The 115,343-nt window shown below is 51.5% G+C and carries 88 protein-coding genes, 6 tRNA genes and 1 riboswitch (2 of these 95 cut by a window edge); of the genes, 51 read left to right on the forward strand and 43 right to left on the reverse strand.

Features of this window, described 5'->3' with window-relative positions; all coding sequences use genetic code 11:
- A protein-coding gene (punR, locus tag VV869_RS07125; RefSeq protein ID WP_337734295.1) for a DNA-binding transcriptional activator PunR crosses the window boundary here: on the reverse strand, positions 1–498 show its 5' portion. It extends 405 nt beyond the left edge of the window; the window shows 498 of its 903 coding nt (coding positions 1–498); the start codon lies at positions 496–498; its stop codon lies off the left edge, out of view.
- Positions 499–601: 103 nt separating this feature from the next.
- Here punR and punC point away from each other — a divergent pair, with 103 nt between their 5' ends.
- From punC to tusE, 14 genes are all read left to right on the forward strand, one after another.
- The gene (gene punC / locus VV869_RS07130; RefSeq protein ID WP_337734296.1) at positions 602–1,825 is read left to right on the forward strand and encodes a purine nucleoside transporter PunC; all 1,224 of its coding nucleotides are present in this window, start codon (positions 602–604) and stop codon (positions 1,823–1,825) included.
- Between the two features lie 292 nt (positions 1,826–2,117).
- Positions 2,118–2,846 carry an arginine ABC transporter ATP-binding protein ArtP gene (gene artP / locus VV869_RS07135; protein ID WP_337734297.1) on the forward strand — a complete coding sequence of 243 codons (729 nt, stop codon included), beginning with the start codon at positions 2,118–2,120 and terminating at the stop codon, positions 2,844–2,846.
- An 80-nt stretch (positions 2,847–2,926) separates the two neighbouring features.
- Complete coding sequence (locus VV869_RS07140; RefSeq protein ID WP_337734298.1) at positions 2,927–3,658, forward strand: arginine ABC transporter substrate-binding protein; 732 nt, start codon at positions 2,927–2,929, stop codon at positions 3,656–3,658.
- A gap of 1 nt (position 3,659) precedes the next feature.
- Positions 3,660–4,349: an arginine ABC transporter permease ArtQ gene (artQ, locus tag VV869_RS07145; protein WP_337734299.1), complete on the forward strand. Its 690-nt coding sequence runs from the start codon at positions 3,660–3,662 to the stop codon at positions 4,347–4,349.
- Positions 4,346–5,020, forward strand: a complete 675-nt coding sequence (artM, locus tag VV869_RS07150; protein WP_337734300.1) for an arginine ABC transporter permease ArtM — start codon at positions 4,346–4,348, stop codon at positions 5,018–5,020. Before artQ ends, artM begins: the two co-directional genes overlap by 4 nt.
- Positions 5,021–5,178: 158 nt before the next feature.
- Positions 5,179–8,331: an EAL domain-containing protein gene (locus VV869_RS07155; RefSeq protein WP_337734301.1), complete on the forward strand. Its 3,153-nt coding sequence runs from the start codon at positions 5,179–5,181 to the stop codon at positions 8,329–8,331.
- A 113-nt stretch (positions 8,332–8,444) separates the two neighbouring features.
- A complete protein-coding gene (locus tag VV869_RS07160) occupies positions 8,445–8,786 on the forward strand; it encodes a hypothetical protein (protein WP_337734302.1) in 342 nt (113 codons plus the stop codon).
- A 739-nt stretch (positions 8,787–9,525) separates the two neighbouring features.
- Positions 9,526–10,749, forward strand: a complete 1,224-nt coding sequence (gene gltS, locus VV869_RS07165; protein WP_337734303.1) for a sodium/glutamate symporter — start codon at positions 9,526–9,528, stop codon at positions 10,747–10,749.
- 280 nt (positions 10,750–11,029) lie between these two features.
- Positions 11,030–11,266, forward strand: a complete 237-nt coding sequence (locus VV869_RS07170) for a YdcH family protein (protein ID WP_337734304.1) — start codon at positions 11,030–11,032, stop codon at positions 11,264–11,266.
- A 293-nt stretch (positions 11,267–11,559) separates the two neighbouring features.
- Positions 11,560–12,786, forward strand: coding sequence for an L-lactate MFS transporter (locus VV869_RS07175; protein ID WP_337734305.1), 1,227 nt, complete (start codon positions 11,560–11,562; stop codon positions 12,784–12,786).
- A 415-nt stretch (positions 12,787–13,201) separates the two neighbouring features.
- Positions 13,202–14,146, forward strand: a complete 945-nt coding sequence (locus VV869_RS07180; RefSeq protein WP_337734306.1) for an adhesion domain-containing protein — start codon at positions 13,202–13,204, stop codon at positions 14,144–14,146.
- 199 nt (positions 14,147–14,345) lie between these two features.
- Positions 14,346–15,557 (forward strand): transporter substrate-binding domain-containing protein, encoded by a 1,212-nt coding sequence (locus VV869_RS07185; RefSeq protein WP_337734307.1) that lies wholly within the window; start codon positions 14,346–14,348, stop codon positions 15,555–15,557.
- Positions 15,558–15,918: 361 nt separating this feature from the next.
- Positions 15,919–16,584, forward strand: coding sequence for a Bax inhibitor-1/YccA family protein (locus VV869_RS07190; RefSeq protein WP_337734308.1), 666 nt, complete (start codon positions 15,919–15,921; stop codon positions 16,582–16,584).
- A gap of 161 nt (positions 16,585–16,745) precedes the next feature.
- On the forward strand, positions 16,746–17,075 hold the full coding sequence (gene tusE / locus VV869_RS07195) for a sulfurtransferase TusE (RefSeq protein ID WP_337734309.1): 330 nt from the start codon (positions 16,746–16,748) through the stop codon (positions 17,073–17,075).
- 59 nt (positions 17,076–17,134) lie between these two features.
- On the opposite strand, the gene yccX is transcribed toward tusE, so the two are convergent.
- On the reverse strand, positions 17,135–17,407 hold the full coding sequence (gene yccX / locus VV869_RS07200) for an acylphosphatase (protein WP_337734310.1): 273 nt from the start codon (positions 17,405–17,407) through the stop codon (positions 17,135–17,137).
- 90 nt (positions 17,408–17,497) lie between these two features.
- Here yccX and VV869_RS07205 point away from each other — a divergent pair, with 90 nt between their 5' ends.
- Both VV869_RS07205 and VV869_RS07210 read left to right on the forward strand, forming a co-directional pair.
- Positions 17,498–18,898 (forward strand): methyl-accepting chemotaxis protein, encoded by a 1,401-nt coding sequence (locus VV869_RS07205; protein ID WP_337734311.1) that lies wholly within the window; start codon positions 17,498–17,500, stop codon positions 18,896–18,898.
- A 153-nt stretch (positions 18,899–19,051) separates the two neighbouring features.
- Positions 19,052–20,242, forward strand: a complete 1,191-nt coding sequence (locus VV869_RS07210; RefSeq protein WP_337734312.1) for a class I SAM-dependent methyltransferase — start codon at positions 19,052–19,054, stop codon at positions 20,240–20,242.
- Positions 20,243–20,359: 117 nt separating this feature from the next.
- On the opposite strand, the gene VV869_RS07215 is transcribed toward VV869_RS07210, so the two are convergent.
- Positions 20,360–21,121: a sulfite exporter TauE/SafE family protein gene (locus VV869_RS07215; protein WP_337734391.1), complete on the reverse strand. Its 762-nt coding sequence runs from the start codon at positions 21,119–21,121 to the stop codon at positions 20,360–20,362.
- 131 nt (positions 21,122–21,252) lie between these two features.
- Here VV869_RS07215 and VV869_RS07220 point away from each other — a divergent pair, with 131 nt between their 5' ends.
- The 3 genes from VV869_RS07220 to VV869_RS07230 all read left to right on the forward strand — a co-directional run bounded on the left by VV869_RS07220 (position 21,253) and on the right by VV869_RS07230 (position 26,475).
- Positions 21,253–21,900: a YccT family protein gene (locus VV869_RS07220; protein WP_337734313.1), complete on the forward strand. Its 648-nt coding sequence runs from the start codon at positions 21,253–21,255 to the stop codon at positions 21,898–21,900.
- A gap of 287 nt (positions 21,901–22,187) precedes the next feature.
- The gene (locus VV869_RS07225) at positions 22,188–25,313 is read left to right on the forward strand and encodes a chitinase C-terminal domain-containing protein (RefSeq protein WP_337734314.1); all 3,126 of its coding nucleotides are present in this window, start codon (positions 22,188–22,190) and stop codon (positions 25,311–25,313) included.
- Between the two features lie 514 nt (positions 25,314–25,827).
- A complete protein-coding gene (locus tag VV869_RS07230; RefSeq protein ID WP_337734315.1) occupies positions 25,828–26,475 on the forward strand; it encodes a murein L,D-transpeptidase catalytic domain family protein in 648 nt (215 codons plus the stop codon).
- A gap of 726 nt (positions 26,476–27,201) precedes the next feature.
- Here the strand turns inward: VV869_RS07230 and ald are convergent.
- The 9 genes from ald to VV869_RS07275 all read right to left on the reverse strand — a co-directional run bounded on the left by ald (position 27,202) and on the right by VV869_RS07275 (position 39,672).
- Positions 27,202–28,317, reverse strand: a complete 1,116-nt coding sequence (gene ald, locus VV869_RS07235) for an alanine dehydrogenase (protein WP_337734316.1) — start codon at positions 28,315–28,317, stop codon at positions 27,202–27,204.
- A 660-nt stretch (positions 28,318–28,977) separates the two neighbouring features.
- Complete coding sequence (locus tag VV869_RS07240; protein WP_337734318.1) at positions 28,978–29,244, reverse strand: hypothetical protein; 267 nt, start codon at positions 29,242–29,244, stop codon at positions 28,978–28,980.
- A 51-nt stretch (positions 29,245–29,295) separates the two neighbouring features.
- Entirely contained in the window at positions 29,296–32,220 is a 2,925-nt protein-coding gene (locus VV869_RS07245) for a sensor domain-containing protein (protein WP_337734319.1), read from the reverse strand.
- A gap of 268 nt (positions 32,221–32,488) precedes the next feature.
- Positions 32,489–33,721 (reverse strand): organoarsenical effux MFS transporter ArsJ, encoded by a 1,233-nt coding sequence (arsJ, locus tag VV869_RS07250; RefSeq protein WP_337734320.1) that lies wholly within the window; start codon positions 33,719–33,721, stop codon positions 32,489–32,491.
- A 126-nt stretch (positions 33,722–33,847) separates the two neighbouring features.
- Positions 33,848–34,849: an ArsJ-associated glyceraldehyde-3-phosphate dehydrogenase gene (locus VV869_RS07255; RefSeq protein WP_337734321.1), complete on the reverse strand. Its 1,002-nt coding sequence runs from the start codon at positions 34,847–34,849 to the stop codon at positions 33,848–33,850.
- Between the two features lie 356 nt (positions 34,850–35,205).
- The gene (locus tag VV869_RS07260; RefSeq protein WP_337734322.1) at positions 35,206–35,700 is read right to left on the reverse strand and encodes a cyclin-dependent kinase inhibitor 3 family protein; all 495 of its coding nucleotides are present in this window, start codon (positions 35,698–35,700) and stop codon (positions 35,206–35,208) included.
- Between the two features lie 46 nt (positions 35,701–35,746).
- Complete coding sequence (locus VV869_RS07265) at positions 35,747–36,526, reverse strand: metalloregulator ArsR/SmtB family transcription factor (RefSeq protein ID WP_337734323.1); 780 nt, start codon at positions 36,524–36,526, stop codon at positions 35,747–35,749.
- 179 nt (positions 36,527–36,705) lie between these two features.
- Positions 36,706–37,773 carry a PGAP1-like alpha/beta domain-containing protein gene (locus VV869_RS07270; protein WP_337734324.1) on the reverse strand — a complete coding sequence of 356 codons (1,068 nt, stop codon included), beginning with the start codon at positions 37,771–37,773 and terminating at the stop codon, positions 36,706–36,708.
- Positions 37,774–38,034: 261 nt separating this feature from the next.
- Positions 38,035–39,672: a GMC family oxidoreductase gene (locus tag VV869_RS07275; protein ID WP_337734325.1), complete on the reverse strand. Its 1,638-nt coding sequence runs from the start codon at positions 39,670–39,672 to the stop codon at positions 38,035–38,037.
- Between the two features lie 272 nt (positions 39,673–39,944).
- Here VV869_RS07275 and VV869_RS07280 point away from each other — a divergent pair, with 272 nt between their 5' ends.
- Positions 39,945–41,936: an SDR family oxidoreductase gene (locus tag VV869_RS07280; RefSeq protein ID WP_337734326.1), complete on the forward strand. Its 1,992-nt coding sequence runs from the start codon at positions 39,945–39,947 to the stop codon at positions 41,934–41,936.
- Positions 41,937–42,023: 87 nt separating this feature from the next.
- Complete coding sequence (locus VV869_RS07285) at positions 42,024–42,290, forward strand: acyl-CoA-binding protein (protein ID WP_337734327.1); 267 nt, start codon at positions 42,024–42,026, stop codon at positions 42,288–42,290.
- A gap of 226 nt (positions 42,291–42,516) precedes the next feature.
- Here the strand turns inward: VV869_RS07285 and VV869_RS07290 are convergent, their stop codons facing one another.
- Together VV869_RS07290 and VV869_RS07295 are read right to left on the reverse strand one after the other, a co-directional pair.
- Positions 42,517–44,193, reverse strand: a complete 1,677-nt coding sequence (locus VV869_RS07290; RefSeq protein WP_337734328.1) for a wax ester/triacylglycerol synthase family O-acyltransferase — start codon at positions 44,191–44,193, stop codon at positions 42,517–42,519.
- A gap of 88 nt (positions 44,194–44,281) precedes the next feature.
- The gene (locus tag VV869_RS07295) at positions 44,282–44,620 is read right to left on the reverse strand and encodes a phasin-related domain-containing protein (RefSeq protein ID WP_337734329.1); all 339 of its coding nucleotides are present in this window, start codon (positions 44,618–44,620) and stop codon (positions 44,282–44,284) included.
- Between the two features lie 429 nt (positions 44,621–45,049).
- Here VV869_RS07295 and VV869_RS07300 point away from each other — a divergent pair, with 429 nt between their 5' ends.
- The 5 genes from VV869_RS07300 (at position 45,050) to VV869_RS07320 (ending at position 50,503) form a co-directional block, all read left to right on the forward strand.
- Positions 45,050–47,293 carry an acetyl-CoA hydrolase/transferase C-terminal domain-containing protein gene (locus VV869_RS07300; protein ID WP_337734330.1) on the forward strand — a complete coding sequence of 748 codons (2,244 nt, stop codon included), beginning with the start codon at positions 45,050–45,052 and terminating at the stop codon, positions 47,291–47,293.
- Positions 47,294–47,333: 40 nt separating this feature from the next.
- Complete coding sequence (locus VV869_RS07305; protein WP_337734331.1) at positions 47,334–47,522, forward strand: hypothetical protein; 189 nt, start codon at positions 47,334–47,336, stop codon at positions 47,520–47,522.
- 298 nt (positions 47,523–47,820) lie between these two features.
- Complete coding sequence (locus tag VV869_RS07310) at positions 47,821–48,429, forward strand: LysE family translocator (RefSeq protein WP_337734332.1); 609 nt, start codon at positions 47,821–47,823, stop codon at positions 48,427–48,429.
- A 274-nt stretch (positions 48,430–48,703) separates the two neighbouring features.
- On the forward strand, positions 48,704–48,955 hold the full coding sequence (locus tag VV869_RS07315; protein WP_337734333.1) for a hypothetical protein: 252 nt from the start codon (positions 48,704–48,706) through the stop codon (positions 48,953–48,955).
- A gap of 666 nt (positions 48,956–49,621) precedes the next feature.
- Complete coding sequence (locus VV869_RS07320) at positions 49,622–50,503, forward strand: GGDEF domain-containing protein (protein WP_337734334.1); 882 nt, start codon at positions 49,622–49,624, stop codon at positions 50,501–50,503.
- A 7-nt stretch (positions 50,504–50,510) separates the two neighbouring features.
- Here the strand turns inward: VV869_RS07320 and VV869_RS07325 are convergent, their stop codons facing one another.
- Both VV869_RS07325 and VV869_RS07330 read right to left on the reverse strand, forming a co-directional pair.
- Positions 50,511–51,200 carry a response regulator gene (locus tag VV869_RS07325; protein WP_337734335.1) on the reverse strand — a complete coding sequence of 230 codons (690 nt, stop codon included), beginning with the start codon at positions 51,198–51,200 and terminating at the stop codon, positions 50,511–50,513.
- Complete coding sequence (locus tag VV869_RS07330; RefSeq protein ID WP_337734336.1) at positions 51,172–52,755, reverse strand: sensor histidine kinase; 1,584 nt, start codon at positions 52,753–52,755, stop codon at positions 51,172–51,174. The genes VV869_RS07325 and VV869_RS07330 overlap by 29 nt, the downstream gene beginning before the upstream one ends.
- 288 nt (positions 52,756–53,043) lie before the next feature.
- On the opposite strand from VV869_RS07330, the gene VV869_RS07335 reads away from it, so the two are divergent.
- Positions 53,044–54,456: an anion permease gene (locus VV869_RS07335; RefSeq protein WP_337734337.1), complete on the forward strand. Its 1,413-nt coding sequence runs from the start codon at positions 53,044–53,046 to the stop codon at positions 54,454–54,456.
- Between the two features lie 154 nt (positions 54,457–54,610).
- Here the strand turns inward: VV869_RS07335 and VV869_RS07340 are convergent, their stop codons facing one another.
- Entirely contained in the window at positions 54,611–55,264 is a 654-nt protein-coding gene (locus VV869_RS07340; protein WP_337734338.1) for a DsbA family protein, read from the reverse strand.
- Complete coding sequence (locus VV869_RS07345; protein WP_337734339.1) at positions 55,258–56,127, reverse strand: MBL fold metallo-hydrolase; 870 nt, start codon at positions 56,125–56,127, stop codon at positions 55,258–55,260. Before VV869_RS07345 ends, VV869_RS07340 begins: the two co-directional genes overlap by 7 nt.
- Positions 56,128–56,235: 108 nt before the next feature.
- Here VV869_RS07345 and VV869_RS07350 point away from each other — a divergent pair, with 108 nt between their 5' ends.
- Positions 56,236–57,123, forward strand: coding sequence for a LysR family transcriptional regulator (locus VV869_RS07350; protein WP_337734340.1), 888 nt, complete (start codon positions 56,236–56,238; stop codon positions 57,121–57,123).
- 88 nt (positions 57,124–57,211) lie between these two features.
- On the opposite strand, the gene VV869_RS07355 is transcribed toward VV869_RS07350, so the two are convergent.
- The 10 genes from VV869_RS07355 to VV869_RS07400 all read right to left on the reverse strand — a co-directional run bounded on the left by VV869_RS07355 (position 57,212) and on the right by VV869_RS07400 (position 63,840).
- Positions 57,212–57,517, reverse strand: a complete 306-nt coding sequence (locus tag VV869_RS07355; protein WP_337734341.1) for a hypothetical protein — start codon at positions 57,515–57,517, stop codon at positions 57,212–57,214.
- A gap of 528 nt (positions 57,518–58,045) precedes the next feature.
- Entirely contained in the window at positions 58,046–58,357 is a 312-nt protein-coding gene (locus VV869_RS07360; protein WP_337734342.1) for a hypothetical protein, read from the reverse strand.
- A gap of 297 nt (positions 58,358–58,654) precedes the next feature.
- On the reverse strand, positions 58,655–59,626 hold the full coding sequence (locus tag VV869_RS07365; protein ID WP_337734343.1) for a DUF2860 family protein: 972 nt from the start codon (positions 59,624–59,626) through the stop codon (positions 58,655–58,657).
- 339 nt (positions 59,627–59,965) lie between these two features.
- Positions 59,966–61,354 carry a glycoside hydrolase family 1 protein gene (locus VV869_RS07370; protein WP_337734344.1) on the reverse strand — a complete coding sequence of 463 codons (1,389 nt, stop codon included), beginning with the start codon at positions 61,352–61,354 and terminating at the stop codon, positions 59,966–59,968.
- Between the two features lie 297 nt (positions 61,355–61,651).
- Entirely contained in the window at positions 61,652–62,479 is an 828-nt protein-coding gene (locus VV869_RS07375) for an AraC family transcriptional regulator (RefSeq protein WP_337734345.1), read from the reverse strand.
- Positions 62,480–62,501: 22 nt separating this feature from the next.
- Positions 62,502–63,095 (reverse strand): LysE family translocator, encoded by a 594-nt coding sequence (locus tag VV869_RS07380; protein WP_337734392.1) that lies wholly within the window; start codon positions 63,093–63,095, stop codon positions 62,502–62,504.
- A 397-nt stretch (positions 63,096–63,492) separates the two neighbouring features.
- A tRNA-Gly gene (locus VV869_RS07385) sits at positions 63,493–63,568 on the reverse strand.
- Positions 63,569–63,588: 20 nt separating this feature from the next.
- Positions 63,589–63,662: transfer RNA gene (locus VV869_RS07390), tRNA-Cys, on the reverse strand.
- Between the two features lie 3 nt (positions 63,663–63,665).
- Positions 63,666–63,741, reverse strand: a tRNA-Gly gene (locus VV869_RS07395).
- 12 nt (positions 63,742–63,753) lie between these two features.
- Positions 63,754–63,840, reverse strand: a tRNA-Leu gene (locus VV869_RS07400).
- Positions 63,841–64,343: 503 nt separating this feature from the next.
- Here VV869_RS07400 and VV869_RS07405 point away from each other — a divergent pair.
- From VV869_RS07405 to VV869_RS07485, 17 genes are all read left to right on the forward strand, one after another.
- Positions 64,344–65,768, forward strand: coding sequence for a DEAD/DEAH box helicase (locus VV869_RS07405; protein ID WP_337734346.1), 1,425 nt, complete (start codon positions 64,344–64,346; stop codon positions 65,766–65,768).
- 325 nt (positions 65,769–66,093) lie between these two features.
- On the forward strand, positions 66,094–70,260 hold the full coding sequence (locus tag VV869_RS07410; RefSeq protein ID WP_337734347.1) for a TOMM system kinase/cyclase fusion protein: 4,167 nt from the start codon (positions 66,094–66,096) through the stop codon (positions 70,258–70,260).
- A 17-nt stretch (positions 70,261–70,277) separates the two neighbouring features.
- Positions 70,278–71,183, forward strand: coding sequence for a hypothetical protein (locus VV869_RS07415; protein WP_337734348.1), 906 nt, complete (start codon positions 70,278–70,280; stop codon positions 71,181–71,183).
- 55 nt (positions 71,184–71,238) lie between these two features.
- Positions 71,239–72,444, forward strand: coding sequence for a YcaO-like family protein (locus VV869_RS07420; protein WP_337734349.1), 1,206 nt, complete (start codon positions 71,239–71,241; stop codon positions 72,442–72,444).
- A complete protein-coding gene (locus VV869_RS07425) occupies positions 72,441–73,787 on the forward strand; it encodes a TfuA-like protein (protein WP_337734350.1) in 1,347 nt (448 codons plus the stop codon). The genes VV869_RS07420 and VV869_RS07425 overlap by 4 nt, the downstream gene beginning before the upstream one ends.
- Positions 73,780–74,124, forward strand: a complete 345-nt coding sequence (locus VV869_RS07430; RefSeq protein WP_337734351.1) for a hypothetical protein — start codon at positions 73,780–73,782, stop codon at positions 74,122–74,124. The genes VV869_RS07425 and VV869_RS07430 overlap by 8 nt, the downstream gene beginning before the upstream one ends.
- 86 nt (positions 74,125–74,210) lie before the next feature.
- Positions 74,211–75,197 carry an FHA domain-containing protein gene (locus VV869_RS07435; RefSeq protein WP_337734352.1) on the forward strand — a complete coding sequence of 329 codons (987 nt, stop codon included), beginning with the start codon at positions 74,211–74,213 and terminating at the stop codon, positions 75,195–75,197.
- 135 nt (positions 75,198–75,332) lie between these two features.
- Positions 75,333–76,073, forward strand: coding sequence for a lipoate--protein ligase family protein (locus VV869_RS07440; protein WP_337734353.1), 741 nt, complete (start codon positions 75,333–75,335; stop codon positions 76,071–76,073).
- Between the two features lie 247 nt (positions 76,074–76,320).
- Positions 76,321–77,052, forward strand: a complete 732-nt coding sequence (locus VV869_RS07445) for an AzlC family ABC transporter permease (protein ID WP_337734354.1) — start codon at positions 76,321–76,323, stop codon at positions 77,050–77,052.
- The gene (locus VV869_RS07450; RefSeq protein ID WP_261602452.1) at positions 77,049–77,357 is read left to right on the forward strand and encodes an AzlD family protein; all 309 of its coding nucleotides are present in this window, start codon (positions 77,049–77,051) and stop codon (positions 77,355–77,357) included. Before VV869_RS07445 ends, VV869_RS07450 begins: the two co-directional genes overlap by 4 nt.
- A 111-nt stretch (positions 77,358–77,468) precedes the next feature.
- A riboswitch (Lysine riboswitch) is annotated at positions 77,469–77,638 on the forward strand.
- A gap of 76 nt (positions 77,639–77,714) precedes the next feature.
- Positions 77,715–78,734: a 4-hydroxy-tetrahydrodipicolinate synthase gene (gene dapA, locus VV869_RS07455; protein ID WP_337734355.1), complete on the forward strand. Its 1,020-nt coding sequence runs from the start codon at positions 77,715–77,717 to the stop codon at positions 78,732–78,734.
- Between the two features lie 29 nt (positions 78,735–78,763).
- Positions 78,764–79,870: a succinylglutamate desuccinylase/aspartoacylase family protein gene (locus VV869_RS07460; protein ID WP_337734356.1), complete on the forward strand. Its 1,107-nt coding sequence runs from the start codon at positions 78,764–78,766 to the stop codon at positions 79,868–79,870.
- Positions 79,871–80,099: 229 nt separating this feature from the next.
- On the forward strand, positions 80,100–82,850 hold the full coding sequence (locus VV869_RS07465; protein ID WP_337734357.1) for a bifunctional diguanylate cyclase/phosphodiesterase: 2,751 nt from the start codon (positions 80,100–80,102) through the stop codon (positions 82,848–82,850).
- A gap of 412 nt (positions 82,851–83,262) precedes the next feature.
- Positions 83,263–85,641, forward strand: coding sequence for a cytochrome c peroxidase (locus tag VV869_RS07470; RefSeq protein ID WP_337734393.1), 2,379 nt, complete (start codon positions 83,263–83,265; stop codon positions 85,639–85,641).
- A gap of 479 nt (positions 85,642–86,120) precedes the next feature.
- Complete coding sequence (locus VV869_RS07475; protein ID WP_337734358.1) at positions 86,121–87,098, forward strand: LPP20 family lipoprotein; 978 nt, start codon at positions 86,121–86,123, stop codon at positions 87,096–87,098.
- Between the two features lie 35 nt (positions 87,099–87,133).
- Positions 87,134–88,186: a hypothetical protein gene (locus VV869_RS07480; RefSeq protein ID WP_337734359.1), complete on the forward strand. Its 1,053-nt coding sequence runs from the start codon at positions 87,134–87,136 to the stop codon at positions 88,184–88,186.
- The gene (locus tag VV869_RS07485) at positions 88,186–88,782 is read left to right on the forward strand and encodes a hypothetical protein (protein WP_337734360.1); all 597 of its coding nucleotides are present in this window, start codon (positions 88,186–88,188) and stop codon (positions 88,780–88,782) included. Before VV869_RS07480 ends, VV869_RS07485 begins: the two co-directional genes overlap by 1 nt.
- Positions 88,783–88,877: 95 nt before the next feature.
- On the opposite strand, the gene VV869_RS07490 is transcribed toward VV869_RS07485, so the two are convergent.
- Both VV869_RS07490 and VV869_RS07495 read right to left on the reverse strand, forming a co-directional pair.
- Positions 88,878–90,719 (reverse strand): ABC transporter ATP-binding protein, encoded by a 1,842-nt coding sequence (locus tag VV869_RS07490; RefSeq protein WP_337734361.1) that lies wholly within the window; start codon positions 90,717–90,719, stop codon positions 88,878–88,880.
- Positions 90,720–91,445: 726 nt separating this feature from the next.
- Complete coding sequence (locus VV869_RS07495; protein ID WP_337734362.1) at positions 91,446–93,464, reverse strand: TonB-dependent siderophore receptor; 2,019 nt, start codon at positions 93,462–93,464, stop codon at positions 91,446–91,448.
- A gap of 118 nt (positions 93,465–93,582) precedes the next feature.
- Between VV869_RS07495 and VV869_RS07500 the strand changes: the two genes are divergently transcribed.
- Entirely contained in the window at positions 93,583–94,554 is a 972-nt protein-coding gene (locus VV869_RS07500) for an AraC family transcriptional regulator (RefSeq protein ID WP_337734363.1), read from the forward strand.
- 189 nt (positions 94,555–94,743) lie between these two features.
- Here VV869_RS07500 and vctC read toward each other — a convergent pair whose 3' ends face one another.
- The 6 genes from vctC to VV869_RS07530 form a co-directional block, all read right to left on the reverse strand.
- Positions 94,744–95,499, reverse strand: a complete 756-nt coding sequence (gene vctC / locus VV869_RS07505; RefSeq protein WP_337734364.1) for an iron chelate ABC transporter ATP-binding protein VctC — start codon at positions 95,497–95,499, stop codon at positions 94,744–94,746.
- Positions 95,500–95,506: 7 nt separating this feature from the next.
- Positions 95,507–96,457: an iron chelate uptake ABC transporter family permease subunit gene (locus tag VV869_RS07510; RefSeq protein WP_337734365.1), complete on the reverse strand. Its 951-nt coding sequence runs from the start codon at positions 96,455–96,457 to the stop codon at positions 95,507–95,509.
- Complete coding sequence (gene vctD / locus VV869_RS07515) at positions 96,447–97,385, reverse strand: iron chelate uptake ABC transporter permease subunit VctD (RefSeq protein ID WP_261602438.1); 939 nt, start codon at positions 97,383–97,385, stop codon at positions 96,447–96,449. Before vctD ends, VV869_RS07510 begins: the two co-directional genes overlap by 11 nt.
- Positions 97,386–97,414: 29 nt before the next feature.
- A complete protein-coding gene (locus VV869_RS07520) occupies positions 97,415–98,323 on the reverse strand; it encodes a siderophore ABC transporter substrate-binding protein (RefSeq protein WP_337734366.1) in 909 nt (302 codons plus the stop codon).
- A 224-nt stretch (positions 98,324–98,547) separates the two neighbouring features.
- A complete protein-coding gene (locus VV869_RS07525) occupies positions 98,548–100,125 on the reverse strand; it encodes a peptide ABC transporter substrate-binding protein (RefSeq protein ID WP_337734394.1) in 1,578 nt (525 codons plus the stop codon).
- A 418-nt stretch (positions 100,126–100,543) separates the two neighbouring features.
- Positions 100,544–100,855: a hypothetical protein gene (locus VV869_RS07530; protein WP_337734367.1), complete on the reverse strand. Its 312-nt coding sequence runs from the start codon at positions 100,853–100,855 to the stop codon at positions 100,544–100,546.
- A 282-nt stretch (positions 100,856–101,137) separates the two neighbouring features.
- Here VV869_RS07530 and VV869_RS07535 point away from each other — a divergent pair, with 282 nt between their 5' ends.
- The 3 genes from VV869_RS07535 (at position 101,138) to VV869_RS07545 (ending at position 104,559) form a co-directional block, all read left to right on the forward strand.
- Positions 101,138–101,620, forward strand: coding sequence for a DUF3015 family protein (locus VV869_RS07535; protein ID WP_337734368.1), 483 nt, complete (start codon positions 101,138–101,140; stop codon positions 101,618–101,620).
- Positions 101,621–101,724: 104 nt separating this feature from the next.
- Positions 101,725–103,605: an Lnb N-terminal periplasmic domain-containing protein gene (locus VV869_RS07540; protein ID WP_337734369.1), complete on the forward strand. Its 1,881-nt coding sequence runs from the start codon at positions 101,725–101,727 to the stop codon at positions 103,603–103,605.
- Positions 103,606–103,656: 51 nt separating this feature from the next.
- The gene (locus VV869_RS07545) at positions 103,657–104,559 is read left to right on the forward strand and encodes an alpha/beta hydrolase (RefSeq protein ID WP_337734370.1); all 903 of its coding nucleotides are present in this window, start codon (positions 103,657–103,659) and stop codon (positions 104,557–104,559) included.
- Positions 104,560–104,583: 24 nt separating this feature from the next.
- On the opposite strand, the gene VV869_RS07550 is transcribed toward VV869_RS07545, so the two are convergent.
- A complete protein-coding gene (locus tag VV869_RS07550; RefSeq protein ID WP_337734371.1) occupies positions 104,584–105,606 on the reverse strand; it encodes a GGDEF domain-containing protein in 1,023 nt (340 codons plus the stop codon).
- Between the two features lie 96 nt (positions 105,607–105,702).
- Here VV869_RS07550 and VV869_RS07555 point away from each other — a divergent pair, with 96 nt between their 5' ends.
- On the forward strand, positions 105,703–106,761 hold the full coding sequence (locus tag VV869_RS07555) for a linear amide C-N hydrolase (protein WP_337734372.1): 1,059 nt from the start codon (positions 105,703–105,705) through the stop codon (positions 106,759–106,761).
- 271 nt (positions 106,762–107,032) lie between these two features.
- Here the strand turns inward: VV869_RS07555 and VV869_RS07560 are convergent.
- The 5 genes from VV869_RS07560 to VV869_RS07580 all read right to left on the reverse strand — a co-directional run bounded on the left by VV869_RS07560 (position 107,033) and on the right by VV869_RS07580 (position 112,946).
- Positions 107,033–107,108 (reverse strand) — tRNA-Gly (locus tag VV869_RS07560).
- 20 nt (positions 107,109–107,128) lie between these two features.
- Positions 107,129–107,202 (reverse strand) — tRNA-Cys (locus VV869_RS07565).
- A 262-nt stretch (positions 107,203–107,464) separates the two neighbouring features.
- The gene (gene nspC / locus VV869_RS07570; protein WP_337734373.1) at positions 107,465–108,598 is read right to left on the reverse strand and encodes a carboxynorspermidine decarboxylase; all 1,134 of its coding nucleotides are present in this window, start codon (positions 108,596–108,598) and stop codon (positions 107,465–107,467) included.
- 126 nt (positions 108,599–108,724) lie between these two features.
- A complete protein-coding gene (locus VV869_RS07575; protein WP_337734374.1) occupies positions 108,725–109,969 on the reverse strand; it encodes a carboxynorspermidine synthase in 1,245 nt (414 codons plus the stop codon).
- A gap of 88 nt (positions 109,970–110,057) precedes the next feature.
- Positions 110,058–112,946, reverse strand: coding sequence for a pyridoxal phosphate-dependent class III aminotransferase (locus VV869_RS07580; protein WP_337734375.1), 2,889 nt, complete (start codon positions 112,944–112,946; stop codon positions 110,058–110,060).
- A gap of 661 nt (positions 112,947–113,607) precedes the next feature.
- Between VV869_RS07580 and VV869_RS07585 the strand changes: the two genes are divergently transcribed.
- Positions 113,608–114,510, forward strand: coding sequence for a LysR family transcriptional regulator (locus VV869_RS07585; RefSeq protein WP_337734376.1), 903 nt, complete (start codon positions 113,608–113,610; stop codon positions 114,508–114,510).
- A gap of 54 nt (positions 114,511–114,564) precedes the next feature.
- Here the strand turns inward: VV869_RS07585 and VV869_RS07590 are convergent, their stop codons facing one another.
- Positions 114,565–115,343 carry the 3' end of an FAD-binding and (Fe-S)-binding domain-containing protein gene (locus tag VV869_RS07590; RefSeq protein ID WP_337734377.1) on the reverse strand. It continues 2,068 nt past the right edge of the window, so the window shows 779 of its 2,847 coding nt (coding positions 2,069–2,847); its start codon lies beyond the right edge, outside the window; the stop codon is at positions 114,565–114,567.

The following is a 115,343-nucleotide window of genomic DNA, read 5'->3' on the forward strand; positions in this document are numbered from 1 at the left end:
CAGCGTGCCCATATCCCGATAATCAAATGTCCCGCTCACCGGCACCGCAGCCGTCGCGCCAATGACCAGATCGGCCCGGCCATCTGCCAGGGCATCCCAGACCCCGTTGAACACTTCCATCGACAAATGCAGCTCGACATCCGGAAAATGCCGATAAAAGTCCCGGACCAGCGTATTCACCCGGCTTTCCCGCACCACAGTATCCAACGCCACGGATACATTTTGCGACCAGCCGTTGGCCACCCGCTGGGTTTGCAGCTTCACCTGCTCCATCTGCTTGATGAGCTGGCGGGCTTCTTCGACGAAATAATTTCCGGCCGGTGTCAACTGAACCTGACGATGGAGCCGGACGAACAACGCAACCGCCAGCCGCTCCTCAACGTGGCGGACGGTGTAGCTGATCGCACTGGGGACTTTGTGCAATTCTTCAGCCGCCGCGGAGAAACTTCCCCTGCGGGCAACCACATCAATGACTTGCAGTTCATTGTACGAAAACATATCACATCAAATTTTTTGAAAGCAGTGTTGAAATTTTACCGTTTCACACCACGGACAGCCAGACTTAAACTAGCGAAAAATTGAAATTGATAAAGCCACTTTTATGAACACCCAACCTTCAAAAATCACACTCCTCTGGTTTGCATTTCTCAGCATGCTGGGCTTTCTGGCCACAGATATGTATCTGCCGGCTTTTGCCACCATGCAAACTGAATTCAACACTTCTCAATCGCTGATCGGCTTGTCCCTCAGTATTTTCCTGCTGGGTATGGCGCTGGGCCAGCTGGTCTACGGCCCGCTGTCTGACCGAATTGGCCGGATTAAAGTCCTGATGGGCGGTATGGTCCTGTTCAGTCTGGCTTCACTGCTGTGTGCATTTGCACCCAATATTGAAGTCCTGTTAATAGCTCGTTTTGCGCAGGCCCTGGGCGCCTGTAGTGCCACAGTCATCTGGCAGGCAGTGGTTGTTGACCGCTATGAAGGCAAAGTCTCAGAGCGCGTCTTCGCGACCATTATGCCTTTGGTGGCCTTGTCTCCGGCCTTGGCACCATTAGCTGGTGCGATGCTGGAGGATCAGTTCGGCTGGCGCAGCATTTTCGTTGCCCTGGTTGCTTTTGGGGTCATTCTGGCCATGATGACGCTAAAAGAATCTGAAAGCGCCAAAATGGATAAAAAACAGGAGAAAGTCCTGACTCAGCTTCAGCGGGACTATCGCCAGATTCTAAGTTCAAAAAAGTTCGTCGGAAATATGCTCATCTTTGCGGCCTGTTCTGCAGCCTTCTTTGCCTACCTGACCGGGTCGCCATTCGTCATGTCTGCGATGGGCTACTCCGGTGCCGATATCGGCCTGAGCTACGCCCCGCAAACCGTGGCCTTCATTGTTGGCGGTTATGGCTGCCGGGCACTGCTCAATAAGTTTGACGGTCAGCGTGTCCTGCCATGGATCCTGAAACTGTTTGTTGGCAGTGTGACGGCGATGCTGCTGATTGCACTCAACACCGAGCCGACAACCATCTGGCCGATCCTGGGTCCATTCTGTCTGCTGGCTGTCGCCAACGGCGCAATTTACCCGATTGTGATCAACAAGGCGCTGGAAGATTTTAAAAACTGTAGTGCCACTGCTGCCGGTTTACTGAACTTCCTGCAAACGACCGTCTGTTTTGCGGCCAGTGGCCTGGTCTCGGCTTTCTCGGGCTATGGCCTGTACACGGTGACTATCGCCATGTTCGCGACGAGCTTCATCGCCTTAACCGGCTATGCGCTGGTTGTTCAATCGCGTCGCCAGGGGCTGCAATCCGCCGCCCTGGCAGAGCAAGCGAGCCGCTGATTCCGTCAAGAATCACATAACCCTTTCCGCATACAAGGCTGCCATCCGGCAGCCTTTCTTTTACACCGCAACCTGACTAAAATCTCATCCCGGAAATTCTCCTGCCGCTCACCTGGCCTAAAACTGTAACAATCCCACGCCTAAACCACTGGTTTAAATAGAGAATAAACCCGCAAGCAGTACATTTTACAAACAATAATGCAACGCATCGGATTATTTATACATTTTTCTTGCATAAGATACCGCTCTGGGTAATATAAACGCCAAGCGAAGTTTAATGCAGAAAGTCAGCATGGGTATTCAAGTCAGCAGTCTTAATAAATTCTACGGCCAAACGCAGGTCTTACATGACGTCAGCTTCACCTGCCAGCAAGGGGAAACTCTGGTTTTGCTCGGCCCCAGCGGTGCCGGAAAAAGCTCACTGCTACGCATTCTGAACCTGCTTGAAACAGCCGCCAGCGGCGAGTTGGAGATCGCCGGACAGCGGTTTGATTTCAAGGCACCGATTGCTGAAAAGAACGGCCTGGCCTTGAGACGTAAAGTCGGCATGGTGTTCCAGCAATATAATCTGTGGCCCCATCTGACCGTGCTGGAAAACCTGATCGAAGCCCCGGTGAAAGTCGCCGGCATGGCCAAAACGGTCGCTATAGAAGAGGCCAAAGCGATCTTGGCGACCTTGCAACTGGCTGATAAGGCTGATGCCTGGCCCCTGCATCTTTCCGGCGGACAGCAACAACGGGTCGCTATCGCCAGAGCTTTGATGATGAAACCGGAAGTGCTGTTATTCGACGAACCGACTGCGGCACTGGATCCGGAGATCACCAACCAGGTGGTCCGGATCATCAACGGACTCAGCGATACCGGGATCACCCAGGTGGTGGTCACCCACGAGGTCGATTTTGCCCGCAAGATTGCCAGCCATGTTCTGTATCTCGAACAAGGCCGTATTGTTGAACACGGGACCAAAGACGCCTTCGTCAACCCGACCACCGCAGCGTTTGCTGAATATTTAACCCATTAATTTATCAACAGTTTACCGTCGCTGCTGAACGCCAATTGGGCCCAGCAGTGCCGGGTCGTCAGTTACATGGAGTAATGCACATGAAAAAAATCCTACTTGCTTCCCTGATCGGTCTGGCTTCCGCTCACGCTGCCGCGCAAGAAGAAATCAAGTTTGCCATGGAGGCAACCTACGCCCCGTTTGAATATATTGATGAAAACAACCAAATTCAGGGGTTTGACGTCGATTTGGCCAATGCATTGTGTAAAGAGATCCAGGCCAAGTGTAGTTTCCACAACCAGCCTTTTGACAGCCTGATCCCGGCTCTGAAATTCCATCGCTACGACGCGGCAATTTCCGGAATCGATATTACTGAGCAACGTCTGCAACAAGTCAGCTTCACCGACGCTTACTATGAGAACGCCGCAGCGTTCGTTGCACTGAGCGGCCATGTTGCCAGTCAAGATGCACTGAAAGGTAAACGTGTCGGGGTTCAGAATGGTTCGACACACCAAAGCTATCTGAGCGAGCAAATGGCTGCTGTGACTGCCGTTCCGTATGCCAGCTATCAAGATGCCTTTATTGACATGAAAAACGGCCGGATTGATGCAATCTTCGGTGATACTGCCGTGGTTGCCGAGTGGTTCGATAAGAACGACAAACTGACCTATGTCGGCAATCCGGTCACCAACGCGCAGTATTTCGGCAATGGCTTTGGTATCGCGGTCAACAAAAAGAACCAAGCGCTGGTTGATCAGCTCAATACGGCCCTGAAAACCGTGAAAGCCAGTGGCGAATACCAAGTGATCTACGATAAATACTTCGGAAAGTAAGATGGTTGTGTCTGGTTATTTATCGACTCTGGCAGAAGCAGGCTGGCTGACATTGCAGCTGGCTTTTGCCAGCTTATTGCTGGGACTGGTGCTGGCCGTACTCTTTGCCGGGGGGGAAATGTCCCGCTCCCGCTGGGTAGCCTGGCCAACCACGGTGCTGGTCACGATTCTGCGCGGCCTGCCGGAGTTGTTGGTCGTGCTATTCATTTTCTTCGGCTCAACACAAATTCTGTTTCTGATCACCGGCGATTACATCGATATCAGTCCGTTCATTTCCGGTGTCGTTGCACTGTCGCTGATCTTCGCAGCGTATGCGGCGCAAACACTGCGCGGCGCTTTAAAAGCGGTGCCCAATGGCCAGCGGGAAGCCGCCAGCGCACTGGGACTGGGTAACGGACGCACCTTCGTGCGCATTATTCTGCCTCAGGCGGCTCGCCATGCACTGCCGGGGCTGACGAACCAATGGCTGGTGTTACTGAAAGATACCGCATTGGTGTCGCTCATCGGGGTCACCGACCTGCTGAAACAGGCGCAGTTGACTGCGGCGGCGACCCATGACAGTTTTACCTGGTATGCCAGTGCTGCCGCGATTTATCTGGTGATCACCCTGCTGACCCAGCGGGTCGTCAAACGCCTGGATAAACAATTCAGTGCACGTGGTCTGGGACAACCGCAAGGAGCCTCGCTATGAATCAACAGCATCTCTGGCAACTGGCCGAAGGTCTGTGGACCAGCCTGGAGCTGACCGCCGCGTCGCTGATCCTGGGTTGTCTGCTGGCACTGCTGATGACCGTGACGCTGATCCTCAAACTTCCGGTCCTTAACGCGATCAGCCGCGGCCTGATCACCCTGTTTACCGGCACCCCGCTGCTGGTCCAGATTTTCCTGATCTATTACGGTCCGGGTCAGTTTGAGTGGATCCGCAGCAGTGTGTTTTGGCATTGGCTCAGCCAGCCGTGGTTCTGCGCTATGTTGGCTTTATCGCTCAATACCGCGGCCTACAGCACGCAACTGTTTCATGGTGCCTTTAACGGGATTCCATCCGGACAATGGCAAGCTTGCCGGGCATTGGGCATGGATCGCCGGGCAACCCTCGGTGTACTGCTTCCCTATGCCATCCGCCGGGCCATTCCGGCATACTCCAACGAAGTGATCTTGGTGTTTAAAGGCACTTCCCTGGCCAGTACCATCACGATTATGGATATCATGGGATATGCCCAGCGGATCAATGCGCAAACCTACGATACGCTGGTCGTGTTCAGTGTTGCCGGCCTGTTTTACCTAACGATCAATGCCATCCTGACACTCATCTTTCGCCAAGTGGAACGGCAAGCGCTCGCCTTCGAACACAGTCGCACCTAAACCGCCAATTTCTCTCCGCTTTCATCAGCCAGTCCATCGCGACTGGCTTTTATCTTACTTATCAGGCATCAAAGAACGTAAAAATAAACACATATACATACTGTTTCAGTACTACAATATACCCAGCTGGATTGGAAGTTTGATGTCATGGATGGCCTATGAAACAAGCTATTTTACGATTTATCGTACTGCTCTTTCCGTTACTGACCCTCACGGTTCTTGTTGCCTGGTATGTCTACAACGAAGATATCCAACAACTGGAATCACGCATTCGCGAAAGTGAGCAAAACTTCCATCTGTCGACCGTGAAACTGACCGAGCTGCATTTTGCACCGGTGATTGATGACCTGCGGTATCTGACGGAAAAAGTAACGGAAGTCGCAACAGACGACCAGCTGTCTGCCGAGCAAGCACAAACGCTGTCAGATACCTTCATTCGCATGGCAAATACGCGTCCCTATTACGATCAAATCCGGTTGATCGATGAACGTGGCCTTGAACAGGTTCGCGTCGATATTACCGATGGTCTTCCCAGTTTGGCCGCAGCCGACGAGCTGCAAAACAAAGGGCAGCGCCCCTATGTCCAGGAATCACTGAGCGTACCGCCCGGTTCAGTCTATATCTCGCAGTTTGACCTCAATATAGAGCACGGGAAGATTGAAACGCCCATGATTCCGACCTTGCGTTTTATCAGTCATTTTAAACTGGGGAACAAAAGCTGGCTCGTTGTTCTCAATTATCTGGGTGATAACTATCTGAACCAGATCAGAAATCACCATAACTGGAATCATAATGAGAACTGGCTGATCAATAATCGCGGGGAATGGTTAATCGGACCCAACCAGGAAAGCAACTGGCAATTCATGTTCCCGGATGAAGAAAAAACGGCGCCGGAGTTCTCAGAGATTTACCCCGAACTCTGGCAGGCGATCACCAGCCATCCCAGTGGTCAACTCACCCAGGGAGATTATCTCTATACCTATACCCACAACTTCTCTGACCTGCGAACGACCAATTTATCATTTACAGGTCCGATTCACGGTGCCGATCTACCATGGACCATTATTTCCCGGGTAAACCTCACTGCTGCCACCCGGACACTGACCATGTCACGGGAAGGGATTGTAAAGCTATTGCTCTTTTCATTCCTGAGCATGTGCCTGCTCACCGGCAGTATTCTGCTGGCCAGGCACTATTACCGGATGTTGCGGGATGAGCAACAACTCAAGCAGGAGATCGAGGATACGGCCCTGAAATATAAGACGGTGCTCAGGAATGTGCCGGATGGGCTCGTCAGTGTCAGCCAAGATCTGATCATCAACTCAATTAACAAATCGGCCGGGGCCGTTTTGAACACTCAGCCCCACATGGCCGTAGGCAAACCCCTGCTTTCTCTGATCCACGGCCAGAAGAACCGCGACACTATCTCGCGACTTGTCGCTCTGGCCCATGAAAACCAAGCCAAGCCCTCACCAAAGCCAGTCAAAGCTCGGTTGAAATTCACCAACCTGAAAGATCGCCATATCGAATGTACCGCGACGGAAACCACTTACAGTACCAGCAGCGAGTTACTGCTCAATTTCCGGGATGTCACCTACTGGATCGACCGGGAAGAAAAGCTGAAAAGTATGTCGCGGGCACTTGAGCAGAGCAATGACTCCATTGTGATCACCAACCATCGCGGCATCATTGAATATGTGAACCGAACCTTCGAGAAATTCACCGGCATCAAATCCAAAGATATTCTCGGCTCTCAGTCGACCAGTTTACTTAAGCGGACGCTGGGAGAAGATGCAAACTTTCGCGAACTTCAGGCGCAACTGAAAGAAGGCCAGACCGTCCGCCGGGTGGTGACCCGTACTCAGGCTGACGACTCGGTCCTTTATGAGGAGAAAACCATCTCCCCCATCCGCAACAGTCGCGGGAAAATCAGCCACTATATCTCTACCGGCAAGGACATCACGGAGCGGGTACTGTTTGAAAGCAAGCTGCACAAACTGGCGCACTATGATCTGCTGACCGAACTGCCCAACCGAATGATGCTCCAGCAACTCTTGGAGCAAACCGTCCAGGACAGTCGGTCAACTGGCAGCAGATTTGCCCTGATGACTATCGATCTGGACCATTTCAAGCAAGTGAATGATTCTTTGGGTCATGACGTCGGTGATAAAGTCTTGCTCGCCGTTGCCCAGCGCATCCAACACACCCTGCGGGCCGGTGACATCCTGGCCCGCCTGGATGGGGATGAGTTTGCCATTGTCGTCAAGCACGGCGTCGAGCCCGACAATCTGGTCAATATGGCGAACCGCCTCATCCGGCGAATTAATGAGCCGCTCTGTATCGAGAGCAAAGAGCTGTTCATTTCAGCCAGCATGGGCGGTAGCCTGTTCCCGGATGACTGTGATGACGTCGACACCCTATTCAAGAATGCCGATATCGCCCTATATCGGGCCAAGGACGGCAGCAGAAACCAGTTCTGTTTTTTCACCCCGCAAATGGGGGCGGAAAGTATCAAACTGATGCAATTGGAGTCTGAACTGAGGAAAACGATCGGCACCGAACGATATGAACTGTACTACCAGCCCAAAGTGAACACGGCGACCCAACAAGTATGCGGTATCGAAGCTTTACTGCGCTGGAAAGATGCCGATGGCAACATCCAACCGCCTAACGAGATTATCCCCATTCTCGAACATTCCGGCATGATCATCGAGGTCGGCGAGCACCAAATTCTGGCCGCGTGCCGGCAATTAAAGGAATGGCAGCAAAATCATTACCCGTTAAATTTTGCCCTGAACATCTCCGCGCGTCAGTTGCTGAACTCCAACTTAGTCGAGACCGTGCGACAAGCCATTGAGGAGACCGGCTGCGATCCGCACCATCTGGAGCTGGAAATTACCGAAAGCGTGATTATGGCAGATGTCACCACGGCACTGGATAAGCTCCGGCAGTTGGAAACGTTAGGCGTGAAGATCGCGATTGATGACTTTGGCACCGGTTATTCTTCCCTGGCGTATCTAAGCCGCTTCCCGGTTCATATCCTGAAAGTCGATCGCGAATTTGTCAAAGACCTCCCCTGGAACAAAGATAACATCACAATCACCCGCTCCATTGTCGAGTTAGCGCATAACCTGGGCATGTCGGTGGTTGCAGAGGGGGTCGAGACCATGGCGCAAGCGCAGTTCCTGGCCAGCCTCGGCGTCGAAGAGTTCCAGGGCTTTCATTTTGGCCGCCCGGTGCCGGTAGCTGAGTTTGCTCGGCTGTATCTCCATGCACCGCACCCGCTTCACGGTACCGAAAAAGCGTTTTAGTCCAACGTCCGGGATTCAGGTGTAGACTAACACTGAAGCTAAGATGCGATGTTCAGCAGAGAAGGTTTGGGTATATAATCAAACCGCCCCAGTAATCAGGTGATGGTGACCCTATGAGCTTTAGCGATTATTTAGATGATTTTATCCGGCAACGGGACCAACAGACGCACAAAACAACGACAAAAACTCGTTTCGATCCCCGGCAACCGACCATCGCACCCACCAACCAAAGTGTTGCCCGAGAAGCCCTTGCCAAAGCGCAAGAGGACGCTGCAGAGCAAGCCGCGATTGAAACCAAAACGCCGCATCTTCGGATCAACGGCCGCTGCGTCACCGCTCAGGAAGCACAAGCGGCAGAGCAGCTAAAAGTTGAGGCCAAACCCGTGAACCCTGCCCGAGTGGATTACATTCAGCAACTGAGAAAATCGCTCAAACTGACAAAGCGCACCAGCTAAGGCTGTATTCCATCTGATTGACACGACCATTGTGCCTGCATTCCATGTCTTATCGGTCAGGATGCAGGCATCTGTATTTTCTGGGTCAATCAAAACACCACCCTGCATACATTCAACCCGTACAGGTTAAATTTTAACCGGAAATTTTTTCCTTCAGTAATAAAGAAATCGATAATCGACAAGCTTTACCCAAACCAAAACGAGCAAAAAAGGGGCAGGAGGAGTAAAACACAACCACACCAAGCTTGAGATTCAATTAAAATTTAAATTAAATTCGTCATTTTAAATCCTGTCCTCCCTGCAACCATCTTCAAGCTGAGTCGATTAATTCTGGTAATGAGAACAATAAAATTCATTCATCAATACAACATCTTCATTACACTACTCAGAGCTTAACCTCGGTTTTTCAGCAACAAAACCAGCGCTGAGCACCCATCAAGAGATCAAGTTAAGATATTGATTTTAAATATAAAAAAACAAAAAAATGTCAGATACGCCTTATTCGACGACAAATTGGCGATCATTGCACCACACATTCTAATAAACTTTCCCCCTTTGACTTCTGCGCACCAAAGCAACAAAACAAGCAATCACCATTAACACAAAAAGCCCAAAACACCACACTTTGTTAATAAATCAGAGTATTTGCCTACACCAGCTGTGAAATAAAAGCAATATAGGCAGAAGGGGCTTTAAGCAGTAAAATCAAACTCCAAAAGAAGTATGAAAAGATATAATCATGAACTCAAACATTCAGATCAACGAGCTGGAATCGATGCTCATCGCGATGATCGTGCTTTTTCTTGGTTACTTTATTAATAGCAAAATTAAGGTTCTAAGAAAGTATAATATTCCCGAACCGATTGTCGGCGGCCTCATTGTTGCTGCGATCATTGCATTGCTCCACCAGCAAGGTATCGATGTCACTTTCAAACTCACGTTAAAAGATACCTTGATGCAAATGTTCTTTGCGACCGTCGGGTTGGCAGCCAGCTTTAAACTGCTGGTCAAAGGCGGCTCGCGCGTTTTTCTATTCCTGGCCGTGGCGACACTGTATATCGTCATCCAAAATGCTGTTGGCGTCTCGCTCAGTAGCCTGCTGGGTCTTGACCCGCTGATTGGCCTGGTTGCCGGCTCTATCACACTGTCCGGCGGGCATGGCACCGGCGCGGCCTGGTCACAAACTTTCGCCAATGACTTCGGCCTCCAAACATTGGAGCTGTCGATGGCCGCGGCAACGTTTGGCCTGGTGATGGGCGGTATTATCGGCGGACCGGTCGCTCAGCGCCTGATCCATAAGTACCAGTTGAAATCCGAGTACGGCGAGAGTGATAACCATCATATTGAACACCCGGACCTGGTGACCTACAGCGACCATGAGGAAGATCGGATCACGGCTAAAAATACCGTGGAGATCCTGTTCATCCTGCTGATCTGTGTCGCCGGTGCTGCCCATGTGAAAATGGTGGTCGATAGTTTCGGGATCAGCTGGCTACGCATTCCGGACTTTGTCTATGCCCTGTTTATCGGGGTACTGGTTACCAACGTGTGTGAAACGACCCGTGTGTACAAAGTCAACAAAGAGACAGTGGACGCACTGGGTACTATCTCGTTGTCTCTGTTTTTGGCAATGGCGCTGATGAGTCTTCAACTGTGGGAATTGTTTGATCTGGCTTTGCCGATGCTAATCATTCTCTCGGTCCAAACCGTGGCCTTGGCAGTGTTTGCCTATTTTGTCACCTTCCGTCTCATGGGTAAAAACTACGATGCCGCCATTATCTCTGGAGGCCACTGCGGGTTTGGGATGGGGGCGACACCAACAGCGGTGATGAATATGGGCTCGCTGGTATCACGCAACGGTCCGTCGCCACAGGCGTTTATGGTTGTTCCGATTGTCGGTGCCTTCTTTATCGACATCGCGAACCTGGTCGTTCTGCAAACCTACATCAGCTTTATTCGCTAAGCTCGTTTGCTCCGCCCCTGCCAATAACAGGCCGTGTGACCTTGTCACACGGCCTTTTTTTTGATTCCGCCCGCTTCAACGACGAAATTTCGTTCTATCCTTAATACAAAACCACATCAAAAATTGACATAACGCAGCAACCAACTCGAATGATTATGCTCTAATCGGTTTCGGGTGCGCCATTTGATAATGACTCTAAGCTGCTGGTTTACAGTTTAGGGTGCCATAACAGCAACGAGAGAAAGCAGGGCTATATTGACCAACGTACGGAGTATTGAAGATGTTAGGTGAAAGTCACGCACTCAATATTGAGTTCCCAGAGCTGGAAAGCAAAATCAAACACCTCAAAATGGTTGACGAAAATTTTAAAGCACTCTCAGACAGATACCATCAACTGGACCATACCATACGAGGGCTGGAAGGTAACAATATTCCGACCGAAGACACTTACTTCACACAATTGAAACTGGAACGAGTACAACTTAAGGACAAGATCTACAGCATCCTGACCAACTGAACCGTTAACAGCATCATTATTCGGGCAGCAGCAAGCGCAGCCATTGAATCAGAACCGATCCAGTAATCACCGGATAAGCGTCGCCAATCCCGTCTCCCGGCCTGGCTGGTAAGGAGACGGGTCGCCCCTCTCCCCCACCACATTTGTAACAAAATATTTCAATCTGTTTTCTATTCAACAAATGTTGATAGAATCCGCGCTCCTTATCAGAAAATACAACTTTTGTTGATTATTTCTAAAATATTATGCCTTTGGCGCAGCACTAGGCTGCAACTGTCGTGGTGATAGAGAACATGAAAAAATTTGATAGAGCGATGCAGATCCTGCTTGCTGGTTTCTGCATTAACTTGTGTATGGGTATCTTGTATGCGTGGAGTGTCTTTAAGCAGGCGCTAGTCGTTGATCTGGGTTGGTCAAACGCAGATGCATCCATGCCTTACACCGTAGCTGTTATTGCTTTCGCCCTATCACTCCTGGTTGCCGGTGTACTGCAAGACCGTATGGGCCCACGCCGCATTCTGATCCTGGGTACCACTATGGTGGGGATCGGGATGATCATTTCCAGCTTTGCAACCTCGCCAATCCTACTGGTCCTGACTTTTGGTCTGCTGACCGGCTGTGGTATTGGTTTCGGTTATGCGTGTCTGGCACCTTCAGCAATGAAATGGTTCCACCCATCGAAAAAAGGTCTGGTCAACGGCCTGATCGCCGCTGGCTTCGGTCTGGCTGCCGTTTACCTGGCGCCGCTGACATCCTCGCTAATCACCAGTTTCGGCATTAACACCAGCTTCCTGATCCTGGGCGTTGCTGTGTTGCTGATCGCACTGCCGCTGGCTTGCACCATCACCAACCCACCCGCTGACTACCAGCCACAGGCGCCTGCCGGTACACAAAACAAAGCGGCTGCCAAACCGGTTGATATCAACTGGCGCAGTATGCTGAAAACACCACAGTTCTACTCACTGTGGCTGATGTTTGCCCTGGCTTCTTCTGCGGGCCTGATGGTGATTGGTAACATCACTTCCATCGCAGCCGCACAAGCCAACATTACCGAAGCTGCGTACCTGGTCGTGATCCTGTCGATCTTCAACGCCGGTGGCCGGGTCGCAGCAGGTATGCTGTCTGATAAAATCGGCGGCGTGAAAACCCTGATGCTGGCTTTCATCATGCAGGGGATCAACATGGCGATGTTTGCCAGCTTCCAGTCTGACTTCACGCTGATGATCGGTGCAGCGCTGGCAGGCGTCGGTTACGGCACGCTACTGGCGGTCTTCCCGTCCATTACTGCAGACTACTACGGCCTGAAAAACTACGGTGCAAACTACGGCGTTCTGTACACCGCTTGGGGCATCAGTGGCTTCATTGGCCCGGTGGTCGCTGCGGTTGCTGTAGACACAACAGGAACTTATGCCCTCGCCTACACCATCTGTGCGGTGATGATGGCTGTTGCAGTCGTGCTAACCTTCATCACGAAACCAGTCGATTCCAAAGCACTGGAGCAGAAGCTGGCAAACGCATAAACAAAAATAAGACCTCTAGTGAGTCAGTCTCCTGGTTAACAAAGCCCGACAACGTGTCGGGCTTTTTTATGGCTCGATTTTTCCAGTTTTATTCCGAGTCGTCATTTTATTGCTTCACTTATCAAATCAAAGATAAAGACGGTTTATGATTCTCCAGTGTCATCACAGCCGAGATTCATATCTAACCTTAACAATACGCCGCTGCTTCGCGTCCATGAAGCTCGATGGAGGCACCGGGCATTACTGGTCCACCCTCTCCAATCCTCTACACTAAAATGATCAGTTCAACATTCTACGGGGAAAAATTTCACGGTAAGCCCACGCTCTTGAGATTCTTTTATTTAATTTTTCATACAATTGTGAGATTTTTATGGTCATATTGGCTAGCGAATACCCCCATTGAGTTATCAGTCCCATGAACAAGCGACATCTGCGTATCTTCATTTGCTGGATCCTGTACGCGAGTCTCCCCTTCTCGCTTCCGGTTAATGCTGCATCAGATTCAGCGGCTAGCCGCTGCCAGGTCGAGAAAACGGAACAAGGGTGGCAATACCTGAATGCCAGTTGTGATATCGGGACCGGCTTGTGGGGGAAAACCGGTCAGCCAACCAACCATAGTTTCTGGCTGCAATGCCACTATGGGAAATCGCTCCCGAACCAGTCGATGACTACGGCTCTTCGGGATCTGTATCCGAACCACTTCTATTTGGTTCCCGAACGTGGAAATGTTCGCTGCTTAGTGGGTCCATTCCAAACCTGGCCGCAAGCCGTTGAAGCCAAAAAGAGCCTCGCGGCACGCAAACAAACCGAGACCTTTATCCGCCAAACCCGGGCACCGGTCACCCTGACAAACATCATGCCGCTTGCATCGTCGAATCAACCTATTACGCCATCACAACACTCGCAGGCGGCACCATCTACAAAATCAACAAAATCAACGACCGCAAACAAGGAAACCTTGATCGACAATCGCGTTGTCATGGATGCCGCAGTCTATGCATTCACCTTCGAGCGGCTCAACTACCACCAGCCGATGGATATCAGTTCGGAGCTGCAAATGCCACCGATGATGAACAAGGAAAATGGGCATTTCTGGTCGAAAGTAAACTACCAGACCGCAGAAAAATGGTGCCATCGATTCGGGCTGCGCCTGCCAACGGTGGAAGAACTGACAGCGCTTCACACATACGGCCAGCATCACCTGCTGCGCCTGCAATGGCCAATCCAGGCCAACTACTGGAGTAGCACCCTCAGCTTCTATTCCGGTGAGATCAAAACCCTCAACCTGCGCAGTGGCCGGGGCGATGAATACCGCCCGCTGGCATTACTTTACACCACCTGTGTCGGGGCCGCAGACTAGCATCTGCGGTCGCCTCCCTGTCCTTACCGCCTCCCCAGTGCATCAATCTTGAGCCAAGAATCAAATCGAGCACTAGAAGAATCACCATCTATTCCTATACTGAATATTGATACAAATAACATAGATTTATTGCATCCGTGTTTTTCGCAACCACGACCCCTTGTTGAACGCCCCTTATTTGGATCGACGGGATAAGACTATGAAGCAAATAATAAGGTATTCTCTGGCCATATCGACCCTCGCAATAACCCTCTCTGGCTGTGACAACAGCAATGCACAAGACAAAGAGCTGATCAAATCGCTGGAAGCGAAGATCCAAACGCTCGAGCAACAACTCGCAGATTCCGAATCCGCCCCGCCAGCCGCCTCCGGCACCGGCTCAGCCGATACCCAGGCACTGGAGCAGAAAATTGCCAGCTTAGAAAAACAGCTGGCCAGTGCATCCGGCGGCGGTAACGGCACTTCAACGCTCGAAAACGTGAAAAAACTGGGTTACATCAAGTGCGGGGTCAGTACCGGCTTGAAAGGTTTTTCCGCACCGAATGACAAGGGAGAATGGGAAGGGCTGGATGTCGAGTTCTGTCAGGCAGTCGCCGCAGCGGCCCTGGGCGACAAAACCAAAGTGAAATACATTCCGCTGACGACCACAGAACGCTTTTCCGCCCTGCAAAATGGCGAAGTCGACCTGCTGGTTCGCAACACAACCTGGACCTTACATCGTGACACCACCCTCGGCGTCACCTTTACCGGCATCAACTACTATGATGGTCAGGGCTTTATGGTCAACAAAAGCCTCGGGGTGACCAACGCCATGGAGTTAGACGGGAAATCAGTCTGTGTCCAGTCCGGTACAACCACCGAGCTGAATTTAGCCGACTACTTTAAGTTCCGTGAAATGAAATACACCCCGGTGGTGTTTGACACTGAGGAAGAGACCATCAACGGCTTCAAAACCGGCAAGTGCGACGTGATGACCACGGATCAATCAGCCCTGTATGCACACCGCCTCGGCATGGATGATCCGGACGCAGTGGTGGTTTTACCGGAGCTGATCTCTAAAGAACCACTCGGCCCGGCGGTCCGGCATGGCGATCAACAGTGGTTCGACATTGTGAAATGGACCCTGTTTACCATGCTGCATGCCGAGGATCTCGGGGTGTCCTCCATCAGTGTTGATGACATGAAAAACTCCAACGACCCGGATATTCGCCGCTTAATCGGCCTAGACGGCCCGAAAGGCAAAGGGCTGGGTCTGGCGGATGACTGGAGCTTCCAGATCATCAAACAAGTCGGGAACTACAGTGAGAGCTTTGAGCGCACCGTCGGCATGAGCTCCGAGCTAAAAGTTCGCCGCGGTTACAATGCCCTGTGGCGGGATGGCGGCATCCAGTACGCGCCGCCAATCCGTTAAGCCGGCACACCCGTTCAGCCAGCGAGCTGATATCCCCGCGCCGGGCGTTCCTATCGGACACCCGGCGCGACTGTCACACCATAACATCGACACTAAGCCCAATGATCCCGCCAGCCTGAATGCCTGCTCACTTGCCTGACGAGACAAATTTCTGACACGACTTCCCGGTGCCTGAAACATAAATTTACAACTTTGACAGCAAAGCTGATGAATTGTTAAGTATTATCGGAAGGAGCACTTTACCGGAGGCATTAGGTGGGTTGTCAGTGGTTCATCAGACTTTGCTGACTTGCATTTATAAGTGAATACCCCAATATATGTCTTAACAGCTAAACTATCACGAACCCTGAGGGGACTATTTATGAACGATCGTATTGTCAATCGTAGTGCAACATACGAAAGCGTACTGTCAACCAACAAAGTACTTCGTAACACTTATTTCCTGCTTTCACTGACGCTGGTCTGGTCTGCCGTGATTGCCGGCGCAGCCATGGCCATGAACCTGCCGCATCCGGGCCTGATCCTGACGCTGGTTGGCTTCTACGGTCTGATGTTCCTGACAGAGAAGAACCGTGACAGTAGTCTGGGCCTGGTGTTTACCTTCGCCCTGACTGGCTTTATGGGTTACACCCTAGGCCCGATCCTGAATATGTATATCGGTGCAGGCATGGGTCATGCCATCGTTCCGGCACTGGGCGGCACAGCCCTGACCTTCATGGCATGTTCTGCTTATGCCCTGACCACCAAGCGTGACCTGTCCTTCCTGGGCGGAATGTTGATGGCAGGCTTCGTTGCGATTCTGGTCGCGATGGTTGCCAATATCTTCCTGCAAATGCCAATGCTGTCGCTGGCGATTAGCGGTATGTTCGTGCTGTTCTCATCAGCTGCCATCCTGCTGACCACACAGAGCATTGTTCGTGGCGGTGAAACCAACTACATTTCTGCCACCGTGACGTTGTACGTCTCAATCTACAACCTGTTCCTGAGCCTGCTGCAAATCCTGGGCATCATGGGCAGCGATGACTAATCATCATCAAGACGGCCTCACGGCCCTCTCATCAAAGCGCCTCTAGGGGCGCTTTTTTATTGCCGCATCCCTCACCATCCACCGCGTCCCGCTCACACTTTTACTTGCAGCCAGCCCACTGAATCACTATGCTTGCCCCGTTCAACCGATCGAGGCTTATCATGCTTGAATTTGAAGGCAAACATATCGAAACCGATGCCCAGGGCTATCTGAAAAACGTGGACGACTGGTCTGAAGCCCTGGTTCCGTTGCTGGCCGATGAAGAAGGGATCACGCTGAGTGAAGCACACTGGGAAGTCGTGCATTTTGTGCGTGATTTTTATCTGGAGTTTAAAACCTCACCGGCGATCCGGATGTTGGTTAAAGCGATGGCGAAAAAGTACGGGGAAGAGAAAGGGAACTCCCGTTACCTGTATAAGCTGTTCCCGAAAGGGCCGGCGAAACAAGCCACCAAACTAGCCGGGCTCCCAAAACCGGTGAAATGTATCTAACCGGCAGCCCCTCACAGGTACGTGCCATCTCTGGCCCGGCGGCGATTGCTCCCGGGCCGTTACATAATTTCAAAGCCATCGACATGGCGCCAAGCCAATGCCTCGGTCTCCACCTTATCTACCCGGGAAGCTCTCGGACCTTGCTGCAACCATTGCACCAGCTGTTTGACCTGCGCTTCTTCACCGCAAGCCAGCACTTCGACACTGCCATCCGGCAGATTTTTCGCGTACCCGGCTAACCCAAACTTCAGCCCTTCGTGGGCCGTATGAAATCGAAACCCCACCCCTTGAACCATTCCTTTAATCATGACCTTTACACAAATTTGTGACATATATCACCTCAAGATTTCACAATAAAAACCGATAATACAGAGTAATTTATCAGTAAAGCCGCATCTCCGCGGATCTCACAGGATACCCTCATGAAAGAAGTTGCCTTTCGATGGATCGATAAGTATCTCATTCATATCACAATTCAGGAAAAGTTCTATTTACTCTTTATGTTGCCCCTCCTCGCAGTTTTGAGTATTAGTGCCATTTTAGTCGATGCGGCCGATGAGCAACGCCTTGAATTTACAACTCATCAACTGTCAGCCACAGCCAATCTGCTGGCTGAATACCAGGTTGCGCAAGCGGACGCGGCCCGAATGATTGCGCCGTCGGGTTTTCAGGTCGGTAGTGGCAAACTCTCCGCAACAGTCCCCGGTATGCGCTACAGCATCATGGCCGTGGAAAACAGTGGTGTGCTGGGCTTTCTGACTCCGGTGGAGATCAGTACTATCGGGGTGATCCTGTTGTTTGTCCTGGCGGCGGTGTACTACATCATGACCTTTATCGGCGGCGCGATGTTCACCACCCACAAAGCGCTCCAGGCGCTGGCGGACGGTGATTTAACCAACCGTTTGAACTTCTTCAAGGTCCGGGATGAGTTCAGTCTGCTCGCCATTACCATCGACAGCGTCAGTGAGCGTGAACAACAGCTGGTCAAGGCGACTCAGGAAGCCATTGCCCTGATGCAGCAAATCAGCAGTAGTTTGCGCCAGCGCAGCCACCAGAGTGAATCCCTCTCTTCCGAGCAACAACAGCACCTGGATTCCCTGGCCAGTGCAACTGAAGAAATGGCCACGTCCATTCGGGAAGTTGCCACCCATGCCCATGAAACATCGGAGCAGACACGCGAGGCCCAACAAGTGTCCGAGCAAGGACGAGCCCAGGTTGACCAAACCCGCACCGCCATCGCTGTACTGAGTGCGGAAATTGCCCAGGCCGCCGATGCCGTTGCAGCGCTGGATAGCAATGCCGCGAAAATCGATGACGTGGTTACCACGATTAACGGGATATCGGAGCAAACCAACCTGCTGGCGCTGAATGCCGCCATCGAGGCCGCCCGGGCTGGCGAGCAGGGCCGTGGTTTTGCAGTCGTTGCCGACGAAGTTCGCACCCTGGCCGGCCGGACGCAAAAAGCCACCGTTGAGATCCAGCAGATGATCGAGTCCCTGCAGCAAAACAGCCGACAGTTAATGCACGTGATGAAGAGTACGGTCGACAATGCCGGCAGCAGCGAACAATTGATGAACGGGGTGGATAGCGACATCACCCAGATCACCGAGCGCAATCAGCATATTTCTGATCGCAGCACGGAAATCGCAGCCGCGGCAGAGCAGCAAGGTGCCGTGGCAGACAACATTGCCAACAATGTTGAGCAGGTTCGCTCACAGTCGAATCAAATCTGCCTGGCTATCACCGAATCGGCCAATGACATTGAGCGCCTGAACCAGCAGGCCGAAGTTCTGGAATCTTTGATGAGCGGGCTCAAAGCCTAATCAGAATCGGCCTTCCGGCCTGAGCGGGCGTATCGGGGATACGCCCTGCTTTCTCTTCACTTCCCGACGGTTTCCGTCACCAGATAAATTTGCTTTTCCGCAGCCCTGACAACATAATACGCGACCATTCTGAATTCCATATTTGGGCATGTCATGACAGCTTCAATCTATCTGGTCAAAGGCCGGGAAAAATCACTGCGCCGCCGCCATCCTTGGGTTTTTTCTCGCGGTATTCAACGGGTCGAAGGTCAACCTTCGCTGGGTGAAACCGTTGAGATTTACGACCACAAAGGGGAATGGCTGGCACGGGGCGCCTACTCACCGCAATCTCAGATCCGAGTGCGGGTATGGACCTTTGAACGAGATGAATCCATTGACGTCGATTTCTTTGTCAACCGACTCAACGCAGCCCAGGGCCTGCGCGACATCCTGGCTGAGCGCGACGGCCTGACCGGTTATCGCCTGATTGCAGCCGAATCTGACGGTTTGCCGGGGATCACCATCGATCGCTACCAGAATTTCCTGGTCTGCCAGCTGCTCAGTGCCGGTGCCGAAGCGCAAAAAGACGCATTGGTTGAAGCGCTGAATCGCTGCTACCCCGAGTGTAGCGTGTACGAACGTTCAGACGTCTCGGTGCGGAAAAAAGAAGGCCTGAAGCAGCGCACCGGTGTCCTGTCCGGTGAAACACCGCCGAAATTCGTCACCATTGAAGAGAACGGCGTCAAAATCAACGTCGATATCGTCGGCGGCCATAAGACTGGCTTCTATCTCGACCAGCGTGACAGCCGCCAGGGCGCAGTGAAATATGTCAACGGCAAACGTGTCCTGAACTGTTTCTGCTACACCGGTGGCTTTGGCCTGTACGCCCTCAAAGGCGGTGCCAGCCAGGTGGTCAATGTTGATGTATCGCAGCCGGCGCTCGATACCGCACGACACAATGCCGAAATCAACGCACTGCCGTTTGAGAATGCCGAATTCCTCAATGCTGATGTGTTCAAGCTGCTGCGCGAATATCGCGACCGTGGGGAGCTGTTTGATGTGGTGATCATGGATCCGCCGAAATTTGCCGAATCCAAGTCACAGCTGACCGGCGCGTGTCGCGGCTACAAAGACATCAACATGCTGGCGATGCAAATCCTGAAGCCGGGCGGTACGCTGCTGACTTACTCATGCTCCGGATTGATGGACAACCAGCTGTTCCAGAAGATCATTGCCGATGCGGCACTGGATGCCCAGCGTGAAGTGCAGTTCATCGAACGATTCAGTCAGGCGGCGGATCACCCGCTTGATAGTGCGTATCCGGAAGGGTTTTACCTCAAAGGCTTCGCCTGCTACGTGAAATAATCGGGCATTATCCGGCCGGCACCTGTTCGGCCGGATAACCTGAACTTCCCCAGGCACCCGCAATCAATGCCTCGGACGCCAGCTTGATTCTGATGCACCGCCTTAGCGCAAGTCGCGTTAGTCCGTAAGCATTGCAGCAATACACCCGCACAGCGTCATCACAAACAAAAACCATTTCAGGGTTTCCGGTTTGGCCTTAATGGCCATTTTTACCGCCAGGTGCGCGCCAAACATGGTACCGAAAGCCAGAACGAGTCCCGGCCCCCACAGCACCAGATCTTCAACTATAAACAACACCAGCGCGACCAGAGTAAACACCACGGTACAAAACATTTTGAGTGCGTTGGCCCGCACCAAATCGTAGCGCAGCGTCCCGGCCAGTGCCGCCAGTAACACGAAGCCAACCCCGGCCTGAACAAAGCCGCCATAGAAGCCGGCCAGCCCAAGTCCGAGCCAGGCACTCGGTGTTTGCCGGACTTTCCGCGTCGGCGTACCGGGCTCTGGCGCAACAATCGAAGGACGCAGTAAAATAACCAGCGCCATCGTCAGCATGGTCCCCAGCAGCAGCGGTTTCACCCAGGCCGAAGGCGCGTAAGCTGCCCCAGCAGCGCCGAGCAAACCACCAATCACGGTCGGGATCAGGATCGGTACGGTGTCATCGGTCTCCAGTTTTCCGTGCTGACGAAAACCCGACACCGCAGTAATACCCTGGATCAGCACGCCCACCCGATTGGTGGCATTGGCCACTTCTGCCGGCATCCCCATCACCATCAGCGCCGGAAGCGTCAGGTTCGAGCCGCCTCCGGCCAACGTATTAATTATTCCGGCCAAAAAACCCGTGCCCAGCAACAGCAGCACCTGAAGCAGCGTCATATCCATATAAAGTGTACTCTCCATTTAACATCTTCATAGTTATACATTATTCTCTGTCGCACAGACCAGCCTATTCAGGTTATATTCAGCGCCTTAGCGCGACACTGCCGGAATATTAGAATTATCAAGGAACAGACATGAAACTTCATACAGCCCTACTTGCGCTTGCGGCCTGTGGCCTTAGCACTGCCGCCCTCGCGGAGGTTAAAGTCGAACTGCCTTACAGCAGCGAACTGGTATTGGTCAACGGCAAGAAAGCAACGGGCAATGAGACGCTCACTCTGCAAAACGGTGAACACCAGATTGCTTTCCGCTATCAGGATAACTACCGTGCAAACGGGGAATACAAGCTCTATAAATCCGAAGTCATCATCATCAAATTTTCCGGTCAGGATACGACCTACCAACTGGAATTGCCGAAGCTCCGGACTGCCCAGGAAGTTCGCCGCTTCGATAAGAGCCCAACCCTCAACCTCACCGATCCTCAGGCTCAGTCGGTTTCATTTGCCCAGGACAAGCTAATTAAGCACGGGATGCAATTTGGCCGCGATTACGAAAAAGAGATCCAGGCCTATAACCTGACCAATGCCCCGGCCGCTCTGGCATCACTGGCCGTCACACCAACGCCGCAACTGGTTGCGGCACCAACAACCGCGAGTGCGGCAACGCCTGCGAAGGGTCAGAATGTGGCAGAGAACATGCTGTTCTACTGGTACGAACAAGCCGATGCAGCCACCCGCGAGCGCTTCAGAGCCCAGATTAACCAACAAGCACCAGCTCAATAACGTCCGCTCGATCAGCAGCCTGCTCTTTCAGGTCAATTCCCGGAGCCGGCTGCTCTTTGTCTTGCAGATCAGACCTCTTTCTTTCCCTTAATTTGATTTCTTGGGCAAATTAAGCACAAAAACAGATTAAACAATCACCTGTTTTTGCGAGTCATCGTGTAAATCATCACAACAAGTCGCTTCAATTTTGGCAAGTTTCCTATAGTTCTTTCACGGCAAACATAAAGCAATAATATGCCGTAATTGATATTTTGACCAATAATAAACAATGACTTAAGGATGAAACAATGACTCACTCAAAACAGGGAGCTATCCTGAAGACCAGTTTCAGGCTCAGCGCCCTTGCCGTTTCGTGCCTGCTGGCCTTCAATGCCCAGGCAGCAATGGACTGTACATCGATCGAAGCGTGGAACAGCGGGGCGGCCTACTCCGGTGGGGCGCAGGTTCAGGAAGGAAATAAAGTTTACGAGGCCAAATGGTGGAACCAAGGCAGCAATCCGGCAACCCACTCAGGGCCGAGTCAGGAGTGGCGTTTCATTGATGACTGTGCACCGACCGGAAACGTTGCCCCGACGGTGTCACTGACCTCCCCTACCGGCGGCCCGCTCACCGCAGGCAATCAAGTCACGATTGCCGCCGATGCCAGTGACAGCGACGGGACTATTGCCAAGGTTGAGTTTTACCTCGGCCAAACCCTGCTCGCGACGGTCCAAAATGCACCCTACACCACCACTTGGACCGCAACCGCCGGCAGCCATACCATTACCGCCAAGGCGTTTGACAATCTCGGGGCGGTTTCTAAATCCACAGTGGCCGTGACCGTACAGCAGCCGGATACCGGTAATGCCGCCCCAACCGTGGATGTAGCACTATCCGTAGCAACGGTTGAAGTGGGTGCTGCCGTCACCCTGACGGCCCAGGCAGCCGACAGCGACGGCAGCGTCGATAAAGTCGATTTCTTTGTCGCCGGAAACCTGATCGGCACCGTGGCGTCCGCTCCATACACCCTGAGCTATACCGCCACGCAGCCGGGTGCCCTGGCCATTGTTGCCCGTGCGACCGATAACCTGGGTGCCACCACAGACTCTGCCGCAGTGCAACTCACCGTTACCGGCGCCGCCGCCAACAACTGCCGCCCTGACGGCCTCTACCAGACCGAAGGGGTGAATGTTCCATACTGTACGGTCTACGATGCCGAAGGCCGTGAACAGATGGGCGCAGATCACCCTCGCCGAGTCATTGGTTACTTCACCAGCTGGCGTGCGGGCAACGATCCGCAAACCTCCTATCTGGTCAACGACATCCCCTGGGAGCAGCTGACCCATATTAACTATGCTTTCGTCAGCATCGGCTCTGACGGCAAGGTCAATATCGGCAATGTCAACGATCCGACCAACCCGGCTGTCGGCCTGACATGGGATGGCGTTGAAATCGATACGGCCTTGGGCTTCAAAGGTCATTTCGGGGCACTTGCCACCGCCAAAGCCAAACACGGAGTCAAAACGCTGATCTCGATCGGGGGCTGGGCTGAAACCGGCGGCCACTTCGGTGCCGATGGCCAACGCGTCGCGGACGGCGGTTTCTACACCATGACCACGAACGCCGACGGCAGCATCAACCACGCCGGTATCGAGACCTTTGCCGATTCCGCCGTCGCCATGATGCGCCAATACAAATTTGACGGTCTGGATATCGACTATGAATATCCAACCAGCATGTCCGGTGCCGGGAATCCGGATGATGTTGCGTTCGCAGAGCCTCGCCGCCCGCACCTGATGAAATCCTATCATGAGCTCATGCGCGTGCTGCGCGAGAAGCTCGACCGCGCCAGTGCCGCCGACGGCACACACTACATGCTCACGATTGCCGCGCCGTCCTCCGGCTACCTGCTACGCGGTATGGAAACCATGGCGGTTACCCAGTATCTGGATTACGTCAACATCATGTCGTATGACCTCCATGGTGCCTGGAACGATCATGTCGGGCACAATGCTGCGCTGTACGATACCGGAAAAGATTCCGAATTGGCCATGTGGAACGTGTACAACACCGCCGCGTACGGCGGCATCGGTTACCTCAACACAGACTGGGCCTACCATTACTTCCGCGGCTCCATGCCGGCCGGCCGGATCAATATTGGCGTGCCTTATTACACCCGGGGTTGGCAAGGGGTCACCGGGGGTGAAAATGGTCTCTGGGGACGCGCGGCCCTACCGGATCAAACCCAGTGTGCGCCGGGTACCGGCGAAGGCGAGAAAAATAACTGCGGCCACGGTGCCATGGGACTGGATAACCTCTGGCATGACCAAAATGCTGCCGGTGATGAAATGGGGGCAGGCTCGAACCCTATGTGGCACGCCCTGAACCTGGCTCAGGGGGTTTACGGCTCTTACACTGCCGCGTACGGTCTGAACCCGAACACCGATCCGCTGGTCGGCACCTACACCCGTCACTATGACAGCGTCGCAGTCGCCCCTTGGCTGTGGAACGCGGAGAAGAAAGTCTTCCTGTCCACCGAAGATGAGCAGTCGATCAATGTCAAAGCTGACTATGTCATCGACAAAGGGATTGGTGGGATTATGTTCTGGGAGCTGGCCGGGGACTACAACTGCTATACCCTAGATGCCAACGGCAACCGAGGCGCGGTGGATTTGACCGAAAATGCTTGTAAGACCGGCAATGGTGAATACCACATGGGGAACACCATGACCCAAGCCATCTATAACAAGTTCAAGGCTGCGACGCCTTACGGTAATAGCGTTGCGACTGGTGCCATCCCGACCGAAGCACTGGATATCACCATTGCCATCAGCGGTTTCAAGGTTGGCGATCAGAACTACCCGATTAATCCGAAGATCACCTTTACCAACAATACCGGTCAAGCGCTGCCGGGCGGTACGGAATTCCAGTTTGATATTCCGGTTTCTGCCCCCGATAACGCCAAAGATCAGTCGGGTGGTGGTCTCAAGGTGATTGCCTCTGGCCATACCCGCGCGAACAACATTGGCGGGCTGGATGGCCCGATGCACCGGGTTGCCTTTACCTTACCAACCTGGAAGAGCCTGCCGGCCGGCGGAACCTACGAGCTGGATATGGTTTATTATCTGCCGATTTCCGGACCGGCAAACTACAGCGTCAATGTGAATGGTAAAAACTATGCATTCAAGTTCGAGCAACCGGACCTGCCGCTGGGTGATATCAGCACCGGTAACGGAGGTGGTACACCGGGCGAATGTGTTACCACAGGGATCAACACCTACCCGAACTGGCCGCAGACCGATTGGGCCGGAAACCCGAGCCATGCCAACCAAGGAGATAAGATCATCTATAACGGCGTGATCTACGAAGCCATTTGGTGGTCCAACTCAATTCCGGGCAGTGACAACACCTGGAAAGAAGTCTGTACCTTATAAAACCGTCACACGTCATCTACCAGCGCGGGGTCTATGCCCCGCGCTTTTATCCCCCCGCCAGTATCACCGAAACAGTAGCTCACAAAATAGTCAAAATTACATCACCCGAAGTCAAACAAAACATCAGCTTTTTGACGGTTTTATCACCAGGAAAAATGCGAGATTGCGCTCAAAAAATGCACAAACAGTTCGATGGCCAATAATTCATAATTAACAAATCCGTCATCGATATTTGCATCCTATAAACAAGTATTTATAAAAATATTATTAATGAGCATTTCATATTTCCAGCGCTTAGGATTCTTCTGGCACCGGGGCTGTCGATAATAAAATATTCATGTTCTAACCAAATGTAAATTGGCCATTTTCCAATTTCATTCCTCAAATTAACAGGACTTTTTTGCGCCCACCTTCCTCTTCGGGTACAACACGCCGGACTAAACTTGTACCAATTTTATGGTAAAGTCTCGCCATATTAACCATAAGTCGAACAATAGAGTGTTTAACAAGGACCATGAAAAAAGCGATTAACCTGTTCGTTCTGATTTTTTTATTTCTGCCGATCACAAGTTTTGCAAGTAAGACTCACGGCAATACATACAGCAATCAAAAAACGCCGGAATCGATCATCAACCATGTCTATCAGGAAGCGAAACTAAAAGGTGTGGTTGATTATCAAGTATTTAAAGAAGGGTATAACGCGTATTACCAGACGCCGGGCAGAAAAAAGCAAATTCTGACCATCATTGACTACAGTAAGCCATCCACAGAAAAACGCTTTTTCGTCATTGATCTCAATCGGAACAAGCTGATCTATCGCACTTATGTCTCCCATGGTGTGAACAGCGGCGGACGCAAAGCAACCCGCTTCTCTAATCGGGTCAATTCCCGGCAAACCTCGCTGGGTACCTTTCTGACCGACACAACCTACTACGGCGGCAACGGCTACTCCCTGAAACTAGACGGCATGACCCGCGGTATCAACGACAATGCCCGACGTCGTTACATTGTGATCCACGGCGCCAACTACGCCACAGAGTCTTTCGTCAAACGCCATGGCTATCTGGGACGGAGCTGGGGTTGCCCTGCACTACCGAGCGGATTATCGCGCCAGATTATTGATACCATTAAAGGCGGCAGTGTCATTTACGCACACGCCTGAGTCATCCGGTCATTCACATAATTGAATAAGACCAACAACGATTCATCTCACTCGCTTCACGGCAAAGGTATGACGCATATGTCATACCTTTTTTATTAATTTAATTCAGACTGACTTTCAATTGAGCCACTTATTTGGTGAATTCATTTCTAGGCAGTTATATCCAAAATAGCACTCACCCGAGTCATTCACTTTATTCCAATCATCATCCCGCTGACAGTAAATGTCATTAAGTCCATAAATGGTTTCGACCCACGAATGTCATTGAATAAGCAAAGATATTTCATGACCTGCACTTTTAGTCATCAACCGATGATAGTAATAATCCACGACTCCATGGCGGGCAGTCAACTTTCTGCATCACTGCAAGACATTCATTTTCATTATTCTCTGATGCAATGCCTTTATCTGCATATCTAACGAGCAGACATCTTTGGGTCAACAGTTATTTACCATTATCGATTTACTGCACGTTTCTTTTCCGTGCATTTCTTTGCCTTGAATCCCTTTACCTCGCAGTTCTTCAATTTAAATCGAGCCAAACATCTGTCTATGAAACCTTTGTCAGCCCGGATTTGCTCACCCCAACGACCATCACCACTCTTGTTTCTTAGAGTCTGAGCTCTGGGATCGAGCAAGGTTCGTAGGGAGCTCACGGCCAGATTTACAGTCAAAAAAAATCCCTGCGCGAAGGCAGGGATTTTCCGACACTAACCTAAATGGCAATTATGCCAGTGCTTCTTCAGCTGAAACGAATGGCAGGTTCAGTGCTTCTGCAACTTCGTCACAAGTGATTTGGCCACGGTAAACGTTCAGGCCGTTCATCAGGTGCTTGTCTTCTTGCAGTGCAGCTTTGTAACCTTTGTTTGCCAGCTTCAGGATGTATGGCAGCGTTACGTTGTTCAGCGCAAACGTTGAGGTACGGGCAACCGCGCCAGGCATGTTCGCAACACAGTAGTGAACAACATCGTCAACAATGTAAGTTGGGTCGCTGTGCGTGGTCGCATGAGAAGTTTCAACACAACCGCCCTGGTCGATTGCAACGTCAACAATGGCCGCGCCTGGTTTCATTTTCTTGACCATCTCAGCAGTCACCAGTTTCGGTGCAGAGGCACCAGGAACCAGAACACCACCAATGACCAAGTCAGCTTCCAGAACGTGTTTCTCAATCGCATCTTTCGTTGAGTAAACGCACTTCACTTTACCTTCGAACTGAGCGTCCAGCTTGCGCAGCGCATCAATGCTACGGTCCAGAACGACAACATCTGCACGCATACCAACGGCCATTTGTGCAGCGTTAGCACCAACGACACCACCACCGATAATAACAACTTTCGCAGGCTCAACACCTGGAACACCAGCAAGCAGCATGCCGCGACCGCCTTTGGATTTCTCCAGTGCAAAAGCACCAGCCTGGATAGACATACGGCCCGCGACTTCAGACATTGGCGCCAGCAGAGGCAGACGGCCGTTATCGTCAGTTACTGTTTCGTAAGCGATACAAACAGCTTTGCTGTTGACCAAGTCTTTAGTCTGCTCTGGGTCCGGGGCCAGGTGCAGGTAAGTAAACAGGATTTGACCTTCACGAAGCATCGCACGCTCAACAGCTTGCGGCTCCTTAACTTTGACAATCATTTCTGATTCGGCAAAAACCGCTTCTGCTGTTGGCAGAATTTGAGCACCGGCATCAATGTAGTCCTGATCGCTGAAGCCGATACCTGTACCCGCTTGTGTTTCAACATACACAGTATGTCCATGTGCCACAGCTTCGCTTACAGAAGCAGGAACCATACCTACACGGTATTCATGAACTTTAATCTCTTTAGGTACACCGATAATCATTATTATATCCTTGCTGACTCGTTTAAAAGTTATGTACACAATAATGAAAAAAGACCGGAATGTGTCACCGTTTTTTAACCTAGTTCCAACAAATCCATCTAGTATTTTCTTCTAAACTGGCACAATAAACTGTTTTTGACCTAGCTCACACAACAAAAATTGGATTTTCGAGCACAAATTAGACCACCTGACCATCATTTGTTGCTTATCTAGTGATAATCCCTGCCGTGAGCAGCATATATAGAAATAATCTCTATGGAGAAAGTGCCAAATACCGACTGCGAGGCCAAAAAAACACAATTCCAACAGGATAAAATACAGAATTTCTTACTTCTGCAGCATGATTTCAGGTTCAATGCGCGATATTGCTGCGAATCAGGGCTATTACATTTCATCACACAAAATCAACATTCCCATTCACCTTCGCCCAGCGAGCCAAACGCCGGTTCAATGTCACCCGTAAGTCACTTTTCCGGGGGAAATTGCGATTAAATACCGAACAGGCATCATCGTAACACGCGGTTACCGACGGGGATCTGATATCGGAATTAGTATTTAAGACACTGATTTTAAATAGGAACAAATAAAATAAACACCGTTTGAATGGCGAAATTCAGAGACAAAAAAAGCCGCTTTCGCGGCTTTTTGGGTTAAGGCATGTTAGTCCTCAAACTCCCAAGGCATATCCGGGAGGGCGTTAAGATTTTCAGAATAACGCTTGAGGTTAAAGCTACCGTCATTTTTGGCAACATCATACACTTCAACAGACAGGGCACATGCCATCATTTCAATGGCTTCTTCCCTCGGGGTGCCGGTCATCATCAAACGCATCAGCGTTTCTTTCACTTTGATCGGGTTCCCGTCGGCCAACTGGTTTTCGATCGTTTCAACCAGCATGTCACCGTTCATGATTTCATCATTTTGCATAATTTAACCTGCTCATCAGTTTCGCAGACGCAGTGTAACAAAATCTCGCCCTCATTGCTGTTGCAGCAATGTGAAGCAACGTTCAAACGGCACCGCCTGACTAAAATAGAATCCCTGAACATACTGGCAGCTCATGTCCTGCAATAACGCCAGTTGCTCTTGGGTTTCAACGCCTTCGGCCACCACCTGGATCCCGAGCTTTTTGCTGAGATCTATGATCAACGACACAAGAGTTTGGCTATCACTGCTTTGCTCGATGTCTTTGATAAACTCGCGGTCGATTTTGATGATATCCGGCCGGAGCTCAACCACCGCGCTAAGCGACGAGTACCCGGTACCGAAGTCATCCATCGCTACTTTGATATCCCGTTGCTTAAAATGGTTCAGCAGACACTGAATATCGCTGCTCTCTTTGGACGCGATCGATTCCGTGATTTCAATAATGATCGCGTTATCCGGCAGGCCATAGTGCTGGATCACCTCCCACACCTGCTCTTCTTCCGCGTTGTTGATAAACTCTTTCACCGAGCGATTGACCGAGAAGCTCACCGTGTCAAATCCGGCGTCGTGGAGCGTTTTCAAATCGCGACAAGCTTTATGCAGCACAAAAGAGCCCAGCTGTTTAATCAAGCCGTATTTTTCCGCCAGCGGGATAAACACCGCCGGGGAGACAAAGCCTTCCACACCATCAAACCAGCGCACCAGGGCTTCGAACTTCGAAATATTACCGCTCTGAGCATCCACAATCGGCTGATAATAGACCGTCAGAGCTTCATCAGCGATGGCATTTTTCAACCGATCCCGCAGCCGGAGTTTCTGCAAATACTCAGACTGAAGATCGCCGTCATACTCGCAAACACCGTTACGCCCCCGGCCTTTCATGTTATACATGGCATAGTCGGCATTCTTGAGCAACGCATGATGCGTCGTGCCGCTATCCGGGTAGGTCGACACCCCGATACTCACCGTGGTATTAATCGTGATGCCATCAATCAGCAGCGGCTTGGAAATTGTTGCAACTACCTCATGGGCGATGTCTTTTGCTTCGTTCGCCCCGCTGTCGGGCAGCAACACACAGAACTCATCGCCGCCATAGCGGCAAATGTTATCGTTCTCCGTAAACTGCTCCTTCAGCCGCTCGGCAATATGGGTCAGCACCCGGTCCCCGAAATCATGGCCGTACAGATCGTTAATCGACTTAAAGTCATCCATATCGATGAACAACAGGGAAAAGACCTGGCTTTTCTTGCTCACCGAATTAATTTTTTTCTCAACCCGGTGCACAAAGCTCCGGCGGTTGACTAACCCGGTGAGCGGATCGCAGTACGCGAAGAAGGTCAGCTGCTCTTCTGCTTTCTTCCAATGGCTAATGTCGCGGAACACGGCGACATAGTTAATGACTTCATCGTTGCTGTCCCGGATCACATTGATCGACATCTCTTCCGGATAGATCTCACCGTTCTTGCGTTTGTTCCAGACCTCGCCTTTCCAGTGCCCCATTGTCGTCAGGCTGTACCAGAGATCCTGATAGTATTCTTTCTCATGCAGGCCTGAGGAAAGCACACTCGGCGTCTGGCCCAGCAGCTCTTTTTCCCGGTAGCCCGTCGTTTGTTCGAACGCCCGGTTCACCGAGATAATCTTGTTATGGCGATCAGTGATCAGGATACATTCGGAGGTATTGTCAAACACCACCTGGGCGCGGTTCAACTGGCGACGCGCTTCAACGGTGTTGGTGATGTCGCGCTGAATCCCGGCAATGCGGGTCGGCTCACCTTTGTCATTTTTTGCAATGACACTTCCTTTGAGCTTCAGCCAGCGCTCGTTACCTTCGATCAGCTCCGGAAAGCGTTTCTCGCTGAGTCGAAACTCAAACTGGAACACGCTGGTAAAATTCTGCTGAATAAAGCGCTGGAAAAAACTCAGTCCTTCGGCGCGATCTTCCGGATGAATGCATTCAATCCACTCTGCAAAATCACTGCCGTCTTGCGGTTTGTCCCGGCCGAGAATATTCCAGAATTTCGGCGAGGTGAAAAACTCCTCGCTGATCAGATCATATTCCCAAATCCCCTCTTCAACCGAGTTAAAGGTGGTATTGAGTTTGTGTGATGTTTTGGTCAGCTTCGCCGAGATCTGGTACACATCAGTCACATCATGCACCGTCCCCCGCATCAGCAGCGGCTTGCCCTGTTTATCCCGGATCACATCTGCACGCTTGCGCAAATATTTGATCGAGCCATCGGCCAGTTGCGCCCGGTGGACCAGGTTATAACTGACTGAATCGGATTCAATCGAATCATGCAATGAACTCAGCACCCATTCCCGATCTTCGGGATGGATGAATTCTGAGAGCAAATCAATCGAAGGCGTAAGGCCGGTATCTTCAATCCCGTAGATCCGGTAGATTTCCCGGCTCCAGGAAATAGTGTCCGCGGTCAGATCCCAGAACCAACTACCGACCTTCGCCACCCGTTGGCCCTCTTCGAGCTCCCACAACAATTTTTCCTGTTTGGACAACAGCTGGGTGTATTTCAGTTCGACCCCGAGCAGGTAGCTCAAATCCTGGCACCACTGCTGTGCGGCCTCCGTGTGTTGGTACGGTCGATCAAACAGGCAGACAATGATGCCAACGGCCTCGTCGCTGTCGGTAAAGACGGGGATCCCGAGGTAACCCTCGACATTCATGCTCTGGAGCGCGATATCGTTCGGAAACAGCGCCTTGATATTCGCCGGATAGCTGCAAGCCTGACTGCCATGCTGGACCAGCTGACATGGTGTCCCTGTCAGTGGATAGGTAAACGGATCACTCAGCTCACCCTGGATCCGGTAGGACAAGGTGCTGGCATAGTGCCTTGTCTCATCAAAACAGCCAATAAAACAGTGCTTCGGTGATAAGAACTCATACAGCAGATGCGTGGCTTCATCAAACAGTTGATTCCCATGTAAGCGCTTGAGCGCATTTTCAATCGTGGTATTCATCACTCGCTTAGCAATAGTCAGACTTGGTCAGTAACCCGGTTATGTCCGCGGGTTATCAAAGGCAAAACGGAGTGAGACTCTACATGATGAAACTGGTTTATTAAAGTGAGCGTCTAATGGGAGGAAGATCAAAGTTTCAAAATATTGATATGTATCACTATATCCCGAAATTTTGCCATCTGTCTGTTACTACAAGGAGAATCATGCTTTTAGAGCATAGAATAACGACAGGAAAAGTGACAGCAGCCAATCTGGCTGCTGTCTGTGGTTAATTCGCCACTTGTGGTTTCGGGTGTGCCGGTAGCCAGAGGGAAATCACCGTGGTCACGGCAAGAAATGCAAATGAAACCCACAGGCATGTCGCCAATCCTGCCACCTGATACAGCCAACCGGAAAGGACGGTTCCGATCAGGCGACCCATCGCATTGGCCATGTAGTAGAAACCGACATCCAGAGATACGCCGTCATCTTTGGCATAGCTGACGATCAGGTAGGAATGCAGGGAAGAGTTGACGGCAAAGACGGCCCCGAACACCAGCAAGCCACCGACAATCGTCAGCCCCGGCTGCCAGCCTGACTGGACCCCAAAGGCAACGCCAGCCGTAATGAGCGCCAAAACTCCGGCCCAGCCCATTGCAGCTTTACCATCCGGCACCACGCCTTTGGTTTTCCCAGTAATACGCGGGGCGATGCCCTGAACAAAGCCGTATCCAATCACCCACAGGGCAAGAAAGCCGCCGACGGCACTATGCTCCCAGCCAAAAACCTGCCCAAGGTAAATCGGCAGCGCAACCACGAACCAAACATCCCGAGCGCCGAACAGAAACATCCGGGCGGCAGAAAGAATGTTGACGCTGCTGCTTTTCGAGAAGATATGACTGAACTTCACCTTCTGCTTGGCCTTGCCCATATCCTTGTCCAAAGCAAACAGACTCAGGCACAGCACGCCCAGCAGTACACCGGCCATCGCCAGCACTGCGCCTTTAAAGCCAATGGTGGTCAGCAGTAAACCACCGAGAAAAAAACCCGCGCCTTTGAGGGCATTTTTCGAGCCGGTCAGAATCGCGATCCATTGATACAAGGCACCCTGACGCTCGTCCGGCACCAGAGTTTTGATGGCACTCTTGGCGCTCATCTTATTTAGATCTTTGGCAATGCCCGATAATGCCTGTGCCAGCATCACCCAAGGCACGGTCAAATAGGTCGACGGCACGGCCAGCATCGCCAAGGCAAGCACCTGCATTCCGAGCCCGACATTCATGGTTCGGTTCAGACCCAGTTTGGCGCCCAGCCAGCCGCCAATCAAATTCGTGACGACACCGAAAAACTCATAAAACAAAAACAGCGATGCAATTTCCAGTGGTGTGTAGCCCAGCTGGTGAAAATGCAGCACCACCAGCATGCGCAGCGCCCCATCCGTGACCGTAAAATTCCAGTAATTAAAGGTCACCAACATATATTGGCGCACGTCTTTCGATAAGTTAGAAAAAGCAGCAAACATGCAGAATTCTCTTGTCAGTTGCGCAGCACTCGCACTGCGGCGGGAAAACAGGCCAACAGCACCGGGGTTTCCCGTGTCCTGTGGCCTGCTCAATACTGCCCTTACAGTGGTGTCGCTCAGGCCGGTTTACGCCAGGCCGACTTTACGGATCAGCTCGGACGTGCGGGTTGCATAACCCATCTCGTTATCGTACCAGGCGTACACTTTGACCATGCGGTCGTTCACCACCATAGTCGAGAGCGCATCAACGACCGTCGAGCGTTGATCGCCTTTGTAGTCAATGGAAACCAGCGGACGCGCTTCAAAACCCAGGATCCCCGACAATTCGCCTTCCGCGGCTTCTTTGAGCAGCGCATTGACTTCTTCGGCCGTGGTATCACGGCTAACATCGAAAATGATGTCGGTCAGGGATGCGTTCGCCAGCGGCACACGGACTGCGTGGCCGTTAATTTTGCCCTTCAGCTCCGGGAAGATTTCGACAATTGCCGTTGCCGAGCCGGTGGTGGTCGGGATCAGGCTCATGCCGCATGCACGGGCACGTCGCAGATCTTTATGCGGCGCATCCAGAATGGTTTGGGTATTGGTCAAATCGTGAATAGTGGTGAATGAGGATTGCTCAATCCCCAGTTTCTCGTGGATCACTTTCACCACCGGGGCAATACAGTTGGTGGTACAGGATGCCGCCGTCACAATGCGATGTTTTTCAGCATCAAACAGATGATCGTTCACACCCACCACAACGTTCAACACGCCTTCTTCCTTCACCGGCGCAGAGACGACGACACGTTTAACGCCTTGATCCAGATATTTTTGCAGCAGCTCAGTTTTACGGTGTACCCCGGTTGCTTCCAGCACCACGTCACACCCTGACCAGTCAACTGCATCAATATCGCGCTCCTGAGTACAGCGAATCCGATGCTCGCCAATTACAATGGCATTGTCTTCTGCGGTGACTCCGTGATGCCAGCGCCCCTGGACAGAATCAAACTCCAGTAGGTGCCCTAAAGTCTGTGCGTTCCCGGCCACATCGTTAATTTGTACAAATTCAATGTCCGCCCAGTCATAAGCTGCACGCAGCGCCAGACGGCCGATACGACCAAAACCATTGATACCTACTTTAATCGCCATGCTTCATTTCCTCTGTGCAAGCATATCTTTAAATATTTGATAAAACATATATATGGATTAGCGAATATTAGCCATGTCCCGGACGTCTGGCTAGCCCTTTCTTAAAAAATTCATCAAACCCTGTTCAGCCGATGTTTCACCAGCGGCCATCCATCCAAGTCAATCGCCGGAATCACACCGCTACAGTGTAGCGTGGCCGATTGACAACAAGATGATCCCCGGCAAGGCCAAGGACGAACAAACCACTTCCCGGCCACAAAAAAACCCCGTCGAAACGGGGTTTGCGTTGCCAACTTATCACGCTGTTTTAGTGGAGTTCTGGTTAAATGGGGCCTCAGGTTGCTCGAACTTCGGGTTTATTCAAACTGCCGGATATAGTCGAGGTGAGCCTGGCGAGTAAATGCCCCGGGGCGAAGCGCCTGAATTTGCGCGATCGCGGTATCCAGCGCCACGCCACGCGCCAGCATCAGCCGGGCCGCAATCAACCCGGTCCGACCGGAGCCACCCATACAATGGATCGCCAATGATTCGCCCTGATATAACATGGCCTGCGCTTCACGATTGGCTTGCGGCCAATTGGCATCAAATGCATCGCCCGGAGCGCAATCATCTTCAATCGGCAAATGGAACCATTTCAGCCCCAGCGACTCACACGCCTGAGCCAGCGCCGTCAGGCCATCATCGGCCAAATCACCGGGTTCAAGCGCGGTCAGCACCGCTGTGGCACCCGCATCTTTCAGTTGCTGCAAGGCCGCTTTCAACGGCGTTTCTTTCGTGCCGGGACAAGGCGTCAAAATTAATTGGCCACTCCCTGCCAGCGGGAGGGTCCAGTACGGGTGTACAGTCGACATGGTTTTTCCTGTAGACATTTGAAATGTAATAAATGAAAGCCGAACGCTAAGCATTCAGCGTCGAATCTTTATGGCTGTATCCTGGTTTTTTCCGATCGGCCAGCGCTGAGAGTTTCAGCTTTTCTGTATTGATCATACCCGGATTACCGTTTCTGACCGTGGCCAGTGTATGCCGGATCCAGGTCGGCAAATTCTCGGCCAACCGGTAGAAAATCCACAATCCTTCACGCTGATCCTGCAGAACGCCACCGTCACGAAGCAGTGCCAAATGCCGCGAGACCTTCGGCTGACTCACTTCCAGCACCTTGGTCAAGTCACTGACCGACAGGGCCTGTTCGTCTTCGATCAGCATCAGAATCCGTAGCCGGAGGGGATCACTCATAATTTTAAACAACTCAACCGGGCCAATCACATCCTGCTGCGCTTCCCCATTGAGCATCAGAAACAAGGCTAGCCGCGATCGCAATCCTTCCAGCGTTTCCCGGAACGGCGCCAGTCCTTCGAGCGGTTTCGGATCTTTAAAATCCCAATGAATCAACGCGTCAGAATCTGAAAACAGCGCGCATTCGTTACTGGCTCTGTCACACAAGGTGATGACCACATCAAAATGTTGATCCTGCAATGCCTGTGCAGACATGCTATGGAGATTCTCGGCATCGATCCCGGCCTCAGACAACACCTGATAAACCCGCGGATCCACCGTTTCCGGCTTCATGCCGGCACTCATGACCTGGTAGTGCTCACCCGCCATATGGCGCATCAGCGCTTCCGCCAGTTGAGAGCGGGCAGAGTTGCCGGTACAAAGAAACAAGATTTTCTTTTTCATGAAGGACTCAGTCGATAAACAGCTGAACCCAGTATATATGAGAGACTATATATAACAATAGCCATATATAGAGTTCACGGAACTGTCAACAAACTGAAAGTGAAGGTGCAGAGTCCGCGGCGGGGCAAAACCTTCTGCAAGTCCAGAAGGCATAAAACAGCGCGGATCCCAAATTGATATTAATCGGCGGTATTAAACAGAACCCACTGATGGACCTTATGGGCAACATGCGGGTGGGTGAGCAAATCGATATGATTGATCCCACCGACCACCCACTGATGGGGCTGCGGATAATTGAGTGCCGATTGTCCCTCACTGGCAGCGCCCAGGGCACTCGAAACCGGCACCAGGCCGTCCCCCAGGCGGAGATTTTTTTCATCATCCAGGTTTTGCCCCAAACATGAGGCAATGGCGTAGCAAGCAACGCCCTGCGGTAAGGCAGGACGTTCATGCTGCAACGCCAGTTCTGCCTGCGGTTGCCAGTCCGTGTGACGAATATATCCCTGACTTAAGTCTTTGGTGCCGCTACTGCGGATCTCCGACAACCGGGTCAGCATTTTAAGATAAGGGCTGTCGGCGATTCTGTCGTCGATCCAGCAGGCCAGCTTCGCCAAAGGCGCACCGTTGTGGGGAGAGCCGAGGGTAATAAAGGTATTGAGTACCGAGAGCCAGGACAGTTGATGTTGCTCGGCATAATAGCAGGCACTGCGGGTCACGAGTCCCCCCATACTATGGCCAATGATCACCAGCTCTTTCACCTGGCATGGCCAAGTCATCACCAGCGCGTCCAGCATCCGTGCGAAATTCTCCCCATTTTCCGAGATATGCAGACCCGTGTTGTAACGCAGATAAATCGGGGTATAGCCATATCGGCTGAGGCTTTCGCCGTGATCGTGCTCTTTGCGTTTCCACTGCACATCGTTCATGCACCATCCGTGGACACAGACGACAATGCGCTCAGAACAACGCGTCAGTTGTTGCTGCAGTTGCCCCGACTCCAGCACCAGGGTTTGATGCTGATCCCGCAGCAACATCGGCTGCAAGAAACGACTGTTGCGTTGTGCCAGATAATCGCCAATCGCCCCATTGAGCGTCGCGATCACCATCTCGCTCTGAACCGGCGGTAATCCGGATTCAATGAAGTCGCCGATTTTCTCTTTCGCCGCCAGCTTGTTTTCAGACATTTTGGACGAAAATTCATCCATCACCGCCTGAAACCTTTGACTCAGGTTATTCTTCGAAATCATACACCAACCTACTGCTGCCAACGTCGCTTCCTATCATTTATGAGCCAACATCAGAAATCAAGTCAATCTCGAACAGGATTCACACGAATATTAAAATTGAGAATCAATCAGCGGAATGACCATCCATTGAATTTAAATATAAATAATATACGAAGCGCGCTACTCTATTGTAAAAATAAAAATTAGAAAAATCACTCTAACTTTTATTTATTCATTAAAATCAGAATCAGGCCATCAAAATAGCCTGAAACTTTTTGACGATTAAATCATATCAACCGTCTCTAATTTATGATTAAAGGACTTTTTTAAATAAGATGCCAAAATCATATCCGAAGCTTTCTCCGCGATCATAATGGTGGGGGCATTGGTGTTGCCACCAATTAAAGTCGGCATAATCGAAGCATCGACCACCCGCAATCCGGATACCCCCCGAACTCTGAGTTCAGCATCAACCACTGCCATTGCATCTTGCCCCATTTTACAGGTCCCGACCGGGTGATAAATCGACTCGGCCTTGCGGCGGATAAAGGCTTCCAGTGCCTCATCCGTTTGTACTTCTGTCCCCGGAAAAACCTCCTGCCCGCGATAGCGGGCAAACGCCGGTTGCTTGAGGATGTCACGCGACAATTTCAGCGCTTTGATCATCACCGCCATATCCTCCGGGTCATCCAGATAATTGGCCCGAATAACCGGTGGTGTGGTCGGTTCGGCATTCCTGAGCGTTAACCGACCACGGCTTTTCGGCCTTAAATTGCACGCATGGAGTGAATAGCCGTGACGCACCGTCTGCCACAAATTCAGGCCGTGGTTGTCGAGAAAACATGGGGAAAAATGAAACTGGATATCCGGCACCGCAAGCTCAGGCGCGCTTTTGGCAAAGCCGCCGGCCTCCGCAATATTCGACGTGAAGTTTCCTTTTCGATACAGGAAGTAATCAAACACACCTTTCACGGAGCGCAGCAACGCGACCGGTGAAAACCCAATCGAGTAGAAGGTTCTCTCGCGCGTCACGGCCAGCACATCCAGGTGATCCTGCAGGTTTTCCCCAACACCGGGCAGATGGTGAACCAGCGCAATCCCATGCTGGCTGAGCTGATCCTCTGCCCCGACTCCGGACAACAGCAGCAGCTGCGGGCTATTGATGGCCCCACCGCTGAGCAGCACCTCGCCACGACAAGACACCGTGTGCAGCTGACCATGTCGGCGGTACTCCACACCCGTGGCCCGGGTGCCGTCGAACAACACCCGCGTGGTCAGCGCGTCCGTGATCACCGTGAGGTTGTCCCGCCCCTCTGCCGATCGCAGATAACCGGCAGCCGTGCTGCACCGCTCGCCATTCTTCTGGGTCACCTGGTAATAACCGACGCCCTCCTGTTCACTGCCGTTGAAGTCCTGCGCCCGCTTATGACCGGCTTGCATTGCTGCTTCAATAAAGGCGTCTGACAGCGGGTTATGGACCCGCAGATCCGACACATGGAGCGGCCCGCCGACACCATGATATGCATCTTCCCCGCGAAGCTGATGCTGGGATTTTTTAAAATAAGGCAACACATCCTGATAGCCCCAGCCCTCGTTCCCCAGCGCTGCCCACTGGTTGTAGTCGCAGGCATGACCGCGGATATAGCACATCGCATTGGATGCACTACTTCCTCCCAGTGTTCTGCCCCTGGGCCAAAACAGCCGACGGCCTCCCAAATGGGGTTCCGGCTCGGTGTAGTAGCGCCAGTTCATTTTTTTTGAATGCATCATGCCGATGATGCCGAGCGGCACCCGGATCATCAGGCTGGCATCCTTCGGTCCGGCTTCCAGCAGGCAAACTTTCACCGATGGATCGGCAGACAACCGGTTCGCTAATACACAGCCGGCCGACCCCGCACCAACAATAATAAAATCATACATAACATTCCCTCGGTTAAATGTGATGATTTGCCAGCCAGATGAATAATCCCAGTCATGGTTATTCTTTATTGATTCTCTAATAAATCATAGGCAACTTTTACTCACTTTGATTTGTTTTGATTATTCCCTTGCAATAAAAAGTTTCAGTAAAAATAAAAAGGTGATCTGTTTAATAGTTTTCGATTTTGGGTAAAGACAACACATCTGACCAGTGTAGATTTAATATTGTATAAAGGAATACTCATTTTTTTGCCTGCATTTAAGGAGATCTCATGGCATATTTTCTGACTGGAGGGACCGGTTTTTTAGGCCGTCACCTCATCTCTAAACTGGTTCAGCGTGAAGGCACCATTTTTGTCCTGTGCCGAAACGAACAGGCGCAGGATAAACTGGCCGAGCTGGCCACAGAACTACAGATTCAGGCCGACCGCGTGGTGCCAGTGATCGGCGACCTGACTCAACCCAGACTGGGGTTGTCTGAGTCAAGCATTGCCGATCTCCGCGGCAACATTCGTCACTTCTTCCACCTGGCGGCCATTTATGATCTCAAGGCCAGTGCCGAAATCCAGGAAGCGGTGAACGTGCAAGGGACGCAACATGCGCTGGATGCCGCAGAAGATCTCGATGCAGGCTGCTTCCATCACATCAGCTCAATTGCGGCTGCCGGGCTGTATCAGGGCCACTTCCGGGAAGATATGTTCGAAGAAGCGGAAAATCTGGATCATCCGTACTTCTCAACCAAGCATTTGTCAGAAAAAACCGTCCGCGAGCACTGCATGGTGCCTTACCGGATTTACCGGCCGGGGATGGTGATCGGTCACTCCAAAACCGGGGTTGCCGACCGCGTGGACGGCCCGTATTACCTGTTCAAAATGATCCAACGGATCCGCTCAGTGTTACCGGCCTGGGTACCGACCATCGGCCTGGAAGGCGGCAGCCTGAATATTGTGCCGGTCGATTTCGTCGTGAACGCCCTGGATCATATCGCCCACCAGCCGGATCTGGATGGCCGCTGCTTCCACCTGACCGATCCCAAGCCTTATCGCTCAGGCGAAGTGCTGAATATCTTTGCCGAAGCCGGTCATGCCCCGCGCATGGCCCTGCGCCTGGATGCCCGCCTGTTCGGCCTGATCCCGAACCAGGTCAAAGGGGCAATTCTGTCGTTGCCGACCATCCGGCAAATCACCGATGTGACGCTGAAAGATCTGGGGATCCCGGCTGAAGTTCTTAAATTCTTTACCTATCCAACCGAGTTCGACTGCCGGGAAACCCAAATGGCGCTGAAAGGCTCCGGGATCGAGTGCCCTCGCCTGCCGACTTATGCTCCGGCTATCTGGGACTACTGGGAACGCCATCTGGATCCGGCGATCTCCGGTGATCGCAGCCTGAGCGCGCGGGTCTCCGACAAGATCATCCTGATCACCGGCGCCAGCTCCGGGATCGGCCAGGCAACCGCGTTCAAACTGGCGGAAAACGGTGCCGAAATGATCCTGGTTGCCCGCGATGAAGAAAAACTGGCAGCGACCAAGCAGGCCGTTGAAGAGCGCGGCGGAATTGCACACACCTATACCTGTGATTTATCCATCATTGAACAGGTTGAGCAGCTCATTGAGCAGGTGCTGAGTGATCACGGTCGGGTCGATATTCTGATCAACAATGCCGGTCGTTCTATCCGCCGCTCCATTGCCAACTCAATTGACCGCTTCCACGACTTCGAGCGGACCATGCAGCTCAACTATTTTGGTTCACTGAAACTGACCCTAGGGCTGCTCCCGGCAATGGAAGCGCAGGGCGGCGGCCATGTCATCAATATCTCTTCGATTGGTGTGCTGACCAATGCGCCACGCTTCTCGGCTTATGTGGCCTCAAAAGCCGCGCTGGATGCATTCACCCGTTGTGCGGCTTCAGAGTATTCGGATCTCAACATCCATTTCACCACCATCAATATGCCGTTGGTGGCGACACCAATGATCGCCCCGACGAAGATCTACCAGTCCGTCCCCACCCTGACGCCGAATGAAGCCGCCGATATGCTGGCCACCGCCATCATTGACAAGCCGAAGCGAATTGCCACCAACCTGGGCATTTTCGGCGCGGTCGTACACGCCCTGTTCCCGAAACTGGCCGAAATCGTGATGAACAGCAGCTTCCGGATGTTCCCGGATTCCAAGGAAAGCGATCAGGGTAAAGAGCAAAAAACCGAGAAAGCCTCCTCAGCAGAGCTGATTGCTTTCTCTGCCCTGCTCAAGGGGATTCACTTGTAAGCCAAATACAGACAAGTGACATGTAATAAGGAACACACCGCATACACTGAAGTGGCTGAGCCACACTTTGAAAAGGAAAAAGGAATCATGGCAGATTTACAAGCAAATTTTGAACAAGCGCAACTGGATGTCAAAACACTCACCCAGCGTCCGTCGAATGATGAACTCCTGGCGCTGTACTCACTGTTCAAGCAAGCCACCGAAGGCGATGTGCACGGCAGTAAACCCGGCATGTTTGACTTCAAAGGCGCGGCGAAGTATGAAGCGTGGGAGCAACTGAAAGGCATGGACAGCGATACGGCGATGCAACAGTACGTGGATAAAGTGGCCGCCATGAAAGCTGCTTACGCATAAGCGTGAAGCCGAATCTGCTGTCAGGTACGCTCTCCTGACAGCTCAAGAAAGACCGCAATTGCGGTCTTTCTTTTATCTGCACATTGTGCTGATCGACGACAGACTTTTATGCATGAATATGGCTTATGCATGAATACCGTTAGAGAATGCCTTCAAACGGGCTGCACAAAAAAGCCACCCAGCTGATGCCCGGTGGCTTTTTCATGTCAGTCACACACCTCGCGGCTTAGTGCAATTTAGCAGACGGCTGTGATTTTTCCGTCGAGACAGATGCCTCTCCCGGCAAAGCATTTGAATCCTGCGCTTGTGCCTCATTCAGCTGCGTCGCCGCCAGCAGCGCGGTCAGTTTCGCCAGTTGCTGCTCCAGGGCTTCGACTTTTTTCTGTTTCTCCGCAAAAAGCTGCTCGAAATCTTCATCATCCGGAGACAGGGAGTTGCCGGCAGCCTCAACCGCAGTTTCGACCGCCAGGGTTTTATCCTGGCGATACTCCAGTTGCTCAGAGACGGCATGAGCAGCAGTTTGCATCACTTCTGCCTCGATATCCGCAAAAGCCTCCCCCATATACTCAGTGATCGCCTCAAACCCCGGCAGTGACTGACTGCAGGCCACCAGGGAGAAATAAATCATATCCGCGTTACTGAAGAAGGTGATATTGAGGGTCTGCCCCGGCATCAGCAGCGATACCGGATACTGCTCCCGTACCGTCGCCCCCATAAAGTACAGCTGCTCCTTAGCTCCCGGTACATTGGAAATCAGCAGGTTACTGGCCGGCGGTATGAAGTTATTAAGTCCGAACTTACCACTGAACAACGACACCCCGTTCACCAAAAGCGAGTAATTCACATAGGCATCGGGAGAAATGTTCAGCGCTTCCTGCTTCAGATCCAAGGTCGCATGCTGGATCGCTTCCAGGCGCTCAAGCGGGCTCAGGAAGGGTTTCCCCAACTCCACATGGCCGATGGACATCTTATTGCTCTTCCCTTCGGCCTCGTCCTTGCCCCTTAGGTTAATCGGCATCATGGCGACCAGCGGCTTACTCAGCGGGATCGCCCTATCCTGCAAATACCGGTTCAGCGCAATATCACTGACGGTAAATAAAATATCGTTCAGCGAAGCACCGGTAATATGGCTGATATGTTTGAGCTGACGCATTGATAAATGCCCCAGGCTCACCGCGCGACTTCGCTTCGGACTCAAGTTAAACGGTGTTTTCGGCGCCGTAAACGGCACTTTCAAATCACAGTCCGCCAGATTCACCGCTTTCAGCGCTAATTTGCTACCGAGCCGGAATATTGAAGGCAGCAACGACAACTGTTTGGTCGCGGTCATGGCGGTTTTCATCACCAAATCCGTCAGGTGGGTTTCCTGGCGGCGCTGCGCATCCGTTTTACGCAAATCATGTTGCCAGAACGGCTTGGTAAAAGACTGCTCCGGGTCCGGATGACAGCAAGACGTGAATATCCGACTGGCCCGCACCCCGTCGGCCATCGAGTGATGAATTTTCATCACCAGAGCAACCCGGTTATGTTCGAGGCCGCCAATCACCCACACTTCCCACATCGGGCGACTGCGATCCAGAACCTGGCTATGCAAACGGCCCACGACCTGCTGCAACTGCTGCTCATTGCCCGGAGACGGCAACATGGTGATCCGCAGATGATCGTCCAGATTCACCTGCGACAAGGCTTCCCAGGATGGTTTCCCAGTCAGCGACCACTTCAGACGCCAGTTAAACGGTGCGGCCGTTTCGGTCTGCGCCAGGAAATGTGAATACAGGTCCTGGGCAAAGGTTGTAGCCTGCTCCCGGGGGGGATCCAGGATCACCAACCCTGTGACATGCATCGGCGTTTTTGCCGTTTCAAATGCGATAAAACTGAAATCAAGAAGAGACAAACTTGGCATAGAGATTCCTTTTTCTAGCTTGTCCGGCAGCTAACCTGCCTCACACAAGGTTATCCGTCGGTATGCCGCCGGACCGACTGCTGCCTGCCTATTCTGCGGCTTGCTTCACCAGCTTATCGACGGCCAACTGCAACTGATCGATTTTGGCTTCGACCGATGACAAGCGGTTTCGATCCACTCCGCAGGTTTTGCGCAGGGCATCATTCAGCTGCGTTTCCGTCCGTGCCAGCATGGCTGCCTTGGTGTGTTTCACCCGCGACAGGGTTTCCGTTTCGACGTGCTGCCCCTGTTCAACCAAAGAAGTAAACCGTTTGGTCACCAGGTGCTGGGCCATTCCGACCTGTTCGATACCTTTACTGTATGCCCCGAGCCCCGCCCAGACAACCTGCTTCAGGGCGCTCTCTCCGGTTTCAGTCACAGTTTTCATATTTCCGATCATTTTTACTGGATTCATCATGGTCAAAATCCTGTTTGTTCATTATTAAAGTCCTACTGAGATCTCAGAGCCTAACAACTGAAATTAGATCATTCTTTCTAAATTCCGTCCTCAGCCTTCGTAATCGCCATCCAACCAACCACCGCGCCATGCCCCGCAAAACGATGGTTTGCCGACCGGTGTGCAGTACCATCTACCTGAACCCAGACTCAATGACTAACCGGTGTAACCCCGAGCTAACCAAGCCGCTCACAAGGCTGTGACTCAGTTCAACTTCTCGCCAAAAACTGACAAAAAAACGACCAAAAATGTGATGGAAAAACAAGTCTAGAGTGAACACTCTATTCCTGGCGCTAACAATGAAGCTGACGCACAAAAAATATGCTTCTTTCCAATAACAAATCGAACAAGGAATGCAAAATGTCAGTACTAGAATTTGTGGAGACCACCACACCGCCGCTAGCGACCATGACTGTGACCTGTGAAAAACCAGCTGCGCCCGCCTTTGCCGATGTTGAACAATTGGTTGATCGCATTCTGGAAACTGTCGGAAACCAAATCACTCTCGGCGTGCCGCTGGCGATTGGCAAACCCGTCGCGTTTGTCAACGCGCTCTATCAGCGGGCAAAAGCCGATCCACAAATCACCCTGCGGATCGAAACCGGAATTAGCCTGGAAAAACCTGTCGGAAAAAGCCCGCTGGAAAAGAAGTTCCTGGAGCCTTTCGTTGAACGTGAATTCGCCGGTGTCCCGGATCTGGACTACATCACGGATCTGCGCCGCAATCAGGTGCCGGCCAATATCACGATCAGTGAGTTTTTCTTTAAGGCCGGCAGCTTTCTCAACAGCCCGCAGCAACAGAACTACACCAGTACCAACTACACCCACGCTGTTCGGGATTTACTGGATAAAGGCGTAAATGTTGTCGCGCAGCTGGTTGCCAAACGGACGGTGAATGGCGTGACCACCTACAGTTTATGCAGTAATTCTGATCTGGCCCTCGACTTTGCGCCGTTAATGGAAGAGATGCGGGCAAACGGAACCCCGGTTGCCATGGTTGCGGAGGTCAATGCCAACATGCCGTTTATGCACAATCATGCCGAAGTGGCCGACAATGTATTTGACTGGGTGCTGGATCAAAACCTCAAACCCGGTCATCAGGACTATGCCCTGTTTGCCGCCCCCCATGCCAGCATCTCGCCGGAAGATCATTTGATTGGCTTTTACGCCAGTACTCTGGTCAAAGACGGGGGAACCCTGCAGGTCGGGATCGGTTCACTCAGCAGCGCGCTCATCTACAGCACCTTGCTGCGCCACCAGCAAAACGACGTCTATCATCAGGTGCTGAATGAACTGAACGTGGCCGAGAAATTTCCGGTCAGTCAGAAAATCGGAGACAGCGGATCCTTTAAGCAGGGGTTATACGGCTGTAGCGAGTTGATGGTGGATGGTTTCGTCCACTTATACAAAGCCGGGATCCTGAAACGGGAAGTCTTTGAAGACCTGACCCTCCAAACGCTGCTAAACCAGCATAAAATCACCCCGGATGTCTCGATCGCAACCGTGCTCGCCCTGCTGGAGCACGGGGCCATTGCCGCGCAGCTGACCCGGGAAGATGTCGCCTACCTGAAACGGATCGGGGTATTTCGCGGCAGCGTAAGGTACGAGCAAGGCCGGCTTTTCGTCGACCGTCAACAAGCTCCGGCTAACCTGAACCATGCCGATTCACTCGCCTGGATTGAACAGCACTGCCTGGGCCATACCTTGAGCGGCGGCGTGGTGATGCACGGCGCATTTTTTGTCGGACCGAAAGATTTCTACGACGCGCTGAACACCATGAGTGAGGCTGACCATCAGAAATTCTGTATGACCAGCGTCAACTACGTTAATGATCTCTACGATCATTTCCTCGGCAGCCAGCAACTCAAGCAAGCCCAGCGGCAGCACGCCCGGTTTATCAACTCCGCGATGATGGTCACCCTCAGCGGCGCGGCAGTCTCCGATGCGCTGGAAAACGGCCAGGTCGTCAGTGGCGTCGGCGGTCAATATAACTTTGTGGCACAGTCGCACCAACTGCACGATTCCCGCTCGATCATGAAGCTCAGAAGCTGCGCCGTACGCAACGGGGAACTCAAGTCCAATATTTTGTTTAACTATGGCCATACCACCATTCCGCGTCAGCTCAGGGACATCGTGATCACCGAATACGGGATTGCAGATCTGCGCAGTAAACCGGATCACGTGGTGTATACCGAATTAATCAAAATTGCCGACTCCCGCTTCCAGCCGCAGTTGCTGGCTCAGGCCAAAGCCGCAGGAAAAGTAGCCAAAGACTATACCTTACCACCAGCGTACTGCAACAATACCCCGGAGGCCATCCAACGCATCTACAAAAAATTCGCTCAACAACAAATTTTCTCGCCGTTCCCGTTTGGTTGCAGTTTTACGGCCGAAGAGCTCCAGTTGGGTAAGGCTTTGAAATCGCTCAAAGCCAAAACAGCCACACCCGGCGGCAAACTGAAATGCATCCTCAATGCGCTGACTGCCAACCCAGACGATGCCAGCCTGCGCCCATTACTGGCGCGCATGGATCTGCTTCAACCCGCAACATTTCGGGACAAGTTAACCCAGCGCTTGCTGGCGGCCGAGCTGAAGGGAAGGTAACCCCACCAAATCCAACACAATAGATAAAACGAGGTGAGCAATGTCGAAGAAAAATAATGTGATCGCGCTGTGCCCCTACGCTGCCATTTGGGGCTGCCCCAAATGTCCGGTGCGAAAAATCTGTCCGGGCAAAACCACCATCGGGGATCAACCCATCGCCTCACAGCAGGCTATGGCGACGGACCAGCAAGCGATAACGCCGGACCAAAGCAGGCAGGCCAAGAAATAGCCTGGTTCTGGCAGTCCCTCCCCCCACACACAGGAAAGAAAGCCCGTGGCTTTCTTTCCTGTCTTTCCCGGCACAACCAGTTATTCATCATTGCCGAATAGATAGTCACCCGGGAGCACCCGGATTTCAATTACAGAAACCCTGACGGCACATTGATGTGCATAAACTCAACACTTGCCTCATTTATGTGCTTGGAAACATTGGATTATATCTGGCACACCTTTCACCTCTCTGACTATTCTTTAATTAAGCGCCTGCTTACCTAACGCTCTGATCCACAGTATTTCAAGGAGAGCCTATGGAAGTTATGAAAGCATTTTTCTTCGGCCTGCTCTTATCCCTCTCGATTGGGCCCATCGCGATTCTGGTTTTAAACAACGGCATTCAGCATGGGTACACGGTGGCAGTCCGCAGTGCCATTGGCGCAGCACTGGCCGATTACTGCTATGCCCTGATTAGTTTTATGGCCGGTACCTGGATCATCACCACCTTCTCCGACTACCACTTCCAGATCATCCTGCTCTCTTCCTGGGTTCTGATTTTTGTCGGCTTTTATATGATGTACAGCGCCCTGCGCAATACCCGGCTGCTGGCGAATTTTCATCAACCCACCCGCAAACTGGGACTTCGGGCTGCTTTTTATCTCACCCTGGCCAACCCCATTGCGGTCATTGCCCTGTCTGCCTTTATCGGCCATGCCGAGATGGCGGTCAATCCGCTGTACGTCTTGCAACTGGCCGGCGCCATCTTTACCGGAAGCCTGGTGATTCAGTGTCTGCTGGCCATCTTCGGCTCAGCCTACCGCGAGCATTTCGATACCCTGACTTTTCCGTTTTATCTCCAGTTACTGGGCGGATTAATGATTTGTCTGTTTGGGGTGCACAGCTTTGTCGAATTGGCAAAATAAGTCCGGCGACTGAATGGTGTATGGTGAGCGCTTCCTTGCTGATAAACGCCGAAAAAATCAGCTGTCGGCTATTTTCTTTCTGCTGAACAGGCCTTTTCCGGCAATGCCGGTTCTCGTGCAAAACGGAGCTTGATATGATCCGGGCGATTTTGTTTCGGGCCAGGTTCAGGCTCATTAACGAATCTGTCTGGCAAGGAGTGCCGAGGAGAGTCATCTGCATACAGATGTAGAGACCCCTGTTCAGGACAGATGAAGAGAAAGGTATATATCCGCCATGGCATTCAGCACCATCGAGTTACTCGGCTACGCATCCTCCTTCATGGTTGCGATTTCCCTGATGATGAAAGATATCGTCTGGTTACGGGTTTTGAACCTGATCGGCTGTATTTTATTCACGACTTACGGATTTATGATCGATGCAATGCCCGTGGTCGTCACCAACAGCTTCATTGCCTGCGTCAATGTGTATTATCTGGCAAAAATGGCAAAAGTGCGCGCACGGGGCCAACGACTGACGACGAAGTAGCCGCTAATGCACTCACTCGTTTAACTCGCTTAAGCAGCGCCCCCGTCAAAGAGGGTCACTTGATAGAGCAGGGTTCCCGAGCAAACTGTACACCCCATAAATGCTGTACACCCAATAAATGCTGTACACCCAATAAAAAAATAGCCGCGCTGAATGCCCTCACAAAGAAGACCATTCAGCGCGGTTGTTATTGTTGAGCTTGCCGCACGAGCGTCCGCCGCCCCAGTCCTAAGTACGTTCCTGTGCTTTTTGCGCCCCTAGATCGCTTAGATGTTTGCGCCGGGTACGCTCCGAAATCTCTTTGACTCGTTGTTTGACACGTTTATTCGTATACATCAACCTTCCCCTCTCAAGCTTCTGGCCTGGTGCCGGTTTCATCCGACTTATGATGTTGATTCAAATCGTGATTGGATTGATCAATGGTTCATCAACACGAACACATTTTCTGAAAAAACATATCTTACGGCATTGAGCTTAACCTGCACTGTATTCATAGCATCATTGATGTATGAATAAACAGACATAAATGACAACATTGGCGAGCAATACATAGAGATCTCTTCAATAAAAACAATCATTCCCGGTGATTTTTGATCCTCCAAACATCCCTGTATGGTATATTTCGTGCGTTAAACAAACTCAGTGTTCAAAGGTACACCAAGACGTATGGCATTTGTGGCTCAAGTAAAAACTCAGTTAGCAATTCTGTTGAGTGCCATCAGTTTGTTTTGTTTTGCTTACACCTTTTATGCATCCAGACTTCCCGTCGATTATGCCAATGTTGTGATTGAAGGCGTGATGGCACTGAGTTGTCTGCTGCTGATGTTTGGAATTCATGGCGTCAAAGAAAACCGTCCAATCTACCGCTTGCTGCTGTTGTCTTCTTCACTCCTCTTTATTGGCCATTTCATTGACGTCGTCGACGAATTTATTCGCCACTCCCACATGCTCGATATTCTGGAAGATCTCTGTCAGTCCTTCGGTTTTTTGCTTTTACTGCTGACAAGCTCTCGCTGGGTGAAGTTTCACCGGCAGCAAAATCGAAAAATGAAATATCTGGCAGAAACGGACAGCCTGACCGGGCTGCTCAATCGCCGGGCGTTTACCCAAAACACACAAACGATACTGGACAATGCTGAAAGTCAAGACACGCCATTCAGCCTGATCCTGCTTGATATCGATCACTTCAAGCAAGTGAATGACAACTACGGGCACCTCACGGGCGATCATGTGTTGTACAGCGTTGGACAAACCATCCAGGCTACATTACGGCAAGAAGATCTGCTGGCCCGCTTCGGCGGCGAAGAATTCGTGATCTTGTTAAACAATACCACCCTGACGGATGCCAAACAGATCACAGAGCGCATTCGAAGTGCTATTGAAACCCTGCGAATCAACCACAAACACACGCAGTTGCAATGTACAGCCAGTTTCGGCGTTGCCTGCCTCCCTTCGAGCGAAGCAAGCATCACCTCACTGATCAAAGACGCCGACGAAGCGCTATATCAGGCCAAAGCTCTGGGTCGAAATCGCTGGTGTATTGCCTGAACAGGGTTTAGCCCAGCCCCGCCGGCCGCGGCAACATATAGGTTCGAATCGGACGCCCGACCTTACCGTGCTGCAAGCTGGCGACCAACTTTCCCTTGCGGGCACAGTAGTCCAGATAACGCCGGGCCGTCGTTTTACTCAGGCCGGTTTCCCGGGCCATACTTTCAGCGCTGTACTCACAGGTCAGATGCGTAAAGCATTGCAAAACCTGCTCCAGGGTATAGGAATCGATCCCCGCTCCCGCATCCGTTTGTTCCGGCACATGACCCTGACGGGCCAGCAGGGCGTCCAGTTCTGATTGTTGGATCCGACCTTGTCCCTGAAGCGACTGGTGATACGCCTGATAGCGGAGCAGGCTTTCCTTCAATCGCTGGTAATTGATCGGCTTGATCAAATAATCAAACACGCCGCAACCCAGCGCCGGGCGAACAATATCCATGGTATTGGCCGCGGTTAGGTAAATCACATCCGGCCGCAGGGCCTGCTGCGCCCACGCGGTCAGCAACGACAATCCATTCCCGTCCGGTAGAAAGTGATCCAGCAACACCAGCTGCGGCTTCAGGACCGCCGCCATCTGCCGGGCCTGCGCCAGATCACCGGCAATACTCACCGGGCGAAATCCTTTCAGTTGCTGCAAAAACTGACTATGGATTTCCGCAATGCCCGGCTCATCTTCCACAATCAACACATCTATCATGCTCTGTTCCTTCTTTGGGCACATACACACTGATACAGGTTTGCTCCTGCTCATTGTCCAACTCCAGATAACCACCGGCCTGGCGCACGTATCGGTCCACCAGATACAGGCCGATCCCATGCCCCGGCTCTGTCTTACTGCTGACGCCCCATTCGAAAATATCCGCTTTCAGCGCCGCCGGGATCCCACAGCCGTTGTCCGAAACCCGCAACTCAAATTCCGGCCCTTCATCACTGAAAAATACCTGAATGACCCCGTCACCGGGACGACAAGCATCAAAACTGTTGTCAATCAGGTTCCCGACAATGGCGCACAACTCTGCTTCATCCAGTCCCGCCGGAACCACCCGCAAGCTGCTGCCGGGCACCAGCTCCAGCCGAAGTTGTCGCTCCGCTGCCCGGTGATATTTGCCAATCAGCAATCCTGCCAATTGTTCAGCGCAGCAGGATTGTTTCACCAGATCGATCACCTGCTGATGACGCTCGGACTGCTGATTAATCAACTGTAACGCTTTATCGAGCGCACCCATCTGGATCAGGCCGCCCAGGGTCGACAGTTTATTGGCATATTCATGGCGCATGATCCGCAGGCTTTCGGTGTGCTGGCTGATCTGGCTCAGTTGTTGCGACAGCATACTGATCTCGTCGCGACGGCGAAAACTAATCACCACCCCGCCGTCCGGCAAATTCAAAGCCACCCGGCTGGCAATTACCGCCAGGTGATTCAAACTGGCCATGTCGTCCACCACATCGGCCGCCTTCGGATCACAAAACCCCTGGCTTTCAATCCAGGCATCCACCGGCTGCCCCTGCACCACTGCGGGATCCAGATCCAACCAGGTACAGGCCGTCTGGTTAATCGCACCGATGCGCCCGGTGCCGTCTACTGCAATCAGCCCCTCATGGGTCGAATGTAAAATCGCCTGATGTACTTCCAATAGCTGCAGCAGTTGCTGTGGCTCCCGGCCCAGCATTCCCCGCCGGATCCAGCGGGAGAAAATAAAGGCTGCTATAAACGCCAGAATGATGCTGCTCGCCGCCATCAGCGTAATTGGCATCAAATGAATGCGACGCCACTCGCCCAAGGTGTCAATGAGATAGCCGACTTTCACCATGCCGACGATGTCACCTTGATCGTCAATTAAAGGGGAAATGTATCGCAAGGAGCGCCCCAGCGAACCGGTCCCTTCTGATAGATAATGCCGCCCCTGCGTCAGGGCAGCCTCGATATCGCCGCCCATCACCGGCAAGCCGATCCGTTCAGGTTTCGGATGTGCCATCCGGCGACCCTGCCGATCGCTGACCACGATAAAGTCGGCATCGCTGACCTGATAGAGCTCATCTACCAGACGGCGGACTCCGGCGATATCTTGCTGGCGTACGCGCGCGATCAGTTGATCGAGTTCGGCGATCTGTCGCGACTGAACCCGGGCGCGCTCTGCGACTTCCTCACGAAGCAAACTCACCATCCGCGGCTCGACCACCAGCCACCATAAAATCCCCTGCACCGACAACAGCAGCAGCAAGAACAGCAATAACTTCTTGTTAAATGACATAGGCCTCTCCTGAGCGGCAAGGATACCGAAAAAGCCGTTATTCACCTAAAGCACGCCGTCAATTTCTCACGGCGATCACAGCGATGGCGTTTATGAATTTAATGGGGAATTTTATAGTGAAAATGGATTCAATTGACCTTATCTCACCCCGGCTTACATCCTGCTGTGAATGGGATTTGACTTTACCCAGCCCCGCCAATTACGTTCTTATTATCATGATTTAGAACAACTTTTTTATTGAGTTCTTACTTGAGTATGGCGTCAGATACTTTTGTAGAGGAGTTTTCTATGTCGTTCACAAACACACCGCATTTCCGGCTGTCCGGGTTGCTGTTATTCGGCGTCGCCCTGTGGTTGACGCCAGCTCCGGCGGGCCTGTCACCCGATGCGTGGCACATGATGGCCGTATTTATCACCACAGTACTGGGTCTGATCATTGCGCCCCTGCCCTTAGGGGCCATGGCCCTGATTGGCCTGACCGCTACGGCGCTGACCGGCCTGGTCCCAATCAAAACGGCCCTGACCGGTTTTGCCCACCCAACCATCTGGATGATTGCCGCCGCATTCTTTATCTCCCGTGGCTTTATCCAAACCGGGTTCGGCCGTCGTGTCGGCTATATGTTTATCAGTAAACTCGGGCATAACTCACTGGGACTAGCGTATGGCCTGGTGCTGACCGACCTGTTATTCGCCCCGGCAACCCCCAGTACCACCGCACGTTGTGGCGGGATCATTTCTCCGCTGTTTCGCTCGGTTGCAGCGGCTTATGACTCCGACCCGGCCAAAGGCACGGAAAACAAAATCGGCGCGTTCCTGGTCCAGTGTATTTTCCAGTGCAATGCCATCACCTGTGCAATGTTCCTCACTTCCATGGCCGGGAACCCGCTGGCCGCCAACTTCGCCGCCGAACAAGGGGTTCAGATCACCTGGGCCGGCTGGGCACTGGCGGCCATTGTCCCCGGGCTGGTCTGTCTGGGACTCATCCCCTTGCTGATGTATGTCATCTTCCCGCCGGAGCTCAAACGCACCCCTGAGATGCGCGCCCTGGCCAAAGAGAAACTCAAAGAAATGGGCGGCATGAGCCGGGATGAAAAAATCATCTGCACGACTTTCGTCGCCATGATCACCCTGTGGGTACTGGGTCCGACGCTGGGGATTCACGCTACCGTAACGGCCTTGTTGGGACTGGTCTTCCTGCTGATCACTCAGACCATCAAGTGGGATGCCGTCCTGTCTGAAAAAGAAGCCTGGCATACCATCGTCTGGTTTGCCGTGCTGGTGATGATGGCCGGTCAGCTCAATAAAATGGGATTCATTCAATGGTTCGGCGATATCGTCGGCCAATCCATGGACGGCTTCGGCTGGGTTACTACGCTGGGGATCCTACTGCTGGTGTACTTCTACAGCCATTATCTGATGGCCAGTGCCATGGCCCACATCAGTGCCATGTACTCCGCTTTCCTGGCGATCGCCATTGCAGCCGGAACTCCGCCGATGCTGGCTGCTATCGTTCTGGGAATGTTCAGTAATCTGTATATGTCGACCACCCACTATTCTTCCGGCCCAGCCCCGATTCTGTTCGGCGCCGGTTATATGTCTCTCAAGCAATGGTGGAAAATCGGCTTTATTTTTACCCTCGTGGTAATTCCGGTGTTCTTCATTATCGGCGGCGCTTGGTGGAAAACAATCGGTCTGTGGTAAACCGCCGCACACCATTACGCAACGCAACACAACGCGACCCATCCCCGCGCCCTCACCCCGACAGCTTGTCGGGGTGTTTTTATTCCGGTGCATCTTCCCCGTCAAAACATAAAGCATGGCCGGTATACACCGGCCATGCTTATCTGTTCAATCGCTAAATTTGAGCCGGGCTCGCGGACACGTCATTTGCGAGCACACCATCCCAGTAACTTTGCCACTGTTCCTCCCGCCGATAAAACGAGCTGGGTGCCACTTTTTGCCACCCTTGCGCTGTTTCAACCATTAACGTGGGATAGCCTGACACCTGGTGCTGCGTCATCAACTGGCGAGTCTGTGCGATAGTGTCATGCAATTGCGCTTCATTCGCTGCCATTGTTGCACGCCACGCGGATTCATCCAGACCGATTTTTTCGGCCAGTGCAGCCAGGGTATCGAGCTGATTCACCGCTAACCCGTGGCGATAATGCCCCTGCTGGATCGCACGCAGCATCTCCAGCGGATCACCCCCCACCGTATCAGCCGCCAGGATCGCCTGCGCGGTCAGATACGAGTCCATCACCACAGGGGCCGTGCTCTTAATGCGCGTCACATAATCGTCGCCAAACACGGCACCGGTCTCCCGGGCGATTTGTTGATCATGCTGCAATATGTGCTGACGGAACGACGGGTCAATGGCACGATTCGCCACCATGCCGCCGGGATGCAACACAAGCGACACCCCATTGCGCTGGTTTAAATGCTCAATCAGCGATGACGCCCCATAACACCAGCCGCACATCGGGTCGAAAAAATAATGAACCGTTACCATTTCATTTCTCCCATGTGCACCTTAGCGCCAATCTCCAGTGCCATCGGCAGTCCGGCCTGCGGATACTGCGTACTCATTGTCTTGATCAACACCCGGCTATCGCCGCTCTGTTGTTTCGCCGTATCGAAAGCCGCCAGGTAACCCAGCGAATAATCAATCGTTGCGCCATTGAGCTGAGTGCCGGCTTTCATGTGCCCGGGAACCACTGTCTCCGGTTTCAGCGCTTTCATCGTTTCGAGCTGCTGCGCCCAGGCCTGACGCGCCTGATCTTGCTGAGCATCAGCCATCCACAGATGCACATCACCGTACACAGCGACGTTACCCAGTAACGTTTTGGTGGATGGGATCCACAAGTACGGCCGATGAGCCATCAAGCCATCTGTGCCCCGGATCTCAATCACCTGATCATCAACCTTCAGGGTGTGGCCCTGAAATGCCGTCGGCAACACCGGCGCAACCGGCGCATTGGCGCCCATTTTCGGTCCCCAGAATGCCAGTTTACCCGCCATCTTCTCAGCAATTTTCTCGCGTACCGCCGGGGTGGTGATCACCTTCGCATCCGGAAACAGAGCGACCAGCACTTCAGCCCCAAAGTAGTAATCCGGATCCGCCTGGCTGATGAAAATCGTTTTCAATGTTTTGCCGGAATCGAGCACTTTGGCCGCAATCCTCAGGGCATCCGCTTTGGTAAATCCGGTATCGACTACCATTGCTTCCGTCTCTCCGTACACGACGCTGGCATTGACATGAAAGCTGCCCGGGCCGGCGTTGTATACGTCCAGTTGCAACGGTGCAGCCTGCGCAAATGTAGTAGCCGTACCGGCCAGCAGTAATGAAGCCGCAATCTTGGTTAGTGTTCGCATGGTTCTCTCCAAATCTCTCTGTCTAAGTTGGAGCCAAGATTAGCGTGTTGATTTGCTCAGATATATAACCAATAATGAGCAACATTGTTTCTTATATCGGTCAGATAAATGGATAAGCTTACTGCGACCAGAGTCTTCATTGATGTCGCACACTCCGGCAGTTTTACCGCGACGGCAGCAAGGCTGGAAATGTCCCGTTCAATGGTGACCCGCCATATCGAAGCGATGGAAAATTGGTTGCAGGCCCGGCTGTTACAGCGTACAACCCGCAAGGTCACACTCACCGATGCCGGTGTTCGCTGTCTGGCCCAAGCCCAAATGTGGGTCGAGATGGCCGAAGAGATGCAATTGCTGCATCAACCGGATGATCGGCTCAGGGGTAAATTACGGATCACCACCAGCATGTCCTTCGGCCATGCTCAATTGATGCCTGCGATTCACGAGTTCATGAGCCAACATACGGGGATTGAAATTGACGTTGATGTCGCCGACCGTGCCGTGAACCTGGTCGAGGAGCAGGTTGATCTCGCGATCCGGATTGCCGCGGATCCCGATCCCACCCTCATCGGCCGACCCATTGCGCAGTGCGCGTCGATCCTGGTAGCATCACCGGCCTATCTGCAACATCACGCCCCTATTCAGCACCCGGAAGATTTATCCCGTCACCAGTGTCTGGGATACAAGAATTTTGAGCGTCACGTCTGGCACCTGAGTCAGGCAGGACAACACATCTCCACCGATATTCACTGCCGCCTGACCGCCAATGAAGCCACCGTGCTATTGAGCGCAACCCTGAGCGGACACGGAATCGCCATGCAGCCGACCTATCTGGCCAATCCATATCTGCAAAGCGGGCAACTGGTTCAGGTGTTACCGGCGTGGCAACCGAAGATGATGAGCGTCTATGCCCTGTACCCATCCCGCAAACACCTTGCTCCGGGCGTCAGAGCCTTGATTGACCATTTGGTTGAATACTATAAGGCCAATCCCTGGTAGCGCAGGGAGGCCAAAATTTACAAATGAACGAAAATGATGAAGAGTTTGTAAGGAAGGCTGTTCGTTGCATATGGCAACCGATTATAGATCAGCACAGGTCACGCATGATTGTTTCATATTCCTCTTTCGCATCATCAATCAATCGATGAAGCTCCCGAGCATCATTGCGTGTGAGATCAATATGCCAGAGTTTATGAGTGGGGTGATCGTGCTCAATGCAGTCCACCCCGGTTGTTTTACCATGGGTTGAAAAGCACAAATCTTCAAAATCACCTTCCAACTTCTTATGTTCCTCCAATATTTCCACGGATAGTTCACCCGTTGGCTTAATAGCCAGATGTGCATGATTATGTAATTTACCCGCAAGGGTATAAGACCGATGTTTAGCGAACATTGATTCCTTCTCTACCTTGGTTAACAAACTCATTTTAAAGTATAGGCAGCTTGAGCTTGTCCTTCATGATGATTTGATGATATTACCGTTTGCAATACAGAATCTACGCTTATATAAAAATGGAATGAAGAATCGGGGTCCATTTTATAAATGATGTTCAGAGAGAAAAAACTGAATCTAAAGAATACATTAGTTGGGCTGGCTTTGTTTGAAGTCCGGAAGTTTCTTATTTATAAAACAAGATGAACCACAAAATAAAGATGATTCTCAGTTGTCCAAATGCAACCGGCAGTGCATTCACTCAGGGGAGGAAGAGTTACCAAACATGCACCTGACGCTCAATTCTATGCAAGAGAACCATGTTGCAGAAGTTTGCCATAGAGCGATGCGCCAGATTACAAAATACGGGAACATCGTTACATTGAGGATGCTGATGACGCGAGATAAAGCGAGTTAAATGAAAGCGCGCTCGGAAGAATAAACTGGCCTTTTCATCCATGAAAAGGCAAATATCGTCGATTGCTCAGATTAGTCCTTCTGAACACCATGGAAAGCAAAACGACTATATTCATTCCCTGATTCGGTGACTGCTGAATATTTTACAGAACGAGAGTGATTCAGCGAGAGCGGAATAAATACCCGGCCTGAATCATCGGTACGAAAACTATTCAACGCCTGAGGTTGATTCACTATAGAAACCACCGCATTAGCAGATGGCTGGCCGCCGTCGGTCACTGTAACCCAGGCACCATTTTGTGTATCAGTTACTTGGATATCAGCATAAGATAAAGCTGAAAAACCCATCATTAAAGAAGCGAGTGCAATGCTGACTTTTTTCATTTGAATATCTCCGTGTAGTTATCATTTCTGTCGTGGTTGTGAAACCAACTGCTATCAACCACGGGTTTATAGTTCAAATATCTTTACTTCTTGATACCTATCTTAATCCCAGAAAGGTAAACAGAAGTTGAACGAGGATTAATTAAACATTCTGAATATTCTTTGATGGGATAACTATAGTGAGCGTCCGGTTCAGATGATAGCGCAATGATTTGCGCGACTTGTTCTAAAAATTCGAACAGACAAATTCGGTCCGTCGATATCCTGCCCGAGCCGCGTCAATTTGTTCTCAGCCCTTTAAAACTGATACTGCAAGCCAAGCGTCGTCAGCACCTGTTCCCGATCGTAAAAGTCAATATTTGACTCCCGACGATCCCAGCCACCGCTGGCAAACAGCATGACATTCCGCCAGTTATACGGGGCAGCGTACACATAGCGCAGAGAGAATCCGGTACTGGTATCTTCCCTGACCTCGTTAAAAATCGGATGCGACGCATCGAAGTTGTGTGTGGAATAATCTCCCCCCAACACAAAAATGTGGCGGTTCACCTGGCGGCTCAGTTCCGCTTTGACCCCAACGCGCTCCCCGCGCATGGCCGCGCCGTCTGCATCATCGAGCAGATAGTGGATATCCCATTCCAGCCCCATCCCGGCAATCGGCGGGATTGACTGTCCGATAGCCGCATAATACAAATTCCCTTCCCGGGCCAGCAGGCTGGTATTCTCAATCGTTGTGGCCCCGCTTTGTTCGTCATCGACACGATGTTCCCCTGTCGCAAGTTCCAGCGCCAGGGACGAGCCGAGGATATTGTCATAATTGAAGACAACCCCCCGGACGGTTTGCTTGGTTTCCTGGCGCTCGATGTTCAGCGCAAACGGATCCTGCCAGGTGTCTTTCTCCAGCACCCCCGGAACAAAACCAATCGCAACACTGGAGCCATCGACCAGATAATGCCGATACCCGGCCTGCATGTAGAAATCACTCGCCATCCCGACCAGATCTGACTTGAAATACAGTTCGCTGTTGGTGCTGGGGATCCTGAAATTCAGATCCCACACCGGAAAAATCACGGTGGACTCTTCGGCTTGTCCCGGTGCGTTATAGTCCGTGATCACCGATTGCCCCTCGGTATTAAACGATGATTTCTCGCTGGCACCACCTGCGAGTAAATTCACTTCACCATACAGACCGAACTTTCCCTGCTGCATTGCCGCCGCAGGTGCAGCCAGTGCAGAGAAGATCAACATATATGCCACTTGCTTGTTCATGGGTATGTCTCCGTTTATCCAAGCTGGTTGATATCCATCTCAAAAACCAGACAACAACCAAGATTCAGGCCTTGTGATCGACCCCCATAAGCTACCGTATGGACAACCGGGTCAGCATGTGTAAAAAGTCATGAATTCAATGGCAGAGGAAGCCGGTCGGCGAAATCCAGGTGTCGAGAAGTATTCTTTGAGCAGGCGGAGACAACAAAGCGGCAGATGGCCTGAATCCCCAAGCCAGCTGCCGCAAATAGTTTGATTAAAACAAGTTACTTTATTGAAACAAGTGGTTTTCCTGAAACAGTATTTTTCTTAAAACAAACAGTCTTCTTGAAAAGAGCGTTAGTCTAACGACGCACCGTGAGTGCGAATCACATCCTGATACCAGTAAAAGCTTTTCTTCCGCTTACGGGTCAGAGTGCCCTCGCCGTGATCATCCCGATCCACATAGATGAAGCCGTAACGCTTGCTCATTTCCGCGGTCGAGTTGCTGACCAAATCAATTGGTCCCCAGCTGGTGTACCCCATGAGCTCAACCCCATCCAACACCGCCTCTCTTGCCTGTATCAAATGCGCCTTCAGGTAAGCAATACGATAGTCATCGATGATTTCGCCGGCAGCGTTGAGCTCATCTTTCGCGCCTAAACCATTTTCGACGATAAACAATGGCTTTTGGTAGCGATCATAGAGGAAGTTCAATATCACCCGCAGACCTTTGGGGTCGATTTGCCAGCCCCACTCACTTTTCTCCAGATAAGGGTTCGACACACTGGCGACGATATTGCCGACTTCTTTTTGTTTCGGATCCGCGCTGGCGCACGCACTGGCGTAATAGCTGAATGAAATAAAATCGACGCTCGCCGCCGCTAGGGTTTCCAAATCACCCGGTGCCATATCAATTCGGATCCCCTGATCGCGGAAATAACGCAGCATATAACCCGGATAGCGCCCACGCGCCTGTACATCACCAAAGAACAGCCACTGATTATTTTCATGCATGGCGGCGATCACATCATCCGGCTGACAGGTCAGCGGATAGGTCATGGCCCCGAGCAGCATGTTGCCGATTTTTCCGTCTGGAACAATCTCATGACACAGTTGAACCGCTTTGGCGCTGGCCACCAGCTGATAGTGGATTGCCTGATAAATAGCCTGCTCCGATGCGGACTCCGGCAAGCCTACTCCGGTAAACGGCGCATGTAGCGACATATTGATTTCATTGAAGGTCAGCCACAACTTGACCTTGTCGGCATAGCGGGTAAACACGGTTTTGGCATAACGCTCGAACAGCGCAATCACTTCACGGCTTTGCCAGCCACCGAATTTCTCGACCAGCCCGTAGGGCATTTCGTAGTGGGACAAAGTCACCATCGGCTGAATGTTGTACTTGGCCAGCTCATCGAAGATCCGATCGTAAAACGCTAACCCGGCCTCATTCGGCTCAGCTTCATCGCCTTGCGGGAAAATCCGGGTCCAGGCAATCGACAACCGAAAACAACTAAACCCCATTTCGGCCATCAGGGCAATATCCTCCGGGTAGCGATGATAAAAATCGATCGCCAGATCTTTAATGCCCGGCGTACGTTCTGCTTTTTCCTGATGTGGGTTTAAGATCCCGTGCGGCAGCAAGTCGGCCGTCGACAGCCCTTTGTGATCGGCGTCAAAAGCTCCCTCAACCTGATTTGCAGCAATCGCCCCACCCCACAAAAAGTGTTCCGGAAATGTTGTCATCGCTTTTACTCCGTCTGATTTGAACAAGTGACATATCGACCGGTTCACTCACAGACAACCACAGCCCGCGTTGTCCTATGATCTGCCAGGCAAGTCGCAGAAAACACCAAAATGGAACCGGTTACATTTTCAGAGATCATAAAATGAAACCGGTTATAAGAAAAGTTGCTTTGCTTTAAATGTGATCTCCGCCGGATCGTGATGATCCTTGGCTCAGGAGGAAGCCGACACACAAGCCTCAGGGTTGATCGTTTTACTGTGATGGGGACTGGGCAGCGTACCGCCAACAAGAAGGCGTTACCGCCCGATGAAATGTGATTGATAAAATTTAGGGGTCACAGCCAGCTTTCTTTTGAAATGGCGCTGGAAGTGCGCTTGATCGGCAAAGCCCAATTTCAGGGCAACCTCGGAAATATCTTGTCCGGATTTGAGCATCACTTTGGCACGTTTGATTTTTTCATCCATCAGATAAGCATGGGGCGGTAGCCCAAACTGGTGTTTAAACGCCCTTAATAGCTGATAGCGACTCATCTCTGCTTCTTCCGCGAGTGCTTCCAATGGGTGCGGGCTTTCCAGATCGTCGAACAATTTTTCGCGAATACGACTCAAGCCTGGCTGCGGCTGTGATTTAAGGCCAACAGTAGCCCCAACCGAGCGATGACCCAAACTCGCCGCAAGAAATTCGTAAAAACTGACCTCGGCCTCTAAAAGCCCCGCTTCCGTATGCAATGTATGAAACAGCGCAAGAAACTTCCGCCGGAGTTCAGCATTTCGTTCCAGATCGTGCGCAAAGGGCATGTAGTCATTCGCAGTGGTTTGCAGCACCTCCTGCTGCGCCGCCCCCATTTTCATCGTATCGACAAACAGCATCCGATAGGACCATGCTCCGGATTCAGGGTTACAAGCATGCACATCGGCCGGGTTGATGGTGACAAGGTCGCCCCGCTCAATTTGATGGATCCGTTGACGGTTACGGTAAAATGCTCGCCCCTGGTCAATGACGCCAAAAGAAAACTCATCGTGGGAATGCGCCTCGTAGCAAGCACGACTTTGGTCGGCGACTCTGAGTTCAATCCAGGGGATCAAGGTACTCTGTTTGAAACTGGCGCTGACATCCTTTTTCATGGTCAATCTCGGCTCCCAATCCTTATAACCAAATGATGATCACCGATGCTCCCAGCATCGCCGCCATCACCTGATTAAACTGACGCTGCCGGGTCGAATTTTCAAGGTATTTTGCCAACCCCCGCCCCAATATCGCCCACAGACCGATCCCCATCACACATACAATCAGGGAAATGCAGGTAAACACCATCAGTGATAGCCATTCATTGTCCTGCCCTGCGACGTACAGGCTGACACCGGACATGGCAACAATCCACGCTTTGGGATTCAGAAGTTGCGTAAGAGAGCCAATCCACCATCCCGAACGGGTCACCTGTGATGTCTGAACTGAAGCTACCGGCGCGGCATATATCTGATAAGCCATAGACAAGAGTAAGACACTACCACCGACTTTCATCGCTGTTGCAACCTCAGGTAGTTGACGAAGCAGCGTGTGCATCATACTTCCCGAGCAATACACGATCAGCGCATACGCCACAGATGCCCCCATCACATGGGCAGCCGCCGCTCGCTTTCCGTGATTCAACGCTGTACTGGTTGCCAGCATATTCACGGGCCCTGGTGTCACCGCACCGACAAACGCGAACGCCACCATGGCAAAAAAGATATTGTCCATCATCGAATCTCCTCTTGATACAGAGAAGGTAACCCAGGCGCGAGGTTCGTTATTGAACGATATTGCAGCATGGGTAGCGCATGGGATTGCTTAATGCCAGAAGGCCCTGAAGACGGGAGACAATTAGTAAAAAGGCTCCGGTATAACTACCGGGGCCTCTCTGAATCTGGAGCGACGCACGAGGTTCCCGATCTTCAAGGAACCAGACGTGACCTCAACCTTGATAAAGTTATGCTCTACATGCAAAAAGCCCCGGCATTGCTACCGGGGCCTTTCTGAATTTGGAGCGACACTCGAGGTTCCCGATCTTCAAGGAACCAGGCGCGACCTCAACCTTGGCAAGGTTGTGCTCTACATACAAAAAGCCCCGGCATTTCTACCGGGGCTTCTCTGAATTTGGAGCGACACACGAGGTTCGAACTCGTGACCTCAACCTTGGCAAGGTTGCGCTCTACCAACTGAGCTAGTGTCGCATAATATTCTCAAGAGAGAATGGAGGCGCGTCCCGGAGTCGAACCGAGGTCCACGGATTTGCAATCCGCTGCATAGCCACTCTGCCAACGCGCCAAATGGAGCGACATACGAGGTTCGAACTCGTGACCTCAACCTTGGGAAGGTCGCGCTCTACCAACTGAGCTAATGTCGCAATCTTACAAGATGGTGCCCCGGGCCGGACTTGAACCGGCACAACGCGAACGTCGAGGGATTTTAAATCCCTTGTGTCTACCAATTTCACCACCAGGGCAACGCAAATCTTTGCGATGGTAACACCACCTGTTCTAACGAGCTTTGCCGTGAGAACGAGATGTACTTTACTCGATTGAAAAAATCCGTCAATAAGAAATTTTATCTTTTTGATTCAGGTGGTTAAAAATTACGCCGAAGCGCACATCTGACAGACAATCCGGGCAAGGGTTGTACGCCGACCTGGCTTTGACGCTCTACCGAAGCAACCCAGAGCGCTTCACTCCGAACTTCGCGTCTGGCGTAAGTCACAATAGTACGCCCTACCCGTGCCCGTGTCTGTGTCGTGCTCTGGACCGAAGCATCCCACGATACATTGACGAGTTCCACACCAACACTTCGTGCTGTTCGACAATGAGTTAACAGCTTCCCGAACGATAAACATCGAATACAGGTTGCTGTCTGGCCGTAAAATCCTCAAAATACCGCACTTGCTCCGCGTTGGCTGAGAGCCTCTATCGGTCTGAGTCACTGCGTTATCTATACAAACTGAGAATCAAATTTATGGGTTTTACCTCTCTAGGCCTTTCCGCTCCAATCCTCAAAGCTATTCAGGACAAAGGATACGATATCCCGTCACCTATCCAGGCTCAGGCCATTCCAGCCGTGATCCAAGGCCAAGACGTCATGGCTGCGGCCCAGACGGGAACCGGTAAAACCGCGGCATTCACCCTGCCGATTCTAGAGCGTCTGGATAACGGACAACGGGTGAAGGGCAACCATATTCGCGCCCTGATCCTGACACCAACGCGCGAGCTGGCGGCCCAGATCCAGGAAAATATCGTCACTTACAGCCGCCATTTATCACTCAATTCTGCCGTTGTATTTGGTGGGGTGAAAGTCAACCCGCAAATGCTCCGGTTACGCAAGGGCGCTGATATTCTGGTCGCGACCCCAGGCCGTTTGATGGATCTGTACAGCCAAAAAGCAATCAAATTTGACCAATTGGAAGTGTTGGTTCTCGATGAAGCGGACCGGATGCTGGATATGGGCTTCATTCGCGATATTCGTAAAATCCTTGCCCTGTTGCCAGCCAAGCGCCAGAACCTGCTATTTTCAGCTACCTTCTCTGATGAAATTCGCGAGCTGGCTAAAGGCCTGGTAAACAACCCGATCGAGATTTCCGTTACCCCGGCAAACTCAACCGCCAAGACCGTCGAACAGTTCGTCTACCCGGCTGATGTGAAGAAAAAAGCTCCCATGCTGGCCAAATTGATCCAAGACGGCAACTGGCAGCAAACGCTGGTCTTCAGCCGCACCAAACACGGTGCGAACCGCTTGTCACACTTCCTGAATGAACAAGGGATCACATCGGCCCCGATTCACGGCAATAAGAGCCAGGGCGCTCGTACCCGTGCTCTGTCTGAATTCAAATCGGGTGACATTCGCGTATTGGTTGCCACCGATATTGCTGCGCGCGGGATCGATATTCCGCAACTGCCGCAAGTTGTGAACTTCGAATTACCAAACATCGCAGAAGATTATGTTCACCGCATTGGTCGTACCGGTCGTGCCGGTGAAGCAGGCCGGGCTATTTCCCTGGTGTGTGCTGCTGAAGCTGCGGATCTGTTTGGCATTGAGCGCTTAATTCAGAAGGTCTTGCCTCGCATGGAACTGGACGGTTATCAACCAACCAATGTCCTGCCGGAATCCAAGCTGGATACCCGTCCAATCAAACCGAAGAAACCTAAAAAGCCGAAGACGCCGAAAGCCGCAGCGGAACAATCGGCTCGGGCAGAAGAGAAAAGTAACGACGGCGCTACCCCGGCAAGCAAACGCCGCCCACGTCGCCACCAAGCAAATGGCAATACGGGTGGACAAAGCAATGCCACCGGCAATCCACGTGGTGCAGCCAATAAATCTACTGCAAAGCCGAACCAAAGACGCCGGCCGCGTCCAGCTGGCAAAGCAACCGCTAAAGCTGAGTAATCTCAGAATCATTCCATCCTGCCGCTATCTTTGAGATAGCGGCAACTCCTTTCTCCTTCAACTTCAGCGCCTATCCACTAAAAAATTTTGATGGTTTTCCTGTTTTCAGGAGATCCTTAATCAGAAGGCATCAATCCCCAATACTTCAACCAAAACTGAACACATCTGTACTACTTGAGGGGTATATTTACCACTAACCCCAGACTTTTCTATGTGATCCTCCTCCAAGTCGCAAAATTGACAAATGCGTCGAACTGCATATTTGTTTTGATTTATACTGGCATTTATCGAACACCTCGTATTAATAAAATAACCAATGAAACACATGGAAAAGGAATGCCATAGCCAGCTGATGATCACATCTCGCTTCAAATCTGCCGAATACGAGTTACTCGAGATAATTGGTGAAGGGGGATTTGGCCAAGTTTATAAAGCACTGCATCGCCGGACACAAAAGTTTGTTGCGATTAAGTTTTTGACGCTCCTTGAAACCGATAATCCTGATAAAAAACTGCGCCACATAGAACGCTTCCATCGGGAATGCGACCTGATTCGCCGTTTAAACCACCCGAATATCGTTTCACTTCTCGACAAAGGTCAGCAAGGCAGCGATATTCTTTACGCTGTTTATGAGTTTATCGACGGTCAGACATTAAAAGAGCACCTTCAAGCAAATGGACCATTCTCGCCTTCTGATGCTGCGGATGTGATGGCTTGTGTGTTAGATGCGCTGGCCCACGCTCATGAAAACGGGGTGATCCACAGAGATATAAAACCTGCGAATATTATGCTCTATAAAGTCGGGGCGAAGCATCATATCAAGGTGCTTGATTTTGGTATTGGCACATTAAAAAATGATGTGAGGCAATCAGATTATAAAACGCTTACCCTTACACAAGAAACTCTAGGGACGCCAACTTACAGTTCTCCTGAACAGTTACGAGGAGAGCCCGCTTTGCCCCAGACTGACATTTACGTTTGGGGATTAGTGTTCATCGAGTGTCTTACTGGCGTTCCGACCTTATCCGGAAACAGCATAGCAGCCGTGTTTCACCAGCAGTTGAGCGCCGCCAATATTCCTTTAGGCCCGCTAGCCAGCCACTATTCCGCACATTTATTCCGTCGTGTCCTGAATAAAAAACCAATGCAGAGGCCCGGTAATACGGTCGAGCTCTATCAGGAATTCAGAAAACTCAACTTTTCGGATCTGGTCGTTTCCAATCAACAAGCCTGTGCCAAGCCATCAAGCCCGGAATTTGAGAATCAAACACAAATCAATACGTGCTCCCCGGCCTATTCCAGAATTACGGAACGCAAACAAATTGCAGCGCTCAGTGTGATTCTATCAACTTACCGAGCCCAGCCACGTCATCACCACGTTCCCCCGGCCATCAGCCAGGATGTCATTGATATGATCCATGCTGATCAGCTCCATCAATGTATCGATATTGCAATCCGGTACGGTGCTTATCATGTCGGTACCTTGGGGGACACCCTACTGTTTTATTTTGGCTACCCCACGCTCAGTGATAGTGACAGTCGCTTGTGCGCTCGTGCAGCCCTAGATATTTCCAGTAATCTCAATGGAAAAAAAGGTCAGCTATTTCAGAACCATGGCCTGATCAGTGAGCTAAAAATCGGTATCGAAATCGGTATCATGCAGGGCTTTTCCGGGAACTCACCGGAAGGCAAAATCGCCAATGATGCATTACGCTTATCCAGGCTGGCTGAGCCAAATCAGATTCTTTGCTCAGAGCAAGTCAAAACGATCCTTGAAAATCACCTTATCTTTCGGCCTAGCAAATCCTCAGACCCGCTTCACGCCCTCGATACGCCTCAATACTTATTGCTCAGTGAGCGGGTGTCTGAAGCCTTTGGCTTTCTGCGGGGCACCTGGAAGCGTAGTACTTTCATCGGCCGCGAAGACATGTTCGAGGCACTACTCAACTTTACTCACGAAGCTGAGGGGACAGCATCTCACGATCAACAAGAACAGCGGAGACAGTTGCATTTATATGGAGAGGCAGGGATCGGGAAATCCAGGCTCGTATTTGAAGTTCAAGAACAGCTGTGGGCGACGCCACACTGGGTTGCTCAGTGCTTACCCGAATACAGGAACAATGCGCTATTCCCGCTCCTCAAACTGATTAAAGCCAGATATGAACTTGACAGCTTTAACACACCCGACACCACCGCCAAACTTGAACAGATCATCGCGAGGTGTAACCTGGATTCGGAGACGCAATCAAAAAGCCTTTGCGTACTAAGGGCTTGGTTGAATCTGGAGTCAACGGCGGATGAAGCCGCGGTTGAGCAGCAACAGCGTATTCTGGCAGCAATGTCACCCAAACAGCAAAAAGATTGCCTGTTTCAGATCCTTGCCCACCTCCTATGCCAGCTTCAATCTACAACAGCGTCTCCAGAGCATCCATCAAGCCAGCTTTTTATCTGTGAAGATCTGCATTGGTCGGATCCGACAACGCCAGAGTTTATCGAATACTTTGTCAATTCTGAGCCATTCCTTCATGGGAATCACATTTGGCTCAACACCTCGAGAAAACCACTACCAAGCCACTTAGAGCAAACTGGCTTTAAGCAAATTCAACTGGGCAAGCTCACAGAAACAAACTGCCGCCACATGATCGAGAGCCTGTTTGGCGATCAAACGGTGAGTGAAAGTGTGCAGCGTTTATTAATTGAACGATGTGATGGGATTCCTTTGTTTCTTGAGGAGCTGGTGAGCAATATTCAAAAACAAGAATTGGTTCGCAAGATCAACGGCAAGATCGAGTTCATCGGCCGAGATCCTGAAATCCGCATTCCGGTCACACTGAGAGAGTCGTTACAACAGCATCTCGATAGCCTGACCTTCGCGAAAGATACCGCCCAGCTAGCCGCTGCAATTGGACGGAAGTTTGACGATCATCTGTTATTTGCTGCATCTGAAAAAGATGAAACTCAAATTCTCGGGGATTTAGATGAATTACAAAAAGCAGGAATCATCTATGTGCAGCGCAGAGTCAACGGTAACCGGTATATTTTTAAACATGCGATGATCCGAGAAGCCGCTTATGAAAGCGCGGCCAATATCGCCGGGTTACATCAGCAGATTGCGCTCGCCCTGGAACAGGCTGCCTCAAACCGAGGTGAATGTGCACCCGAACTGTTGGCCCGGCACTGGATGAAAGCCAATCAACCTGAGCGAGCTATCCCCTACTACTTGCACGCCGGGCAACAATCCTCGAAAGCATTCATTATCGATGATGCAATTCATTATTACGAAACAGCCCTTCAGCTCACCAAGCAACATGACCAGTCGCCGCAGGTTGGTGAAATAATCAATGATACTACCATTTTAGAGCACAAGGTCTCGGCACACTTAGGGCTTGCTGACAATCTGGTTCGACGGGCGCAGCACGAGTTAGCCCGACAACACTATGATCTTGCACTATCTGAGCTTGCCGAAACGGATCAGACCCTAACGGCACAAATCCACCTCAAAAACGGTAAATCCTGGGAAACACACCACAATCACCATCGCGCCATGGCGGCATACGACAAAGCAGAGCAAGCACTTGCCCAACACCCGGCGCAAAACGAAACGTGGCAACAGACTCAGTTCGATGTACTCAGCGCGAAGTTGTATGTCTGTTACTGGCGCAATGACATCGATTTAATGGCAACGCTGCTTGACAAAATCGAGCCGATGCTCGAGCAAACAGGCGACGCTTACACCCAGGCTAAATTTTACGACAACGCGCTGCACTTGCGGTTCAGGCAAACACGCTTCAGCCTCAACCACACAGATGTGATGCTCGCCGAGAAAGCCTATCACGCATCAACACAGACAGATGATGCTGATTTACGAGCCTACTGCCTGTTTGTACTCGGCTTTACCCTCTACTTCAGCCAGAGTTACGACCAGGCTGGTCCAAGGCTGCAACAAGCCCTGAAACTGGCCAAACAACAGAGTGACAGAACGCTACAGGCACGATGCCTGACCTATCTGACCATCCTGCATCGTCAGCTCGGGGACATCGACAGCACGCTCAACTATTGTGAGCAGGCGATGACAAGTGCAAAACTGGCCGCAATGGACGACTATGTTGCGATCGCATATGCCAATAGAGCCTGGGTCGCCTATAAACAGTACAAATCACGCCGGGCATTCAAACTGGTCGCACTGAGCCATCGAACCTGGCAAGGCCTCGCAAGCCAGTTTCCTTTCCCGCTGCAATGGCTCGCGCTATTGGTTGAGCTTGATCTCCTCACCCAACACCACCAAGAGGCCATAGACGTTACCACCTGGCCACGCTTAATGGCTGTCGTTGAGTCACTCATTGATTCAACTCAGCAACGGTTACCAGAAACCATTACAACCCCCCTCAAGGAGGTAATTTCACTTCATAACCAACGTTCGGCAAACAAATCGCGCAGCCTGAAGCCACTGGCAAGCGCACTCTATCACAGCAAAAGGTTAGGTTATCTTTAACATATAAAGGAATAGTTATGTCATCTCAAACAAATACCTCTTACATCAAGAAAATGGATTCATACGTTGATGAAAATGGTCAACTAACACTTCGTTCGCAAGATATTTACGTGATACGTAAAGAAGGCACGCATGCTACGCTAATCGATTATGAAGATTATACTGGACCGAAAGCCGTTAAACTCGAGTGGTGTTATAGCGAAACCGATCATCACTTTTTCTTCCAAACCGCCAATGGTCTGCGTCCTGCGAACCTGACCAGCCCGGCGCTAACCAAAGTGATCCCGTGGAACCTCAGCACCGCCCGCTGCCCGGCCGGTATCGACAAAACAGATTTAAAACCCGGTTACCTGCTTGATTTAAGAGCGCTGCAAATGAGTCGGCTGAACGCACCAAGTCATACAGAAACGAAAATCGACATCATTCTTGATCAATCGATCGGAAAATTGGAACCTGATGATTTAACACCTCGCAAAGATGATCGGAATATACCGGTCACATCTTTAAAAGAGCTCAGTGAGGCCGTTGAAGACAATTTATATATCGTCTCTTATAAGAACCCTCTGCGCGTTAGAGATGACAATCTGTTCTACCCTTACCACATTCACTACCTGAGCAAGGAAGCCCTGGATCAACTGACACAGTATGATCTGGAGCGCGGACAGGATAGAGATCTGAACGAACTAAGACATACAATTGTTGAGTTAAAACTACACCTTCATGATGTAGAACCAGAGAAGCAAGCAGCGCACATCCAGAAGATCGTCGAAGAGAACGACACACTCACCTCCCAGTCACTGTCTCGCTACTACAAAAACGCCGGTGTCCAGATTGGCGCGTTAAATCCAAAAGATATCAACGTCGACACCCACTCGCTCGGCGCCGTTTGTATGGTGGCGAATTTACAGAGTTTTCTGAAATAATCACGATGCCCTTTGATTAGAGGACTCCTAAATTTCTGGACCAAAAGAGAACACTATGACGCAAAAAGGATACCAGCAGGGAACACACAGGCAATGTTCGCCTCAATCAACGCTTGACAGAATATCCCCCTGGCTCTTACAGATGGGGATCACCCGAGTTGCAAATGTGACCGGGTTAGATCGAATTGGCGTCCCTGTCGTTACCGTTTGTCGGCCGGATTCAAGCTCGGTTTCGGTCTCCCAGGGAAAAGGATTGGATCTCATATCAGCGAAGGTTTCCGGGGTTATGGAAGCGATTGAGACCTATCACGGTGAACATATTGAGCACCCTTTACGGCTTGCCAGTTATGCCGAGTTGTGTAAAAAGGAGCACGTCATCGACGTGCACCACCTGCCGAGGTTGTCTTTTAGCCAATTTAGTGACACCCGGAAATTGCTCTGGATTGAAGGGCATGACCTGATCCAAGGACACTCGCTCTTTGTGCCGTACGAAGTGGTCCATTGCAACTTCTCGCTCCCCTTACCGACGGGGAGCGGGTCATTTGTCATGAGTACCAATGGCTTGGCATCCGGCAATACCTACCACGAAGCTGTGGTACACGGGTTGTGCGAAGTTATTGAACGCGATGCTTTGGCCCTTTGGCAACTTGAACGGAACCAAGATAGTAATCATCAAATCAAACTCGACACCGTCAATGATCCCTCTTGTTTGAGTGTCATCGCCAAATTTCAACAGGCGCAGATGCAAGTCCAAGTCTGGGACATCACCTCGGACATCGACATCCCCAGTTTTCTCTGCAAAATCCGCCCAGCTCAGAATGCCAATGGTCCGGCCTATGCCGCCATCGGCTCCGGCACACACCCCTGCAAAAATATCGCATTGTTGCGAGCGCTGACCGAAGCAGCGCAAACCCGATTGACTCTGATCTCAGGTTCCCGGGACGACATTGATACCAATTCATACACACGACGTGCGAATCTTCAGGCATCTGTCCCGGACGACGGACAGAAAGACTTCGCGGACATCCAATCCTGGCACCACGGTAACTTTGAGCAGGACATTTCGCTGCTCCTGGACAAGTTGCAACAGGTCGGTGTCTCTCAGGTTGCCGTTATTAACCTAGAAAAAAATGAGTTTCAAATCCCTGTCGTCAGGGTACTCGTCCCACGCTTAGAAGGGATCCACGAAACCCCCGGCTACGTCATGGGTCAACGCGCACGTGCGAAACAGCAGGCGATTATTGATAAGGACAACGCATGAGCATCATTGTTTTTAGTGGCCCGAGTTTAGCTCAGAAAGATGCAGCGCCACTGCTGACTGCTTCGTACCGTCCGCCGGCAAAGCAGGGGGACGTTTATCTGGCGACCCTCGACAACCCTAAAATGATCGTCATTATTGACGGTTATTTTGAAAGCGTTCCTGCTGTCTGGCACAAGGAAATTCTGTATGCCATGTCAAAAGGCATCCATGTTTTTGGTTGCAGCAGTATGGGCGCCCTTCGGGCAGCTGAGCTTGAGCATTTTGGCATGGAAGGCTATGGCGAGGTCTTCGAAAGTTTTGCCTCCGGCGATTTCGAGGATGACGACGAAGTCGCACTGGTCCATGCGCCTGCCGAGGCTGGCTATATCGCCGCATCCATCCCGATGGTCAACATCCGAGCGACCCTTGATACGGCAGTGGACAAACAGATTATCGCTCCCCAACAAGCAAAACTGCTAACCCAAGCGCTAAAGGATGTCTGGTATCCGGAAAGAAACTATTCGTGTCTGTTGTCCATGGCGAAGGAAATACTCAGCCATCATCAATGGTGTGAACTAGAGCACCATATTGAAACAAACGCCGTCGATCTCAAAAGGCTGGACGCCATCAGCCTACTCAAAACATTACAAGCCATCGATATCGAGCAACTTCCGGCCAAACAGGTAAACTACAGTTTCACTCCGACCGATGCCTGGGAGCGTTTAGTCGCCGATGTCACTCATACGAAAACATCGAATAGCCAAATCTGCGAGCTTCAGGCTCTTTGGCGAGAAACGAAACTGGATGGCACTTTTTTTCAACGTCGACAACAAGCCATTTGCCGAAAATCCGCGCTGCGCGAAGCCCAAAAATACGCACCTGATTTAAATAAAGAAATCATTCAACGCGTCCTACTTGAGCTCGCGTATCAACGCTCGGCATGTGCCGGACCTGAAATTGATTTCGACAAGCTCGGCCAGTGGCTCACCACTGAACACATCAACATGGATGAGTTCCATGCGTTAGTTCAGCGTCAGGGATTGATTGCCTGGCTCCACAGTATCGATGAACGTATCGACAGCGAACTCCTGGATATCCTGAAGCTCGACCAGAGCTTTGCAGCATACCAGGCCCGAATTAACAGCAAAAAGACGATGACCACAGCAAGCTTGTCTGAACTTGGGATCAACGAGGAAGAACTATGGCAATGGTTTTTTTCCGTTCGCCTCCGGCAAGAAAAACCAAAGCACGTTGAAGACTACTGGAAAATTTGCGGGTTTGATTCTCTGGAAGAAATGCGAACCGCAGTGCTCAAAGATTATCAATACCATTATTGTCAACAGGAGAAAGCAAAAGATGAATAAGGAACACCCGATTGACCTGGTTGTATCCCTGTCAATCAACACAAAAGATGAGACACGCTATAAAGCATTGGCACAGGAAGTCTTCCCGTCAATTATGACAAAAACGGGGTGGCAACTGACAACACTCTGGCCGGTAGAGCCTTCTGAGACCGAAACCATTGCTTTTCAGAACCTATGGCAAACTGATGCCCTGAGCAAAGACCAGGCAGAAACAGCATTGACCCAGGCTATCAGTGACCTTTGTCAGCAGACTGCAGGATTTGCGGAAAATCTGGAGCAGATTGATCTGACTATCGTTGAGGAAGAGCTTCAGTATGTGCAGCGGTATCACTACTGAAGCTGTCAAATTACAGTACGGGACAGCGCCTGCCTGCTGGCAGGCGACTCCATTGTCTCTAGGCGTCCACAGTTAAAGGAAATCCCATGGCATACTTATCAACCCCAAACACACACTACCGTATTTTTCTCAAAGCCTTCCACAAGTTTGGCCGTTTATCGACGGCGGTTGATACGGTGCTAAACGGTCCGGAGATATCCAGGCTTCATGCCTTGATTGAGTGGGATGGCCACACTTGGTTCTTGCGGGACTTGAGCAAAAACGGGGTATGGGTGAACGGACAACCGATTACCCCAAATAAGTTACATCCGTTAAGTAAGGGGGATCACATCAGCTTTTCTCACCAACACAATACGACATTTATTGCCGAAAATATTGATCCGCCGAGAGATTTGCTCATTCCCTTTATCAAAGAAGATGCGCGGTCAGTCGATGATGTCGAGCCGATCTTATTGGAGAATTACCACTTTCTACCCTCTGAAGAGTCCCCGGAAACCATCGTTTTCTACGACACGGCAGAGCGAAGCTGGATGTGTGAAACCTTAAATGATAGTAATCCTTTTAAACTCTCTGATGGCGAACTATTAGAATTTTCGCATCGTCAGTGGCAACTACTTAAAGGGGCAGCAAACGAAGAACAAGAAACCATTGCCATTACAGATAATCCCCACAATGAGCTTTGTTATATTTTCAACATCAGCCCAGATGAAGAACTGACTGAACTGACGGTGTCGAATCGTAACCGCTCCTTCAATTGTGAAGCAAGAAGCCACCATTACCTAACCGCCCTGCTGGCCCGCTATAAAGGAGAGGATCTAAAAAACAAAGTCCCGGAATCCCAACAAGGATGGCGCTCGGTGGAACAACTCACGAAAGACATTGGCCTCTCCGAGACACACGTAAATATCCAGATCCACCGGGCAAGAAAGCAATTATCCGATCTCTTGCAATCTGAAGGCATGGCCCCCCCCTTGCTGATTGAGCGAAAGCGGGGCCGAGTCCGATTAGCCGTCAAAGACTACCAAGTGATTAAAGGGAACAACCTTGAAGTTGATTCCCGACAACTGATGTAAGGGCTTGTTTTCTCAATATATACAACAATGGGAGCCAACAAGAAGGCTCCTAATCTCAATAGATGAACTTCGTGGGTCAGTAGATACCGACTTATGCAACTATGAATACACCACCAAATAGCATAGATAGGGCTTATGACATCCAAAAACAAACTCATTCGCTACCTCAGCATTGACGCTGAAGATCTGTTCAACAAAGAGGCAGTATTGCTGCGGCAGGTGCAGACGAATGAACTCTCCCAGGTGCTCCTGTTATGGCAGGCAAAACGACCGACCCTGGTGCTGCCGGCGGGGAAAAAGTGGCCGGTGACGCCCCAACTCACCAGCGCATTAAACCAGGCTGGCTGGCAATTGATTTCACGAAAAACCGGCGGGGCACCGGTCCCCCAGCTGCCCGGCGTCATCAATCTCTCCCACATTTATCACTGGCCAGAAAACCAGCCATACGATATTAAAACAGCCTATCTCAACTTGTGTCAGGTCCTGAGTCACTTCTTTGCAGCGCTGGGCGTCAGGGTGGATGTGCATGCCACGCCCGGCTCGTATTGCGACGGGGATTACAATCTCAATATCGACGGTAAAAAGGTGGTGGGGACCGCGCAGCGCGTATTGCTGAAAAAAGGGGGCGGTCAGGTTGTCCTTTCTCAAGCCTGTATTTTGCTTGAGGGCGATATGGATGAAATCATCAAGCCGGTGCAACTGTGCAATCAGATTTGTAACCACGACGCACAAATCCTGGCGAGCGTACATACCCCGCTGTTTGAGCACCTGCAATCCCCACCTACCGTGGACGCGCTGTTCCAACAGTTAACCAGCGCCTTTTTACAATCCCCTTCCCTGTCCCAACCCGGATCGCGTCCTGAAAAACTGGCCTAATCACTTTCTGTCCGGCTATCCTCATCGCCGGGCAGAGATATCCCCGAGCAAATGTTATGAATATGTTGAATATCCATGTCAGGCATGGCACTCTTCCCGGTACAGCCTAATTGTATAATAAATCAATCATGGCGCTACGCATGAGCCTCATGACCGAGGCAAGCGGCGACGCTCTGCCAGCCCGAACGATTGTTGTATCCCCTTGGATTGACATCGACTCAAATCACTTCACGTTGAAAAGATAATCATGCAAACCGACACACAACAGGATTTAATCCCGGAGACTCGCCTCCACGAGTTCACCTACACAGATGTCTGGAACGGCTTCACGCAATTGGTCCCCCTCTCCTTTTTCGTCATCGTTTTCGGGATCGCGTTCGGGGTGGCTTCGGCGCAAACCGGGCTGGACAACGTTTCAACCATGCTGATGAGTGCCCTGGTATTCGCCGGCGCATCTCAGTTCGCAACGTTGGATTTATGGGGAGCCGACGTGCCCATCATTCCGGTGATGGTCACCGTCTTTGCCATTAATGCACGGCATCTGTTAATGGGGGCAACGCTCTACCCGTGGTTGCGTGAGTTGCCTCCAGCGAAACGCTACGGGGTGATGCTGCTGGCATCGGATGCGAACTGGGCCATGTCGATGCAGGCTTTCAGCCGCAAAGAGCCCGGTCTGGGCCTGCTGATCGGCGGCGGGCTTGCACTGTGGTCATTCTGGATTATCGGCACCTGGCTTGGCCTGTATTTCGGCAATGCCATTTCTGATCCGGTCAGCCTCGGGCTGGATATGGTGATGGGCTGTTTTTTGCTGTCCATGATTGGCGTGGGCCCGAAGAACCTGCGCGTGTTTGCTATTTGGGCCGCCGCTGCCGGGTCATCTCTCTTGGCCTATTGGTATTTACCTGAGAACAGCCATGTCGTTGTCGGTGCGATTGCCGGTGGAACGCTGGGCGCATTTTGGACGGAGAAAAAGTCATGAGCATTGAAACCAGCTTTAGCGGTACCTTATTGATTATCCTGATCATGGCACTGGTGACCCTCGCCACACGCTGGGGCGGGGTGTTTATCATGTCGTTCATTCCGATTGGCTACCGGGTACAGCAGTTTATTACCGCGATGTCCGGCTCGGTGCTGGTTGCCTTATTGGCGCCTTTGGCGGTCGAGGGCGATCTGGGCGCCCGTTTGGCGCTACTCTCAACCGCCGTCGTGATGTTTATCTGGCAGAAACCCCTCCCGGCGATCACCGCAGGGATCATCGCCGCGGCACTCACCCGACAATTTTAGGACTTTGACGGCGAAGCGTGAAATAAAATGAGCTAAAGCCGCATAAAAAATCACGACGGAGATTGACATCCCGTCACCATTGATGATTGAATCAAATCATTCCCTCTCAAAGGGATCAGAAGAGGCGCGTTAACCAGGTAGTCTGTCGGAGGTATCCAAATACCGCTGAACACAGATCAGGGGGCTTAACGCCGAGGTAAGTTTGTATTTGGAAGCAGGCTTATCGGTCACTGGGGCTGAATCCCCAGGGCTGTCACCGCTGGTGGAGAGCTTCTGGTGTTTGTGCTTTTTTGCCCTCAAGAATGGCTCACAGCCATCGGCTTTCTTCGCAATGCCAAGCTCTCTAAACGGATAACAATGACATTCGGATTAGAGATGCCAATTCACAATTCATGCCCTACAACAGAAATTCTGGTATCGCCGCAAGCCACGTCACTCAACCAGACAACGCTATGGACGGCTTTGATCACCCCTTTTCGCGACGATGAGTCGATTGACTTTGAGACACTGACCCAACTAGCCACCGAACAAGACGCCGCCGGTAACGGGATCCTGCTGCTTGGCAGTACCGGGGAAGCACTGGCGATGACACCGACCGAGCAGCAAGCGGTGGTTCGTCATATATGTGCGCTAGAGCTGTCCGTGCCGCTGATGGTCGGCGTCGGCGGCTTCCAGCTTCAGCAGCAACTGCAATGGCTGACCTTCTTAGCCGATTATCCAATTGATGCCCTGCTGCTCCCGGTCCCTTTGTATGCAAAGCCCGGTGCAGCCAGCCAGCAAAAGTGGTTCGAAACCCTGCTGGATGCCAGCCGCTGGCCTTGCATGATTTATAATGTGCCCTCACGGACCGGCGCCGCTCTGGATGCGCAAACTCTGGGCGCAATTTCCGCCCATCCGAATGCCTGGGCGGTCAAAGAAGCCAGTGGCAGCGTGGAGGTGTTCACCCGTTATACGCAAGCCGCCCCGACGCTGCAGTTTTTCTGTGGTGACGATGCGCTGTTTGTTGACTTTGCCGCTGCCGGGGCCTGTGGCCTGGTGTCTGTAGCCGGGAATGCCTGGCCGGAAGCAACCGCCCTGTACGTTCACCAAACCCTGAGCCAGACGGCACCCAGCGTTCAACAAGTACCAAGCTTTCAGCAGGAGCCAAGTTTTAAACAGGAACCAAGCTTTAAACAACTGTGGCAAAGCGCGGGCAACAGCCTGTTTTGCGCAGCGAACCCAATTGCGGTCAAAGCCCTGATGCAGCACCAGGGGCGTCTGCGCCACGCCGGGCTGCGTCCGCCGCTATACATGGACGAATTACCGGATCTGACGCCGGTTCTCAATGCCAATCACGAAATCAATCAGTGGATGCACAGCTGCCAGGCTCAATCATAATGACGGCTGCGCCCGATAACGAGTTCCTTATGATCACAACCACAACTGTTAAAGTCGGTGAGCAACCCACCGGTAATCCGATGGAAGTCCCGGTTATTCATATTCAGGGCCAGGGAAATGGTCCGCGTGTCTACATCCAGGCCAATATCCATGGTGCGGAAGTACAGGGCAATGCGGTCATTTACCAATTGCTGAATCTGTTTCGCCAACATCCCCCGCTCGGGGATGTGGTGATGGTGCCGCAGGCGAACCCGCTCGGCATCAATCAAAAAAGCGGGGAGTTTACACTGGGTCGTTTCGATCCCGTAACCGGTGTGAACTGGAACCGCCAATATCATTTTGGCAGCAGTGTGCTGGAACCTTTTTCCCAAGCCTACCTGAACGCGGAAGAAAGCGAGATCCGGGATGCCTTTCGGGCCCAATTAGTCCAGCAGCTTGAGACAAAACTGGCTTCCCCCTGGGGGCTGACGTGTGGACAACACCTGGCGCTCAACCTGCAAAAAATGGCCGTTGAAGCCGATATTGTGCTGGATTTACATACCGGGCCAATTTCTGCGCGTCACCTGTATGTGCCCGAATATGCCAGAGCGCGCGCTCGCCATTTCCATATTCCGCTCAATATTCTGATCCCGAGCGATTTCAGCGGTGCCATGGACGAAGCCAGCTTCAGCCCATGGTGGCAATTAAGCCAGCACTTTTCCCGGTTAGGACGTGAATTACCGGTAATGGTCGATGCCTTTACCATGGAGCTCGGCTCACAAGAGCGACTGGATGTAGCGGACGCCCGCAAAGATGCCGAAGGCATTTGCAACTATCTGCAACATCAGGGGGTATGGGCCGATCATCCGGTACAACCAACGCCTGCAACGATGCATGCCTGTTACCTTAAGGACTATAAAGCAATCTTCAGCCCTGCCGGCGGTCAGGTTGAATACCAGGCCAGGCTCAATCATCCGCTTCCTGCCGGTGAACCACTGGCAACCCTGTGGCATTTCAACGCATTGGCCAGTGAATCCAATCATAGTCGGGTCATTACCCTACCCTGCGACTGTATTCCTGTACTGCATTTTGCCTCCGCAAGTGTCCAGCAAGGGACTGAGCTCTACAAAGTACTGACCAACACCTTCCCCCTATAGCTGGCCTATCTGGACACATGCTCATCCTGGGTCAACTCAAACCTGCGGGAGTCATGTCCCGCAGTGCCCAGCCCAGCCTGCGTTCATCTCCCCACCACCAACGCATCCCAAAATGGAATCATTACTGCTCACTAATTCACCAGTCACACCGTAACTTGGATGAACTTCACTTCTTTATTCTGAAAAACAGCTACACTGTCGCCGGTTCGCTCACAATTCTCAAAACACTATGTCGGCAAAGCAATTTCACACTCTTTCATTACGTAAAAAGACCGCGCTCCTGTTTGGCTTCGGGCTCCTCGGTATTATTGCAGGCTGCCTGTTCGTCACCCGCGCATTTTTTCTGTATAGCCTTGATGAACTTGAAAACCAGGGAATTGCAAAAGACAGCCACCAGGCAAGTGCGATCATTGACCAAATGATCGAGACCCAAACCCAGCACGCTTATGACTGGGCCTATTGGGATGAAACCTATCTGTTATTTATCGATGGCCATATCGATAGCTACTGGCGGCGGAACATGCGAGCCGACACGCTGGACATGTTGGGCCTGGATTTAATGACATTTATCACCCGGCAGGGAGAGATCCTCGGCTCTGAATCACGCCAACAGCCTCAACAGCAAGAAACAATCAGCCAGAAGATCCTCGCCAGCCCTTGCATCCAGGATCACCTGCTGAAGATGCGCAACACGCCAGATGCCCAGCGAACCAGCCAGACAGGATTAATCCGCATCGGCCAACAAATTTGGGTCATTTCACTAACCCCCGTCCGCAACAGTGAAGCAACCTCAGAGATGTCAGGCTGGCTGCTATGGGGACAACACCTGTCCCGGCGTTTTCCGAATGACTATCGGGCCATTCTGTCTGCCGACAATCATATCCAGCCGGAAGCAGAGGCATATCTTGCTTCTATGCCGGAAGGGATCTTGATCAAGAAAGATTCCGACTTTATTACGCAATACAAGCTATTGCATGATATTGACGGTTTCCCGGTCGCAACCCTGATCACCAAAAAGGCGAGACAGTTTTATCAACAGGGCAATACCCTGTTTTACTACCTTGCCCTTGCAATATTATGCGCGGCCAGCTTGGTCGCGCTGGTGACCTATTACCTGTTTCGCAACAACATTGCAGCACGATTTACCGATTTCGAACAAAACATTGAGACCCTGTTCTCAGAGTGGCAACTCGAAAAAGACAGCGTACGAAAAAAAGATGAATTTGAACGGATCACAGCCCTCGTGCGTGAAGCGGCGCGCTCTTCATCTCTGGCCCAGGATCAACTCCAGGATGCCATGCAAAAGTTCGAGGCCCTTTACCAGAATTCATCATTGGGCATGATGCTCGTGGTCGACGGTCAAATCCAGGATGTAAACTCAGCCACCTTATCCATGCTGGCCTATTGCAAGGAGCAACTTGCCGGGCAAGCCTTTGAAACCATTTGGGATAATCAGCACAGTACACTCAAGCTGGAAACCATCTGCCACCAATTACACCAGGAACAGCAACAATTTGAAGCAGTTCTGCTGACCGGTGACGGCAGACACGTGCCTTGCGGCATTGAAGGACGCCTGATTAAACAGCAAGGCCGAAGTGCACTGATGCTTTCCATCACGGATATGCGCACCCAAAAGGAACAAGCGAAACTGATTGAAGATTTGGCGGGTAAAGATGCCCAATCCGGCCTGCTGAACCGCCCGACGGTGATGCGGTTGATCGAAGAAAAATCCGCTGCGGCGCCGCAGCAGTTTGCGATCCTGTATTTCAGCATCGAGCGACTTAAACAGGTCGCATCGGTATATGGCTACCCAGCTTTCGATGCCGCTATTCAATATCTTGCCGCGCTATTTACCGAACAGTTTCAAAATGCTGCGATTGGCCGGCTGAGCGAATCGGAGTTTGTTATTCTCCTGGAAACAACCACGGATCTGAACAAAAAGCTGAAGAAAGCCAACCGATTGATCGATCAACTCAGAAGCCCGGTCGAAACAGACGGCTATCAGTTGCATCTATCGCTCAAAGCAGCATTTATTGAACCAAAGCTGACCCATTACTCGCTTGAGCACCTATTACAAGCGGCCTATTACGCGACGCATGCCTCTTCACAACAGAGTAACCATCATCTCAGCACGATTGATGAATACGCTGCCGAGCAGGCACGCATTGCACTCATTATCAGCCGCGACCTGAATACCGCCATCCGGCAGAAAGAGATTCAACCACACTATCAACCGATTGTTGCGGCACAATCCGGCGAGATTATTGGTTTTGAAGCACTCGCCCGCTGGAATCACCCAAACCTTGGTCCGGTTTCTCCGGCCGTGTTCATTCCACTGGCGGAAAAACACAAGTTAATTATTGAGCTGGGCGAACTGATCCTGGAGCAAGCTTGCCAGTTCTGTCATGAGCTCACTCAGCAGGCAGGCGCTCAGGGACAAAAACCACTCAGCATGCACGTGAATCTAGCCGCGCCGCATTTCTACCATGCCGAGCTTACGACCAAACTGAGAACCCTGATCGCTCAGTATGAACTCAGCGATCACCAGTTGGTGATTGAGTTAACGGAAAGCATGTTGATTGATGCGGAAGCTGAAATGACCGAACGGATGCAATCGATCAAAGCGCTGGGGGTTCAGCTCGCTCTGGATGACTTCGGCACCGGCTATTCGTCGTTTACGACCTTGTGCAACTACCCGCTTGATATTGTGAAGCTGGATCGTTCATACATCAACCAGCTCACGCACAACGACAAAGCGAGTACCCTGATCCGCAATATCGCCCGGATGGCCAATGAACTCGGATTGACAACCGTAGCAGAAGGCGTTGAAACCAAAGCACAACTTGACCAACTGAACACATGGCAGATTAACGAAATCCAGGGCTTCTATTTCTATCGCCCCATGCCGAAGACGGAAATCGTCCGCCTGCTTCAGCTTAACGCTGATGCAGTACTGCCGGCATCGGAGCCGACGCCCTAGGGCCATTATGTATGACATAGAGCCATCACGTTTAATATAGGGTTCTCACGCCAGACATAGCGTCACCACGTGTAGCAAGGAGCTATCACGTGTAACAAAGGGATATCACGTGTAATAAAGAGCTATCACGCTCACCTGACTAACCACGCATGGCGTAACGCTATCGGCATACGCCATGTCCTTTGCAACTGGAACCCTCGTCTAGCCATAGCCACGGGTTTACCAGCCTGGCATATTCGGTATGCCGCATAGTGCGCATAGACAAATCCAATTCCCCGCAGACCGTCAATCCCCAGACACGACCTTAACTTTCCAACTCAAGAGCTCAATATGCCTGTTGTAAATATTGTGCCATCACATTATATTACCCGACCGAATTGATACTGATAACAACAATTATTCCTATTTGCATATGAATATAGTCAGCAATAGTTACTTCACGCGTCGCGCCATCTCTACTGCCGTGCTCATCGGCACCTTATCCCTCTTAGGAGGCTGCCAGCATGAGAATACATCCACGCCGCAACCCCAGGCGGAGGTTCAAATCACCCCACCCGAGCTTCCCTCAGTCACGGATCGTACATTCACCTTTACCGCCCGCGTTGATCATAACGAAGCCGCCGGCAGCACATTTACCCTTCGGCAGCCCAACAGCGATCTGACCATCACGGGGACAGTCGATAACGACCGCATGATTCAGGTGAGCATTCCGGTGGGCACGACACTCGCAGCACCATTGCAAGTCAGCGTCGCACTCAATTTGGATACGTTTAAGTATCTGAGTCAAAATGTTGAAACACTGGCAAAAGTTGCCGCAATGAAAGCTGCGTCTCAACAGGCTTCAGGGTCGGCAACGGCGGAAATAAATGCCGCTGCAATCGCCGAGATCTCACTCCAGACAACGGCAACATTTGCCCTCGCCGATCGTGATTTTAATGGCATGCTTTCTGACGATGAAATCGAGCACCATCACATCGCCAACACCGAGGGCGAACATCAGGAGCGAATGCGGGACTTAATGGTTGCAGCGGAAGTGGCACGTCAGTCGCCAGCAAAACTCTACTATGAAACCACCTATGCGCTGATGGTTGACTTCCTCAAAGATGAAGCCGCAAAACGCGCTTTCTTTGCGACCAACGCCAGCCTGGTTCAGGCAGCCAAAGCTTCGCTGTTCAACCAAACCACACCGCTGAATGAAGAAGCGGAAGATTTTTTGCGTCTGGATCAAACCGGTTGGCCGCTTCAAGATCAATCACTCACCTATCAGGAAGCGCCCTGGGCTTGCGTGGACGACATCCGCAAAGTCTCTATCCGAAATTACGGCACCCGACTGTGGCAGACACCTGACAACCAGGCAACCGGGCAAGAGACGCTGACCGACCTGATTTTGGCGGCGAATCACGATAAAACATGTAACACAGCAACGTGGCGTCTACCTACCGTCACCGAGCTTTCCGGCTTGTTTGATCAAGGTGAGCTGAACTTCCCGAACACTTTCCCCGCACTGGCGCAAACCACACAATATTGGGCAACCGATGGCGCCGACACGCTGGTTCTGGTGAGTTTCACAAACGGAAATGCCGTGGTAACTCATCCCGCAGGCGATGCCAGCGCTCAGGCATTGCTTCACAGCTTTGTCCCTTACGATGTCTGGTTCAATATTGCCCCGGTCGACACACAGGTCGATCTGGCAGCACTCCGAGCAGCCTATTCACAAGACGCCTCCCAATGGCCGTCGCCAAACATCAGTGAGGGCGTGGCTTGGCAAGAACTCGGCTTGCGCCCGGCTGTCCCGTTTCCGGCCGATAACCCTTATTCAGAAGCCAAAGTAAGGTTAGGTAAAGCACTCTTTTTCGATACCCGGCTTTCAAAGGACAACACAGTCTCCTGTGCCAGCTGTCATGATCCGGCCAAAGGCTGGGCCGACGGACTGGACAAAGCAGTAGGGATCAACGGCCAAATCGGCACACGAAATACGCCTACGATCCTAAATACAGCCTACTATGACACCCTGTTCCTCGACGGGCGTTCAGCCTCTTTGGAAGAGCAATCACTCCACCCGATTGCGAATCCAATCGAAATGGGCTTACCGCATGACGAACTCTTGCTCAAGCTGGATCAGATCGCTGAATACCCGGCCCAGTTCGAGACCGCTTTCGGCGACGAGACCATTACGTTGGAGCGGATCGCCAAAGCGATCGCGACATTCGAGCGCACAATCATCAGTAAAGAAAGTGACTTTGATCGGTTCCTCAAAGGGGATCAAGACGCGCTCTCCGACCAGCAATTGCACGGGCTACATCTATACCGCACCAAAGCCCGTTGCATGAACTGTCACAGCGGCCCGATGATGACCAATCAGCAGTTCGAAAATATTGGTCTGGCTTATTACGGCCGAAGTCTGGAAGATCGCGGGCGATACAATGTTACCTACCAACCTGAAGATATGGGCAAATTCCGGGTTCAGATGTTGCGAGATATCAAAGCCACCGATCCGACAACGCACTTAGGTTTATTCAAGCTAGCCAACATCAATGCTTCCAACGGCAGAGTGACAGGCCTGCTGGCCATGTACAACAACGGGATGACTCGAAACCGAAGCGGCAACTTCCCGCAGTATGCAGCCAAGTATGACAAGAACTTCCCGGTGGTTTCCCCGCTGATTGAACGATTGGCGATGACAAATGAAGAGCTTCAGGCTCTCAATGCCTTCATGTCGGCAATCTCGAGCGAGATTCGAACCGATAGTGCAACACCAGAAGAAATGGGGATCCAGTCTGGGAGTCACTAATCTGCTGTCATTCCCGTTGTTGGCCAGGTGAATTATTCACCTGGTCAACTACTTCACCCCACCCTCCCCATCTTCCTGAAGTGCCTACGCCTCACTATCGGTTTGGCTGACACCGCCAATATGTTCAACCTCACCAGGCAACATCGCCTGAGCCCCAAAAACAAATCATCAGTATTGAACATGCTGCCATCCGAGCGATTGCACCTCAGGGAACTCTCCCACTTGCGCTACTTCCCACTCAACCTTGCCCGACAAGTCACCAATATGGCATTTTTTTGCAACTCGCTATGACGTTACAGCATAAAAATCAATACATAGGCATTAAATTCAATAAACAATCATTTGCATATATTCCCTATTTGCAAAAAAATAATCAGAACGATGCTCCGTGATGCTTATTCAGTGAACGGACCACATGATGAGCAAGACCTCCACTTATTTTGTAACGAATGTCACACCATGTGGCTGTCGAGGTGAAAATGATAAAGAAACTAAAATATCTGCTCTGCCTGCTTCCTTTGATCCTGCTGCTTTATGGCTGCCAGTCCTCAAAGCCACCAAGCTGGGCCAGTCAACCCAGGCAAGAAGATAATGGCCATCTCTATGGTGTCGGCTATGGGATAAACCAAAAAGTCGCGCAAAAACAAGCGATCAGCCATTTAAGCTCACAACTCTGGACCCAAGTTGAGTCTACCAGCCAGTTTCGAAATATATCTAATGAAATCAATGGTACCCATCATTCGCAGTCCTTAAGTGATACAGCCATTTTCACCAAAACCGCAAATCTGACCTTTAACGGCGTTCAATTGACCCAAAGTGCCATGGTTAATGATGTTTATTACGTCGAGGCGTCCATTGCCAAAGCACAGCTAATCACGGAACTCAAACAAGAACTGGATACACTTTATGATGACATCCAAACGTCCATAGTCAGCCTTTCCCATACCGACCCCTTACTCTGGTGGTTAAACAACGCCGATACTTCAGCCTACAAACATGAGATTCTGGTAAAGGTTTCAGTTCTCAGTGCATTAACGCAAGGAACACCTGAGCAAAAATATATCCGTGCCTATCGAGAACTTGATGAGCTGGTTGCGAAAACCAAAAGCAGTATCAACATTCAGGTAGCCACAACGAGTCATGAGCCCTGGCTGAAGCAATTCATCACCGCCTATTTGGCGCAGGCCGGACTAAAAAATACGGACAAGGCAACCAAAGCCAGCCATACCGTTGAAGTCGACACGAACTGGCGGAATAAAAAACTCTCATCGAATTATATTTCAACCGTTCTGGTCCAACTCAAACTTAAAAATAAAAACAACCATACGCTCAAGAGTAATGAAATTATTGCATCAGCCAATTCTATGTCGGGTTACGATCTGTCAAAAGAAGGGGCTGCACGCCATTTTTCAGAACAATTAAAAACACAAGGTTTGTGGCCGTCTATTGGCCTTTAATCGTTATTTAAACTCATATATGACAAGGAAATAGCATGCGTAAAACAGTCATTTATTCAGCAATAATGATGGCAACACTTTCAGGATGTCAGCTGACTTCGGTCGCTGAAGTTTGCCCGGCTTCGACTCGTGTGGATCTGGCACAAGCGGAAGTGCCTGCAGTCGGTTCCGCTAATGCAAAAGTGCTGGTCATTCCTGCCAATATCGAATTTGACGATCACGCCAAAGCGCGTATCCAAAAAGCCATTACCTCTTCCATTGAAGATCAAATCGACGAAGCTGGTCGACAGATTGTCGATCGAAAAACGGCGCTGAAACTTAAAGACGAAATCATCTTGGCAGAACAAAGCGGCCGGTATAACACCAAAGGGATTCCTGTGGCTGACTACGCAGTAATCACCGATATCAATTATGCCAATTTCAGTAAACACTTTAGTGAAGCCAGTACGACTATCGATCTTGACGGAAACCTTAAATATGTCCCACCGGCATGCCGCTTTGAAGCTGAAGTAAAAGCGAACACACGAATTGTTACTCTGCCGGACATGAAAACCGTTGAAAATATCCAATTTGTCGGCAGTGAATATCAAAGCACTGAAACGCGTAACTCCAGCTGTCCATTCAGCAAAGAGCAATATCAAGGGTTAGTGACAGAAGCCGCGAAAAATGCCATCTTGAGAAATGACAAATTGAAGAACATTCTGGCGCCTTCTGGCTCTGTTGTCGAAATGCGCCAGTGCGAGGTGGGCACAATGGTCAAAGTCGATATGGGAAGTGACAACGGGGTCACACCAGATTGGGAAATGAAATTTGTCACACGTGAAAAAGTCGCCAAAGTAGACGGTGATGGCTTTGAGATTGAGACACACGGATATGGTGAGGGCACCGTTGTCAATAATGCCGAGCATGGTATTAAGCCTAATTATTCCTGGGTTGTTATTGATGAAGAAATGGCTCCGAAAGTTCGACGTGGCGATACCGTCAAAGCCTCGTTTGAAAATCTGTGTAATAACTCAATCTTTGGCTCTGTTGGCATTCTGTCAAAAATGTGTCATCAGACTAATGAAACACTTAATGGGGGAATTTAATGCGTCTATTACCACTTATAGCAGCTCTGGCTTTATTTGGGTGTAACAGCACCCAAACCGTTCAGGACGTCAAAAGTCAGATCAACTGTACTTATCCGGATGCCCCACAACATGAAGCGCCAGGATGGGTTTGTGATGTGATGCCAGAGGACCTGGAAATTGGAGCGGTTGGGTTTGCGAAAAACAGCAAGGCCGGATTATCTATCATGCGTGATATTGCCATGAACGATGCAAAATCCCGCTTGGCACAGCAGTTTGAATCCAACGTGAATACTTTATTCAAACAGGCATCCAGTGCTGCAATTACCAGTACGGATGAAAAAATTGTTGAAAATGTCAATGAGTACTTTGAGTCAGTCACGAAAAACGTCACGTCTCAAACATTGACCAATGCCCGTGTCCTTGCGTCTCAACGCAGTCCTGCCGGTGGCCTGTATACCTTAGTCGGTATGGATAAAGCCACCTATGATCAGAACCTGCAGCAGATCGTGAATCATGCCAAAGGGAAAGATCCGGTCTTGTGGAAGAAATTCAACTCTGAAAAAGCCGAGCAAGCGCTGGACAGCGTGCTCGATTCTTTAGGCTCTCAGCTGTAAACCCAGCAGGAAAAACGAAGGCTGCACCAGTTGCAGCCTTTTTCTCATTCTGGCATTGCGCTAACTAGCTTTGTCGCAAATTAGCTTTGTCGCGATTAAGCCTGCGCCAGACTTTCGCCGATAAAACCGCCGGTTTGATGTGCCCACAGCTGGGCATAAATGCCGTTTTGCTTCAGCAGCTCCTGATGCGAACCCTCTTCAACAATCTTCCCTTGATCCAGTACGACCAGGCGATCCATCTGGGCAATGGTTGACAGTCGGTGCGCAATGGCAATCACGGTTTTCCCTTCCATCAACTGATACAGGCTTTCCTGAATTGCGGATTCTACTTCGGAGTCCAGCGCCGAGGTCGCCTCGTCCATCACCAGGATCGGTGCATCTTTGAGCAACACCCGGGCAATAGCAATCCGCTGACGCTGACCGCCGGAGAGTTTCACCCCGCGCTCCCCGACCAGGGCGTCATAACCCGTGTTGCCGTGCGGATCCGACAAATGCTCAATAAACTCATGGGCATGGGCCTGACGCGTCGCCTGCATCAGTTCTTCTTCTGTTGCATCCGGACGGCCGTAGAGAATATTCTCACGAATCGAGCGATGCAGCAGCGACGTATCCTGGGTGACCATCCCGATCTTACTGCGCAGCGAATCCTGATCCACCAGCGAAATATTCTGGCCGTCGATTTTGATTTCCCCGGCTTCCACATCATGGAAGCGCAGCAGCAGGTTCACCAGGGTCGATTTACCGGCACCGGAGCGGCCCACCAGACCGACTTTTTCCCCCGGCTTGATCGACAGGTTCAGCTTTTCAATCACCCCTTCTTTTTCACCATAGTGGAAGCTGACCTGATCAAAATCGATGCTGCCCTGCGCCACGCTCAGTTGCGGCGCATTCGGCACATCCTGGATCGACACCGGCTTCGACAGCGTCTTCATGCCATCAATCACGGTGCCAATATTCTCAAACAACGCCCCGATCTCCCACATGATCCACTTCGACATTCCCTGAATTCGCAGCGCAATACTGATCGCCACCGCAATCACGCCGACGGTGACGGCAGCATTCATCCACAAGCCAATCGACAACGCAGCCACGGTGAACAGCAACAGGTAGTTGATGGCATCAACACTTAGCACAAAACAAGTCGCCAGACGCATCTGGTTATACACGGTGTTGAGAAACCCCTGCATCCCCTTCTCGGCATACTCGGTTTCCCGGTTGGTATGAGAGAAAAGCTTCACGGTCGCGATATTGGTGTAGCTGTCAACAATCCGCCCCGTCATCATCGAGCGGGCATCCGCCTGCTCCGTCGCGACTTTCTTCATCCGTGGCACAAAGTAGCACTGAATCGCGATGTAGCATGCCAGCCAGGCCAGGATCGGCAACATCAGGTAGAAATCCGAGTTCCCCATCATAATGATCATGGCTGTAAAATAGACACTGATATAAACCAGAACATCAACCAGCTTCATCACGGTTTCACGCACCGCCAACGAAGTTTGCATAACTTTAGTCGCAATACGACCGGCAAAGTCATCCTGATAGAAGGACACGCTCTGGCGCAGCAAATACCGGTGAGCCAGCCAGCGAATCGACATCGGGTAGTTCCCCAACAAAGACTGGTGCATGATCATTGAGTGCAGGAAAGCCAGCGCCGGGATCACCACAATCACCAATCCTCCCATCAGCAGCAGGGTATTGCCTTCTTCCGCCCACAAGGTGTCGGGCGTGTGGTTTGCCAGCATATCGACCAGTTGTCCCATGAAGCCCAGTAAAATCACTTCGACGATTGCCACCAACGCACTCAGCACAGACATCGCCACTAAAGGCAATTCAAATCCGCGGGTATAGAACCGGCAAAACGCAAATAAATTTCCCGGCGGCTGTTCGGGTTCCTGAGATGGAAAAGCCGCCGTTAAATTTTCAAAAAACTTAAACATATATTCATGAACCTATGTTTGGGCAGTACAGCGTGTGACGCTGGACAGAGAGACAGTCGACATACTTTAGCTTGATGCCCATTGATAACAAAGTATTGGTTTTGTAGGGGCAATAGCATATCCGAAAGCAAAATTCTGCCTGAGTGATATCAGCCTCATCTCCATTTCAGCAGCCTATTTTGCGAAACATGTCACCTCAACACGCACCGTATTGCCCATGATATTAACTTATGCAGCGCACCTGAATGCAAACCGTTTATGTTACTCAAAAATGTCGACGCGACATCACGGGTGATCATTAGCATAACGATGCTCTATTTTGGTTAGAAGTGTACAAACGGATGTTGCGACACGCACTGCCCTGCGACACTGACTGATCAGCACGATTTATCAAACCTGCTGTTCCAGTTTACTACCGCTCTCATTCACATTGCTTGCACTCCCGATTGTAGCAACCGAGGCGTCTGGCGAATCAACGTCCCATGAACCCATTCTCGTCATTACTTCCACTCTAAAAGTCGAGACACCCAAGAGCGTTTTTGTCGGCGATCGTATCTTAGCCTCGGGCTGTTGGAGCGCTTTTTCTATCGGCAATGTTGAACGAGTCCCAGCATATCCTCAACCATCACGCCCTCGCCTTGTCACGGCACCGCCAGGTGAATACAAAAAATCGACCCACCAGTGGGGGGTCGATTATCGGTGTCTTTCGGTTGTCCTTTGGCAGGCTTAGAACTGGTAAGCGGCCGACAGCTTGAAGTTACGACCTGGCTCGTAGTCGTTTAAGTTAATGGTGCCGCGTGCTACACCCGAGCGAGACGCATGTGAGGTATAGGTTTCATCAAACAGGTTGTCGATCCCGAAGGTCACGCTTAGCCCTTCAACCTTGGAAGGTACCCACTGCGCATAGATGTTATGAACATCGTAACCTTCTTTCTCCGGCTGATCGGCCAGGACGTTGTCTTCATCTAGAACCACAATCGAGGTCAGGCCGAAGATGGTTTCCAGGGATTCAGACTGGTAATCCAGCGTCAGGGCAATGCTGTCACCCACATCCATGCTGCGACCATTTTCATGCAGAACCGGCTTACCTGTGTCTTTGTATTCAGTATCCGACTTGGCATAAGACAACTTACTGTTGAACATCCCCAGCCCATAGCTGGCGCTGGCTTCAAAACCGGTAATTTCTACATCGCCGGCATTGGAAACTAAGTATGTTTTCGATGCTTTTTGATAACTGGTCATGATGTAGTCGTCAATGCCGGTTTTAAATACCGTGACATTAGCGCCAACACGATGCTCTCCAATGTTCTTACCGTAGCGCACACCACCTTGGGTGTTCAGGCCCGTTTCCGCTTTGATATCGTCAGCCAGGAAGGTCACATCCTGATACTTCACGTAAGTTTCAAACAGTTCAGGACCTTTAAATAGGGAGCGCGCGTTGGCAAACACCGTCCAGTATCGCGTCACATTCCACTCGGTGCCCAATGCCCAGGTCACTTCATCGAAATTATCCGTGCCCGTGACGGCTTCACGCTTGTAATCGTCATAACGCAGACCGGCAGTCACAGAAAAATCATCGGTGAAGAAGATCTGATTTTCAGCAAACACCGCCGCACTTTTCGCTGTTTCATCCATGAACTTGGCACCACCATAGGTGCTTTCGCTGTCTTTGTTCATGTAGTCCAGACCATAAGTCAGCTGATTTGCCAGGGACAACAATTCCAGCTGGGACTGGAACTTCGCGTTCACACCCGTGTTGGTATTTTCCGCGCTGCTCTCAGACAAACGATCGCCCGGCCAACGCACACCATAAGTTTTCAACACGGCTTCATTTCGGTTGATTTCTGTTTTGCTGGTATACAGCGCCACTTTCCCCACGTGCTGACCGGCGTCCAGCGCATAGCTCAGCGTGATGGTGTCACGATCATAGTCGGTCGGTATCACTGCTTTCTTAGAAAGCTCGCCATTGGCACTGCCGCCCATATCCGGACGCGGGCTGTAATCTCCGCCATCACGATACAGGTCGTAGGCCAGTTCAAACCGGTGGTTCTCAGTCGGCTCAACACCGACCTTACCCAGGATATTGTAAGTATTACCTTTGGCACCAATGGTTTTGTGGCCTTCCCCATCTTTGAAGTTATCGCGGGTGATATAGTGGCCATACACCATTGCATCAACGGTATCCGTCAGCTGGCCGTATACTGTCAAAGAACCCTGCTGGCTGTCATTCGACTGGTAACCACCAAACACACGGGCACCGAATTGTTCGTTGTAGCCCAGCAGATCTTTGGCATCTTTGGTTTCAAAGTACACCGCACCGCCCAGACCATTTTGAGTGACCGAGTTGTTGCCCACCTGGATGTCGGCAGATTTCAGAATGTCCGGGTTCAGGGTCAGGTTCCCGATGTGGTGGAACATATTAGCGTGCTGAGACGCGCCATCGAGACGGATATCCAGATCGGTTTCACCCAGACCACGAATCGTAATTCGCTGGTTCACGGAATGCGTCCCACCCACGTCTACCCCTGGAATGTCGCGCAACAAATCAGACATATGGTCTGCTTGTTTGAGCGACATATCCTGCGAATATAGCGACTCCGAGTTACTGGAAACTTTCGTTCCCCAAACAACCATTTCATCAAAGTATGACTGTTTTTCTTCGGCATAAGCGCCGGAAGAGAGCGCCATACCGATAGCAAGACAAAGTAACGAGGGTTTAGCAGACGTATGTTTTACCCATTCCATGAAAAAAATTCCCGAACACAAATAATAATAATTCGCAGTTATGATAAGATTGATTCTCATTAACGAAAAGCTTAATAACTTATGTGAAACTGCACAGTGGTTATGAGGAATGGTCAAAATGATACTTTCACAGAAAGAAAACAGAAAAATAAAGAAAGTTGCGCTAACGAAGAAAATCGAGTGTCACGATAAAGAACTGATTCTGACGCAAGAACGCACCCGGCAAACCCCGCTCGCGGAAGGGGACTTCATTGCATATTGCTTTGATGACAACATCAAGGTGCATGGCGGGACCAGTTTAGAGCTGGCGGACTCGAATATGATGTCTGCGATTCCCTCATCCGTTATCGTCACCCTGCTGCTCAAAGGACACTTAAAGTTCAGCTATGACGATCTGGAATTTCACTTAAACACAAAATCCGAACCCTGTGCGGTGATTGTGAATTTAGCCAAACCGGCCAACTTTCGACGGGAGTTCAGAGCCGGTAACCAAGTCAGCAAACTCAATATCATCATGCACCCATCGTGGATTGCCCAGCGCGCCGGCCTTGACTGTCCCGTGCAGCAATTTACCCGCTACCATAAGGCTCATCAACCTATCGCGCTGGATCAGGAGATGCTGGAACTGGCGCAGGCGCTGATGGCCTTATCACATCCACAAACATTTCAGGAAAAAATGCAGTTTGAAATATTAACCCACACGTTAGCGGCTCGTGTCCTGAATCAACTGACTCATGATTCATTTAAAATGGAAGCCGATACCCTCTGTTCGCACTATTCTCAAGTCGCGCATATTGTTAATTATATCGAGAAACACCTGGATCAGGATTTGTCGCTGGAGCGCCTGGCCGCTCAGTTTTCAATGAGTGTCTCGAACCTGCAGCGGCGCTTTAAACAAAACCTCAACCTGACCGTCAGCGGTTATATCCGGATCCGCCGGTTGGAAATTGCCAAACTGCAATTAGAGCGCGGGCAAATTACCATCACCGAGGCCGCTTATGAAGCGGGATATCAACATCCGGCCAATTTCACCAATGCGTTCAAACGTACTTTTGGCGTGCCGCCGCAGCAAATTTACGCCACCAAGTGATCCGGATTTCATTACAAATTATTCGCCATCAGTGGAGCCGACGAAATCGTCAGATGCAGCGTTCCCCCTCTTGCCCATCACTTTGCGCTCTTGCTGCACCATCCGCGCCGCCATCATACATACAGCCATGAAAAAGCCGCCTTCAGACGAAGGCGGCTTGGTTATTGACTGAATATCGTCTCAAATGACTTAGTGGTACGTACACATGCGCTTGCCGTCCACTTCGACAATATTAAAAGGGGTTTCGTATATCTCACTCAGCACCGACGCCTGAATCACGTCATTGACGGTGCCGCTGGCCACCACTTCACCACGTTTCAGCGCGATAATGATATCGGAATAGCAAGCGGCAAAATTGATATCGTGGATCACCACCACCACCGCCTTATTCATGTCACGGGCCAGGCGCTGGATATTCTTCATAATCTGAAGCGAGTGTTTAATGTCGAGATTATTCAGCGGCTCATCCAGGAACACATAGTCTGTGTCCTGGGCAATCACCATCGCAATAAATGCCAGCTGACGCTGCCCCCCACTCAACTCATCGAGGTATTTATGCTGAATTGCAGTCAAGCCGAGGTATTCAATCGCATTATTGATTTCCTCCTGATCCTGCGTATTCAGCTTCCCTTGCGAGTAAGGGAACCGGCCGAAAGCGACCATTTCCCGGACGGTAAACCGCATGGTGATATTGTTGGCCTGGCGCAGCACGGCCAGCTTCTTCGCCAGCTGCTTGGTATCCCACTCTGCCAGATCTTTGCAGTCAATCACCACGCTCCCGCTGTCTTTCGGCAACAGGCGACTCGCCATCGACAACAAGGTACTTTTCCCGGCGCCATTGGGGCCGATAATGGCGGTGACTTTCCCTTTTTCGAACTGGGCACTCGCCTGACTCACCACTTTACTGTGGCCGAAGGTTTTCGTTAATTTGTCTACGATAATCATCACGGACCTACACAATCTTGTTTCTGAACAACATCGACAGGAAGTAAGCCCCACCAATGAAATTGATCACCACACTTAACGTGGTTTCGAACTGGAAGATGTTTTCGATCACCCACTGACCCGAGAGCAACGCGCACACTGCTAGCAACGAGCAGCCAATCATCAGCACTCGGTGATGATAAGTCCCGAACGCTTCCCGGGCCAGGTTGGTCACCAGAAGGCCGAAGAACATGATCGGGCCAACCAGTGCCGTCGAGACCGCAATCAGAAATGCCGACAACATCAGCACCTGCATGGTGGTTCGCCGAACATCCACGCCCAGGCTGATGGCGTTATCATGATCCAGCCAGAAAACATCCAGCACCCGGTTCATCCGGAACAGAGCCACACTGGCGGCCACCAGCAACGGCAAGCACAGATACACCAGCTCAACTTTCACATTACTGAAGCTGGCAAACAGATTGGCCTGAACCGTCGAAAACTCGTTCGGATCCATCAACATGGTGAAAAACGACGAGACATTGATAAACAGCTGGCCGAGGATCAGTCCCAACAACAAGAGGGTGAATAAATTCCGGCCCTGCTTGGCAAAGTAAAAGCCAAACAACAGCAGCGAAAACAGCACCATCACCCCGGCAGAGAGCGAGAAGTTCAGATAAGCATTGAGGCTGTAAGCGCTGAAACTCCCGAACAGCGTCACCACGCTGACCTGCGTCAGGACATACAGCGAATCAAAACCCATGATGCTGGGGGTCAGAATCCGGTTATGGGTGATGGTCTGGAACACCAAGGATGATTGCGCAATCGCCACCCCCGCTAGAACCATCGCTAACACCTTCGGCACCCGGCGGGACAGGAAATACGCATAGTTATCCGCATTGAGCCCGACACCGATAAATAAGGCAGCAAACACCAGTGAAGTGATGCCCAAAATCCAGAGCTTACGACTATCCGACACGTTTTTGCCCTCCCAGAATCAGGAAAATAAACACGCCGCCGCCCAAAATGCTGATCACCATTGAAATCGGCACTTCGTACGGGAAGATGATCAAGCGGCCGATCAGGTCACATCCAAGTACCAACAAGGCGCCACATACCGCCGTCAACGGAATATTCTTGCGCAAATTATCGCCAAAGAAATGACTGACCAGGTTCGGTACAATCAGCCCCAAAAACGGGAGCTGGCCGACAATCATCACCACGCTGGCTGCAAGCACCGAGACCAGCAGCACGCCAATCGTGACCACTTGCTGATAATTCAGCCCCAGGTTCACCGCAAAGTCTTTGCCGAGCCCGACGGCGGAAATACGCGTCGCATAAAGATAACTGAAAATCGCAATTGGGACGGCTATATAGAGCAGCTCAAAATCCCCTTGCAGGATATTGGCAAAATTGGCCACCGTCCAACCGGACAAGTTCTGCACCGCATCGTATTTATAGGCAATAAACGTTGCGGCAGAGTCGACGACATTGCCGAAAATAATGCCGATCAATGGGATGAAAATGGCGTTTTTGAACTGGATCCGTTGAATGAACTGCACAAATACCAGTGTACCTGCCATCGCAACCCCGAAGATCAGCCACAGGTTGTGGCCGTGTCCGAACAGGACCAGGCTCAGCACATATCCCAGCATGGCACACTCGATGGTGCCGGACGTGGAAGGTGCAGCAAACCGGTTCTGGCTGATTTGCTGCATAATGAGTCCCGCGATGCTTAAACCAGCGCCGGCCAGCAAAATTGCCAGCAGCCGTGGCAGTCGGCTCGTTAAAAGCAAATGCAGCGAACTCTCATCCCCAGCCATCACCTGGCTGAACGACAGTTCGCTGACACCAACAAATAACGAGGCCAGACTTAAACCCGCGAGAACAAGCAATAACTTTTTCAAAGCTAACCTCAGCTTGTCGGGCGGTTCAATCAGAGACCGATGGACTGTTTCACATCACTGATCATCTGCTCGGTCGCAGTCACGCCCGAAATCGACACATACCAGGCGTTCAGATCCAGGAAGGTCATCTTGTTGTTCTGGTAAGCTTGGGTCGCTTTGATCAGATCATTTTCAAAATCCTGACGCGTTGTGCTCTCGCCTTTATTCACCAGCTTGTCGCGGTCAATAATCAACAGGGTCTGCGGATTGGCTTTACGAATGTACTCGTATGAAATCAAGTCGCCATGATTACTGGTTTTGACACTTTTCGCCGCTTCTTTAAACCCGAAGTCTTTATAAATGGCAGAGAAGCGCGATTCGGCACCGAAAGTGGTAATGTTGCCGCCTGAACTCATCACGGTCAGCGCATTCACTTCATGTTTCTGGTTGTAGTCACGAACGGCCTTGAACTCAGCGTCCAGTGCATCAATCTTCTGCTCAACCTTGGCTTCAATAGCAAACACTTTACCCAGGTTCCGCCACTGCTGTTTCGTGCTTTCCCAGTAGCCTTTATCGCTCTCGGCGGCAAACACAATCGTCGGCGCAATCTTGGACAGTTCGTCATAACTGGTCGATGCACGCGCGCCGGCAATAATCAAATCCGGCTTTTGCATATAGATGGTTTCAAAATCCGGCTCGAACAGACTGCCCGCAGCAGCGTATTTTGCATCTTTATACTTGTGCAGGTATTCAGGAAGCTGCGCTACCTTATTCACCGCCACAGGTTCAATACCAAATTTGTCCACAGCATCCAAGGCGCCCATGCCAAGGACAACGACACGTTTTGGCGTCTCTTTAATGACGGTTTCCCCCATCCGATGTTCAATCGTGACCGGAGCGGCTAATGCGGGTAGTGAGGTACAAAGACCGAGTAATACTGATACTGCAATTTTGTTCATAAGAATTAAAAACCTTAATGAAATCCATTATCATAAACGTTTGCAATATACTCGCAGTTGGCACCGTATTCAACCTATTGGACATCCATCCCATAGAAATCAAACTGACCATCACAATAACCGAACAGTCAGGTTGAATAATCAACAATCCGCGATCAAAAAAAGGGGCTGATAGCCCCTTTCATCGCAGGTTGAACCTCCCCGTAATATCCATGAAATGAATATTATTGGGCGATAAAATACATATCTTTGGCGTAAATGTTGCCTTTCGGGTTATTTTCCGGGAAGCCCTGCAAAGAGTCGCGCACCAGACGCGTATGGTTATAGTGATAGAGCGGGATCACCGGTGAGTTCTCCAGGAGGATCTGCTCAGCTTGATTGAACAATGCATAGCGCTGGGCCTTTTCAGGTGTGTTCGCGGCCTGATTGAGCAAACGGTCAAAGGTGTCATTGCAAAATCCGCTTTCGTTGCCGACATGTCCACAAGTGAAGCTTTCCAGCACTGAGGACGGCTCTGCAAAGTCGCCAAATGCATACGAGCGGGCCACGGTAAAATCCCCGGTCGATTTGGCCGCCAGATAGGCATTCCATTCCATGTTTTCCAACTCGACTTTTACCCCCAGCTGTTTCCACATCGAGGCAATCGCCAGGGCGATTTTCTTATGGTTCTCACTGGTGTTGTAGGTCAGCTTCACCGTCAACGGTTTCGCTTGGCTATATCCAGCCTTGCTTAACAGCTCGCGTGCCTGTGCGAGCTTCTCCTGTCGGGATTGCACCGCAAACGCTGGTACCGGTGCCTGATAGCCCGGAATAATGTCCGGCACGACAGAATAGGCCGGTGGCTCGCCCTGGCCGGTCACTTTCTCCACCAGCAACTGCCGGTCAATCACCAAATTCAGCGCCCGGCGTACATCCGGATTATCAAACGGCGCCACCCGGGTATTAAAGGCATAGACGTAAGATCCCAACAGCCGCAACGCTTTAATCTGTTCAGGATTGGTTTGTTTGAGCTTCTGGTAGTATTCCAGCTGGACCCGGTTGGTCATATCAATTTCGCCAGCCCGGTAACGGGTCAGTTCAGCGTTTTGTGAAGAGAGTGCGAGATAGGTGACGCCATCGATCACAGTTTTCTCGTTGTCCCGATAGTAGGGATTTCGCACCACCTCAACTTTTTCGTTCGGCACCCACTGTTTCAGCACATAAGCACCATTGGAAACGAAGTGCTTCGCACGGGTCCAGGCGTCCCCGTATTGCTCCACCACCGCACGGGGAACCGGGAAGAAAGTTTTGATGCTCATCAAGCTGATGAAATACGGCGTCGGCTGCGCCAGGGTAATGACTAACGTACCGTCATCCGGCGCCTGAACCCCGAGCGTCGAGGCGGGTTTCTCCCCGGCAATAATGGCCTCGGCGTTCAGCACATTGGCGGTCTGAAAATAAAAGCTGGTGGTATTGCCGGTACTCGGATCCACCGCCCGTCGCCAGGCATACACAAAGTCGTGTGCAGTCAACGGCGAACCATCAGACCACTGTAACTGATCACGCAATTTGAACGTGATGGTTTGGCCGTCTTTTGAAATCGTCCAGGATGCCGCCTGCCCCGGGATGGTTTCTCCTTGCAGGTTTTCAATCACCAGCCCTTCGAACAGATCATTGACGATCACATCGCCCGGACTACCCGAGCCTACCAGGCCCGGATCAAGGGTATTCGGCTCTGCGCCGTTTGCTCGCACCAAATATTGCTCTTTCGCCAGGGCCACCCCGCTCGGTACTTCAGCCGCCAAGGCTGACCACGTCGGCATCCCCAAAACAGCACTGACCAAGGTTGATAACAGAATCTTTTTCAAGATAAATTCCTTCTTTTATTTCATAAGCTTATAGTCAAACGATGCAAGCAATCATCGCGGCACCGATAAGACCCGAAGCGCAACCTGAATTCAACATCCATATCAGACTAAGTTATTCCATATTCCTCTAATAAACGCCAACCCGGACTTCACAAAAAACAACGGGCGGTCAATTGCGTCGCGAAACTTTGTGTCGCATCGAGAGCTTTGGGAACATCAGGAATTGAGTGAATGGCGAAAGCACAGACAGGGGAAAATCAATAAAAGAGGGAGAAAACTGAGGAGTTAAAGAAATTCATGAGCCCTAATGGGCCCATGAAACAAGCGTGTCTGCAGAAGCGCGACTTCTCAACAGAACAAGCGCCTTATCACATCAACGCTTCTTGTCTGAGTGGAACGCAAATTTGCTATATACATTCCCTTCCTGGGTCACAGCCCGGTATTTTACAGATCGGGAGTTCGTCACTGAGATCGGTAAAAAGACCCGGCCGTTTTCGTCCGTTTGATATTTCTGACGCACCTGCGGCAAATTAACAACGGACACCGTCGCGTTCGCTGCCGGTGCACCTTGATGGGTCACCGTCACCCAGGCACCGTTTTCCCTGTCAGAAATCTTAATATCGGCAAAAGCTGAAGTCGACATGGCGACTGCCGCGGCTGCCAGTACAAGTTGCGCTTTTTTCATAGTTCTTCTCCGTCATCTGTACATCGCTGCCCGAAAACAGCATGCCCATCACACAATGAGGAACAGTGGGCTCCTTGTAATCATAGTCTCCCTGCGAAGAAAGTTGCTGCATATTCAGTCAACCTCATGAGAATCCCGGGTGGAACCCACTTCAGACTATAAGTAAAAAATGACTTCTTCCGTATTGAATCAAATAGCGAGATTGACTACTATCTTGCCTCTTATGATACGCGTCACCTAATAAGGGACATGTATATGAATAGGGACAAATAAGGAACAATAATGAAAAAACTAATCACCGCGGTGGCTATCGCTTCTGCAGTTCTCGCTGCACCAATGTCAATGGCTGATGGAAAAGCATCATCAGGTCTGAACCCTTGGACTGACTGTGGTATCGGTGCCATGATTTTTGAAGATATCGCTCCAGCAGCGGCAATATCGAATGTTATTTGGGATCTGGGTACAACTGCTGTGACCTCTGCAGGTCTGTCTGTAAACACTTGTGCCGGAGCCAATGTGAAGACAGCGATGTTCATCCAGCAAAGCTACAACAACATCATTGAAGAAACAGCGATTGGTAACGGTGAACACATCACAGCCATGCTTGATCTGCTGGAAGTCACTCCAGCCGCTCGCGCTGACGTGATCGCGGCAGTCCGTGCTGACATGGCGGGTATCGTTAGCCAGCCAAACTACGCGAATGCGACCACCGCTGAAAAAGCTGAGCTTTACTACAACGCGCTGATTGCAAACACTGCAGCCTAATCTCTCGCGATGTATTGAAAAGGCGGCCTGGGGCTGCCTTTTTTCTTTCAGCTTCGGTTTTTCTTTCTGCCTCGGTAGCCACCCTCTTGCGTAGTTCTTCATCCATGTACAAACACTCCTTGCTCCCGGCACTGCTTTGCATCAGCCCTGCAATCGCCCAGACGGCACAAGCCGCAGCCCTCGATGAACCCTGGCTTGCCGCACAGCAGCAACAGTTAGCCCAACACCCGACTTGGCTCAAGCTGGGCCACTATGAAAAAAGCACTTTTTCAAGCGTGCTTGCCAGTGAGGTGACATCAGAGCATTTTTTTCTGGCACCTACGGGAAAAACATCCCCGGCAGATGAACTGAGCGCAACCATCGCCGCCATGCTGCACAAAGAGACCCAGCCGAATGTATCTGCCCAATGCCGCTTTCCTGCCAGAAAACACTGGCTGTCGCAAATGTTACCGGGGTTCGCACAAGCCCTGCCGACCGTTGCGTGTCCGGAGTATGCAGCGCATGCCGCTGAGCACAGGGCGAACTCGCTCAGCCTGCTGTTTGCATCCGGCTACTTGGGCAACCCGGCTTCAATGTACGGCCACCTGCTGGTGAAACTCAATAATGATGACAAAACGCAACTCCTTGAAAACACCCTGAACTACGGGGCCATGGTGCCACCAGAGGACAATAAACTCAAATACATCACCTGGGGTATTTTTGGCGGATACCAGGCACAGTATTCATCCGAACCATTTCATCGCCACAGCCAGATTTATAACGAAAATGAACTGCGTGATCTTTGGGAATATCAGTTGGATCTGACCCAGGAGGAAGTCGACTTTATCCTGGCCCATCATTGGGAAATCCATGATAAAACTTTTACCTATTATTTCTTCAAACAAAACTGTGCCTACCATATCGCCAAACTCCTAGAGCTGGCGGTTGACGGTTCGTTGTTAAATACCCGAAAGCCCTGGGTCATGCCCTCCGATGTCGTCGCTGGTGTCGCCGGGGTGAACCGGGATCAGACGCTGGCCAAGGCAATCCGGAAGCATCAGTCACGACAGGAAGCGTTTTATCAAAAATTTCATCGGTTAAACCATCGAGAACAGGCTGTCGCAGAAGCCCTGGCGCAAGATATTGAAGCGCTGAATCAGTCTGCTTTTCACAATCAGAGTACACTGAGCCAGCAGCGGATTATTGAAACACTGTTTGATTACTACAGTTTTCTGGAAGTCTCTTTAGATGGGCTTGACCCCGAACAACACGACGCCAAACGGAAACTGCTCGCCAAGCGGTTTACCCTCCCGGCAACGCCCGTTGACTGGAAAGCACCGGCGGGCACACCGCCGCATGAAGCGCAGTTTCCTTCATTCATTCAACTGGCGCCAACCTACAACTCCCGCTTGGGCGAAGGGGTCGAATTACGGTACCGGGCCAATTATTATGACTTGCTGGCCCTTGATGCCGGACGTCTGCCCTTCTCTGAACTTTCGATGTTTGATCTCTCGTTGCTGTACCGAGACGATCAATGGCGCCTCAAGCACTGGGACTTGTTCCGGATCCAGAACCTGAACGTATCCAGCACCGGACTTCCCCATGACGGTGGCAACAGCTGGACTCTGCGTGTCGGGGTGGCCAATGTTGACTTCGCATGCGACGACTGCCTGGTGGCCGGGATCTCCGGTTCCTTGGGAAAAAGCTACCGCCTGAATCAGGAGAGTGCAATTTACGGCATGCTTGATGGCAAACTGCAGGCTCCTGATCGGGAACGTGGCCACGTTAAAGCCGGTGTCTCCGCAGGATTAATTTCCCGGGTGACCCCGTATTGGCGGACATCCCTGGCTGTCGGCTATCACTACTATCTGGATAATACCGCACAACACGGGCACAGCTTGGCCTGGGAACAGCGCTTCGGGCAGGCGAAAGACTGGGATATCCGGACTCAAGTCAGCTACGACGGAGCAACAGAAACCAGTGTGTCTTATCGATATTACTGGTAAGCCTGGTCGTGAACACTACACTAAGGACACGTGGAAAAGGGGGAGATACCGTTGCGTAAGTTCTGGATCATCATCATCTGTACTTGGCTCACCACCAGCCTGACCGGTTGCGAAAGTCTGTTTTTCTGGCCAACAAAGAAAATGGCACCAACACCTGAGATGTTTGATTTTACCAAACGGGATCGGTTCTTTCGTACCGAGGACGGCACAATCATCCATGGTTGGCAAATTCAAGCCAAAGGCCCCGAGAAAGGCACCATCTTTTTTCTGCACGGTAACGCGCAAAACCTGAGTTTTCACGCCGCAAATGTTTATTGGCTGGCCGAACAAGGCTGGGAAGTGATACTAATCGACTACCGTGGCTACGGACGCTCTGTCGGTCGTCCCGATTTTGCTTCGGTGCAGCAAGATGCGTTGGACAGCTACCGGATGGTACGCGCTCAACAAGGTGTCAACCGACCGGTGATTGTCTGGGGGCAAAGCCTCGGGGCATCCATCGCCATTAACATGGTCGCTGAGCTGCCCCCCGCCGAGCGGCCACAGGGCCTGATCATCGACAGTACCTTCAGCTCACACCAGAAAATCATGCAGCAGACCTTAGGCAAGTCCTGGCTGACCTGGCTTTTTCAGTATCCGCTCAGTTGGACAGTGACCAATCACTACGCGCCGTCACTGGCTATCGCGAACATTCAGCAAGTGCCGATTCTGATCACGCATAGCACCAACGATCCTTTAATTGACGAAAGCCACGCACAGACCCTGTTTGACCTGGCGAACGGCCCCAAACAGTTATGGCTTTCCGAACAACCGGGTCATACTACGATTTGGCAGGATGAAGCATGGCGGGAAAAATTGTTCTGCCAACTCGAAAGCTGGCCGGCGCTGAAACCTCAGGAGCAGGCCTGTAGCAAGATGGCCGAGGATGCCGGCTCCCTTGTTCTCTCACAACGCTAAACCAATTCTCGGTCGCTCCACCACTCAGCAGGACGGTAGAGGTCCCGCAGAGGAAACGACCTGGTTTCGTCCTTGTAGTTTCGCGGTGTACAAGCGCTCATCGGCGATACGCAGCACATCATCTTCACTCAGCCCTAGGGCAAACTGCGCTATGCCCAGACTCACCGTCACCCCAATAGAGCAGCCCTGCGTGACAAACTCTGTCGTTTCGATCCCTGCCCGGATGGACTCAGCAAGCTGTTCAGCGCCACTTAAGTCCTGCGCCACCACAACGCAGAACTCTTCTCCCCCCTGACGATACACCGCGTCTTCTCCGGCAATGCCTGCAAGACAGCGAGTCACTTTTTTCAGGACATCGTCACCCGCCTCGTGGCCGTAGGTATCATTGATCTGTTTAAAATGGTCGATATCCAGCACCAGAATCGACAGTATTTTCTTCTGCCGACGTTTTGCCTGAATGTCTTTTTTAAATGCCAACCGATTTTTGGCCCCGGTCAGCGCATCCGTCAATGCCAGCACATGCAGGGCCTGCTCAATTCTATCTCGATTCGATTCATAAACATGAGACACGCCAAGAATACTGATATAGCAAAAAGAGAAATTGATGATCACCGGGATGATCTGGAAAGGCGGGTCGACTGGCTTCTTAAAAAATAGAATAGCCATCAGGACAGTCAGTGACGCCAGCGAAACAATGAACCCCTGCTTTTTCCCCAATAATAAATAAAACACAATGGGGAGCAGAAAAGCCCACATATAGACCCCCATCACCAGCGGCTTGGCATATATCGCATAACTCACCAACACAAAAAGGAATAGCAAATAACAATTCTTTTCCCTTAGCGTATAAGTCTGACGCTTGGATTTTACATATAAGAAATATGACAGGACGGCAAAAATACCTTCGATCAGAGCGAACAGATAAGACTGGCTCCAAAGTATATTGGCTACAGCCATCAGGGCGGCCAATACCCCTAAGGCGATACACATGCCCCCGAGCACGCGCGCGCGCAAGGTTTGCGTTCCATCAAAAGCGTCAAAACGCATAAAAATCACATTCCTTAATGAAAATCAACGCATTAGAATACAGAAGGCCCATCCTAATTACAACTTAGTTAATAATACTCCAGAGGAAACAGATCTGTGTGTACCCGAATATTAAACACTATCCATCCCGACTTTCCAGTGGCCTCTCGCAATATGGACTGGTTCTGGCCGGTCAATGCTGCCTTATTTACTTTTCCTGAAGGTGAACGACGAAACGGCTTATCCGAAGCTGCCCGAGCTCATTTTGAACTCGAACAATGCGACGTGTTTTCCTGGGTTTCAAAATACGCCAGTATTGCGAGTGTGATGGGGGATGAAAATACAGATTACTCCACCATTGACGGCATGAACGAACCCGGGCTCGTTGTCAACGCGCTGTATGATTCCGATTCAAGCTATGGCGAGCTAAAATACCCAAAGGGGAAACCCGTCCTCAGCGCACTTCGCTGGGCTCAATTTGTCTTGGATTCTTTTGCGACCGTTGAGCAAACCACGGCATACTTCCGCACCGTCCCGTTCCAGCTTATTTCCCAGCCGGTTCCGGATCACTCGGCGATGCAGGCAGCACTCCATCTGGCCATTTCTGATCGCCACGGTGACTCCGCAGTGATCGAAGTCAGGCAAGGTGTTTTCCACGTCCACCACAACTCGGCCGATCGTATTGTCACAAATCAACCTGACTACCATACCCAGCAGACCCTGACCCAGTATTGGCAGTATCAGTGGGGGATCCCACCGGCAAACAATCCCCATCCGATCCGTTATGCAGTCCCGGGCGGGAACAGCTCCACCCAGCGCTTTGAACGAGCCAGCTATTATCTGATGTTTTCCAAACCGGCCACCTCGCATCAGGCTGTGATTGCCCAGACGCGCTCGCTGGCAGCCACATGCGCGGTGCCGATGCACTTCAACCCCGAAGGGAGTGATCGCGCGTCCTACACCATCTGGACCAATCTCAGCGATCCGGTCGGACAGCGATATTACTTTATCGACACCGAAACCATAGCTCCGGCATGGCTCAGTTTTTCGCAGGCCATTTCACAATGCCGGAAAGTCACTGTACAACAGGAATCGCCAGCCGCGACAGGGCTAGAGATACGCATCGGCGATCTACAAGATTTACTGGTGCCATGTGCAAACCCGTACCTTGGGTAAACCGTACACTTTGAGGTAACAACTGCAGTCCGGGGAAGACCCGGACCCGACGCCAGGCAGTCGCAGTCGCAGTCGCAGTCGCAGTCGCAGTCGCAGAGAATAGAACCACGAGAAAAGCAAAAAGCCCCGACAGTTCTGTCGGGGCTTTTCTGAATTTGGAGCGACACGCGAGGTTCCTAATCTTCAAGGAACCAGGCGTGACCTCAACCTTAATAAGGTCGCGCTCTGCATGCAAAAAACCCCAGCATTTCTACCGGGGCTTTTCTAAATTTGGAGCGACACACGAGGTTCGAACTCGTGACCTCAACCTTGGCAAGGTTGCGCTCTACCAACTGAGCTAGTGTCGCATAATATTCTCAAGAGAGAATGGAGGCGCGTCCCGGAGTCGAACCGAGGTCCACGGATTTGCAATCCGCTGCATAGCCACTCTGCCAACGCGCCATTTTGTTTATACCGATTGTGAGGAGTCCTCCGCTGCGGTACGGGATGTAATTTACTGATTTTGAAAAATGAGTCAATAAAAAAGATGACAACTTGATGTCAACTGCTTAAAAAGCAGCACATTCAATGACTCTTTACCCAAGATGTATCATTTTCAACCAGGCAGTTTGTACAAAGAAGTTGTACAAAAAAGCCCGGGGGCAACAAGCACACCGGGCTTTGAACAGAGGCCCTCAGGCATCCGGTAAGAACAGTGTCAGACTCAGCTTACAGACCACTGAGACAGTGAACGTTTGAAGTCGTCGTAACCGAACTCGTTCAGCTTCTCGATGTCACCATTCTGGCGCTGGCAGTAAATCGACGGCATTTTCAGACCGTTGAACCAGTTCAGCTTCACCATGGTGTAACCGGCACTGTCCATAATGTGCAGGCGCTGACCAATTTCCAGTGGCTGCTCAAACGAGGTCACACAGAACTGATCGCCGGCCAGACATGAACAGCTGCCAATCACATAGGTATGCTCGCCCTGCTCGCTGGCTTCCGCAATCGAGGCCGGCTCGTTATAAATCAGCGTATCGAGACGGTGCGCTTCTGTAGCACTGTCCACAATGGCTGTTTTCATTCCGTTCTCGACAATATCCACCACAGTCACGACCAGATCCGCCGTCTTGGTGATAATGGCTTCGCCCGGCTCCAGGTACAGCTGCACCCCATGCTTTTCAGAGAAAGCTTTCAGAGCCGCAGCCAGCTTCTCCAGTTCGTATCCCGGCCAGGTAAAGAATACACCGCCGCCCAGGCTGACCCACTGAAGCTGATCCAGATAGGCACCGAACTTGTCCGAGATAGCGTCCAGCAGCCCGATGAACGCATCCGCGCTCTTGTTCTCACAGTTCATGTGGAACATCACGCCGTCGATCGTCTCGAACACCGCCGGATCCAGATGATCGGCCTGAACGCCCAAACGGGAGAACTGACGCGCCGGGTTCGCCAGATCCTGCCCGGCATAGCTGACACCCGGATTCAGGCGCAGGCCGACAGAGGCTTTCCCTTCAACCAGGTGGCGATGCGCTGCCAGCTGAGATTGCGAGTTGAAGATCATCTTGTCACAAATTTCGGCCACTTCGCGGACATCATCTTCACTGTAACCGACGCTGTAAGCATGCGTTTCACCGCCAAAGGTCTCATACCCCAGCTTGACCTCATTCGGGCCACTGCTGGTGGTCCCATCCAGGTACGGTTTAATGATGTCAAAGACACCCCAGGTCGAGAAACACTTCAGTGCCAGAACCAGTTTCACGCCCGACAGCTCTTTCAATCGCTTGGCGATTTCCAGGTTGGCGATCAGCTTGGCTTCATCAATCATGAAGTAAGGAGTTTTTAGTTCGCTTTTTTGCATAGATTCAATCACTTTAATAATCGAACAAAGCCGATGCTCTTTGCATCGGCTTTTAGGTCTCTACAAGATTAAGGCGTCTCAGGATTTTTTGCCGTATTCACGACAAGAACCGAGTCACTCAACCCCTTACTTCAGGATGTTAATCAGCGGTTGACCAACTTCCAGCTCCTGAACACCCCAGTCCAGACCGATACTTGGCATGGTTTCCAGGAACGGATCCGGGTCCAGTTGCTCCATGTTGAACACGCCTTTACCAGCCCACTCGCCACGGAAGTACTGCAGCGCAGCCGTGATCGCCGGAACACCGGTGGTGTAAGAGATGGCCTGGTGCTCCACATCTTCGTAAGCCACTTCGTGGTCTGCGTTGTTGTAGATAAACACGCTGCGCGCTTTACCGTCTTTGGTTCCCTGAACCCAAGTACCGATACAGGTTTTACCCGTATAGCCCGGAGCCAGAGAGGTTGGATCAGGCAGCAGCGCTTTCAGCACTTTCAGCGGCTCAACGACAGTACCGTCTTGCAGCGTTACCGGATCCGGGCTCAACAGGCCGATGTCACGCATGCAGTTGAAGTAGTTCAGGTAGCGATCACCGAAGCCCATCCAGAACTCGATGCGCTTGGCCGGAATGAACTCTTTCATTGAGCGAACTTCGTCGTGCGCCATCGAGTAAACTTTGTGGCTGCCCACTTCCGGGAAGTCAAACTCCATCATACGGGTGTGACATGGCACTTGTTTCCACTCACCGTTTTCCCAGTAGAAAGAGTCGCCCTGAATTTCCAGCATGTTGGTTTCAGGATCGAAGTTGGTCGCGAATTTCTTGCCGTGATCACCGGCGTTCACGTCCATCACGTCAATGGTGTCAATTTCATCAAACAGGTGCTTCACGGCGTATGCCGCAAATACGCTGACCACGCCCGGATCGAAACCGGCGCCCAGGATCCCGGTGATGCCCGCTTCTTCGAACTTCTCACGGAATGCCCACTGCGGATCGTAAGCTTCAGGTACTTGCTGGCCTTCGCTACACAGGTCAACCGCAACCGACGTATCCAGGTAAGATACTTTCGCCTGGTAACACGCTTCCATGATGGCTACGTTTACCCACGGTGGTCCGGCATTAATGACCAGATCAGGCTGAACTTCTTGAATCAGTGCAACCAGCGCATCCACATCATCAGCGTTTACCGCACGCGCTTCCAGTTTCTTTGAAGGATCCTTCAGGTTGTTCTTTTTCTTGATCGATTCAATGATCTGGTCGCACTTTTTCACCGTGCGGGATGCAATGGTGATATCACCCAGTACATCGTTGTTCTGGGCCGCTTTATGGGCAATAACCCAACCTACGCCGCCTGCACCAATTTGTAGAATTGCCATAGTTTTCTGTCTTCCGTTATTAATTTTGGTCTCTCGTTCTGCCTGGTCCGAATCATTCAGGCCAGGCAGCTCCCATAGTCATTATCAATTACTGGGTAATCGCTTTCGCCAGCTGATTGATATCGTTAAGTAAAGTTTCAAAATCCGCCATCGTCAGGCAAGGATTCAAAATGGTGAATTTCAATGCCACCTGGCCGTCCACAACGGTTTCGCCCAGCACAGCAATGCCTTTCACCAATGCTTCAATACGTAGTTCCTTGTTGAACTGATTCAGATCCACAGCCGGGTTTCCGATATAACGGAACAGGACTGTCGACAGCGCCGGATCGGCCAGCAGTTCAAATTCAGCAGACTGGTTAACCATATCCGCGACTTGCTGCGTTTGACTCAGCAGGTGATCATACATGGCACCCAGTGCATCAGTACCCACGCATTGCATGGTCATCAGCACTTTCAAGGCGTCGAAACGCTTGGTGGTCGCAATCGACTTGTCCACCAGGTTCGGCAGCAAATCATCTTCACGGTTCAGGTAATCTGCATGATGCAGCAGATACTTGAAGTTCGCTTTGTCACGCACCAGCACCGCACCACAGCTGATTGGTTGATAGAACAGCTTGTGGAAATCCACGCTCAGCGAGTCTGCACGCTCGATCCCATTCAGACGCGCCTTATGGCGGCTCAGGATCAGGGCACCACCGTAGGCACCATCAACATGCAGCCACAGCTGATGTTGGTCAGCGATGTCAGCCAGACCGGCCAGATCGTCAATCGCACCGTGATCCGTCGTCCCTGCGGTTCCCACCAGAGCGAATGGCAGCAGACCTTCCTGCTTCATGCTCTCCAGAGTTGAAACCAGCGAAGCCAGGCGAATCGTGCCGTCCGGGTTGGTATCCACACAGGTGACCGCATGCTCACCCAAGCCCAGCAGCGAGGCCGACTTCTGTACAGTAAAGTGCGACTTCTTCGAGCACAGGATGCGCAGTTTACCCGCGTACTCCGGCAAGCCGTTTTTCTGGATGTTATGGCCGGACATTTGATCAGCTGCCCAGTCGCGCGCCAACAGCAAGCCCATCAGGTTGCTCTGGGTACCGCCACTGGTGAAGACACCATCCGCACCGGCGCCATAGCCGTAAACGCCGCTCAGCCAGTCCACGACCTTCTGCTCAACAAACGTTGCCGCACTGGCCTGGTCCCATGAGTCCATCGATTGGTTCAATGAGCTGATGAAGGCTTCGGCCGCAACCGCAGGGATCAACGGTGGCGTATGCAGGTGCGCGATACAGCTCGGGTGCTGCACCATGATCGAGTTTTTGGCAATCAACTCACCGGTTTGTTCAATCACGGTTTCCAGCGGCAGTTGCTGGTTGTCCAGATCGATGTTGTTGATCAGGTTTTTCAGCATCAGCGGCTCAATGCCGGAGTACGGCGCGTCCGTTGATTCAAAGACCTGCTTCAGCACCTGAGTGGTCTGGTTCAGTGCCGCTTCCAGCACATTGGCACCGCCTTCACCGGTGTGGATGAAGTGGGCACGCCACTTTTCCTGCTCGCTGTCGGTGTCCGTTTCGGCAATCATGGCCGGACCCGCGGTCGCCAGAATCGCGTTATACAGCGCATCCAGTGCGAAATCGAGTTGCTCGTAGCTGATGATCAATGGCGGCAGGAAACGCAGGACAGAGCCCTGGCGGCCACCTTTTTCAATGATCAGACCACGCTCCAGCGCGGCACGCTGAATGCTCATGGTCAGCGCCGGATCCGCCTCCGGCTCACCAAACTTGTTCTTGGTGCCGTCCGGCTTCACAATTTCAACGCCCAGCATCAGGCCTTTGCCGCGAACTTCAGCAATACAGCTGGTTTGGCGGGCAATACGCTCCAGCCCTTCGCGCAGGTACTGACCGGCTTTGGCTGCGTGCTCAACCAGGTTGTCACGACGAATAATTTCCAATGCCTTGGCACCGGTCGCCATGGCCAGCTGGTTGCCGCGGAATGTCCCGGTGTGTTCACCCGGACGCCAGGTATCAATTGATTTATCAAAAATCAGCAGCGACATCGGCAGACCGCCACCGATGGCTTTTGACAGACACAGAATATCCGGCGTGATGCCCGCTTCTTCGAATGCGAAACGATAACCGGTTTTACCGATACCACACTGGATTTCATCCAGGATCAGCAGAATGCCGTGCTCTTTGGTGATCCGGCGCAGTTCCTGCAGCCAGAACGCCGGCGCTGGGATCACCCCGCCTTCGCCCTGAACCGGCTCAACAATAATCGCCGCCGGCTTTTGCACGCCGCTCTCGTCATCGTTCAGCATACGCTCAATGTAACGAATGCTCTGTTTGGCACTCTCGTTGCCTTTCAGGCCAAACGGGCAGCGCAGTGTATATGGGAATGGCAAGAAATGCACATCAGCCATCAGACCCTGACGACGCGCTTTAGTGCCCAGGTTCCCCATCATGGCCATGGTGCCGTTGGTCATCCCGTGATATGCACCATGGAACGCCGCCATGGTGTTGCGACCTGTGGTTTGCTTGGCCAGTTTAATAGCCGCTTCCACAGCATCGGCACCCGACGGGCCACAGAACTGAATGCGGGCATTTGCCGCAAAGTCGTCCGGCAGGAAGTTCATCACTTCTTTGATGAACTTGTCTTTCACCGGCGTGGTCATATCCAGGGTCTGATACGGCAGACCCTGATTCAGCTGATCGATGATCGCCTGATTAATTTCCGGGTGGTTGTAGCCCAACGCCAGCGTACCGGCACCGGCCAGACAATCCAGGAACACCTGGCCCCGGCTGTCTTCGACAAGCACACCGGCGGCTTTTTTGATTGCCAGCGGCAGGCGTCTCGGGTACGAGCGAACCTCAGACTCATAGTGCTCCTGACTCAGCAGAAGCTCATCCGGGGTTAAATCGTATAAATCCTGTACATTCGGTACAGTTGAATCTAGCTTGATACCATCAAAATCAAACACATTACTCATGAGTGCGATCCAAAAAAGTTAATCCGCTGCCAGCGGTAGGCTGAGCACATATCAATCTGACTACAAAAACACACAACCACCTGTCATGCCCTTGTGGGAATTTCAGGTGCCAGGGTGAGATATCAGAGGTATATTCTCTGCCTGTAAACACAAACTCACCATCAGCCAACGCCGATGAAGTCACGGGTTTACAGCCAATAAGCTGTATCATTCGAGGATGGGATCAAGGCTCAGTAATAATACTGCAATTCGGTAAGACAAAGCTGATTTGTGAATTAGATATTAGCGTAATCACTGTTGGGTTCCTTCAATATGCTCCTGCGTTACTTCTGGCAGGCTAGCGCTATCAATGCCCTTCTACTGACAGTCGGTCTGTCAGTACCTACGACCGCTGTGATGCAATCAGCCTGAGTTCATCACAGCGCATATGTCTCAGAAAGCCGTCGTCTGAGATTGCGCAGAACGTAACATAGTGTTGATGGAAATGACAAACATTATTTTTTACTCGACGGTTATATTTTTATGACAATCCCATCTTGTACAACATAATCTACCCGCTCGGCACCGACTTAACCGAATTCCTGCCTCCGTCTATGGCACAATCGACGCCAGGGCGTATAATGCAACAAAAAATTTTATTGTTGCATTAAGTTTATCAATCATGCGAAACACCGACGATTTTCTGATCTTTTACCACCTGATTGAGCAAGGCTCATTCAGCAAGGCCGCCGAACATATTGGCCTGACGAAATCCGTGGTCAGTAAGCGCATGACCCGGCTCGAAGAAGAGCTCGGGGTCCAGTTGCTTTACCGAACCACCCGCAAGCTGACTTTGACGGAAGCCGGAGAAGTCTTCTTCAGCCACGCGCGCGAAGTCTATCTGTCGGTGCAAAATGCTGAAGATGCCATGAGCGGTCTCGGAGAAAGACTGTCAGGCACCATCCGCATCACAGTCCCGACCATTTCCGGTGAGCTGATCCTGCCCAAAGCCATCGCGGCGTTCAGCGAAAAATATCCGGACATCACCATTCAGATGGATCTGGACAACCGGTTTGTCGATATCGTCGAAGAAGGCTATGACCTGGCCATCCGTACCGGAATGCTGCCGGACTCCAGCTACATTGCCCGACGCCTAGTCGAAGCGCAGTGGGTCATCTGTGGTGCCCCGGCTTATTTCGACCGTCGCAAAGCCCCGAAGTCATATCAGGAGCTGGATAAACACAATTGCCTGGCCTATTCCTATCAGGAAACCGGGGCAACGGAATGGCTGTTTCATGGCAAGACCGGTCCGTTTACCGTCAAGGTTCAGGGTAACTTCAGCACCAACAACGCCTCATCCCTGCGCAGTGCTGCCCTGCTAGGACAGGGACTGGTGTATGTCCCGCGCATCCTGGTGGCCGACGATCTGGCCCGGGGCGATCTGATCGAGGTGTTGCAGGATCAGGTGGCCAAACGGCTCGGGATTTACGCCATCTATCCGTATACCCGCCAACAACCGGCCAAAATCCGGCTGTTCATTGAACACCTCTACCAGTGCTACCAGGCGCACAAAGACAAGTTCTGACCGCAATTCGGGCAGATCTGGTGAGGCGCAATATGCGCCTCACCAGATCACGGGTTAGCCCGCGACCGGCTGACTGACCTTATCCACCAAATACAGAATCGAACGATACTCGATGCCGCTGTGCTCCGACAGGCCAATCTCACAGGTACGGCTATTGGAATACCCTTCCCGGCAGTCTTCCGGCACCTGCGCCTTCAGTGGCGACAGGGCCGCGGCATTGAGCTCCGGCGTGGTAAAGCCTTTATCACCGGCGAAACCGCAACACTGGATATCCTCCGGGATAATCACCTGGGTTGCACAGGCCTCTGTGACTTTCTGCATCACGCCTGCCAGGCCCTTCCGCCGAGAGGTACAGGTAATGTGCAGCATCACCGGTGCTTCCTGTGGGGTGATTGTCAGCCGCGGCATAACGAACTCCGCGACAAACTGAAACGGCTCGTAAATGGTCAGATCGCTGCGCAGGGTATCTTTACTCAGGCTCGCACACGGACTGGTATCCATCAGCACCGGTAACTGGCCCTGCTCAGAAGCCTGCCACAAAGCAGCCTCGAGTTGCTGGGCTTTACTGGCGGCGGTTTCCGGGAACCCCTTGCTTTGATACGGCATACCGCAGCACTGGCTATTGAGGTTCTCCGGGATCACCACCTCATAGCCGGCTTTGCCCAGCAGCGACATCGTCACGTCTGAGAGTGTTCTAGGATCCATGGCCTGCTTCTCGGTCCCCATGTTCCGCGAGGCGCAGCTCGGGAAGTAGACAATTTTCTCCCGACCAATCGCGTTGATCTTCAACCCAGACGACAGGCGCAGCTTCCCGGCAGAGCGCGGCATATGAG

Source organism: Photobacterium sp. MCCC 1A19761 (assembly GCF_037389125.1).
GTDB lineage: Bacteria > Pseudomonadota > Gammaproteobacteria > Enterobacterales > Vibrionaceae > Photobacterium.

What these genes read in the sequence shown, in the direction of transcription:
- VV869_RS07500 (WP_337734363.1), top strand. Translation starts at nt 93,583, where the DNA reads ATGATACTTTCACAGAAAGAAAACAGAAAAATAAAGAAAGTTGCGCTA.
- VV869_RS07245 (WP_337734319.1), bottom strand. Translation starts at nt 32,220, where the DNA reads ATGAATACCACGATTGAAAATGCGCTCAAGCGCTTACATGGGAATCAA.
- VV869_RS07305 (WP_337734331.1), top strand. Translation starts at nt 47,334, where the DNA reads ATGTCGAAGAAAAATAATGTGATCGCGCTGTGCCCCTACGCTGCCATT.
- VV869_RS07265 (WP_337734323.1), bottom strand. Translation starts at nt 36,526, where the DNA reads ATGAAAAAGAAAATCTTGTTTCTTTGTACCGGCAACTCTGCCCGCTCT.
- VV869_RS07525 (WP_337734394.1), bottom strand. Translation starts at nt 100,125, where the DNA reads ATGCCGACGTGGTCAGCCTTGGCGGCTGAAGTACCGAGCGGGGTGGCC.
- dapA (WP_337734355.1), top strand. Translation starts at nt 77,715, where the DNA reads ATGACATTCGGATTAGAGATGCCAATTCACAATTCATGCCCTACAACA.
- gltS (WP_337734303.1), top strand. Translation starts at nt 9,526, where the DNA reads ATGAACTCAAACATTCAGATCAACGAGCTGGAATCGATGCTCATCGCG.
- VV869_RS07375 (WP_337734345.1), bottom strand. Translation starts at nt 62,479, where the DNA reads ATGAAAAAGGATGTCAGCGCCAGTTTCAAACAGAGTACCTTGATCCCC.
- VV869_RS07480 (WP_337734359.1), top strand. Translation starts at nt 87,134, where the DNA reads ATGCGTAAAACAGTCATTTATTCAGCAATAATGATGGCAACACTTTCA.
- VV869_RS07490 (WP_337734361.1), bottom strand. Translation starts at nt 90,719, where the DNA reads ATGTTTAAGTTTTTTGAAAATTTAACGGCGGCTTTTCCATCTCAGGAA.
- VV869_RS07520 (WP_337734366.1), bottom strand. Translation starts at nt 98,323, where the DNA reads ATGAACAAAATTGCAGTATCAGTATTACTCGGTCTTTGTACCTCACTA.
- VV869_RS07340 (WP_337734338.1), bottom strand. Translation starts at nt 55,264, where the DNA reads ATGGTAACGGTTCATTATTTTTTCGACCCGATGTGCGGCTGGTGTTAT.
- VV869_RS07580 (WP_337734375.1), bottom strand. Translation starts at nt 112,946, where the DNA reads ATGAGTAATGTGTTTGATTTTGATGGTATCAAGCTAGATTCAACTGTA.
- artQ (WP_337734299.1), top strand. Translation starts at nt 3,660, where the DNA reads ATGGTTGTGTCTGGTTATTTATCGACTCTGGCAGAAGCAGGCTGGCTG.
- VV869_RS07470 (WP_337734393.1), top strand. Translation starts at nt 83,263, where the DNA reads ATGAATATAGTCAGCAATAGTTACTTCACGCGTCGCGCCATCTCTACT.
- VV869_RS07365 (WP_337734343.1), bottom strand. Translation starts at nt 59,626, where the DNA reads ATGAACAAGCAAGTGGCATATATGTTGATCTTCTCTGCACTGGCTGCA.
- VV869_RS07295 (WP_337734329.1), bottom strand. Translation starts at nt 44,620, where the DNA reads ATGAAAACTGTGACTGAAACCGGAGAGAGCGCCCTGAAGCAGGTTGTC.
- VV869_RS07280 (WP_337734326.1), top strand. Translation starts at nt 39,945, where the DNA reads ATGGCATATTTTCTGACTGGAGGGACCGGTTTTTTAGGCCGTCACCTC.
- VV869_RS07450 (WP_261602452.1), top strand. Translation starts at nt 77,049, where the DNA reads ATGAGCATTGAAACCAGCTTTAGCGGTACCTTATTGATTATCCTGATC.
- VV869_RS07285 (WP_337734327.1), top strand. Translation starts at nt 42,024, where the DNA reads ATGGCAGATTTACAAGCAAATTTTGAACAAGCGCAACTGGATGTCAAA.
- VV869_RS07585 (WP_337734376.1), top strand. Translation starts at nt 113,608, where the DNA reads ATGCGAAACACCGACGATTTTCTGATCTTTTACCACCTGATTGAGCAA.
- VV869_RS07530 (WP_337734367.1), bottom strand. Translation starts at nt 100,855, where the DNA reads ATGAAAAAAGCGCAACTTGTACTGGCAGCCGCGGCAGTCGCCATGTCG.
- VV869_RS07410 (WP_337734347.1), top strand. Translation starts at nt 66,094, where the DNA reads ATGGAAAAGGAATGCCATAGCCAGCTGATGATCACATCTCGCTTCAAA.
- VV869_RS07320 (WP_337734334.1), top strand. Translation starts at nt 49,622, where the DNA reads ATGGCATTTGTGGCTCAAGTAAAAACTCAGTTAGCAATTCTGTTGAGT.
- VV869_RS07495 (WP_337734362.1), bottom strand. Translation starts at nt 93,464, where the DNA reads ATGGAATGGGTAAAACATACGTCTGCTAAACCCTCGTTACTTTGTCTT.
- VV869_RS07550 (WP_337734371.1), bottom strand. Translation starts at nt 105,606, where the DNA reads ATGCGTTTTGACGCTTTTGATGGAACGCAAACCTTGCGCGCGCGCGTG.
- VV869_RS07475 (WP_337734358.1), top strand. Translation starts at nt 86,121, where the DNA reads ATGATAAAGAAACTAAAATATCTGCTCTGCCTGCTTCCTTTGATCCTG.
- nspC (WP_337734373.1), bottom strand. Translation starts at nt 108,598, where the DNA reads ATGCAAAAAAGCGAACTAAAAACTCCTTACTTCATGATTGATGAAGCC.
- VV869_RS07300 (WP_337734330.1), top strand. Translation starts at nt 45,050, where the DNA reads ATGTCAGTACTAGAATTTGTGGAGACCACCACACCGCCGCTAGCGACC.
- arsJ (WP_337734320.1), bottom strand. Translation starts at nt 33,721, where the DNA reads ATGTTTGCTGCTTTTTCTAACTTATCGAAAGACGTGCGCCAATATATG.
- VV869_RS07230 (WP_337734315.1), top strand. Translation starts at nt 25,828, where the DNA reads ATGAAAAAAGCGATTAACCTGTTCGTTCTGATTTTTTTATTTCTGCCG.
- VV869_RS07275 (WP_337734325.1), bottom strand. Translation starts at nt 39,672, where the DNA reads ATGTATGATTTTATTATTGTTGGTGCGGGGTCGGCCGGCTGTGTATTA.
- VV869_RS07255 (WP_337734321.1), bottom strand. Translation starts at nt 34,849, where the DNA reads ATGGCGATTAAAGTAGGTATCAATGGTTTTGGTCGTATCGGCCGTCTG.
- VV869_RS07370 (WP_337734344.1), bottom strand. Translation starts at nt 61,354, where the DNA reads ATGACAACATTTCCGGAACACTTTTTGTGGGGTGGGGCGATTGCTGCA.
- VV869_RS07155 (WP_337734301.1), top strand. Translation starts at nt 5,179, where the DNA reads ATGAAACAAGCTATTTTACGATTTATCGTACTGCTCTTTCCGTTACTG.
- VV869_RS07170 (WP_337734304.1), top strand. Translation starts at nt 11,030, where the DNA reads ATGTTAGGTGAAAGTCACGCACTCAATATTGAGTTCCCAGAGCTGGAA.
- artM (WP_337734300.1), top strand. Translation starts at nt 4,346, where the DNA reads ATGAATCAACAGCATCTCTGGCAACTGGCCGAAGGTCTGTGGACCAGC.
- VV869_RS07335 (WP_337734337.1), top strand. Translation starts at nt 53,044, where the DNA reads ATGTCGTTCACAAACACACCGCATTTCCGGCTGTCCGGGTTGCTGTTA.
- tusE (WP_337734309.1), top strand. Translation starts at nt 16,746, where the DNA reads ATGCTTGAATTTGAAGGCAAACATATCGAAACCGATGCCCAGGGCTAT.
- VV869_RS07260 (WP_337734322.1), bottom strand. Translation starts at nt 35,700, where the DNA reads ATGTCGACTGTACACCCGTACTGGACCCTCCCGCTGGCAGGGAGTGGC.
- VV869_RS07310 (WP_337734332.1), top strand. Translation starts at nt 47,821, where the DNA reads ATGGAAGTTATGAAAGCATTTTTCTTCGGCCTGCTCTTATCCCTCTCG.
- VV869_RS07205 (WP_337734311.1), top strand. Translation starts at nt 17,498, where the DNA reads ATGAAAGAAGTTGCCTTTCGATGGATCGATAAGTATCTCATTCATATC.
- VV869_RS07445 (WP_337734354.1), top strand. Translation starts at nt 76,321, where the DNA reads ATGCAAACCGACACACAACAGGATTTAATCCCGGAGACTCGCCTCCAC.
- VV869_RS07440 (WP_337734353.1), top strand. Translation starts at nt 75,333, where the DNA reads ATGACATCCAAAAACAAACTCATTCGCTACCTCAGCATTGACGCTGAA.
- ald (WP_337734316.1), bottom strand. Translation starts at nt 28,317, where the DNA reads ATGATTATCGGTGTACCTAAAGAGATTAAAGTTCATGAATACCGTGTA.
- VV869_RS07380 (WP_337734392.1), bottom strand. Translation starts at nt 63,095, where the DNA reads ATGGACAATATCTTTTTTGCCATGGTGGCGTTCGCGTTTGTCGGTGCG.
- VV869_RS07175 (WP_337734305.1), top strand. Translation starts at nt 11,560, where the DNA reads ATGAAAAAATTTGATAGAGCGATGCAGATCCTGCTTGCTGGTTTCTGC.
- VV869_RS07360 (WP_337734342.1), bottom strand. Translation starts at nt 58,357, where the DNA reads ATGAAAAAAGTCAGCATTGCACTCGCTTCTTTAATGATGGGTTTTTCA.
- vctC (WP_337734364.1), bottom strand. Translation starts at nt 95,499, where the DNA reads ATGATTATCGTAGACAAATTAACGAAAACCTTCGGCCACAGTAAAGTG.
- VV869_RS07180 (WP_337734306.1), top strand. Translation starts at nt 13,202, where the DNA reads ATGAACAAGCGACATCTGCGTATCTTCATTTGCTGGATCCTGTACGCG.
- VV869_RS07190 (WP_337734308.1), top strand. Translation starts at nt 15,919, where the DNA reads ATGAACGATCGTATTGTCAATCGTAGTGCAACATACGAAAGCGTACTG.
- VV869_RS07465 (WP_337734357.1), top strand. Translation starts at nt 80,100, where the DNA reads ATGTCGGCAAAGCAATTTCACACTCTTTCATTACGTAAAAAGACCGCG.
- VV869_RS07415 (WP_337734348.1), top strand. Translation starts at nt 70,278, where the DNA reads ATGTCATCTCAAACAAATACCTCTTACATCAAGAAAATGGATTCATAC.
- VV869_RS07540 (WP_337734369.1), top strand. Translation starts at nt 101,725, where the DNA reads ATGTACAAACACTCCTTGCTCCCGGCACTGCTTTGCATCAGCCCTGCA.
- VV869_RS07185 (WP_337734307.1), top strand. Translation starts at nt 14,346, where the DNA reads ATGAAGCAAATAATAAGGTATTCTCTGGCCATATCGACCCTCGCAATA.
- yccX (WP_337734310.1), bottom strand. Translation starts at nt 17,407, where the DNA reads ATGTCACAAATTTGTGTAAAGGTCATGATTAAAGGAATGGTTCAAGGG.
- VV869_RS07225 (WP_337734314.1), top strand. Translation starts at nt 22,188, where the DNA reads ATGACTCACTCAAAACAGGGAGCTATCCTGAAGACCAGTTTCAGGCTC.
- VV869_RS07330 (WP_337734336.1), bottom strand. Translation starts at nt 52,755, where the DNA reads ATGTCATTTAACAAGAAGTTATTGCTGTTCTTGCTGCTGCTGTTGTCG.
- VV869_RS07535 (WP_337734368.1), top strand. Translation starts at nt 101,138, where the DNA reads ATGAAAAAACTAATCACCGCGGTGGCTATCGCTTCTGCAGTTCTCGCT.
- punC (WP_337734296.1), top strand. Translation starts at nt 602, where the DNA reads ATGAACACCCAACCTTCAAAAATCACACTCCTCTGGTTTGCATTTCTC.
- VV869_RS07220 (WP_337734313.1), top strand. Translation starts at nt 21,253, where the DNA reads ATGAAACTTCATACAGCCCTACTTGCGCTTGCGGCCTGTGGCCTTAGC.
- VV869_RS07430 (WP_337734351.1), top strand. Translation starts at nt 73,780, where the DNA reads ATGAATAAGGAACACCCGATTGACCTGGTTGTATCCCTGTCAATCAAC.
- VV869_RS07485 (WP_337734360.1), top strand. Translation starts at nt 88,186, where the DNA reads ATGCGTCTATTACCACTTATAGCAGCTCTGGCTTTATTTGGGTGTAAC.
- VV869_RS07425 (WP_337734350.1), top strand. Translation starts at nt 72,441, where the DNA reads ATGAGCATCATTGTTTTTAGTGGCCCGAGTTTAGCTCAGAAAGATGCA.
- VV869_RS07345 (WP_337734339.1), bottom strand. Translation starts at nt 56,127, where the DNA reads ATGCGAACACTAACCAAGATTGCGGCTTCATTACTGCTGGCCGGTACG.
- artP (WP_337734297.1), top strand. Translation starts at nt 2,118, where the DNA reads ATGGGTATTCAAGTCAGCAGTCTTAATAAATTCTACGGCCAAACGCAG.
- VV869_RS07460 (WP_337734356.1), top strand. Translation starts at nt 78,764, where the DNA reads ATGATCACAACCACAACTGTTAAAGTCGGTGAGCAACCCACCGGTAAT.
- VV869_RS07325 (WP_337734335.1), bottom strand. Translation starts at nt 51,200, where the DNA reads ATGATAGATGTGTTGATTGTGGAAGATGAGCCGGGCATTGCGGAAATC.
- VV869_RS07215 (WP_337734391.1), bottom strand. Translation starts at nt 21,121, where the DNA reads ATGGATATGACGCTGCTTCAGGTGCTGCTGTTGCTGGGCACGGGTTTT.
- VV869_RS07575 (WP_337734374.1), bottom strand. Translation starts at nt 109,969, where the DNA reads ATGGCAATTCTACAAATTGGTGCAGGCGGCGTAGGTTGGGTTATTGCC.
- VV869_RS07240 (WP_337734318.1), bottom strand. Translation starts at nt 29,244, where the DNA reads ATGCAAAATGATGAAATCATGAACGGTGACATGCTGGTTGAAACGATC.
- VV869_RS07435 (WP_337734352.1), top strand. Translation starts at nt 74,211, where the DNA reads ATGGCATACTTATCAACCCCAAACACACACTACCGTATTTTTCTCAAA.
- VV869_RS07140 (WP_337734298.1), top strand. Translation starts at nt 2,927, where the DNA reads ATGAAAAAAATCCTACTTGCTTCCCTGATCGGTCTGGCTTCCGCTCAC.
- VV869_RS07405 (WP_337734346.1), top strand. Translation starts at nt 64,344, where the DNA reads ATGGGTTTTACCTCTCTAGGCCTTTCCGCTCCAATCCTCAAAGCTATT.
- VV869_RS07270 (WP_337734324.1), bottom strand. Translation starts at nt 37,773, where the DNA reads ATGATTTCGAAGAATAACCTGAGTCAAAGGTTTCAGGCGGTGATGGAT.
- VV869_RS07290 (WP_337734328.1), bottom strand. Translation starts at nt 44,193, where the DNA reads ATGCCAAGTTTGTCTCTTCTTGATTTCAGTTTTATCGCATTTGAAACG.
- VV869_RS07355 (WP_337734341.1), bottom strand. Translation starts at nt 57,517, where the DNA reads ATGTTCGCTAAACATCGGTCTTATACCCTTGCGGGTAAATTACATAAT.
- VV869_RS07350 (WP_337734340.1), top strand. Translation starts at nt 56,236, where the DNA reads ATGGATAAGCTTACTGCGACCAGAGTCTTCATTGATGTCGCACACTCC.
- VV869_RS07420 (WP_337734349.1), top strand. Translation starts at nt 71,239, where the DNA reads ATGACGCAAAAAGGATACCAGCAGGGAACACACAGGCAATGTTCGCCT.
- VV869_RS07210 (WP_337734312.1), top strand. Translation starts at nt 19,052, where the DNA reads ATGACAGCTTCAATCTATCTGGTCAAAGGCCGGGAAAAATCACTGCGC.
- VV869_RS07315 (WP_337734333.1), top strand. Translation starts at nt 48,704, where the DNA reads ATGGCATTCAGCACCATCGAGTTACTCGGCTACGCATCCTCCTTCATG.
- VV869_RS07160 (WP_337734302.1), top strand. Translation starts at nt 8,445, where the DNA reads ATGAGCTTTAGCGATTATTTAGATGATTTTATCCGGCAACGGGACCAA.